The 88,922-nt window shown below is 68.9% G+C and carries 90 protein-coding genes and 12 pseudogenes; 54 read left to right on the top strand and 48 right to left on the bottom strand.

Features of this window, described 5'->3' with window-relative positions; translation table 11 throughout:
• Positions 1-235: 235 nt before the first annotated feature.
• Both ACFYXC_RS13365 and ACFYXC_RS13360 read right to left on the bottom strand, forming a co-directional pair.
• Positions 236-1,024: an SDR family oxidoreductase gene (locus ACFYXC_RS13365; RefSeq protein ID WP_389550486.1), complete on the bottom strand. Its 789-nt coding sequence runs from the start codon at positions 1,022-1,024 to the stop codon at positions 236-238.
• A gap of 36 nt (positions 1,025-1,060) precedes the next feature.
• Positions 1,061-1,423 carry a nuclear transport factor 2 family protein gene (locus tag ACFYXC_RS13360; protein ID WP_389550484.1) on the bottom strand — a complete coding sequence of 121 codons (363 nt, stop codon included), beginning with the start codon at positions 1,421-1,423 and terminating at the stop codon, positions 1,061-1,063.
• Between the two features lie 78 nt (positions 1,424-1,501).
• Here ACFYXC_RS13360 and ACFYXC_RS13355 point away from each other — a divergent pair, with 78 nt between their 5' ends.
• From ACFYXC_RS13355 to ACFYXC_RS13340, 4 genes and pseudogenes are all read left to right on the top strand, one after another.
• On the top strand, positions 1,502-2,296 hold the full coding sequence (locus ACFYXC_RS13355) for a MerR family transcriptional regulator (RefSeq protein WP_389550482.1): 795 nt from the start codon (positions 1,502-1,504) through the stop codon (positions 2,294-2,296).
• A gap of 631 nt (positions 2,297-2,927) precedes the next feature.
• Positions 2,928-3,139, top strand: a pseudogene (locus ACFYXC_RS13350) (ATP-binding protein); the annotation flags it as partial.
• Positions 3,140-3,218: 79 nt separating this feature from the next.
• Positions 3,219-3,806: pseudogene (locus ACFYXC_RS13345) on the top strand (hypothetical protein).
• A gap of 273 nt (positions 3,807-4,079) precedes the next feature.
• Positions 4,080-4,631: a YciI family protein gene (locus ACFYXC_RS13340; protein ID WP_389550479.1), complete on the top strand. Its 552-nt coding sequence runs from the start codon at positions 4,080-4,082 to the stop codon at positions 4,629-4,631.
• 65 nt (positions 4,632-4,696) lie between these two features.
• On the opposite strand, the gene ACFYXC_RS13335 is transcribed toward ACFYXC_RS13340, so the two are convergent.
• Entirely contained in the window at positions 4,697-5,164 is a 468-nt protein-coding gene (locus tag ACFYXC_RS13335; protein WP_389550476.1) for a hypothetical protein, read from the bottom strand.
• 291 nt (positions 5,165-5,455) lie between these two features.
• Entirely contained in the window at positions 5,456-5,857 is a 402-nt protein-coding gene (locus tag ACFYXC_RS13330; protein ID WP_388924478.1) for a winged helix-turn-helix transcriptional regulator, read from the bottom strand.
• Between the two features lie 42 nt (positions 5,858-5,899).
• Here ACFYXC_RS13330 and ACFYXC_RS13325 point away from each other — a divergent pair, with 42 nt between their 5' ends.
• Together ACFYXC_RS13325 and ACFYXC_RS13320 are read left to right on the top strand one after the other, a co-directional pair.
• Positions 5,900-6,751, top strand: a complete 852-nt coding sequence (locus ACFYXC_RS13325) for an enoyl-CoA hydratase/isomerase family protein (RefSeq protein ID WP_389550474.1) — start codon at positions 5,900-5,902, stop codon at positions 6,749-6,751.
• Complete coding sequence (locus ACFYXC_RS13320) at positions 6,735-6,929, top strand: peptidase inhibitor family I36 protein (protein ID WP_389550471.1); 195 nt, start codon at positions 6,735-6,737, stop codon at positions 6,927-6,929. The genes ACFYXC_RS13325 and ACFYXC_RS13320 overlap by 17 nt, the downstream gene beginning before the upstream one ends.
• A 199-nt stretch (positions 6,930-7,128) precedes the next feature.
• On the opposite strand, the gene ACFYXC_RS13315 is transcribed toward ACFYXC_RS13320, so the two are convergent.
• Positions 7,129-8,649: an FAD-dependent oxidoreductase gene (locus ACFYXC_RS13315; RefSeq protein WP_389550468.1), complete on the bottom strand. Its 1,521-nt coding sequence runs from the start codon at positions 8,647-8,649 to the stop codon at positions 7,129-7,131.
• A 56-nt stretch (positions 8,650-8,705) separates the two neighbouring features.
• Positions 8,706-9,914, bottom strand: a complete 1,209-nt coding sequence (locus ACFYXC_RS13310) for an SGNH/GDSL hydrolase family protein (protein WP_389550466.1) — start codon at positions 9,912-9,914, stop codon at positions 8,706-8,708.
• A gap of 314 nt (positions 9,915-10,228) precedes the next feature.
• Here ACFYXC_RS13310 and ACFYXC_RS13305 point away from each other — a divergent pair, with 314 nt between their 5' ends.
• Positions 10,229-10,816 (top strand): TetR/AcrR family transcriptional regulator, encoded by a 588-nt coding sequence (locus ACFYXC_RS13305; protein ID WP_389550463.1) that lies wholly within the window; start codon positions 10,229-10,231, stop codon positions 10,814-10,816.
• Between the two features lie 492 nt (positions 10,817-11,308).
• On the opposite strand, the gene ACFYXC_RS13300 is transcribed toward ACFYXC_RS13305, so the two are convergent.
• Positions 11,309-12,418, bottom strand: coding sequence for an epoxide hydrolase family protein (locus tag ACFYXC_RS13300; RefSeq protein ID WP_389550460.1), 1,110 nt, complete (start codon positions 12,416-12,418; stop codon positions 11,309-11,311).
• Positions 12,419-12,739: 321 nt separating this feature from the next.
• Here ACFYXC_RS13300 and ACFYXC_RS13295 point away from each other — a divergent pair, with 321 nt between their 5' ends.
• Positions 12,740-13,009 (top strand): hypothetical protein, encoded by a 270-nt coding sequence (locus ACFYXC_RS13295; protein WP_389550457.1) that lies wholly within the window; start codon positions 12,740-12,742, stop codon positions 13,007-13,009.
• Positions 13,010-13,526: 517 nt separating this feature from the next.
• Here ACFYXC_RS13295 and ACFYXC_RS13290 read toward each other — a convergent pair.
• Complete coding sequence (locus ACFYXC_RS13290) at positions 13,527-13,892, bottom strand: darcynin family protein (RefSeq protein WP_389550454.1); 366 nt, start codon at positions 13,890-13,892, stop codon at positions 13,527-13,529.
• Complete coding sequence (locus ACFYXC_RS13285; protein WP_389550451.1) at positions 13,882-14,799, bottom strand: NAD(P)H-binding protein; 918 nt, start codon at positions 14,797-14,799, stop codon at positions 13,882-13,884. The genes ACFYXC_RS13290 and ACFYXC_RS13285 overlap by 11 nt, the downstream gene beginning before the upstream one ends.
• Before the next feature lie 109 nt (positions 14,800-14,908).
• Between ACFYXC_RS13285 and ACFYXC_RS13280 the strand changes: the two genes are divergently transcribed.
• The 3 genes from ACFYXC_RS13280 (at position 14,909) to ACFYXC_RS13270 (ending at position 17,344) form a co-directional block, all read left to right on the top strand.
• Complete coding sequence (locus ACFYXC_RS13280; RefSeq protein WP_389550448.1) at positions 14,909-15,853, top strand: LysR family transcriptional regulator; 945 nt, start codon at positions 14,909-14,911, stop codon at positions 15,851-15,853.
• A gap of 454 nt (positions 15,854-16,307) precedes the next feature.
• Positions 16,308-16,919, top strand: coding sequence for a TetR/AcrR family transcriptional regulator (locus ACFYXC_RS13275; RefSeq protein ID WP_389550445.1), 612 nt, complete (start codon positions 16,308-16,310; stop codon positions 16,917-16,919).
• A complete protein-coding gene (locus ACFYXC_RS13270; RefSeq protein WP_389550442.1) occupies positions 16,916-17,344 on the top strand; it encodes a DUF6069 family protein in 429 nt (142 codons plus the stop codon). The genes ACFYXC_RS13275 and ACFYXC_RS13270 overlap by 4 nt, the downstream gene beginning before the upstream one ends.
• Here ACFYXC_RS13270 and ACFYXC_RS13265 read toward each other — a convergent pair.
• Positions 17,316-17,660, bottom strand: a complete 345-nt coding sequence (locus ACFYXC_RS13265; protein WP_389550440.1) for a hypothetical protein — start codon at positions 17,658-17,660, stop codon at positions 17,316-17,318. The two genes, ACFYXC_RS13270 and ACFYXC_RS13265, sit on opposite strands and share 29 nt — an antisense overlap.
• Positions 17,661-17,691: 31 nt before the next feature.
• On the bottom strand, positions 17,692-18,741 hold the full coding sequence (locus ACFYXC_RS13260) for an LLM class flavin-dependent oxidoreductase (RefSeq protein ID WP_389550437.1): 1,050 nt from the start codon (positions 18,739-18,741) through the stop codon (positions 17,692-17,694).
• 429 nt (positions 18,742-19,170) lie between these two features.
• Between ACFYXC_RS13260 and ACFYXC_RS13255 the strand changes: the two are divergent.
• The 3 genes and pseudogenes from ACFYXC_RS13255 to ACFYXC_RS13245 form a co-directional block, all read left to right on the top strand.
• Positions 19,171-19,585 (top strand): annotated as a pseudogene (locus ACFYXC_RS13255) (response regulator transcription factor); the annotation flags it as partial.
• Between the two features lie 312 nt (positions 19,586-19,897).
• Complete coding sequence (locus ACFYXC_RS13250; RefSeq protein WP_389550435.1) at positions 19,898-20,659, top strand: isocitrate lyase/phosphoenolpyruvate mutase family protein; 762 nt, start codon at positions 19,898-19,900, stop codon at positions 20,657-20,659.
• Positions 20,660-21,473: 814 nt separating this feature from the next.
• Positions 21,474-21,839, top strand: a complete 366-nt coding sequence (locus ACFYXC_RS13245) for a hypothetical protein (RefSeq protein ID WP_389550432.1) — start codon at positions 21,474-21,476, stop codon at positions 21,837-21,839.
• Positions 21,840-21,985: 146 nt separating this feature from the next.
• On the opposite strand, the gene ACFYXC_RS13240 is transcribed toward ACFYXC_RS13245, so the two are convergent.
• The 3 genes from ACFYXC_RS13240 to ACFYXC_RS13230 form a co-directional block, all read right to left on the bottom strand.
• The gene (locus ACFYXC_RS13240; RefSeq protein WP_389550429.1) at positions 21,986-22,111 is read right to left on the bottom strand and encodes a hypothetical protein; all 126 of its coding nucleotides are present in this window, start codon (positions 22,109-22,111) and stop codon (positions 21,986-21,988) included.
• 496 nt (positions 22,112-22,607) lie between these two features.
• Positions 22,608-23,036: a pyridoxamine 5'-phosphate oxidase family protein gene (locus ACFYXC_RS13235; protein ID WP_389550426.1), complete on the bottom strand. Its 429-nt coding sequence runs from the start codon at positions 23,034-23,036 to the stop codon at positions 22,608-22,610.
• A gap of 184 nt (positions 23,037-23,220) precedes the next feature.
• The gene (locus ACFYXC_RS13230; protein ID WP_389550424.1) at positions 23,221-24,057 is read right to left on the bottom strand and encodes an NAD(P)H-binding protein; all 837 of its coding nucleotides are present in this window, start codon (positions 24,055-24,057) and stop codon (positions 23,221-23,223) included.
• A gap of 82 nt (positions 24,058-24,139) precedes the next feature.
• Between ACFYXC_RS13230 and ACFYXC_RS13225 the strand changes: the two genes are divergently transcribed.
• The gene (locus ACFYXC_RS13225) at positions 24,140-25,360 is read left to right on the top strand and encodes a cupin domain-containing protein (RefSeq protein WP_389550421.1); all 1,221 of its coding nucleotides are present in this window, start codon (positions 24,140-24,142) and stop codon (positions 25,358-25,360) included.
• An 819-nt stretch (positions 25,361-26,179) separates the two neighbouring features.
• Here the strand turns inward: ACFYXC_RS13225 and ACFYXC_RS13220 are convergent.
• From ACFYXC_RS13220 to ACFYXC_RS13210, 3 genes are all read right to left on the bottom strand, one after another.
• Positions 26,180-26,302: a hypothetical protein gene (locus ACFYXC_RS13220; RefSeq protein ID WP_389550418.1), complete on the bottom strand. Its 123-nt coding sequence runs from the start codon at positions 26,300-26,302 to the stop codon at positions 26,180-26,182.
• Between the two features lie 297 nt (positions 26,303-26,599).
• Entirely contained in the window at positions 26,600-29,140 is a 2,541-nt protein-coding gene (locus tag ACFYXC_RS13215; protein ID WP_389550415.1) for an ABC transporter permease, read from the bottom strand.
• An 84-nt stretch (positions 29,141-29,224) separates the two neighbouring features.
• On the bottom strand, positions 29,225-30,007 hold the full coding sequence (locus ACFYXC_RS13210) for an ABC transporter ATP-binding protein (RefSeq protein ID WP_389550412.1): 783 nt from the start codon (positions 30,005-30,007) through the stop codon (positions 29,225-29,227).
• 878 nt (positions 30,008-30,885) lie between these two features.
• Here ACFYXC_RS13210 and ACFYXC_RS13205 point away from each other — a divergent pair.
• The 4 genes and pseudogenes from ACFYXC_RS13205 to ACFYXC_RS13190 form a co-directional block, all read left to right on the top strand.
• Positions 30,886-32,289 (top strand): annotated as a pseudogene (locus ACFYXC_RS13205) (PP2C family protein-serine/threonine phosphatase); the annotation flags it as partial.
• A complete protein-coding gene (locus ACFYXC_RS13200; RefSeq protein ID WP_389550409.1) occupies positions 32,286-33,386 on the top strand; it encodes a B12-binding domain-containing protein in 1,101 nt (366 codons plus the stop codon). The pseudogene ACFYXC_RS13205 and the gene ACFYXC_RS13200, both read left to right, overlap by 4 nt.
• Positions 33,383-33,772: an STAS domain-containing protein gene (locus ACFYXC_RS13195; RefSeq protein WP_389550406.1), complete on the top strand. Its 390-nt coding sequence runs from the start codon at positions 33,383-33,385 to the stop codon at positions 33,770-33,772. Before ACFYXC_RS13200 ends, ACFYXC_RS13195 begins: the two co-directional genes overlap by 4 nt.
• A gap of 232 nt (positions 33,773-34,004) precedes the next feature.
• Complete coding sequence (locus ACFYXC_RS13190; RefSeq protein WP_389551617.1) at positions 34,005-34,403, top strand: MarR family winged helix-turn-helix transcriptional regulator; 399 nt, start codon at positions 34,005-34,007, stop codon at positions 34,401-34,403.
• Here the strand turns inward: ACFYXC_RS13190 and ACFYXC_RS13185 are convergent.
• Positions 34,346-34,984 (bottom strand): hypothetical protein, encoded by a 639-nt coding sequence (locus ACFYXC_RS13185; protein ID WP_389550403.1) that lies wholly within the window; start codon positions 34,982-34,984, stop codon positions 34,346-34,348. The two genes, ACFYXC_RS13190 and ACFYXC_RS13185, sit on opposite strands and share 58 nt — an antisense overlap.
• Before the next feature lie 967 nt (positions 34,985-35,951).
• Positions 35,952-36,515 (bottom strand): TIGR03086 family metal-binding protein, encoded by a 564-nt coding sequence (locus ACFYXC_RS13180; protein WP_389550400.1) that lies wholly within the window; start codon positions 36,513-36,515, stop codon positions 35,952-35,954.
• A gap of 190 nt (positions 36,516-36,705) precedes the next feature.
• Here ACFYXC_RS13180 and ACFYXC_RS13175 point away from each other — a divergent pair.
• Together ACFYXC_RS13175 and ACFYXC_RS13170 are read left to right on the top strand one after the other, a co-directional pair.
• Positions 36,706-37,132: pseudogene (locus ACFYXC_RS13175) on the top strand (Cmx/CmrA family chloramphenicol efflux MFS transporter); the annotation flags it as partial.
• A gap of 300 nt (positions 37,133-37,432) precedes the next feature.
• The gene (locus tag ACFYXC_RS13170; protein ID WP_389550397.1) at positions 37,433-37,909 is read left to right on the top strand and encodes an ATP-binding protein; all 477 of its coding nucleotides are present in this window, start codon (positions 37,433-37,435) and stop codon (positions 37,907-37,909) included.
• Between the two features lie 913 nt (positions 37,910-38,822).
• On the opposite strand, the gene ACFYXC_RS13165 is transcribed toward ACFYXC_RS13170, so the two are convergent.
• The 3 genes and pseudogenes from ACFYXC_RS13165 to ACFYXC_RS13155 form a co-directional block, all read right to left on the bottom strand.
• Complete coding sequence (locus ACFYXC_RS13165; RefSeq protein ID WP_389550394.1) at positions 38,823-39,155, bottom strand: hypothetical protein; 333 nt, start codon at positions 39,153-39,155, stop codon at positions 38,823-38,825.
• Positions 39,156-39,619: 464 nt separating this feature from the next.
• Positions 39,620-39,832 (bottom strand): annotated as a pseudogene (locus ACFYXC_RS13160) (hypothetical protein); the annotation flags it as partial.
• Positions 39,833-39,886: 54 nt separating this feature from the next.
• A complete protein-coding gene (locus ACFYXC_RS13155) occupies positions 39,887-40,588 on the bottom strand; it encodes an MIP/aquaporin family protein (protein ID WP_389550391.1) in 702 nt (233 codons plus the stop codon).
• A gap of 196 nt (positions 40,589-40,784) precedes the next feature.
• Here ACFYXC_RS13155 and ACFYXC_RS13150 point away from each other — a divergent pair, with 196 nt between their 5' ends.
• From ACFYXC_RS13150 to ACFYXC_RS13110, 9 genes are all read left to right on the top strand, one after another.
• Complete coding sequence (locus ACFYXC_RS13150) at positions 40,785-41,222, top strand: transposase family protein (RefSeq protein ID WP_389550388.1); 438 nt, start codon at positions 40,785-40,787, stop codon at positions 41,220-41,222.
• Between the two features lie 192 nt (positions 41,223-41,414).
• Complete coding sequence (locus ACFYXC_RS13145; protein WP_389550385.1) at positions 41,415-42,425, top strand: DUF418 domain-containing protein; 1,011 nt, start codon at positions 41,415-41,417, stop codon at positions 42,423-42,425.
• Between the two features lie 231 nt (positions 42,426-42,656).
• Complete coding sequence (locus ACFYXC_RS13140) at positions 42,657-43,346, top strand: ABC transporter ATP-binding protein (protein ID WP_389551614.1); 690 nt, start codon at positions 42,657-42,659, stop codon at positions 43,344-43,346.
• Positions 43,343-44,668: an FtsX-like permease family protein gene (locus ACFYXC_RS13135; protein ID WP_389550383.1), complete on the top strand. Its 1,326-nt coding sequence runs from the start codon at positions 43,343-43,345 to the stop codon at positions 44,666-44,668. The genes ACFYXC_RS13140 and ACFYXC_RS13135 overlap by 4 nt, the downstream gene beginning before the upstream one ends.
• Positions 44,669-44,893: 225 nt before the next feature.
• Complete coding sequence (locus tag ACFYXC_RS13130) at positions 44,894-45,178, top strand: hypothetical protein (protein WP_389550380.1); 285 nt, start codon at positions 44,894-44,896, stop codon at positions 45,176-45,178.
• Positions 45,171-45,428, top strand: coding sequence for a hypothetical protein (locus ACFYXC_RS13125; protein WP_389551688.1), 258 nt, complete (start codon positions 45,171-45,173; stop codon positions 45,426-45,428). Before ACFYXC_RS13130 ends, ACFYXC_RS13125 begins: the two co-directional genes overlap by 8 nt.
• Entirely contained in the window at positions 45,392-46,465 is a 1,074-nt protein-coding gene (locus ACFYXC_RS13120; RefSeq protein WP_389551611.1) for a sensor histidine kinase, read from the top strand. The genes ACFYXC_RS13125 and ACFYXC_RS13120 overlap by 37 nt, the downstream gene beginning before the upstream one ends.
• Positions 46,466-46,510: 45 nt before the next feature.
• Entirely contained in the window at positions 46,511-47,185 is a 675-nt protein-coding gene (locus tag ACFYXC_RS13115; RefSeq protein ID WP_389550377.1) for a response regulator, read from the top strand.
• 226 nt (positions 47,186-47,411) lie between these two features.
• The gene (locus ACFYXC_RS13110; RefSeq protein ID WP_389550374.1) at positions 47,412-47,588 is read left to right on the top strand and encodes a hypothetical protein; all 177 of its coding nucleotides are present in this window, start codon (positions 47,412-47,414) and stop codon (positions 47,586-47,588) included.
• Between the two features lie 434 nt (positions 47,589-48,022).
• Here the strand turns inward: ACFYXC_RS13110 and ACFYXC_RS13105 are convergent, their stop codons facing one another.
• Together ACFYXC_RS13105 and ACFYXC_RS13100 are read right to left on the bottom strand one after the other, a co-directional pair.
• The gene (locus ACFYXC_RS13105) at positions 48,023-48,196 is read right to left on the bottom strand and encodes a hypothetical protein (RefSeq protein ID WP_389550371.1); all 174 of its coding nucleotides are present in this window, start codon (positions 48,194-48,196) and stop codon (positions 48,023-48,025) included.
• 91 nt (positions 48,197-48,287) lie between these two features.
• On the bottom strand, positions 48,288-49,025 hold the full coding sequence (locus ACFYXC_RS13100; RefSeq protein ID WP_389550368.1) for an SDR family oxidoreductase: 738 nt from the start codon (positions 49,023-49,025) through the stop codon (positions 48,288-48,290).
• A gap of 131 nt (positions 49,026-49,156) precedes the next feature.
• Here ACFYXC_RS13100 and ACFYXC_RS13095 point away from each other — a divergent pair, with 131 nt between their 5' ends.
• Positions 49,157-49,603: a MarR family winged helix-turn-helix transcriptional regulator gene (locus ACFYXC_RS13095; RefSeq protein WP_389550366.1), complete on the top strand. Its 447-nt coding sequence runs from the start codon at positions 49,157-49,159 to the stop codon at positions 49,601-49,603.
• A 9-nt stretch (positions 49,604-49,612) separates the two neighbouring features.
• Here ACFYXC_RS13095 and ACFYXC_RS13090 read toward each other — a convergent pair.
• Positions 49,613-49,805: pseudogene (locus ACFYXC_RS13090) on the bottom strand (transposase); the annotation flags it as partial.
• On the opposite strand from ACFYXC_RS13090, the pseudogene ACFYXC_RS13085 reads away from it, so the two are divergent.
• Together ACFYXC_RS13085 and ACFYXC_RS13080 are read left to right on the top strand one after the other, a co-directional pair.
• A pseudogene (locus ACFYXC_RS13085) lies at positions 49,802-49,927 on the top strand (IS5/IS1182 family transposase); the annotation flags it as partial. The pseudogenes ACFYXC_RS13090 and ACFYXC_RS13085 overlap by 4 nt on opposite strands.
• 121 nt (positions 49,928-50,048) lie before the next feature.
• A complete protein-coding gene (locus ACFYXC_RS13080) occupies positions 50,049-50,210 on the top strand; it encodes a DUF6192 family protein (RefSeq protein WP_389550364.1) in 162 nt (53 codons plus the stop codon).
• Between the two features lie 98 nt (positions 50,211-50,308).
• On the opposite strand, the gene ACFYXC_RS13075 is transcribed toward ACFYXC_RS13080, so the two are convergent.
• The 7 genes from ACFYXC_RS13075 to ACFYXC_RS13045 form a co-directional block, all read right to left on the bottom strand.
• On the bottom strand, positions 50,309-52,168 hold the full coding sequence (locus tag ACFYXC_RS13075) for an ABC transporter ATP-binding protein (protein WP_389550361.1): 1,860 nt from the start codon (positions 52,166-52,168) through the stop codon (positions 50,309-50,311).
• Positions 52,165-52,599 carry a lasso peptide biosynthesis B2 protein gene (locus tag ACFYXC_RS13070; protein WP_389550358.1) on the bottom strand — a complete coding sequence of 145 codons (435 nt, stop codon included), beginning with the start codon at positions 52,597-52,599 and terminating at the stop codon, positions 52,165-52,167. Before ACFYXC_RS13070 ends, ACFYXC_RS13075 begins: the two co-directional genes overlap by 4 nt.
• Positions 52,596-52,850, bottom strand: coding sequence for a lasso peptide biosynthesis PqqD family chaperone (locus tag ACFYXC_RS13065; RefSeq protein ID WP_389550355.1), 255 nt, complete (start codon positions 52,848-52,850; stop codon positions 52,596-52,598). Before ACFYXC_RS13065 ends, ACFYXC_RS13070 begins: the two co-directional genes overlap by 4 nt.
• 28 nt (positions 52,851-52,878) lie before the next feature.
• On the bottom strand, positions 52,879-54,747 hold the full coding sequence (locus tag ACFYXC_RS13060) for a lasso peptide isopeptide bond-forming cyclase (protein ID WP_389550352.1): 1,869 nt from the start codon (positions 54,745-54,747) through the stop codon (positions 52,879-52,881).
• 25 nt (positions 54,748-54,772) lie between these two features.
• Entirely contained in the window at positions 54,773-54,883 is a 111-nt protein-coding gene (locus ACFYXC_RS13055) for a keywimysin-related RiPP (protein WP_356565628.1), read from the bottom strand.
• 876 nt (positions 54,884-55,759) lie between these two features.
• Entirely contained in the window at positions 55,760-58,333 is a 2,574-nt protein-coding gene (locus ACFYXC_RS13050; RefSeq protein ID WP_389551608.1) for a protein kinase, read from the bottom strand.
• A gap of 885 nt (positions 58,334-59,218) precedes the next feature.
• On the bottom strand, positions 59,219-59,497 hold the full coding sequence (locus ACFYXC_RS13045) for a hypothetical protein (protein ID WP_389550349.1): 279 nt from the start codon (positions 59,495-59,497) through the stop codon (positions 59,219-59,221).
• 436 nt (positions 59,498-59,933) lie between these two features.
• Here ACFYXC_RS13045 and ACFYXC_RS13040 point away from each other — a divergent pair, with 436 nt between their 5' ends.
• The 3 genes from ACFYXC_RS13040 to ACFYXC_RS13030 all read left to right on the top strand — a co-directional run bounded on the left by ACFYXC_RS13040 (position 59,934) and on the right by ACFYXC_RS13030 (position 61,747).
• Positions 59,934-60,149, top strand: a complete 216-nt coding sequence (locus ACFYXC_RS13040) for a hypothetical protein (protein ID WP_389550346.1) — start codon at positions 59,934-59,936, stop codon at positions 60,147-60,149.
• 147 nt (positions 60,150-60,296) lie between these two features.
• Positions 60,297-60,551 (top strand): hypothetical protein, encoded by a 255-nt coding sequence (locus tag ACFYXC_RS13035; protein ID WP_389550343.1) that lies wholly within the window; start codon positions 60,297-60,299, stop codon positions 60,549-60,551.
• Positions 60,552-61,426: 875 nt separating this feature from the next.
• The gene (locus ACFYXC_RS13030) at positions 61,427-61,747 is read left to right on the top strand and encodes a hypothetical protein (protein WP_389550340.1); all 321 of its coding nucleotides are present in this window, start codon (positions 61,427-61,429) and stop codon (positions 61,745-61,747) included.
• A gap of 91 nt (positions 61,748-61,838) precedes the next feature.
• Here the strand turns inward: ACFYXC_RS13030 and ACFYXC_RS13025 are convergent, their stop codons facing one another.
• Together ACFYXC_RS13025 and ACFYXC_RS13020 are read right to left on the bottom strand one after the other, a co-directional pair.
• Positions 61,839-62,225: an SDR family oxidoreductase gene (locus ACFYXC_RS13025; protein ID WP_389550337.1), complete on the bottom strand. Its 387-nt coding sequence runs from the start codon at positions 62,223-62,225 to the stop codon at positions 61,839-61,841.
• Positions 62,209-62,610, bottom strand: a pseudogene (locus tag ACFYXC_RS13020) (SDR family oxidoreductase); the annotation flags it as partial. The gene ACFYXC_RS13025 and the pseudogene ACFYXC_RS13020, both read right to left, overlap by 17 nt.
• Positions 62,611-62,873: 263 nt before the next feature.
• Between ACFYXC_RS13020 and ACFYXC_RS13015 the strand changes: the two are divergent.
• Positions 62,874-63,614: a class I SAM-dependent methyltransferase gene (locus ACFYXC_RS13015; protein WP_389550334.1), complete on the top strand. Its 741-nt coding sequence runs from the start codon at positions 62,874-62,876 to the stop codon at positions 63,612-63,614.
• Between the two features lie 121 nt (positions 63,615-63,735).
• Here ACFYXC_RS13015 and ACFYXC_RS13010 read toward each other — a convergent pair.
• The 3 genes and pseudogenes from ACFYXC_RS13010 to ACFYXC_RS13000 form a co-directional block, all read right to left on the bottom strand.
• Positions 63,736-64,155, bottom strand: a pseudogene (locus tag ACFYXC_RS13010) (ATP-binding protein); the annotation flags it as partial.
• A 339-nt stretch (positions 64,156-64,494) separates the two neighbouring features.
• On the bottom strand, positions 64,495-65,415 hold the full coding sequence (locus ACFYXC_RS13005; RefSeq protein ID WP_389551605.1) for a zinc-binding dehydrogenase: 921 nt from the start codon (positions 65,413-65,415) through the stop codon (positions 64,495-64,497).
• A gap of 255 nt (positions 65,416-65,670) precedes the next feature.
• A pseudogene (locus ACFYXC_RS13000) lies at positions 65,671-66,135 on the bottom strand (SDR family NAD(P)-dependent oxidoreductase); the annotation flags it as partial.
• Between the two features lie 191 nt (positions 66,136-66,326).
• Here ACFYXC_RS13000 and ACFYXC_RS12995 point away from each other — a divergent pair.
• Positions 66,327-67,244 (top strand): cupin domain-containing protein, encoded by a 918-nt coding sequence (locus tag ACFYXC_RS12995; protein ID WP_389550331.1) that lies wholly within the window; start codon positions 66,327-66,329, stop codon positions 67,242-67,244.
• A gap of 169 nt (positions 67,245-67,413) precedes the next feature.
• Here ACFYXC_RS12995 and ACFYXC_RS12990 read toward each other — a convergent pair.
• From ACFYXC_RS12990 to ACFYXC_RS12975, 4 genes and pseudogenes are all read right to left on the bottom strand, one after another.
• Positions 67,414-67,549 (bottom strand): annotated as a pseudogene (locus ACFYXC_RS12990) (IS701 family transposase); the annotation flags it as partial.
• Between the two features lie 470 nt (positions 67,550-68,019).
• Positions 68,020-68,358, bottom strand: coding sequence for an ANTAR domain-containing protein (locus tag ACFYXC_RS12985; RefSeq protein ID WP_389550328.1), 339 nt, complete (start codon positions 68,356-68,358; stop codon positions 68,020-68,022).
• A gap of 138 nt (positions 68,359-68,496) precedes the next feature.
• A complete protein-coding gene (locus ACFYXC_RS12980) occupies positions 68,497-68,712 on the bottom strand; it encodes a hypothetical protein (protein WP_389550325.1) in 216 nt (71 codons plus the stop codon).
• A 188-nt stretch (positions 68,713-68,900) separates the two neighbouring features.
• Positions 68,901-68,999: a hypothetical protein gene (locus ACFYXC_RS12975; protein ID WP_389550322.1), complete on the bottom strand. Its 99-nt coding sequence runs from the start codon at positions 68,997-68,999 to the stop codon at positions 68,901-68,903.
• A gap of 204 nt (positions 69,000-69,203) precedes the next feature.
• Between ACFYXC_RS12975 and ACFYXC_RS12970 the strand changes: the two genes are divergently transcribed.
• Positions 69,204-69,410 (top strand): LexA family protein, encoded by a 207-nt coding sequence (locus ACFYXC_RS12970; RefSeq protein WP_389550320.1) that lies wholly within the window; start codon positions 69,204-69,206, stop codon positions 69,408-69,410.
• 343 nt (positions 69,411-69,753) lie between these two features.
• Complete coding sequence (locus tag ACFYXC_RS12965) at positions 69,754-70,107, top strand: GGDEF domain-containing protein (protein ID WP_389550318.1); 354 nt, start codon at positions 69,754-69,756, stop codon at positions 70,105-70,107.
• Between the two features lie 98 nt (positions 70,108-70,205).
• On the opposite strand, the gene ACFYXC_RS12960 is transcribed toward ACFYXC_RS12965, so the two are convergent.
• From ACFYXC_RS12960 to ACFYXC_RS12950, 3 genes are all read right to left on the bottom strand, one after another.
• A complete protein-coding gene (locus ACFYXC_RS12960; protein ID WP_389550315.1) occupies positions 70,206-70,532 on the bottom strand; it encodes a hypothetical protein in 327 nt (108 codons plus the stop codon).
• A 555-nt stretch (positions 70,533-71,087) separates the two neighbouring features.
• Positions 71,088-71,351 (bottom strand): hypothetical protein, encoded by a 264-nt coding sequence (locus ACFYXC_RS12955; protein ID WP_389550312.1) that lies wholly within the window; start codon positions 71,349-71,351, stop codon positions 71,088-71,090.
• Between the two features lie 30 nt (positions 71,352-71,381).
• On the bottom strand, positions 71,382-72,071 hold the full coding sequence (locus tag ACFYXC_RS12950; RefSeq protein ID WP_389550310.1) for a hypothetical protein: 690 nt from the start codon (positions 72,069-72,071) through the stop codon (positions 71,382-71,384).
• On the opposite strand from ACFYXC_RS12950, the gene ACFYXC_RS12945 reads away from it, so the two are divergent.
• On the top strand, positions 72,064-72,312 hold the full coding sequence (locus tag ACFYXC_RS12945; RefSeq protein WP_389550307.1) for a hypothetical protein: 249 nt from the start codon (positions 72,064-72,066) through the stop codon (positions 72,310-72,312). The genes ACFYXC_RS12950 and ACFYXC_RS12945 overlap by 8 nt on opposite strands.
• On the opposite strand, the gene ACFYXC_RS12940 is transcribed toward ACFYXC_RS12945, so the two are convergent.
• The gene (locus tag ACFYXC_RS12940) at positions 72,294-73,055 is read right to left on the bottom strand and encodes an SDR family NAD(P)-dependent oxidoreductase (protein WP_389550304.1); all 762 of its coding nucleotides are present in this window, start codon (positions 73,053-73,055) and stop codon (positions 72,294-72,296) included. The two genes, ACFYXC_RS12945 and ACFYXC_RS12940, sit on opposite strands and share 19 nt — an antisense overlap.
• Positions 73,056-73,248: 193 nt before the next feature.
• On the opposite strand from ACFYXC_RS12940, the gene ACFYXC_RS12935 reads away from it, so the two are divergent.
• Positions 73,249-74,235, top strand: coding sequence for a helix-turn-helix domain-containing protein (locus ACFYXC_RS12935; RefSeq protein WP_389550302.1), 987 nt, complete (start codon positions 73,249-73,251; stop codon positions 74,233-74,235).
• 333 nt (positions 74,236-74,568) lie between these two features.
• Entirely contained in the window at positions 74,569-75,624 is a 1,056-nt protein-coding gene (locus ACFYXC_RS12930; protein WP_389550299.1) for a transposase, read from the top strand.
• On the opposite strand, the gene ACFYXC_RS12925 is transcribed toward ACFYXC_RS12930, so the two are convergent.
• On the bottom strand, positions 75,506-76,402 hold the full coding sequence (locus tag ACFYXC_RS12925) for a pentapeptide repeat-containing protein (protein ID WP_389550297.1): 897 nt from the start codon (positions 76,400-76,402) through the stop codon (positions 75,506-75,508). The two genes, ACFYXC_RS12930 and ACFYXC_RS12925, sit on opposite strands and share 119 nt — an antisense overlap.
• A gap of 347 nt (positions 76,403-76,749) precedes the next feature.
• Complete coding sequence (locus tag ACFYXC_RS12920) at positions 76,750-77,214, bottom strand: hypothetical protein (protein ID WP_389550295.1); 465 nt, start codon at positions 77,212-77,214, stop codon at positions 76,750-76,752.
• 179 nt (positions 77,215-77,393) lie between these two features.
• On the opposite strand from ACFYXC_RS12920, the gene ACFYXC_RS12915 reads away from it, so the two are divergent.
• The gene (locus tag ACFYXC_RS12915; protein WP_389550292.1) at positions 77,394-77,924 is read left to right on the top strand and encodes a hypothetical protein; all 531 of its coding nucleotides are present in this window, start codon (positions 77,394-77,396) and stop codon (positions 77,922-77,924) included.
• A gap of 167 nt (positions 77,925-78,091) precedes the next feature.
• On the opposite strand, the gene ACFYXC_RS12910 is transcribed toward ACFYXC_RS12915, so the two are convergent.
• The gene (locus ACFYXC_RS12910) at positions 78,092-78,547 is read right to left on the bottom strand and encodes a MarR family winged helix-turn-helix transcriptional regulator (protein ID WP_389550289.1); all 456 of its coding nucleotides are present in this window, start codon (positions 78,545-78,547) and stop codon (positions 78,092-78,094) included.
• A gap of 210 nt (positions 78,548-78,757) precedes the next feature.
• Here ACFYXC_RS12910 and ACFYXC_RS12905 point away from each other — a divergent pair, with 210 nt between their 5' ends.
• The 10 genes from ACFYXC_RS12905 to ACFYXC_RS12860 all read left to right on the top strand — a co-directional run bounded on the left by ACFYXC_RS12905 (position 78,758) and on the right by ACFYXC_RS12860 (position 88,758).
• A complete protein-coding gene (locus ACFYXC_RS12905) occupies positions 78,758-79,735 on the top strand; it encodes a hypothetical protein (RefSeq protein WP_389550286.1) in 978 nt (325 codons plus the stop codon).
• Positions 79,732-80,469 carry a class II aldolase/adducin family protein gene (locus ACFYXC_RS12900; protein WP_389550283.1) on the top strand — a complete coding sequence of 246 codons (738 nt, stop codon included), beginning with the start codon at positions 79,732-79,734 and terminating at the stop codon, positions 80,467-80,469. The genes ACFYXC_RS12905 and ACFYXC_RS12900 overlap by 4 nt, the downstream gene beginning before the upstream one ends.
• An 86-nt stretch (positions 80,470-80,555) precedes the next feature.
• Positions 80,556-81,299 carry a dienelactone hydrolase family protein gene (locus ACFYXC_RS12895; protein WP_389550280.1) on the top strand — a complete coding sequence of 248 codons (744 nt, stop codon included), beginning with the start codon at positions 80,556-80,558 and terminating at the stop codon, positions 81,297-81,299.
• 32 nt (positions 81,300-81,331) lie between these two features.
• Entirely contained in the window at positions 81,332-82,315 is a 984-nt protein-coding gene (locus ACFYXC_RS12890) for a hypothetical protein (RefSeq protein ID WP_388925953.1), read from the top strand.
• Between the two features lie 22 nt (positions 82,316-82,337).
• Positions 82,338-83,438, top strand: a complete 1,101-nt coding sequence (locus ACFYXC_RS12885; RefSeq protein ID WP_389550276.1) for an alcohol dehydrogenase catalytic domain-containing protein — start codon at positions 82,338-82,340, stop codon at positions 83,436-83,438.
• Positions 83,435-85,024 carry a bifunctional 3-(3-hydroxy-phenyl)propionate/3-hydroxycinnamic acid hydroxylase gene (locus ACFYXC_RS12880; RefSeq protein WP_389550273.1) on the top strand — a complete coding sequence of 530 codons (1,590 nt, stop codon included), beginning with the start codon at positions 83,435-83,437 and terminating at the stop codon, positions 85,022-85,024. The genes ACFYXC_RS12885 and ACFYXC_RS12880 overlap by 4 nt, the downstream gene beginning before the upstream one ends.
• A complete protein-coding gene (locus tag ACFYXC_RS12875; protein WP_389550270.1) occupies positions 85,021-85,866 on the top strand; it encodes an alcohol dehydrogenase catalytic domain-containing protein in 846 nt (281 codons plus the stop codon). Before ACFYXC_RS12880 ends, ACFYXC_RS12875 begins: the two co-directional genes overlap by 4 nt.
• 19 nt (positions 85,867-85,885) lie before the next feature.
• Positions 85,886-86,110, top strand: coding sequence for a hypothetical protein (locus ACFYXC_RS12870; protein ID WP_389550267.1), 225 nt, complete (start codon positions 85,886-85,888; stop codon positions 86,108-86,110).
• Between the two features lie 72 nt (positions 86,111-86,182).
• Entirely contained in the window at positions 86,183-87,319 is a 1,137-nt protein-coding gene (locus tag ACFYXC_RS12865; RefSeq protein WP_389550265.1) for an NAD(P)-dependent alcohol dehydrogenase, read from the top strand.
• Positions 87,316-88,758: an aldehyde dehydrogenase family protein gene (locus tag ACFYXC_RS12860; RefSeq protein WP_389550262.1), complete on the top strand. Its 1,443-nt coding sequence runs from the start codon at positions 87,316-87,318 to the stop codon at positions 88,756-88,758. Before ACFYXC_RS12865 ends, ACFYXC_RS12860 begins: the two co-directional genes overlap by 4 nt.
• Positions 88,759-88,922: the final 164 nt, after the last annotated feature.

The raw sequence follows: 88,922 nt of genomic DNA, 5'->3' as shown, positions 1-88,922 counted from the left end.
CGTGCGCGCCCGCACCCGCCGTCTGGTGCCGCGCCGCCGGTGGGGCGCGGCGGGCCGCCCCCCCCCCGCCCCGGCGCCCCCCCCCCCCGCGCCCGGGCCCCCCCCCCCCCGCTTCTCGTGTTGCCGAGCAGTCGCTGAGAGGTCTCCTTGTGAGGGAGGGGGTTCCGCCGCCGGATCGGGCTGTTCGCGATAGGCTGCTCGGAGCCGGAGCCGGAGCCGGAGCCGGTTGCCTGGGTCAGACGGTCGGGACGGTGCCGCCGTCGATTACGTACTCGGCTCCCACGATTGCCGAGGCGCGGTCCGACACCAGGAAACCGACCAGGTCCGCGATTTCCTCGGTGTTCGCGAACCGTCCCAGGGGTACTCCTCCGAGGGAGTCGTAGATGGTCTGCTTGGCTGCTTCACGTGTGAGTCCGTTTCCCTCGGCGATCCGGTCCACGAAGCGTTCGTAGGCTTCGGTCTCGATTCCGCCGGGGCTGATTGCGTTGACCCGTACGCCGCGCGGCGCGAGCTCATTGGCGAGTCCCTTGCTGTATGTGCGCAGCGCGGCCTTCGCTGCTGCGTAGGCCAAGGACGCGTCGTATTGGGGCAGTTCACGCTGGATCGAGGTGAAGTGCAGCACCACGCCCGACCCGGACGCGATCATCGCCGGGAGAAGAGCTCGATCCAGCCGTACCGCTCCAAGGAGGTTGAGGTTCAGCTCGATGAGCCACTGGTCATTGGTGATGACCGCGAATCCACCAGCCGGCGTCGACGCCCCTCCGACGACGTGCACCAGGATGTCGAGTGTGCCGCCGGCTTCTGCGATGCGATCGGCCACGGCGTTGGTGCCCTCTGTCGTCAGAATGTCCGCTTCGATGAATCGGTCAGGGTGCTCGTACCCGTCGGGCATCGTTCGGGCCGTCACGTAGACGTCGGCACCCATCTCTCGCAGTCTCTCCGCGACGGCCTTGCCCGAGCCCTTCGAACCGCCCGTGACCAGCGCTCGGCGACCATCGAGGCGATCGCGATCTGAATTAGACATGTCTCTCCACTGAAGATCGAGGTGGTGCGGGTTGGGTCAGCCTGGGTGGTTGGCGATGACGAGTTCCGCGATGAGGTCATCCCGCAGCGCGAACCGGTAGTCGAGCTCGGCGACGCCACCCGGGAAGGTGCCTTCGAGCCGCACGGTCACCAGCCAGTGGGCGTCATCGACGCGGTGAGCGCCGATCTGCTCGGTCGTGTAGTCGAACTCGGACCCGGCGTCCCGCAGGAACGAGTGGGCCTCCTCTCGGCCGCGGAAGGTCTCGCCCTGGTCGACGACTACCGCATCCTCGGCGAGGAACGACGACGCGGTGTCGGCGTCGCGGACGATGTGGGCGGCGAAGAACTCGCGCACGGTGGTCGGGAGCAGATCGGACGGGAGATCGGTGTGCTGTGTCATGAGCCCACCGTGTGACCTCACGGCGCGGGAGGGTCAAGCCGTGGACTCTCCCGCAGGGAGAGCGTTCAGAATGAGGGGATGCTGACCATCGGGGAATTCTCGCGGCTGACCCACTTGAGCGTACGGACCCTGCGCCGGTATCACGAGGCGGCCTTGCTGGAACCCGCCGTGGTGGACGAGACCACCGGTTACCGCTACTACGGCGTCGACCAGATCCCCACCGCGCAGGTCATCCACCGGCTCCGCGAGCTCGACGTCCCCCTGAGCGATGTGCAGCGGATCCTGCGGACCCCCGACCCCGGTGTCCGGGCGGCCCTGGTCACGGACCACCTGCAACGCCTCGAGGACGTGCTCGACCGCACCCGGGCTGCGGTCGTGTCCCTGCGCCGCCTGCTCCGGCCCGACCCCGCACCGATCGACGTCGAGCTGCGTGCGGAGCCCGCCAGGACGGTCGCGGCGGTGGAGGCCGTAGTCGGGCATCGCGACGTCACGACCTGGTACGCAGGCGCGATGGCCGAATTGGAGGCGGCCGTCGGCGCCGCCGTGACCGGACCGCCGGGCGGCAGCTACGACAACGCCCTTTTCGAGCAGGAGCGCGGTCACGCGGTCGTCTACCTGCCGACCGCCGCGCCACCTCGCACCGGACGCGTGCACCCCACGACTCTGCCGGCCGCGGAACTGGCCGTCACCACCCACGTCGGCGAGCACGACGGCATCGAGGTCACGTACGGCGAACTCGGGACCTGGGTGGTGGAGAACGCGATGTCGGTGGCCGGGCCGGTGCGGGAGGTCTACGTTGTCGGCCCTCGTGACACAAGCGATCCCGCTGCGTGGCGCACCGAGATCGGCTGGCCGGTCTTTCGTGTCACCTGAGGCGGTCAGTGCGGTGCGGAGTCTTGGAACGACGGGGCGCACGCCTTTGCCTCGCGCTTTCACGGGTTGAGGCGTCCTGCACGGAACGCGGAAGCCTCGTGCCGTGCACGATCCGGGCAAGATGCTGCCGATCCGCGAGACGGGGATCGGATGCGTCGCGTGGCGGACGAAGTGCTGCTGGATGTTGTCGTACGAGGCGGTGCCGCCCACCTTACTGATCTGGGGCAGGACCGCCGGGGCCCCGGGCACCAACGAGGCGATCATGTGGAAAGCAGCTGGTCCGTCCAGCGGTGGGCGAAGTCGTTGTCGGCGAGGTCCCGGGCCGGGGCGCGGGTCCGCGGTCGGCGCGTTCGGCCGGGCGGCCGGGATGTCCGGCCGTAGCCCGTAGGCGGCCTGGACGGCGGTGGCTCTGTTCACGAGTTTTGGTTCTGGCGCGACTTCAGTGAAGCGGTCACGATTAGTGAGCAGTGGCTGTTTCGAGTGCTTGGAAAATGTGTCGCACTTCCTGGCGCCACTGGTCGGCTTCGGCGCTGTCCACCCAGTCGGCTGCCATTTCTGACGAAGCTGTTCGATCTCGTTCAGCGTCTCGGGTCGGCTGAGGACCCATCTCGTCACCACGCGGGGTGCCGGCGGTCTACGGCTGTCGAAGCTGCCGCACCACGAGACGCTGGAGGACTACGATGTCTCCTTCCAGCCAGACCTCGACCCGCGCAAGGTCAAGGGCCTGGCCACCCTCTCCTTCGTCGAGGACAAGGCCAACGTCGTTCTGCCTCGGCCGCCCGGGGTCGGCAAGACGTACATCGCCGTCGCTCTGCCCGTCGCGCGGCCTGCCGGGCCGGCTACTACCGGTTCAAGAACCGGCTCGCTGTTATCGAACGAGAGCGGGACGACGCAGCCTGACAACGTGGTCGACACTTGCCACATGGATGTCACCGAGCTGCTCGAATCTGCTTCTCTCCTGGTCCCGGAAAAGGTCGCTGCGGCACGGTGCGAGACGTCTGGGACTACCTTGCCCATGACGAATGGCAGATCGCTCTGAGCTTGCTGTAGGAGCTCGGGGACGGACATCCGCTGCCCTTGACGTTCTGGGAGCAGCTTGCCGAGGCGGCTGAGCAGCTCCGGCTTGAGCGGAGCGCCGCTTGGTGCCACTGGCGGTGTTCCGAGATCCGAAACGGGATGATTCGAAGCGGAACTGACGTTCCGTCCAGCTAAAGAGGCGCGACGCAGGACACCGATATCCGGTCACGGTGTTCTGCGACCCATGTGGGACATCGGGAACCTCTCACCCACCGGGGATGTTTCGGTGAGCATTGCCGGACTCTGGATTGAGGACATACCTTTTCTGGAGCCCGGCGGCCGAGCCACTGTCCGCCTCGTTGCCCTCACCCCCTCTCACTGGAAGCACGTCGAAACCGGCCAACGGATCAACATGCACGAGGACCGCACCGTCGCCGGCACCGCGGTCGTGCTGGAGGTTCACCTCCCTGCCGCCGCCATTGCCCCAAGATGACGCCGACTGGCCCAGAACACCGGCAGCCAACGGATCAGCGGTGCGCGGCGAGGACAGGACGCGACCCTGGGGGGACTCCGCGACGACCGGCAGTTCGAAGAAGCCAGGATCAAAGACCCGGACCCACTCCACCTCGCGGAGGTCTTTGGGCTCGACGAGAAGACCGCGATGCGCTGTACGGACTGCGCATGGACCCGCCTGGAGCAGGCCGCCGGGCAGCCCTCGCAGTGAAATCCGCTGGACCTGGTCACCTCCGTGTGGAGCATTTAGGGCATGGAGTTCCTCTGCTACCACCGCGACCGGCCCGCCTCCCTGCCATTGCGCTACGAGCTGCGGGAAGAGCATTGGTCCTACATGGACCAGTACGCGAAGGAGATGATCGCCCGGGGCCCGACTCTTGCCGACGACGGCGACACGCCCACCGGAAGCGTGCACATTGTCGACCTGCCCGCTCCCGCCGCTGCCCGCGCATTCGCCTTCGACGAGCCGAACTACCAGGCCGGCGTCTACCGGGACGTGCTTCTACGGCGGTGGCGCAACACGCTGGGGCGCACCATGTGGGGCTTCCCTGGCGGCCGGACAGGCGGCAACCGGTACCTGGTGATCGGCCTCGGCGCAGGGCAAGCCGCAGACCTCGCGGTGCCGCCCGACCCCGACGAGCTCATCGCCTACGGGCCGTTGCTGTCCGACGACGGCGCCGCCTGGCTGGGCACGGCGGCGTTGGTCCGGGCGCCGGACCCGGACACGGCACGCTCCATCCTCACCCCGGACGAGTATGCCGACATCGAGGTGCACAACTGGCAGCTCGGCGGACGCCCGTCATAGCCGAGGATGTCCGCCGACACGACCGCCGAAGCCCTACGGAGCCCCCAGCAGCCTCGGATTCAGGGTCAACCCAGCTGCTTGTGGGCGGCGTTGAGGAAGGTGTTCATGGGGCCCCGCAGGCGGTCCCATGCGGCTTCAGGCCCGCCGAGGTCCTCCCACAGGATGTGGTTCACCTCACCTGCGTACTCCCAGGCGAGTTGGTAGAGCTCCGGGCCGACGAGGACCAGGATCATCCGCTCGCAGATCCAGAGGCGTTCGATGAGGGCCCGCGCGGCGGTGAGCCACTCGGGCGTGCCGCCGGAGGGCCAGTCGCGTGCCTCGTAGCGATCCTCGGCGAGGCGTATGCCTTGCTGCGTCAGCTGGATGAATTCCCTTATCACGTCGAGTTGTTCGGCACGGCGGGCCTCGGCGAGCTGCGTGGCCTGGCGCTTGTCCTCGGTGCGGGCGGCCTGGCGCGCGGTGGTGAACTGGGCCAGGTAGGACATGCCTCCGCCGAGTACGACACCGATCAACGACGCCCAGAGCTGATTCATCCGTTCACGTTAACCTCAGGACTGTGACGGTCTCGGCAAGGGACCGGTGATCCCGGCCGCCTCCAGCAGCTTCTCGCGGTAGGCGCCTCGCCAGGCGTCCGTGGCCGACGTCGCTCGTGGGCTGTCCCCGTGCCCGTTGCAATTCGTCACCATCGACCTCCTGACATGGCTCTCCCGATGCGCAGCCTCGCCGAAGCCCGCCCCCACCGTCCTCGCCCTGCTGCCAGTCCATGCGTAACCCCCTTGCGTGTGCTCGACCCTGCCTCGCCGGCTGCTGACGCGAGCCGCCAGCTAAAGGGTGTCCGCGCCTTCGTCAAATGCAGCCCTGTGTCGTTCGACTTCGGGGAGGTGGTCGGCGGTCCAGGCGCGCAGGATCGAGAAGGGCTCCTCAAGCGTGCGACCCAGTGGCGTGATCCGGTACTCCACAGCGACGGGGCGTTGCGTCAGTACCCGGCGCTCGACGAGGCCGTTGCGTTCCAGTCGTCGCAGTGCCTGCGTCAGCGATTTTTGAGTGATGCCATCGAGCTCTCTCTTGAGCTCGTTGAAGCGTCGCGGCTGCCGGCACAGTGCGGCCAGCAGCAGATGGCCCCACTTGTCCAGCAGCTGATCCAGGAGTTCGCGCTGCGGGCCGACGATGGTCTCGTGACCGGCGCGATCTTCGTGGATACCAGGTTGCGTTGAAGTGCCTGTCATGCGCCAGGTATACCAGAGATACCGGCAACCCAGAGGAATCTCATGACCGAACAGTCCCTGCCCACCCTCGATGTCAAGCGCCAGGACGGAGTGCTGTGGGTCTCGATTGATGTTCCGCCCGTCAACCTGATGACGGCGCAGCTCCTGCTCGACCTGGACGCCGTCGCCGCATCGGCCGAGAAGGATCCCGATCTGCACGTCATCGTGGTCCAGAGCGCAAATCCGGAGTTCTTCCTGGCACACGGCGACCTGTCATTCGTGGAGGACCCCGCGGCCTACGCCGCCCTCCCGATCGCGGAGGAGACGCTTGTCGGGACGGGCCCGATGATGCGGCTTCATGAACGCTGGCGGCGTCTGCCTCAGACCACCATCGCCAAGGTCGCGGGACTCGCCCGTGGCGGTGGATCCGAGCTGGTCTCCAGCCTGGATCTGCGATTCGCGGCCCTGGAGACTGCGGCGTTCGGCCAGTTCGAGACACTGATCGGCATCGTCCCTGGAGCCGGTGCAACGGCCCACCTGCCCCGCCTCGTGGGCCGCGCTCGCGCTCTCGAGATCGTGCTGACAGGCGGGCTCGTCGACGCGGCGACTGCCGAGCGGTGGGGATGGGTGAACCGAGCTCTGCCCGTCGCAGAACTGGACGCATATGTTGAGTGGGTCGCACGGACCATCGCGACTCTGCCCGACGGTGTCCGCGCCGCGGCTACCGAAGCAATCGACGCGGCCGACGGCACGCTCGAGGACGCACTGCGCGCGGAGGACCGCCTGCTCGGTGAAACGTTCACCCCCGCGTCCGGAGAGCTTGCCCGGGCAGCACTCGCGGCCGGGGTTCACACGCGCGAGGTGGAGCTGGACATCGAAGAGGTGCTGCGCGCGAACCTTGCCCGACATTCGTAAGGACCTGCCCTCCGCGATCCGCGACCGCGGCAGTTCCCTTCGCAACAACTACAGCCGCACTGCCCGCGTGTACGAGAAGCGCAATCACGCGGGGCACTGGGTGTTCGTCACCAGGAGCGGCGGCTCCGCCCACGACCTGCGCCCACCACCTCAACGACGCCACCCGCTCCCTGCGTAACGCCGTTGCGCCTGCACCGGGCGGGGCAGGAGTGCCGTGCGCGGCGTGCTCTTGCTGACGTCCTGTGTCCCCGTCCCGAGGACACCGTCCCGAGGACGGCATCTGCGCGGAAGGCAGGATGGATCCGATCCTGTCTCCTTCCGCAGCGCGCTGCTTATCGCCTGTGCGGGCGATAAGCAGCGGTGGCACGGCAGCGGGTTCAGGAGCGGGCGAACCAGCGGGTCAGAGCGTTGTTCAGTTGATTGTCGGTTGCCGCGGCAGAGGCGTCGGCCCAGGCGACGATGCCGTCGGGGCGGACCAGGAGGGCCTTGAACCCCAGGTCGTTGCCGGGGCGACCGGGAACGTAGCGCACGCGGTTTCTCCATGGCGCGGCCTGCTCGCTCAGGCTCTGCTGGGGGCTGAAGTCGAGCAGCACGCCGCGCCCCTCCTGGAGGAGGTCGCCCAGGCTGGTCCCGTCGGTCAGGCGGAAGTCGGGGGCGGTGCGTCCGACGAGCGGCTGATCATCGCCCAGGTCGTAGCGATGGAACAATCCGGAACTCGTGCGGTAGACATGAGTGGTCCCGTCGGACGTCTCCATCAGGGCGCGCACCAGTTGCTGCAGCGCCGGAGCGTTGGGGCCGGGGTTCATGGTTGCGACCTGGGCGCGTGACCAGTCGAGGACGGCGGCGCCGACCGGGTGGCGTTCGGCGGTGTAGGTGTCGAGCAGGTCCTCGTGAGCGTCTCCGCGTATGGTCGCCGCCAGTTTCCACCCCAGGTTCATCGCATCCCCGATACCGAGGTTGAGCCCTTGGCCTCCGAGTGGCGAGTGGATGTGGGCGGCGTCGCCCGCGAGCAGGATGCGGCCGTGGCGGTAGGTCGTGGCCTGCATGGCGCGGTCGGTGAAGCTGGAGGCGAGGTGAACCTCCTTGAGGGCCACGTCGGTGCCGGACACGCGGCGCAGAACCGCCTGGAGGTGCTCGCGGGTCGGTTGCTGCGTGCGGTCGAAGGTGCCGCCGTCGAAGTCCATCATGCCCAGGTGCCCTTCGAGGGGCGTGCGCAGGTACATGCCGGTCGGCGTCAGGTGGAAGCCCAGGGGCAGCGCGTGCGGGTCGGCGAAGGACACCTTGGCGACGTAGCCGGTGAACAGCGGTTCGGTGCCGACGAAGGAGAAGTCCGCGAGCCCGCGGACGGTGCTGCGTCCGCCGTCGCATCCCACAAGCCACCGGGCCGGGTGGTCCTGGCCTGCGGCCGTCACCGTCACCGTCCGCTCGTCCTGGGTCACGGCGGTGACGCGGGCGCCTCGCACGATCGATACGCCGAGCGACGCTGCGCGTTCGGCCAGAACGTCGCTGATCGCCTCCAGGTTCGTCATGAAGCCGTCCATCGCCGGTCCGGGCAGCCGGTCGGCCAATGCGGCCGGGTCGATGTCGGCGGCATCCAGAGTGATGCCGGCGAAGTGGCCAAGGCTCCGGGGAGTGGGCGCCCGGTCGGTCTCGGGGTCGGCGCCGACGTTCGCGGCGTCTACGCGGGATGCCTTCAGCAGCGGCTGGAGCAGGCCGCGGCGGTAGAACGTCTCGGCCGAGCCGGTGTTCAGGCCGCGCAACCCGAGCGGGAGTGCTTTGAGCGGCGAGTGCGGGTCGGTCTCGCGCTCCAGGACCACGACCGAGCAGTGGGCCAGGGCGAGTTCGCTCGCCAGGAACAGGCCGACGGGGCCCGCGCCGGCGATCACTACGTCATGCATGAAAGATTCCTTCTGCTGCGGGTTCGGTGGACCGGCTGACGCCTGGTCAGGGGCCATCAGTCGAAGAGGGAGAGGTCGATCGATCGGGCCAGGGCGTCATATCCGGCGTCGTTGCCGTGCAGGTGGTCGCCCATGTGCAGGTCGCCGCGGATGCGGGAGGAATCGGCCGGGTCACGCCAGACGGCGTCGAAGTCCAGGACGCCGTCGAAGACGCCGCTGGTACGGATCCACGCGTTGAGCTGCTCGCGTGCCTTGTCTCCCTCTGCCGTGTACATCTCCGAGCCGCCATAGGGCGCGATGGTGGCGGCATGCACCTTCACGCCGCGCACGCGGGCGCGGGCGGCGACCTGGATGTGGGCGGCGATGACGTCCTCGACGGTGACCGGCTCCCCGCCGAACATGGCGAGGAAGCCGGCGGTCTCCTCGGTGTCGGGGGCGTAGGAGAAGACGAGGTCGTTGCCGACGGCGATCACCACGTGTCCAAGGCCCGGTGTGGCGAGGATGTCCCGGTCGAAGCGGGCAAGGGCGGAGGCACCGATGCCGTCGTTGAGCAGCCGGTTGCCTCCGATGCCCTGGCTGATCACGTAACGCGTCGTTGTGTCGCGCCCGACCAGGCGTTCGGCGAGTACGTCGGTCCAGCGCCGGTCGGCTCCGGGCGTGGAGCCGACCCCGTCGACGCGGGAGTCACCGAGGACGGCGATCGCGTTCGCCGGCCGGTCGGGCACCACCTCGACGGCCGAGATGAATGCCTGGGCAGGTAGCGGGGCCGCGTCGGCGGGGAGCGAGCTTGAAGCTGTCTCGTCGCCCGGAATGCTCCAGCCGAGCGCGTGGAAGGTGCCGTGGCAGGTGATGACGTCGACCCGGCCGGGCAGGTACAGACTGATCACCAGCTGCGACAGTGAGGGCAACAGCAGGTCGATGGGGTCACTGAGTATCGGTGCTCCGGCGGGGATCGTGACGTCCGGCCGGCCGCTGAAGGTCACCGCGTGACCGCGGCCGTCCTGGCTCAGGTGATCGGCGCCGGTGAGGGCGACCCGCACCGCACCGAGCGTCACAGGCGCGGTCCCGTATTCGTTGCTCAGGCGGATCCGCACACGGCTACCGCCACCGCTCACCCGCACGATCTGCCGCAGCGTGGTGTCTTCGAAGGGCTCGACGCCGGAGACGGAGCTGTCCGGCGCCTGCGGTGAGGCACCCCAGGTGCGCACCCAGCCCGGCGTGTCTGCGCTCGCGATACGGGGGGCGATGTTGTTGCTGTCGGTCATGGCCGTTGTCCTTTGCCTGGGAGGGAGCGAGGGATTCTCTGAATCGGGAGTGCCGACGTCGATGCATGTCGGCGGGCTGCGTGTGAGCTGCGGGGACAGGACGGTGCTGCTTCTCGCGCCAGGCCCCCCTGTCCTTGGTAGTGGGAGGCGGCGCGGTTGGAGCCCGATGTCCGGTCCCCTTGGTTGTGTCTGAGCAGCACCCCGGACTCCAACTGGACGGATCCAGAGGAGCCCGCTGACTTCACCCGGACTAACACTATACCGAGTGTACTTATAGCTTCGATATAGTTCTATCTCGGGGGTATAGTTTGAGCATGGTGAACGACGCGCCCGCAGGGCGACGCGAGCGGAAGAAGACGGCAACTCGCACGGCGATCTTGGAGGCGGCGACCACGCTCTTCCTCGATCGTGGGTTTGACGCGGTCACGGTGCGCGAGATCGCAGACAAGGCCGATGTCACGCCCAAGACGGTCTTTGCGCACTTCCCCCGCAAGGAGGCGCTGGTCTTCAGCACCGAGGGCGAGCAGCGGGACCGGCTCGTTGCGGCAGTCAGCGACCGCGCGCCGGGAACGACCATCTCCGAAGCGCTGAAGGCGCACTACCTCGCCGAGATCGCCATGCTCCAGACCGAGCCAATGAACCGCATCCTGGCCCTCATGGAAGGCACTCCATCCCTGGTCGAGTACGCCGAGAGGATGTGGCTGCGTCACGAGGACGCTCTCATCGCAGCGCTCACCGCCGAGTTCGGACTGGCCGAACCGAGCGACGGGATCCGCTTCTACGCCCGGTTCGCACTCCAGATCCCGCTCATGGCCCGCCAGGGTGACCCGGAATCGGCCGTAGAGACCGGCTTCCGACTGCTCGACCAGGGCTGGGCGCGCTACGACCCCGCACAGCCGTAACACGTCTGCGCCCAAGTGACCGCGCTGATCGCGTAACGCATGAGGTCGAGCGCACCACCGAAGTGAAGAGGCTGGACCCGCTGTGCGCCGCTGCGGTCCCGGCCGTCGACACCCCGTCCTTCGGGCGGGCCGACGCGAGGCCGATGCGCAAGGTGGTGCACTGGCGGTGCACGCTCATACCCCGACTCGATGGGAACAGTCAGGTCAGGAAACGTTCGTCCCCACCTCGCGCCCGGCTGCACTTCTGCACGGGCCGGAATGGGCTCTCGTGCAGAAGTGGTGAGCCGGCACGAAGCCGGGCCGCGACGTTTTGGCGAACGTAAGCAGCGCTCCTCGTAGCAGAGGATTGACCGTGAAGATCACAGGTTGCTTCACTGCGAGAAGCTTGCTATCTGCGCAGTGAAGTTCATGGCCGGGTAGGCCGGGATGTGGTGCGTCTTTCAACGTGTGGCTCTGGTGTACGGGGATGCGGCCGGAGGGCGTAGGTCGGTGTCAGCGCGGAGAGTGAGCGAGCTCCACGGCTGCGCGCACGCCTGCCGCGTATTGCGGTGGGCATTCCCACGCTGCGAAGTGGCCGCCGCTGGAGTACTCGGTCCAGGACCGGACGTCGAAGAAGCGGTTGGCAAATTCCCGGGGCGCGTTGACAAGGTCCTTGGGGAAGACGGTGAACACGGTGGGCGCGCTGATCCGCCCCTGTGGTTTGGGCCCGTTCTCTGCGTAAGGGGTGAAGGAGGTGCCGATGGTTCCGCTGACCCAGTAGGCGGTGATCCAGGTGAGCAGTTCGTCGCGGGTGAACACCGTCTCGATGTCGCCGCCGCAGTCGGTCCAGGTGCGGAGCTTTTCCGTGATCCAGGCGGCCAGGCCGGCCGGGGAATCGCCGAGTCCGACTGCCAGTGTGTGTGGCTTGGTCGACTGTTCGTGCATGTAGCCGCCTTCGGCCGCCTGCCAGCTGTGCCCGCGGGCGACGTAGGAGCGTTCCGCCTCCGACAGATCCTGGGGCGGATCCACCAGGTAGCGGTACTGGGAGACGTCGGTCAGGTGCAGGGCCGCCACCCGCTCAGGGTGAGCGGCGGCAAGGGCTTCGGCCACGTCGCATCCCACGTCACCCGCCGAAACGATGTAACGGTCGTGGCCGAGTTGCTTCATCACCCCGGCGACTGCCTCGGCCAGCGCGCCCGCTGACATCCCACGCGGAGCAGTGGGGGCCGCGAAAGGGAAACCGGGCAGAGCCGGCACGACAAGATGCATATCCGGCAAGAGCGGCAAGACCTTCTCGAACCGCAGGATCGAATCGGGCCAGCCGTGCAGCAACAGGACCGCCGGCGCATCGGCGTCCTGTGCCCGCAGGTGTATCGACCGCACGGGCGTGCCGGTGGCACCCGTGAGGACCCACGGCAGGTGTCGGATCCGGTCTTCGTGTTCGCGCCAGTCGTAACGTTCGGCCCAGTAGGTGAGAAGCCCGCTCAGGTAGTCACCGTCGACTCCGCGTTCCCAGCCCGAGCCGAAGGGGAGTGAGACCCGCCGGTAGGCGCGAAGCCGGGCGCGCAGGTCATCGAGTGATGCCTGTGTGACGGCGGGGGGAGCATGTTCGACACTCGTCATGGCGGGCCTTCCCTTCGATAGGTGTGATGCCGGCGAGGCGGTCCTGGGTGTGACGCCGATGCGACCTCGTCACTCAGTCTTCCCTCCATTTGGGACTGGATGACGTGAGGATCGCGCGGCCCCAAGAATTCCTCGCAATGCACCAGGTTGACGCCCGCTCGTGTGTGCGACTACAGCAGAAGCGTGCCTCCTGGCCCCGGCCGCGGTCCTGCGCCACCCCAGTGCCCACAGGGTCGTCACCTGGAAGTGAGTAACAGCGACACCTGGTCATCGAACAGACGCTCACCGCTCGAAGTGCCGGTCCGAGCCACGGCTTGTCCGGTGCTCCAGGACTGCTCGCCCGAACGGGCTGCGGACCTTCAGCAGCGGGCCCGTGCGCCGCTCGACCCCTGCCCCGCGGCAGCCGAGGTGGAGAAGGTGCTGTCCGCTGGTGCCGAGCGGGTCGACGGCGGCCGGGAACCGCTCGCATCCTGGCTGAGCGCGGCCCGGCCGCGCTCAGCCAGGCGACCCGCGGGCGACGGTGCCCCGCACCCGCAGGGATCGCGGGTGCGGGGCATCGTCTCCATGCCCACGATCGATCAGTTCGGGTGAAGGTGTCGGGGTCAGGAAGCTGGTGTCGTCCGTACTCGCCCGGTCGGTGCAACCCGGTCGCTGTTCGGTGTGTCTAGCAGGAGTGACCCGCTTCGAGTGGTTCGACATCCCGACCCGGATTCAGGAGGAGACCGTGCGCAAAGCCGCACTTGGACTGTTCATGGCGTTGATGGCGGTGCTCGCTGTGGCGCCGCCCGCTGACGCTGGTCAGACGCAGACCGGGGCCTGTTGCGGACCGCAGCCGCCCGGCTGGCCGTAACAGCCCGCACCGCCGGCACCAGATGCCACCGGCGCGGGCGACGGGGGGCTGATGCGCAGTGCCCAGAGCGCGGGTTCACCGCTGCGGGTGATGAGCGGCGGCACCTTCGGCGGGACGCCCGGCAACAAGTCCAGTAGGGGGCCCGGTCGTTGAGCGCGGGCGGGCCGCGCGCCGGCAGGCGACCCCTTCTCTGCTCGGCCGAACCTGCCGGCCGGTGCTGCGCAAGGCGGGTGGCGGCACCGGCCGGCAGGGCGGAGGTCAGGTGGCGATGGTGGCCACGGGCTCCACGTCGTAGGTGCGGGCGTAGCCGTTCTCGACGCCCACGAGCAGGTCCACCACGTCGAAGTAGCGGTCCCAGAACGGGGTTTCGCGCAGTGCGTCGATCAGCAGGCGGTAGGCGTCGTGGTCGTCCGCCTCCCAGACCCAGACGTCGGTGACCCGCGCCGAGTAGAACTCCGTGTCGTAGAAACGAGAGCGGACACCGCGGGTGCGGGCCTCGATCGCCGGGACGACGTGGGTGGTGAATGCCTGGACACGTTCGTCCACGGTCATCGCCAGCCACTCGGGCGTGGTCTTCACCAGCATGAACGCGGTGACCGGCGGCTCGGTTCGGTCAGTGGGCATCGGCTGCCTCCGGCGTGGCGAGGACGGCGGGCTTGAGGGTCTGCGCGCACCACTGCGCGAAGGTGGTGGCCGGGCCCGTCTGCGGCGAGCGGTCGATGCCTGAGTCCAGGCCCTGGTCCTTGGCGCGCTTCATGTCCACCATCGCTTCGACGAACGCTTCGTTGAGGCCGTGACCGAGCAGGGCGGACCGCAACTCGTCGAGCGACTGGCGCTGGTAGTGGACCGGACGGCCCAATTCCTGGGTCATGATGCGGGCCAGGTCGTTGGGCGACAGGTCCTGCGGGCCGAGCACGGAAACGCTGTCGACGCCGCTCCAGGAGCGATCCAGCAGCAGCCCGGCCGCCGTCGCGGCGATGTCGGCCGCAGCCACCATGGGCGCCGGACGGTCCGCCGCGACGGTGTCGGTGAAGACACCGTCGTCACGGATCGAGTCGACCTCCTCCAGCAGGTTGTCGAAGAAGGACGGGCTGGCCAGGGCGCGGTAGGCGACGCCGGCGCCTGCGATCAGGTCGTCCATGGCGAGAGATGCGGTGACCAGCCCCGCGCGGGCGGCCTGCGGGGTGCCGCGGCCGAGCGCCGAGACGCCGACGACATGGCCGACACCGTGGGCGGCGAACGCCTGCACGGCCGGGCGGGTGAAGCCGCTGTAGGCGTCGTCGGGCGTCACCGAGGCATCCGGTGGAACCAGCCAGAAGACGGCGTCGGCCCCGGTGAAGGCACGTTCGACGGTCGCGGCGTCACCGTGCGAGCCGGTGACCACCTCAACCCGCCCACGGGCCGCCTCGGGGAGCCGGGTGGGATCACGCACCACGACACGCAACTCCTCCCCGTGCGCGGGCGCGGCCCGGAGCAGCAGAGACAGCAGCCGTCGGCCGATGTTCCCGGTGGGGGCAGTAATGACGATCATTGATTCCTCGCGGTCTTTGTCGGATCGGTACAGCCCCTTCATCGTGCGGACACCAACCGCGTTGCCACAATGGGAACTTCAGCACCCAATCATTGCCTGGAACGGAATAATGCCGGTGAACAGCCCAGTCCCGAACCTCGACGCCAACCTTGCCGTCGCTCTGGACGCTCTGCTGACCGAGCAGAGCGTCACCCGTGCCGCCGCACGGCTGCATACGTCCCCGGCGGCGATGAGTCGTACCCTGGCCCGTCTGCGCCGGGTGCTCCAGGATCCCCTCCTGGTACGGGCCGGCCAGGTGATGGTGCCCACCCCTCGCGCCGAGGCGTTGCGGGACGAAGCCGCCACGGTGGTACGCCGACTGGAGGCACTGCTGGCCCCCGGTGGTGCGATTGACCCTGCGACACTGCGCCGCACCTTCACCGTCCAGTCCTCGGACCTGGTCGCGGCGGCGCTGACGCCGGGGCTGCTCGGTCTGGCCCGGCGGCGGGCGCCGGGAGTCTCGCTGCGGGTGCTGGCAGAGGAGTGGGAGGCGGGTCCCGCCTTGCGCGAAGGCCGCATCGATCTGGAGATCGGAGCCATCGACCACGTCGACCCGGAGACCCAGGTCGAGGAACTGGCCACTGTGCGGATGGCGGTCGGCGTCAGGGCAGAACACCCGCTCACCCAAGGAACCCTGACGCCTGCCAGGCTGGCCGCCGCCGAGCACGTGGCGGTCAGCCGTCGGGGACGCTTCACCGGCCCACTGGACGCGGCCCTGGCCGAGCAGGGACTCAGCCGGCAGGTCAGTGCCGTCTTGCCCGGACACCTGGCGGCGATGAGCCTCGCCGCGGTCACCGACGCGGTCTGCCTGGTGCCGACCGCGCTGCCGGGCGAGCCCCCCTCACCACTCAGCGACGCGGCGCACGCACTGCGACTGAGCCTGCTGGACATCCCGTTGCCACTGCCACCACTGACGATCGCCATGGCCTGGCATCCACGTCACAGCGCCGACGGGGGCCACCAGTGGCTGCGCGGCGCCGTGCGCCGGATACTCCGTCCGTCCCGGCAGCAGTAGCCCATCGCGCTGGTCCACCCGTACCCGGGCGCCCGGACACAGTCCGAACCCGACCATGACCGAACAAACCGCGTGCGCTCCAGGAAGTAGTTGGAGGGTGCCAGGACGCGGCAGCCCCGCCAGCGCCCTGCGCAGCCGGGACAGATCCAGATGCCCGCGGTCCAACCCGCCGTACAACGCACGATGCCCACGCGGATGCTCAGGCGCCAGAGACAGCTCGGGGGAGGGGGTGGGGAGTCGTTGGTGCACGGCTGGGGCGGCGGTGACGTGCAGGGTGCGGCTCTGGCTGCGCCGTACGGTCACCCGTGGTCGAGCGCAGTTCTCTCGAGCGAATCGCCGGCACAGCGTCCCACTTGGCGGGCTGCCATCGATGAGCAGCCGGGTGCGGGAAGCGTGAGCGGAGTGAGCACTCACTCCTTGACGGAGTGAGTGCTCACTCCGTAGCCTTGCGGTCATGACAGCACCCAAGGAGAACCAGACCACCCGCCGCCGCGCCCCCGGCATGTCGCCGGAGCAGCGCCGCGAGATGATCATCCAGACCGCGGTCCCGCTGATCGCCGAGTACGGCGCCGCGGTGACGACTGCGAAGATCGCCCGTGCCGCCGGCATCGGCGAGGGCACAATCTTCCGGGTCTTCGCCGACAAGGACGAGCTGCTGCAAGCCTGTGTGGCCGAGGCGCTCTCCCCGGAGCACGCGGTACGTGAACTCGACGCGATCGACGTGTCCCAGCCGCTGCCCGACCGGCTGGCGGAGGCGGCCGAGGCGCTGCAGGCGCACATGTCCAGGATGGGTGCGATCCTCGGTTCGCTGGGGCATGGTGGCGGCAAGCACCCCGGCACGGTGCGCGGCGCGGGCCGTCACGAGTCGACGACCCGTATCCGCGCGGCCCTCACGGAGCTGCTGGAGCCCGACAAGGCCGCCCTGCGTCGGTCGCCGGAGCAGATCGCTGCCCTCTTCTTCGGGCTGCTCTTCACCCAGCCGCGTACGGAGGACGAGCCCGACCTGACCCCGCAGGAGCTGGTGGAGGTCTTCCTGCACGGGGCGCTCTCGGGGGGCGTCAAGTGAGCGCGCGGACAAGGCGCCTGTGGGTCACTGCCCTGGCCGTACTGGCCCCCGTCCTCGTGTGGCTCGTCGCGGACCCACTGCTGGGGCACCGGCTGCGGATCGCCGACGGCGAGCAGACACTCGACATCGACGCCGTGCCCGTGGCGGTCGTCGCCCTGCTCGCGTCGCTCTGCGGCTGGGGACTGCTGGCCGCCCTGGAGAGGTTCGGGGTGCGGCGTGCCCGCGCCCTCTGGACCGGGGTGGCCGGCGCTGTACTGGCCGTGTCCTTCCTGCCGTTCATCGGCGACGGCATGGACGACGGCACCCGGGTCTCCCTCGCTCTGATGCATCTGGCGGTGGCGGCGGTGCTGATCCCGGGGCTGGGCGGCAGGTCCCTCGGGGCGGGAGCCGGTACCGCTAGGTGGTCCAGGCTGCGGGTCTTCTGACGAACCGCCGGGGACGGTGTTCCACTTCCATGAAGTGGAACACCGTCAGATGAGGTCGAGGCGGCCCGGTTCGGGTGCCGGGCAGGAGCTCGGCGGGGATTCCCTCCCCGTACAGGCAGGCGCGTTCCTTCTCGTAGTCGTCGAGGGTGCGGCAGCCGCCGGTGAGCATGCCGAGGAGTTCTCGTGCGGGGGTCGGGTCGGCGCGGGCCTGGGTAAGTGTCTCCTCCCACGCGGCCGTGGTGTCCTGCCAGAGGTGTTGGAACGGGGATGGCTCGTCGCCGTCGTAGACGCCGCTCCTGTATGCCGAGGCAGCCATCCCTTGCGGGCGGCATCCCGCGCGCGCCGTCTCACTCCCAGGCGGACATGATGCGGTCGTGGAGGAGCCGGAGTTGGGTGTTCACATCCGCCAGGCCGTCCAGTTCCCGGCCCGTGAACGCCTTGACCAGCGTGCGGTCGGTGAGGGCGCAGATCATGTGGTTGACCCCGCTGGGCTCGATCTCCCGGCGGATCTTCTCAAGGCACTCCTCCGGGGTGCCTGCCACCGACAGCCGCTCGGCCACCGCGGGGCTGGTCAGCTCGATACCGCGGGCGAGGTCGCCCTTGGCGATCGCGTCAACGGCCGGGGCGAGTTCGCCCGGGTCCACGCCGTTGCGGCGGAGCTGCTCCTCGGGCATCGAGGAGGCGTAGATCCCCACCATGCTGCGGGCGGCCTCCCGCGCGCGTGCGCCGTCGGTGTCGACCGCGACGACGACCCACGCCCCGATGTCCAGGGTCCGCCAGTCGCGGCCCGCCCGCTCGGCGCCCGCCCTGATGTGCCCTACGGCGTAGTCGTACGCCTCCCGGGTGTAGCTCAGGGCATGGTGGCAGCCGTCGGAGAGCTTGCCCGCGGCCTCGAAGGACTTCGGCCCGCGCATGGCCCCGAGCATGACCGGCAGCCGGTTCTGCACCGGGCGGGCGAAGGTGAACAGACCGTCGTACGAGAAGAACTCGCCGTCGTACGTGATCGCGCCGTCGTCCAGCAGGGTCCGGACGACGTGGAGCGCCTCCTTGGTGCGCGACAGGGGCCGGATCCGGCGCCAGTCGGTGCGGTACTGGGCGAGAAGACCGAAGTTGCCGCAGGACAGCACCCCTTCGGCGCGGCCGCCGGTGAGTTCGTCGAGGGTAGCGAGGGCCTGGGCGATGAGGGTGGGCTCGCGCAGGACGACGGACGACAGACTGGGGCCGAACCGGATGCGGCTCGTGCGGGCGGCGGCGGCCGCGAAGAGCTGCCACATGTCCTTGTGCCAGGTCTCGTCGGCGGCGTAGCAGGCGTGGAAGCCGAGTTCGTCGGCGAGCCGGATCGACTCAAGGGACTCCTGCACCGGGTGGTCGGGCAGCATCGCGTAGCTGAACTTCACCGTGTTCCCCTCGCTGGCGATCCTGGACGCGCACCTTCCTCGCGGTCCGGACGTGCGCGTGTTCTTCGCGGATTCGGCGTGTACGCGTACAGCGTTCCCCAGGTCGCCGTGTGCCGGGGACGCCGGTGGTCCCGTACGCCGGTGGCACGTGCGGGCCCCGTCCGAGCCTGTGCCATGCCGCGCCGTACGTCTAGCCCTGCGTCCGCCCTTCGAGGTCGTTCTCTCCTGATGTCTCATCCTTGTCTGCGGCTTTGGTGTGCTGGCGTCGTTTCTCGCCAGGAGATGGCGTTCTCGCGGTGAGGCGGCGGTGCCATGAGGTCGGTCATGGCGATATGCATCTTGGCTTCGGAGCGGCGGGCAGGGATTCGTAGTCGTGGGCCAGAAGGCGCGGTGGAGCTTGAGCCACCGTAGGTCCGCTCGACCGCCCGCCGCACCGGCCTCGACGACCGCATCAAGGGGTTGGGCTCCGGTGGCGACGACTAGTGACGCAGCGGTTCAGTATCGAGGAGGTGCTTCTGCGCATCGAGGCCATCCTGCGCCGCACGGTCGTTCAGGGAGCCGAACCACTCCTCAGGCAGACCGTGCTGCGCTACGCCGCCCTCGAACTCGACGAGGCTGCGCACGAAGTGCACCGCTCGGGCAGTACGTCCCGCTCTCCCGGACCGAGTTCAAGCTGCTGGCCCACCTGATGGCCAACTCGGGACGGGTGCTGAGCAAGGTCCAGATCCTCGATCACGTGTGGCGCTACGACTTCGCCGGAGACGCCCGCATCGTCGAGACGTACGTCAGATACCTCCGCAAGAAGATCGACTGCTTCGAACCGCCCCTCATCCACACCGTGCGCGACGAGGTGGCGTTCCTCGCGCTCGTCGACCAGACCATGACGAACGTGCCCACCGCCGGACTACGCCCGCCGGGACGGGGCCCTCGGCAGCGCGTACGCCACCTGTATGCGCCCCGTCGAGCCGTCCGCGAACTGCTTCGGTGCACCCTGCGCCGGCACTTCCTCGCCACCCACGCCCAGGAGGTCGAAGACCTGCGCACCGCGCTGGTTCCCGCCCTGCGTGTCGCGGAGCGCACCTACGGCGTACGGCTGCTCTTCCCGTAGCCCTGATGCGCAGGTGGTTGGTGGCGATCAAGGGGTAGCGTCCTGGGCATGGACTCTCGTATCACCGTTGAGCGCGCTCGACGCCTCAAGCAATTGCATGCCGACCACAAGCCGCTCGTACTGCCGACCGTCTGGGACGCCTGGTCGGCGCGCACGGCTGCCGGCGCCGGATTTCCCGCGCTGACGGTCGGCAGTCATCCGCTCGCCGACTCCCGCGGGGCCGAGGACCACGAGGGGCAGACCTTCGAGGAAGTGCTCGCCGCCGTCCGGCCCATCATCGCGGCGGTCGACGTCCCCGTCTCCGTGGACCTGGAGGCCGGATACGGGCAGGAGCCCGCCGATCTCGTCGCCGGACTCATCGAAGTCGGCGGCGTGGGCCTCAACGTCGAGGACACCGTCCACTCCGAGGGCGGACGCGTGCGCAGCACGCAGGAGCACGCGAGCTACCTTGCCGGCCTGCGCGCGGCGGCCGACGACGCGGGGATCCCCCTGTGGATCAACGGGCGCACCGATCTCTTCCTGCACGCCAAGGACGCCTCCGACGTCCTGGACGAGGCGATCGAGCGGCTGCGGGCCATGGAGCAGGCCGGCGCCGACAGCCTCTACCCGGTGGGCATCCAGGACGACGACGATCTGCTCCAGGCGGTGATCGGCGCCGTCGCCGTCCCCGTGAACTCCACGGCCCACCCGGTCAGGCACGACCTGGAGCGCTTCCGCCGCCTGGGCGTCGGCCGCATCACCTACGGCCCGCTGCTGCAGATGGCGCTGACGGACGCGATGAAGGACATGCTCGGACGCTGGACCTCCTGAGACACCGTCCTCATCCGGGCCCGGCAGCGTCTTCGGCCGCCGCGCCGGCAAAGCCGGCGCGGGCCGGACGCCGCTGGGCCCGGCTCGCCCGCAGCAAGCCCGCACGCGTGGTGCACCATCCGGCGAGGAGCACCGAAAGGCGCGGCGGTTCAGCGATCGGGCCTGCCCGGTGGCCACGGTGCGCGGCAGTGTCTCCATGTCGGTGACGACCGATGTGACGGCGCAGCATGATTGGCAAGATCCGCCGTTGGCTGGAGCTGGTCAGAGGTCCGTGACGCCTTGTAGTTGGTAAGAGTGATGCAGGTTGGTTGGCGACCGTCGATGACGGAGAGTCATCCGCCTGTCTGCGAGCTCTCAGGGGCCGTCGTCGTACCGATCATGGAACGTGCAGGTCGAACAAGGCTCCTGGTCGTGTGATCTTGCGGTGGTGCGGACATGAAGACGGAGCCTCTTGGCAGTCCCCCTGGGCCCTGTCGATTCCGCCCCGTGGCCGGGAAAATCGGGGCTGGTGCCCGTCCGGAGGACGTCGATCGAGCTTGGTGCCGAACATTGAGCCCGTTGGGAGTCGGAGGCTGGGGCCAAGCGCAGGAGTCCAGTGGTGTTGCCGCGAGCACGCAAGAGAGCTTCTTTGAATCCTGTGGTCCCTGGTGGGCGGGCACTCTTCCTGGCGCACGCGAGTAAGGGCGGGGCGGGACATGGATGTGATCGAGGAGCGGTGCGGGGCGCCGACTTGCGCAAGACGGATGTCAAGGTGTGCATCCGGGACCCGGGCACTGGCAAGCGCGCCCGTTACGAGGTCCGTACGTTCTCCACGATGAACGACGGCCTGCTGGAATGGCGGGACTGGCTGGCGGAGAACAGGATCGCCCGGATCGGCATGGAGGCGACAGCGTCGTGCAGGACGACCTACCTGGGCGCACAGTTTCGGCGGCTGGTCCCGTACCGGGGCGCCAAGCGCGCGACCCTCGCCGTCGGACACTCCCTCCTCGTCGCCGCCTGGCACATACTCGACCTTGTGCCCTGCCGCGATCTCGGCCCTGATTACTTCACCAACCGCCTCGGCGGGGAACGCCAGCCCCCGACGTCTGATCGCCCAACTCGCGGCCCTCGGCATGGACGTCACCATCGCCTCACGCGAACAGACCGCATGAACCGGCCGACGCGTATCACTGCAGGGTGATTTCGAAGAAAGCTCGGTGGTGCGAACCTGACCGAGAGGTCCAAGGAGGCCCCGTTGTCGTTGTTGTACGCGCTCGCGCCCGCCGACTTTCAACTCGTCCGTGGGTCGTGCGATTGCCTCGCGCACGTGTACGGCAACGCGGCAGATCATCCGGACCGGGTGCGCCGGTATTCCTCGGACATGAGCGACGAGGAGTGGACGGTGGTAAGGCCGCTGTTGCCCACGCCGGCCTGGACGGAGGGCCGGGCGGGCAGTCCGAAGGGTACTGCCACCGGCAGATGTTGTAGGCGATCCGCTATCTCGTGGCGGGCGGGATCTCCTGGCGGTCAATGCCCGTGGACTTCCCCGGCAGGGACCGCGGCTACGCCTCCTTCCGCCGTTGGAGGCAGCACGGACTGATCACCGAGTTCCACGACCGGTTTCGTGACCGGGTCCGGGTCCGCGAGGGCCGCGAGGCGGAACCGACGGCCGGGATCATCGACGCGCAGTCGATGAAGGCGGCCGCGACGGTACCCGCCGGCTCACGCGGCTACGACGGAGGCAAGCAGATCAACGGGGGGAAGCGGCACATCATGACCGACTGCCTCGGCCTACCGTCTGAAGAACTGCCTCGGGGCCACCGGCCGGGACACCAACGTGGCCTGACGACTGGCCACGTTCAAGCGTACCGGCCCGGCCCGCGCACCGGAGAGTACGCGGAAACCAGGGCACGCCGGCAACCATCTCTGCGCAGTCCGACGTACCGGTGGCGCGAGCTGAGGCTGGAGGTCAGTGCCCGTAGCGGTGCACGGTCTCCGGGTGGATGACGACGCGGAGTGGGCCAGCGGCCAGCATCATGGCGAGGTCGTGGGCCCGGGCCTGGTCGTCGAGGTCCCAGTAGCGAGCGGCGAGGCGGGAACACAGGTCGTGCGCTCCGTCGGCCGCCATCGTGGTGTGGCCGACGACGGACACCCAGCGCTCACGCTCACCCACGGGGGCTGCGACAACGATCGAGGCGCGGGGGTCGCGGTGCAGGCGCCGCACCTTCAGCGAGCCCGGCTCCGTGAAGAACTGGATCGTCCCCTCTGCGGTGGCCTCGAACCACACTGGCCGGGGCTGCGGCGGCTGCGTTCCCCCGGCCACGGACAGGAAGCCGTGCAGGGGGCGTCCGAGGAACTCGAGGTCCTCGGCGGTCAGCCGGCTGGTGGCGGTGCTCATTGCGGTCCTTTCAGAAGATGCTGGAATGATGGTGGATGGAGGTTTCGCTCCGTTCGCTCACCGCGATCACGGCGGGCTGACGGCGCGGACCGGATGCGCGGCGGCAACCGTCGGGAGACCACCCCGGCGCGCAACACCCCCACCGCCGGAGCCCGGCGCAGCCGCTGGACGGCCGCCCGAGAGGTCATGGCCGCCAGGCTCCTGCTGCCGCGGCCCGCACCACGTAGTCCTCGAAGTTTCGGGGCGCTCGCCCCAACACGGTGGCGATACCGTCCGTCGTTTCGGCAATCACCCCGCGCTCCATCAACACGAACATCTCGGCGACGTGGTGCGCGTCGTCCTCGCCCCACCCCTCCGCGACCAGCGCCGCGGTGTACTCGGCGGGGGAAAGCCGCTTGTAGGTCATGGGCAGTCCGGACGCCCGGGAGATCAGCTCGACGGCCTCCTCGAAGGTCAGCGCGCGCGGCCCGGTCAGCTCGTAGATCCGCCCGGCGTGCCGGCCGGGCTCGGCCAGCACCGCGGCCGCGGCGTCGGCGACGTCCTCCAGGTCGATGAACGGCTCGGGGACAGCACCGGCCGGGAGCGCCAGTTCGCCGGCGACCAGCGGGGCGTGGAAGAGGTCCTCGTCGAAGTTCTGGTTGAAGTTCGACGGCCGCAGGACGGTCCACTCCAGTGCCGAGCCGCGCACGGCGTCTTCGGCCGAGCGCATGTCCAGGCCGAACGTGGAGTCGCCCCAGGCGTCGGCGCCGTGCCCGGAGAGCAGGACAAGGTGCTGCACGCCGGCGGCCTCGGCCCGTGCCACGAACTCGTGTACCGGTCCGGGCACGGGCGGGGGTACCACGTAGGCGGAGGTGATGCCTTGCAGGGCCGAATCCCAGCCGTCGGGGTCGGACCAGTCGAAGCGGGTCCGGCTGGATCGGGAGGCGGCGCGCACCTGCGTGCCGCGCAGCCGCAACCGGGCGACGATCCGTCGGCCGGTCTTGCCGGTGGCGCCGAGGACGAGGGTGGTGTGGTTGCTCATGGCAGCGATTCAACGGTGTTTGCTCGGACGAATACATAGGTGAAAAGCCGGATCGCATGTGTGATCGGCTAACCTTGATGGGGTGGACGCGTTCGGTGACCTCTTCCGCGGGATGCGGGCCCAGGGCTCGTTGTTCGGCAATTCGGTCCTGACCCCGCCCTGGGCTTTGCACTTCGTGGACGGCGCGCCGCTGACGTTGTGCACCGTGCTCGGCGGGGCGGGTTGGATCGTGCCGGAGCACCGCCCGCCCGAACAGCTCCGCGCAGGCGAGACGGTCATCGTGCGGGGCCCCGCACCGTTCACCTTCGTCGACGAGGTCGGCACCCGGGCCGAACCGATCGCGTGCGGCGAGCACTGCGCGACGCACGAGCAGGGAGGGACCCGGCACCGGCTCGGCTGGAACGACGGCGACGCCGGCGACGGCGCGACGACGCTGATCGTCGGCGCCTACCCGGTACGCGGCGAGATCAGCCGCAGGCTGCTGGACGGGCTCCCCGTCGTGCTGCGCGTCGTATCCGGCGGCGGGACCGACGCCGTACTCGACCACCTCGCCGCCGAGGTCGCCACCGACACCCCGGGCCAGCAGGTGGTTCTCGACCGGCTGCTGGACTGGATGCTGGTGTGCGCGCTGCGCGAGTACTTCGACCGGCCCGGCGGCGAGCCACCCGCCTGGTACGCCGCCCAGCGGGACCCGGTGGTCGGCGACGCGCTGCGCCTGCTGCACGCGGAACCAGCGGCCCCGTGGACGGTGTCCTCGCTGGCCGACCGGACCGGAGTGTCACGTTCCACGTTGTCGAAGCGGGGGGGGGGCCCGGGGGGGGGCCCCCCCCCACCCCCACACACCCCCACGGGCTTTTGGCGCGCGGGCGGGCCGCGGGGCGCACGCGGGTCGGGGGCGGGGGCGGGGCTGGGCCCCCCCCCCGGCCACCCGGGGGCCCGGTGGTGGGTGCCCGCGCGGCCCCCCCGGAGGCGCCACAAAAAAAAAAGGGGGGGGGGGGGGCGGCGCGGGGGGGCCCCCCCCCCGCCGCTGACCTACCTCACCCGCTGGCGCATGACGCTCGCTGCGGACCTGCTGGCCGAACGTGAGACGGCGACTGTCGCGGAGATCGGCCGCACCGTGGGCTATACCGACGCGTTCGCGTTCAGCGCAGCGTTCAAACGGATCCGAGGCGTCAGTCCGAGCGGGTTTCGGCGCACCGGTACGGTCGTTCCCGAGCGGCCGACCGTCCCGCCCCTGCGGCCTCCGGGCACCGAACTGCCCGCCGTCCCCGCTTCTCTGCCCGGCGTTCGTGTGCGGTCCTGATGCCAGGACCATAGACCTGGTATCAGGAACTCCGCCGCGGCACTGGCCGACTTGAAACTTGAGGGGGATCGCTCGGCAGAGCGCCGACGGTCTGTCCTGCCATGATTCCGCGGGTTTGTTGCGGGAGTTGGCGACGATCGGCCATCGCACCGTTGCCGGTGGCGGCCCGTTTCGGTGGGTCGGGCAGTCCGGTACGGGCTGATGGGCCTGCTGCGCCGTGACGGCGAGGCAACCGCGCTCGGTGCGCGGCACCTCGTCCTTGAGGTCGACCCGAGGTCCGCCGCGGCGCCTCGGCAGCCTTCGACGGGCCGCTGCTGTCCCGCACGGTTCTCGACCTCGACACCGGGGGCGCCGCCGGCCTCCCGCTCGCGCAGTGACCGCGCGCGTGGTCCCGTATCGGACCAGGTCGATGCGCACCTGCTCGCCGCGCGCCCGCCCCACGCGGCAGGCACGGACACCGCGAACGTGCGCGGCGCCGCGCACGTGGGGGAGTGGTAGGAGCGGACGGGGGAGGCCATGCTGCGGTTGCCGGTAGGTCGCCAACGGTGCAGGACCGCCCGTTCGCGTGGGCTGTGGGCCTTCGGCGACGGGTCTAGGCGGTGCTGGGTCCCGACTCCGCTGCTGCCCAGGTGGAGGAGGTGCTGCCCGCTGGCGTCGACCGAGTCGATGGGAGCTGGGAGCCGCTCGCGTCCTGGCCGGTGGTGTGGGACTGGTCCCTGTTGCGTCTGCGCCGCTGTGGGAGGGTTCGGCCCGCTGCTCGCCGGATGCGCCACCTGGGCCCGGCCTGGCCGCCCCGCGCGCCGCGGACCGCCTGCACAGCTACGCACCGTCACCGTCGACGAGAAGGGCCCGCTGGAGCCGGCCGCCGCAGCGGGCCCGTTCGAAGCCGCCGCGGCTGCTGTCGAGGACATCGGCGGAGACAGCCAGGCGATCGTGCCGCACCGCTTCGAACGAGCCCTCCTGGGCCGCCGGGACTCCGACCCGCTCGTCCCGGTGGCGTGGGCGCGGTGGCTCGCTCGGCGTCCGTGGCTGTCGTCCCTGAACGGAGGCCGCACGCCGAGGGTTCGCCGCACCTGTGTGCGGCAAGAGGCAGGGATACAGCCTTTCGGACCATGCGCCCGGCGATGGGTGAGGCGGTCCACCGAGGCAACGTGGAGTATGACCCCGGGTGCGGCGAACGGGCGTCGGCCGGGCCGGAAGACCGGCCCGGCCGACATGGGTGGTACGCGAGGCACGAGGCTACTGGGACTTGATGGCCGCCAGCATGTTGAGCTTGGACGCGCGGCGGGCGGGCCACACCGCTGCCAGCATGCCCACCCCGGCGGCGAGGACCAGGAAGAGCCCCATTCGGCCCCAGGGCATGACCAGTTCGTACGTCGGAAGCGAGGGAGCGATCAGTTCGCCGGTCGCCCAGCCGAAGAACGCGCCGAGGCACAGGCCCAGGACCGCTCCGAAGAGTGAGATGACCAGTGACTCCAGGCGCACCATGCGTTTGATGCCTTTGCGGTCCAGGCCGATGGCGCGCAGCATGCCGATCTCCCGGGATCGCTCGAAGACCGACATGGCCAGGGTGTTGATGACGCCGAGGACGGCGACGATCACGGCCATGGCGAGCAGCCCGTAGAGCATGTTCAGCAGCAGGGTGATCGCCTTGGCGATGTCATTCGAGATGTCCTTCTTGTCCTGCACGTTGATGGCGGGGTTGTCGCCGAGCGCCTTCTGCAGGGCGTCCTTCGTGGCCTGGCTCGGGCCGTCCTCGGTCTTCACCATGACCTTGTTGTCGGTGACGTCGTCCATGTGCGCGGAGAGCACCGTGCTGTCGATGACGATTCCGTTGAGCAGGGAGTTGCCCTCGTAGACGCCTGCGACGGTGAACCGCTTCTTGGTGCCGTCCACGAAGGTGACCGGGACGCCGGAGCCCGTGTGCCAGTTGTTGTCCTGGGCGGTGTCGTCGTCGACGACGATATTGTCTCCGGTGGCCTTGGAGAGCGAGCCGGAGTCGAAGTCGACCGAGATCATCTGGCCGATGGTGTTGCCGTCGACGCCGGTGAGCGTCGTCGTGCCGCCGCCGACCAGGGCCGGGGAGGTGCGCTGGGCGCTGGTGGCGCTGACGCCGTCGGTCCGCTTGAGGGTCTTCTCCACGTCCGGTGAGAGGCCGGTGCCGCCGATGGCTCCCATGGAGACGACGTAGTCGCTGCGCAGCGAGCCTGCGGCCATCTCGTCGATGCTCTTCTGCACGCTGCCCGCGATCACGGTCAGACCGGTGATGAGAGTGAGGCCGATCATGAGGGCGGAGGCGGTCGCGGCGGTGCGGCGGGGGTTGCGCACCGCGTTCTGGCGGGCGAGCTTGCCGGAGATGCCGAAGACGCGCAGCAGTGGAGCGGAAGCGGCGATCATCGGCCTGGACAGCAGGGGGGTGAGCACGAACACGCCGATCACCAGCGCGCCGGCGCCGAAGCCCACCGGTGCCTTGGCGTCACCGCTGCTCATGCCTGTCCCGGCGAGGACCAGTGCGACACCGCCGCCGGCGAGGATCGCGCCGATGGTGTTGCGTACGACGAGGCCGCGGGTGCTCGGGGCGGCGTGCACGCTGTTCATCGCGGCGATCGGGGGAATCTTCGCGGCGCGGCGGCCGGGCAGCCAGGCGGCGAGGACGGTGACGACGACGCCGACGAGGAGCGCGGCGAGCACGGTGGCCGGGGAGACGACCAGCGGTCCGTCGGGGATCGTGGAGCCGGTGGCGCCCAGTAGCGAGCGCAGTGCGGAACCGAGACCGATGCCGGCGAGGAGACCGGTGACGGCGGCGACCGAGCCGACGACGGTGGCCTCGATCAGTACCGAGCGGGTCACCTGGCGGCGGCTGGCACCGACTGCGCGCATCAGGGCGAGTTCCCGGGTGCGCTGGGCGACCAGCATGGTGAAGGTGTTGGCGATGATGAAGACGCTGACGAACAGCGCGATCCCGGCGAACACCAGCAGGCCGGTCTGCAGGCCACTCATGCCGGCCTCGATGTCCTTGGCCTGGTCATCGGCGAGCTTCTTGCCGGTGATCGCCTCCGACCTGACGGGCAGCAGTTTGTCCACGCTGGTCTTCAGCGTCGCCTGGGAGGTGCCGGCCGCGGCCTTGATGTCGATCTGGTCGTACCGGCCGGGCTTGGTGAACAGCTTCTGCGCGGTGGTGTTGTCGAAGAGCACGAGGGTGCCGCCCGCCGCGATGTTGCCGTCGTCGGTGGCGAAGATGCCGACGATCTTCTTCTGGCGCACCGGGCCGTCGGTGGACAGCCGTACTGTGTCGCCGACGCGGTACTCGCCGCGGTCGGCGGTCTTGGAGTCAAGCGCCACCTCGGCGGCGGTGAGCGGGGCACGGCCGGAGTCGAGGTCGTACCGCGGATCCTTGCCGTTCTTCGCGGGGTAGTAGTTGCCGCCGGTACTGGAGAAGCCGTTGCCGAGGAGGTCGCCGTCCTTGTCGGCGACGGCGGCGTAGCCGGCAACGGTCCCGGTGACGGTCCCGGCTCCGGGGACGTCCGCGATCTGCTCCAGCAGGCGCTGGCTCAGCCGCGGCGGGTCACCGGGAGTCGCGTCGTCGTCCTTGTCGTGCGGCCGGACGGCGACATCGACATCGCCGAACCCCTTCTCGGAGCTCTTCTGGTAGGCCGTCGAGATCGTATCGGTGAACACCAGAGTGCCGGAGACGAAGGCGACGCCGAGGAGCACGGCGAGCACGGTCATCAGCAACCGGGCCTTGTGCGCAAGCACGTTGCGCAGGGCGGTACGGAACATGGTCGATTCCTGGGGGAGAGGGGGGAACGTGGTCGCCGGTCCACGGTGCGGCGGCGCCGGGTCGGGAGGCCGCCGCGTGCGGCGTCAGCTGGTGCGTCCCTTGGCGTCGAAGCGCTTCATACGGTCGAGCACCGTGTCGGCGGTCGGGTTGTACAACTCGTCGACGATCCGGCCGTCGGCGAGGAAGACCACCCGGCCCGCGCTGGCCGCGGCGACCGGATCGTGGGTGACCATGACGACGGTCTGGCCGAGCTCCTGCACCGAGTTGCGCAGGAAGCCGAGCACCTCGGCGCCGGAACGCGAGTCGAGGTTGCCGGTGGGCTCGTCGGCGAACATGATCTCGGGCTTGCCGGCCAGGGCCCGCGCCACGGCCACACGCTGCTGCTGACCACCGGAAAGTTCGCTCGGCCGGTGCTTGAGCCGCCCGGACAGGCCGACGGTCTCCACGACCATGTCCACCCACTGCTTGTCGGGCTTGCGGCCGGCGATGTCCATGGGGAGCGTGATGTTCTCCAGCGCGGTCAGCGTCGGCAGCAGGTTGAATGCCTGAAAGATGAAGCCGATCTTGTCGCGGCGCAGCTGGGTGAGCTTCTTGTCCTTGAGCGAGGACACCTCGACGTCGCCGATGCGTGCCGAGCCTCCGGAGATCGCGTCCAGACCGGCCATGCAGTGCATGAGCGTGGACTTGCCGGAGCCCGAGGGGCCCATGATGGCCGTGAATTCGGCCTGCTGGAACTCGACCGAGACCCTGTCCAGGGCGACCACCTGGGTCTCGCCCTGTCCGTAGACCTTGGTCAGGTCCGTCGCACGGGCCGCGGCCACGGTGGGGCGGGCCGCGGAGGGGGCGCCGGAGGGGAAGGTGGTCACGGCGGAGTGCTCCTGTCGTGCGGGGCCGTTGGGCCGGAGGAACCGAGGGCCGAGGCCCGGGAGACAGGACGAAAGAGGTTTCGCCATGACCTCCATCGTCCTGGCCGGCGTGATCTCGGGCATCCGACCACGTGCCTGTCATCGCCCCGGACTTGGGTCGAAGGCCGCCCGCGCTGTGTACTCCTCAGGGAGGAGGAGAGACTCCGCCTCGGGTGTGCCCTGATCAGGCCCTTCTCCTGTTCCTGATGGTGCACCTGCGCGGGCGCCTTCACCCGTCCGGATTCGGCGGCCGGGACCGGGCCCGCCGACAGGCGCCGCTTCTCGTGGCCTGGCAGGGAGACCGTCCTTGGCCGATGGCATGGTCCGGGGCACGGCCAAGGGCGTCCGCCGGGCGGGAGTGCCGCCGGGGCGACGTCCCTGTTCGGCCGGGACTGCGGTGATGCGCTGCGCGCTAGACGAACTGTTCAGCGCGACAGACCGACATGCGAAACGGCGTACGGACTCCTTGGGGCGAGACGGACTTTCTGCTTTCTCCTCAGCTTCTTCACACGGTTCACCGATGAGGGTGATGTGCTCATTTGTTCGCATGATCGAGGACGCTGTCGAGGGCTGTGAGCTGCTCTTTTCAAATTTTGGTTTGTTTTTGTCCGATGGTCGTTTCGGGGGCTTTTGGGGTTTGGTGCTACTGAGGTCGCGTGTTGCGGGTACCTGATTCGGGTCTCGTTTGGGGGTGTCTTGCCAGGAGAGGGCCGGGCGGTGGATGGTTGCCGTAAGGCAATACTTCTTCGAGTGGATGAGGTGAGGGGTTCGCGTAGCGGGCCTAACAGCCGCGTCCTGCCTGGCGGAAGTCACATCGGGTAATCCACGGCGCGGTGGTCTCGGGGCTGGTGGGGATGCGCAGCTTCGAAGCGCATCCGACGCGGCTGGATGAGCAGAACACGGTGTGGTGGCTGGTGGAGGACACCGATGTGCGCCTGGCCCGGGAAGCACTGCAGGCGGAGCGTGAGCGCACCGCGTTCCTCACGGAGGCATCCAACGCTCTGTTGTCGTCACTGAACTTGGAGCGGTGCATGGACGTCACCGCGCGCCTGGCCGCTGAGTACCTAGCGGATGCGGCCCTGGTCGTCGCGCCGGCCCGCGGGCGCCGGCTGCCGGTGGTTGCGTGCGTGCAGGGCGGCGAGCCGCAGGACTTCCTGTGGGACGTCAATGCCGAAGAGGTCCCTGGCCTGGCAGAAGCGCTGCAGGGCTTCCCGCCCGTGCCCTCGCGCTGGATCGATCCCGCTTCTGCGCCGGGCTGGCTGATCCCCGACGACTTCGGCACGGTGGGTTCGATCGTGGTCACGCCCCTTCCCGGTCACGGCGTGCCGGGTGGTGCGCTCATCCTGCTGCGGCGCAGTGGGCAGAGCTCGTTCAGTGAGCAGGAGGAGGTCTTCGCCCGCCTCTTCGCCGCCCGCGCGGGCGCGGCGATGTCCGCAGCACGCCTGTATGCCGAGCAGTCCTCCCTCACGCAGACCCTGATGCGGGACCTGTTGCCGCCGGCGTTGCACCAGATCTCGGGGGTGGAGTTCGCCGGCGGCTACCGCGCAGCCCAGGACCAAGAGCGCATCGGCGGCGACTTCTACGACGTCCACCCGGCTTCAATTGTCGGTGAGGCATCCTTCGCGGTGCTCGGTGACGTGTGCGGCAAGGGCCTGGAGGCGGCCGTCCTGACAGGCAAGATCCGCAACACGCTGCAGGCGCTGCTGCCGATGGCTGACGACCATCAGCGGATGATCGACCTCCTCAACAGTGCGCTGCTGACCTCCCACCACACCCGCTTCGCCACCCTCGTCATGGTCTCCGCGCTGCGCGAGGCCAACACTGTGCATCTGAGGGTGACCAGCGCCGGCCATCCACCGGCCCTGGTCGTGCGCAACGACGGCGCGGTACAGGAGAGCAGGTCCCGCGGCGCCCTGGTCGGCGCACTGCCGGTTGCCCGGGCGACGACGGTCGCGGAGACGCTGGAGCCCGGCGAGTTCTGCGTCCTGTACACCGACGGCATCATCGAAGGCAGGAGCGGCCCGCTGGGGGACGAGATGTTCGGCGAGGCACGGTTGAGGAACGCGCTGACCCAGTGTGCGGGTATGCCAGCCGAAGCGGTCGTCGAGCACGTGCAGATGCTCGCCGCCCAGTGGGTGGGCACCCGGGACCACGACGACATGGCTGTCATGGTCATCGCAGCCCCCCGCACCCACCACCTCAGCGCGGTGGGCGGACATACACGAGGCAGGTTCACCGCATGACCCTCACCGCGACCAGCGCGTACGAACAGCGACGAGCTCAGCTGTGGGACGCCCTTGCTGCCGGCGATGAGCAGGCGGCCACCCGCACCCTCTTCCAAGCTCTGGAAGAGGGCACGGATGCGGAAAGCGTTCTGCTGGAGCTGATCGCGCCCGTGCAGCGCAAGGTCGGCGAGGAGTGGGCGGCCAACCGGATCACGGTGGCCCAGGAGCACGCCGCCACCGCCATCAACGAGCGCGCCATCGCCGCCCTGTCCCACCACGGCGGCCACCCCACCACCGGTGCCGGCGCGGGCCGCGGGCGGATCCTGGTGGCGTGTGTGGACGGGGAGTGGCACGGCTTGCCCGCCCGCCTTCTGGCCGAAGTCCTCAAGCTGCGCGGCTGGAGGGTCGACTATCTGGGTGCGCAGACCCCCACCACGCACCTGATCGCCCACATCCACCAGACAGGACCGCAGTGGGTGGCGCTCTCCAGCTCGATCCCCACCCGCCTGCCCACCGCCCACGCCACGATCACCGCGGTGCAGGCCACCGGCACCCCGGTCCTGGTCGGCGGCGCCGCCTTCGGCATCCACGGCCAGCATGCGCGCCTACTGGGCGCAGACGCATGGGCGCCCGATGCGAAAGCCGCCGCCGACCGCCTCGAGCGCGGCCCCCTGCCCCGGCCGGCGCAAGCACGTCAACCCATCGACGACCTGCCCCACCTGGCCGACCAGGAGTACACGATGGTCGCCCGCACCCACACCTCCCTGGTGCGTACCGTCATGAACGACCTGGAATCACGCTTTCCCGCGATGCGTGACTACACCCCCGATCAGCGAGCCCGCACCGGCGAGGACATCGCGCACATCGTCGACTTCCTCGCCACCGCCCTCTACACCGGCGACCCGGACCTCTTCACCGACTTCCTCACCTGGACCGCACGCATCCTCACCGCCCGCAACGTCCCCTCCCACTCCCTCGCCCCGGCCCTGGGCATCCTCGGCGAACAGCTCAAGGACTTCCCCCGCGCCGCCCACACCCTCACCACGGCCGCCGACCACCTCGCCCACGTAAGTTCACCCACCGCCGCCGATACCGACGCCCGGGACCACGCATGACGCCGCCGACCGAATTCCCCGACCTGCGCCTGACCCGCACACCGGGCGCCACGCAAGGCGTGCTGCTGCTGCGGGTGGAGGGTTTCCTCGACTACGACAACGCCGACGCCTTCCTCGCCGCGGCCACCCAGCACCTCGACGACGCGCTGCCCCTGCACGAACTCCACTTGGACTGCGCCGGCCTGGACGGCCTGGACTCCATGGGCCTGTCCGTCCTCCTGATGCTGCACCGCCGCACCACCGCAGCCTGCGCCGTACTGCACTTGGACGACCCCAGCCCGTCCCTGGAACGGCTGCTGGAGATCACCGGCACACTGGAGTACCTCACCCCCCAGCACCCCGCCGCAACCACCGAAGCCGACGGCCGATCAGAATCACCTAGCTGATGGCATATGGTCATACGCCATAGAGCGGCACAGCGGCCGGGGCCACCCGCCTCGCCGAACCGGACCTCTCCGGCTGACGCCCCACCACGTGGCGGAAGGCTTTGGTACTCGCGGACGGAAAACGCATGACCGAGCCCACCCGCCCCATCCCCCGACAGCACAGGCAGCGGCCCGCCAGGTCACCAGCGTCGCCGAACTCCTCGATGCCTTGTGGTAGCAGGCCCGTAACGACATCCCGGCGCCCTGCATCCCCGCCTCCCGGCTGCGGGTGATGTGCATCGTCGACCGCAAAGAGGGCATCCGTATGCGCGCCCTCACCCATCTCCTGGGCGCCGCGCCGCCCTCGACCTGCCGCCTTGTCGATCGTCGCCAGGCTCTCGGGTTCATCCAGCGCCGCCCGCATCCCGGCAGTCGCCGCGAAGTCACCCTCGCCCTCACCCGCGCCGGCCGCACCCACCTGTCACGCATCCGTCAACGCCGCGACGCCCTCCTCACCCACACCCTCACCGCCATGCCCGCCCACCAGCGCACCGCCCTGACGGAAAGTCTCACCGCCTTACACCAGGCACTACTTCACCAGCTCACACTGCGCCCGGCCCCCAAGGACGCCTCAGCCGACTCCGCGGCGTAGGAAACAGCCCCATCCGCCTCGACGCACAAGGCGCAGCGACACCCGGCACCACTGCTGGGACCGTAGCTCTCCGGCGCCGCCTGCTGGTGTTGTTGTCCCGAGTGCGCGTGCGCAACTGCGCAACTGCGCAACTGCGCAGTCAGATACGCGCTGAAGAAAGGGTGGCGCGGCGGTGAATTGACGGCCTGCGTATTCGAAGAGCCGAGCAGCAGATCCGCTTCTGTATCCGGCAGCCGATCCGCGTCCGCGGTGGGGACCTGAACCGGATGCAGCTCAGTGCGACAGTCGGGTTGCGCAGCGGGAGCACGGTCATCCACCACCTGCGCAACGCGGAAGAGCGCGGCGTTCTGGTGCGTGACGGGCGCGGCCGGCGCACCTGCCGCTGTGCTGAAGCAGCGGGCGTTCTGTGCAGGTGGCGGCCTGTTTGCGCAGGAGTGTCCTTCGCGGGTTTGGAAGTAGCGGGCGGCCGTGAGGTCGGTGGTCCACCGCTCATCCTGCGATCGAAGCACCGGCACCACCACCTCGCCCTCGGCGGGCGGTTCGATGCCGAGCGTCTCCAGCAGATACTGCTGTGCAGGCATCAGCTCCGCTCACCCCGTCCGCTGCGCCCCGGTCCAGGCTCCGAGGTCCTCGCCCTGCACGACCAGCTCGCCCGCTGCGACCGGGAGGGCGCCGCCATCCTTCGTATGGGCGAAGACCCACCGATGACAGCGCTGCCCGCCGATTTCCCAGGCCACCGGCACCACCCAGGATCAACCTCTGCCAGAGCATCCGGGCAGGCTTCTGAGAGCTCGTCGGCGTACGGAACGCCCGTTTCCACCTACGAAGCCGGCCACGGTCGTTCGGCTGGGCGATCTGTGTTGCGGCACGTCCCCGCAATCACACATGCAGCGCGCGTCCAGGGCAGGGGATCGCTCCTGTGCCTGGGCGGTGTCCGGCGGACCACGTCATGATCGCGCGACTTCGTACGCTTGCGTCAAGTGGGTGCTGGACGGGGGACCAGCCACGCCGTCCAGACCGTCGCCCGCTCGCAGACCTGGATGGTTGCCCGCGATTTTCCCGAACGACCCACCCAGCACACCAGTCACCTCTACAAAACGGTCCAACCCCTCAAACCCGACGGCCAGATGGAGGGGCCGAGCCCGCCGATCCCGGCCAGTGTCCGCCGCAGCGGCGGGTTGATGTCCACGTTCCTGGTGCCGTGCCTGACCCGTCACCGTTGAGACCGGGCGCGAGGGCGCCGACCGGGCATACATACCGCAGCAGCCGGAGAACGACTTGAAACGCAGCCGGTCGCCGTCGGCCATCACCACCGAGTCGAGCGAGGTGCCTGACTTCGACCGGTAGAAGCGAGTGGCCGCCTCGTCGGCGACCCGCGAGCAGAGCCGTCGCAGCGCTCGGCGCGGTCAGGAACCCACGAATGCCCCGACCGTCGGCCATGACCGCATAGCTCTACCCGCGCGACCTCAAAACGCTAGGAATCACGAAACTGCACCGCAGCCCGGCCAAGCAGGCGCGAGCACTCCCGAACTGCTTGAATCGGACTCGTCAGACGGCCCGCCCCAGCAAGGAAAGGAGCTGAATGGCGGGGTCGGTACTGGCGGTGCGCACCGGAGCAGCGATGATTTGCAGGCTGGCCATTCTCTCGGCGTTGGCGCGCGCGTAGGCCAGGCTGAGTTCGACGGCAGCCGGGTCAAGTCGTTCGGGCTGACCGGACCCGCGGGCCAGGTCCCACTCGTGGACGGTCAGGTCGACGAGTATCTGTTCTGCGTACACGGTCAACGGGGCCTCCCCGAAGGAGAACCGGGCTGTCCCGGACAGATCGGCGCTCTCCCACGCCGCGAGGGAGCGCTCCGCGGCCTCGTCCCACGCGCGGACGGGATCCACGCCGACCATGTCACCGTCGTAGCGGTCGCCCACCTGCTCCAGTGGCTCCCCGGCGAGCAGATGCGGCACCCACGAGTGCTCGCCGACCAGGTGGTTGACGAGCTCCCTGACCGTCCACTCGCTGCATGGCGTCGAATCGTTCCACCGATGGCCGTCGACCGCGTGCACTCGTGCGCCGAAGCGGTTGATGGCATTCGGAATCAGCCGCAGGGATAAATTCGCCATGTCAGTACGTTACTCCATGAGTTTCCGCCCACGGGCTGGCCTTCGCTCTCAAGGCCCAACTCGCTGCCCGCATCGTCGAACGGGCCCTGGACGCGCGGACCCCCCTCGCTGGGTCGCGGGCGACGAGGTCTACGGCGACACCCCGCACTGCGGACCGCCCTTGCGCACCGCTGCACCGGCTATTCCGTGCGGGTCCTTCGTTGGCGTCACCGTCGCCCGCCGACTGTCCGACAGGCGTCCCGGACCAGTCATCGCAGTCGACGGCCCGCTGCTGCTCATCGGCTGGCCGGTCCCTGGCGATACTGGCCGACGAGCCGGTGGCCCTGTCCACCCTGGTGTTCGGGCAGGGCGCACTGTCCTTCGCGCTGGACAGTACCCTGATCACACGAGTCCTCTATGAGGCCGCGGAAGCCCTCACCATGGCCGGCTCGTATGCGACCGCGGCGCTCAACGTGGGCGCCGCCGCCAGGCTCGTCATCGCTGCGGCCACCCTCAGCACCGGAGCCGGAGACCTCGGGCCGCTCTGGGCGAGTGAAATCCCCGTTGCGGTCGCGCTGCTTATCGCGTTCCCCTTCTTTCACCGCCATCACAGCCGACTGGCGCACCGAGGCGAGTAGTCAGGGGGCTGGGGGTGTAGTGAGTGCATCGTCCGTCGAGTTCGCGGCACAGGTGGCCGGCCTGTCCGAGGATCGGTGACGACGCGCTGGGCGGTGCGTGGCAGGCCGAGGAGGCGTCCCGGAGCCGGGTGGCGGGGTCGCGTGCGATGGCGAGAACACCACGCGGGCGCGGCTGACCTCTGTCCGTACGGGAATACCCGCAACAATCTCTGAAACCGGTCTCCCGTGTGAGGATGCTGCAGGGTTTGTGGGGTAACTGCACGGGGTAGTGCTTGGCGCTTCGGAAGTGAGGCGGTTTCCGTGGGTGCTGCTGCCCGAAATGAGGGCCAGGAGCCGCTTGCCGACGCGCCGGTCACGGCGTCTGCCGCGTTCGAGGACAGTGCAGGGATCGGCGAGGCCCGCGGTCTGGCCCGCGACTTTCTCACCGCGGTGCAGGCCCAGCACGGGTTGCCGGTGTCGGCGCGGGCGATGGACACGGTGCAGCTGGTCGTGAGCGAGCTGGTCACCAACGCCGCCAAATACGCCCCCGGCCCGTGCCTGCTGGATCTGGAGATCAGGGAGGGCGCTGTCCGGATCAGCGTGTGGGACAGCAGCCCCACGCAGCCGTCCATTCAGGCGGGTGACCCGCAGCGCATCGGTCAGCACGGCCTGGAGATCGTGATGGCGGTGTCCCAGACCTTCTGCGTTCATCAGGAGCCGGTGGGCAAACGGATCACTGCGTCCGTTGTGCTCGCCGACGATCCCAGCGGGGATCCCGCCGGCCGTCGGGCCATGTGAGAGGTCGGACTGCGAGGTCCACGGCCCGTGGCCGGGAGGGGCAGGCGGTGTGTCATGAGGGTGCGGGCTGCTCAGATAGCTCAGGGCTCTATCACGTCACGTCCTCGTCGTTGAGTGCGAGGGTTCCCCAGCGGTTCCAGAGCGTGCGGTGCCATTTGTCCGCCCCAACGCTCGAACAGCCCGCCCGGTTTCCCTTTGGCCGCACCGCTCTGATCACGGGTACATGAGAATGAGGGTCTCGGAGTGTCGGGTCAGCGGTTCGTAGTGCCTGTATCTGAACCTTGATCCGCCGCTCAGGAGCCTGCAGTTTGAGATAACGGCTTTGTGTGAGTGTTCGGCGCATGGTCGCCGTGACCTTCTCCCGAACGGAGACCGGTGGGTCTCACGTGATGCGAGTGGCTGACTTTCAAGCCACGGGCAGGTGGTGGGAGCCCTTCGAAGGGCTCCCATCGTGGTCCTGGCGGCCGTCGTTGACGGCGGCAGCATGGAAACGCGGGTGACGGTGGAAGTGCGCCCCCGCAGCCATCCCCTGTGTCCCAGGAGTTCATAAGCAGGTACGTAGTCCGAGCATGCCGGTCGGCGTTCATCGTCCAGGCTTGTTGGCTCAACGACCCGGCGCCGGAGGCAGCAGGATGCCGGATGTGAAGTACGCAAGCATGGAGTTCTACTTCACGGCCTCGCGCACTGTGACCGATGACAGCTACCGTCTGCGTGTCCTGGGTGAAGACGACGGTCGTGACCTGGCGCGGCGTGATCTGGACCGGGACGATCTCAGCCCTGAGCCCGCGGGGGACCGCCTGATCAAGCACGGATACATGATCCGTCCAAAGGAGCTGAACCACGACGATGATCCAGAGGGCCGGGCGGTGCGTGCGCCCCGTGCGGCCTCCCGCGTGGATAGGAGGCACCAAGCTCAGACGTGGGCGAGGCGCAGGTTGGTCGTGGGGGGCCAGCCGTGGGCTGCGAGGCGTTCGGGGATGTTGAGTTCGGGTGGGGCTGTGAGGGTGAGGGATCCGGGCGGGGGCAGGGTGTGGGCGGTCGTGACGAGGATGTCCAGGGCGCTTTCGGAGAGGTAGTGCACGTCGGTGAGGTCGACTGTGACGTCGTGGTGCTGTCTGTGGCAGGCGAGAAGGGCCAGGTTCAAGGGGATTCTGTGCTGTGCCATGACCTGTCCGGAGAGTTTGATGCCCGGCTCGTAGTCCAGGGGTGTGATGAAGGCGAGGCCGTCGATGAAGTAGCTGTTCATGGCCAGGCATCCCAACGCCATGCACCGCTGGAAGACACAGGCCAGGGGGCGTCCGGGTGGGGTGCGCAGGCCGTGGCGGTCTTTGTGGGGTGCCGAGGTGGCGGGCTCCGGGACCCGCGATGGACAGCCGCTGACGTAGGAGCGCCCCCATGAGCTCCGAGTGATCGCCGGACTGCGACGCCGTAGCAACGGACGGCCGACAGCCCACGGACTCCTGCCACCGTACGCCCCCGCGCCAGCCTCGTGAAACCCATCGAGGCGCCCGCCCATCACTGGCGAAGTATGCCTGCCGGCAGGCACCGGAGCGGCGCCCGCACTGTCGAAGGGGTGAGCTGAAGGCGCCGCCCCGCCCCCGCCGTGCCCGCCTTCCCACCGCCTCCTTCGGATGGGTTGCTCCGGCAACACCCGGTCGGCCTCAGCCACTTCTTCCTGACCAGGACGTCAACTGCACCTGCACCTGCACACGCCGGGTGAGAGGGCGAGAGTTCGAAGCGAAAACCGAGCGGGTTCGCCACGGCCGGGTTCTTGGCAAGGATCTTCAGGTTGAGGCGCTCGGGCCACCACTGACGGTTGCCGCCGCCCTGGTCCGGGTGCGGGGCGCGCTCGTGCGCGACGGGGCAGCCTCCCGTCTCCTCGGGCTTCGGGTCCGTGACGATCGCGTCATGGTTCTCGGTCATGGGGAATCCTTCCGAACGGCGTGAATTGAGAAGAAGGAGGGCACTCACCGTCTGTCAGACGGGATGCCGGGCCCCTGCGTCTGCTGTGCCGACGGTGCGTGAGGCGTCTGGTTCGCCCGGTAGCGCGCTGCGGTCATGCGGGTTGAGTGCGAGAAAAGCAAAGGCCGCAAGAGCGCCGCCGACGCCCTGGGCGAGAAGATAGACCCACAGTGAGGACCAGGAAAACAAACCGGCCGCGGCTCCTGCCACGGCTACAGCGGGGTTGAAAGCTCCTCCGGATATGCCGCCCACGGCCACCGCACCCGCGAGTACGGTGAAACCGATGGCCAGGCCGTAGAACGAGTTCATCTGGTGGTCGCTGCTGGTGGCGACGTTGAGCACGACGTAGGCCAGCGCGAAGGTGAAAAGGGTTTCTACTACGAGCGCCGCTCCTAATTGCCGCCCAGAAAAGGACACGGCCGTTACTTTGTCCGGGTTGGCAACCCAGCGACCGATCAGCCCGCCAGCTACTCCACCCGCCACCTGCGCCACGACGTAACCTCCGGCGTCGACCGGTGCGATGCGGTGCCGCAGGAAAACCGCGAGTGTGACGGCCGGATTGAAGTGGGCGCCGGAGACATGACCTCCGGCGTAGACCATGACCATCAGCATTGCGCCTATTGCTAACGGGGCCATAGCGGCCTTGGCGAGCACCGCCGTGGTGATGGTCAAGACAAGGAACAACGTACCGATGAATTCAGCTATCCACTTGTTCATGTGACTCCTTTGAAGTGCGGCTGTTTCCGGATGTATTGGGCGTGGGGTTTTGCGTATGCGTGTCGAAGAGATCAGTGAATGCCCTTACCGGCTGGACGTCGGCCCGCCCGACACTTTAAGTACCGGATGGCGGACTGCCCACTGACCGAACCCTTACGAAACGCTGACGTGCGAAGGGCTGTTCGGTCGCTCAGCAGTGCCGGCATCGTGCGTTGGCGGGGTCGGATGCAAAACAGGCACGGACTCCCGTGATCATGAGATCCACGATCTGCTGGAATGCCTCGCGCAGGTTCCCGATCCGCGCAGTCCCCGCGGAGTGCGACATCCGCTCGCCGAGGTGCTGGCCCTGACCGCCTGCGCGGTCCTGGCCGGCGCGAGGTCATTGCTGGCGGTGAGTGAATGGGTGGCGCCGATGCCCTCGAAGGATGCCTTGAGCGGCTCGGTAACCGCGTTGACTCGCTCCTCCCGCAGCGCTCCTGGCCTGCGGAAACGACGATTCACGAGCCTTGGCCCGAATCGACGCGAACGCTTTGGAAGCGGTGATCCCGAGCATCAGCTGTGCCGACAACTCCCCGGTGCCGGTGCCGGTGCCGGTGCCGGTCCCCGTGGCGGTGGTCGTGCCCGTCATCTGTGACTGCGACTCCCGTAGAACGGAGCGTGACAGTCTTCCGTCACTCCGCTCTTGTCACTTTGATCACCAGGAACAGCCCGGGGGTGAGACTTCCTCGGGCCATCCGACCACTACCCGGCTTGGGGGATTTCCCCCAGTGAGGTCGGAGGCTTTCCGGGTTCCAGGAAAGGAAGTCCGGGCGCGAGGCTTCGTTGTATGACGCATAAGAGCCGCCGACGGATTCCAGCCATCGACGTCGTTCGCGGGTTTGCCCTCGCCGGCCTACCCGTGGTGAACGTTGGGCTCACCGTCGGTCACGAGCGCTACCCCGATCCCGACGCGATCTCGTCGTTCATCTACGACAATCTCGTACTCTTCCGCTTTGTCACCATCTTCACGTTCCTGTTCGGTGTGAGCTTCGCACTGATCCTGCACTCGGCGTCCGGACGCGCGGCGCGGCCGCGGTTGGTTCTGGTGCGCCGGCTGGCGGCGCTGTTCGCGATAGGCATGGTTCAACTGTTCGCCCTCGACCAGAATCTCCAACTCCTGATATACGCCGTGCTGGGGCTGGTGGTGCTACTGCCGCTGTCCTACCTGCCGCGACGCACCCAACTGACGCTGGGTCTGGCGCTGTTGGCCGCCTCCATGTCGATCATCGAGCACGATCCCCACAACGCCGGATTCGCACTCAAGATGCTCCTCATCTCGTGCGGGCTGCTGGCCCTCGGGGCTTCGGTTGTCTGCTATGGCATCCACGCCGACCTGGCCAGTCGTGACACACAGCTTCGAATGGCCCTCGTCGTCGCGGCGGTGCTTGCGGTCACCACCCTCGTGCTGCGCCCGGACACGACGAGCGTGCTCGGATCCGTCCTGGCCGACATACGACTCCTTTCCACCTCGACGGTGTACGTGAGCGCGCTGCTGCTCCTGCTGCACACCGGCATCAGTGCAGGGTTGACCACCGTGCTTGCTCCGGTCGGCCGGATGGCGTTGACCTGCTTCCTCACTCAGGCGGCCGCGGCGGTGATGTTCGCCGCCCTGGTCGACGTGCGCGGTTGGAACTACGCTGCTCTGACGTTCGGAGGCACCGCGGTCTTCGTCGCCGCGCAGGCCATCACGTGCTCATGGTGGCTGCGCCGCTTCCAGTACGGTCCAGTCGAGTGGCTCTGGCGTTGCGCGACCTGGCTGAGCATCGTTCCGATACGCCGAACGCCCGTCGTCACCTGACACCGCCGGCGCAGGAACCAGGACGCGCGGCAGCACTCGCGACTGGGGGTTTCCCCCAGGAGCCTCGGAGGACAACCTCGTTCCGGCGCCCGCCTCCCGTTCATAGCGTGGAAAGCGCACATCCGACGCGTCGCATTTCCGGCGCATGAACAGGAGCAGGTAGTCGTGATGATCGGAACCGAGGGTCTCACCGAACAGTACAGCGGGAGGGTCGCCGTCGAGGGCCTGAGCATGAACACCGTGCTTGAGCTGAAGCATGTCAGCCGTAGCTACGGCCGCGAGCCGCAGGCCGTGCATGCCCTGCGTGATCTCGATGTCCGGCTGTACGCCTGCTCCTTCACCGCGGTCGTGGGTCCCTCCGGCTCAGGCAAGTCGACCTTCCTGCAGTGCGCGGCCGGTCTCGACCAGCCCACCGCCGGCACGGTGCGGCTGGCCGGCCAGGAGATCAGCGCGATGGGGGAGCGCGAACTGACGCGGTTGCGGCGCGGGCGTATCGGCTTCGTCTTCCAGTCGTTCAACCTGCTGCCCGCCCTCACGGTGCAGGAGAACGTCCTGCTTCCCCTGCGCCTGGACGGCAAGCGCCGCGACCCCGCACGGGCGCGCCGCATGCTGGCCCGGGTCGGACTAGACGGGCGTGAGGACGCGCGGCCCGGCGAGCTCTCCGGCGGACAGCAGCAGCGCGTGGCGATCGCCCGTGCCCTGGTCACCGAGCCGGACATCGTCTTCGCGGACGAGCCCACGGGCTCGCTCGACCAGGAGACCGCGGCCGAGGTGCTGGGGCTGCTGCGGGAGGCAGTGAGTTCGCACGGAGCCACGGTCGTCGTCGTCACGCACGATCCCGCGGTCGCCGCGCAGGCGGACCGGGTGCTGCGGCTGGCCGAGGGGCGGCTCGTGGCAGACACAGTAAGGGCACCCGTATGAGCATCTTCGCTTCCAACGGCCTGGCGGCCTCCTCCGTCAGGGCCCGCCCGTCCGCCTTTGTCGGCACCTTCGTCGCTTCGGTCTTCTGCGCGACCGTGGTGACCGCGAGCGTGGCCGTAGCGGTCTCCGCCTCCCAGGTGCCGTCCTCCCCGAAACAGTACGCGGTCTACGAGATGGGCCTCGTCTTCAGCCTGATCACCGTCTACATGTCCGTCTTCGTCATCGGCCAGGTGATGTCCCTGGCCGTGAGCCAGCGCGGGCGCGAGAGTGCCTTGCTGCGTGCGGTCGGCGCCGGGCCGTGGCAGATCCGGCGGATGGTGGCGACCGAGGGACTGTTCACCGCACTGCTCGCGTTGCCGGTCGGATACGGACTCGGGGCGCTGGTCGCGTGGGTGTGGTTCGGCGCGCTTGACGCCAGCGGCATGCTCCCGGACGGGATGGCGCTGCACATCGACCTCGGGCCGCTGCTCGCCGCTCTGGGGATGCTGGTGGTCTGCTCGCAGCTCGGCGGCTTCATCGGGGCCTTGCGCAGCTCCCGTATCCGGCCATCGGCCGCGCTGTCGGCTGCACAAGTCCCTGGGGGTGAACGAGTCGGCAGGGTCCGGGGCTTCGTCTCGCTGGTGTTCCTCGTGGGCGCGGTCATGCTCACCGGGGCGGCAGCGGCGGGGCCGGCCGAGGACGCCGGGGACGTGATCCCGCTGGTGCTGCTCGCGTATCTGGTGACCACCGCCGTGGCCGGGCCCTGGCTCGGGCGGCTCGCGACCCGGGCGGTAACGCCCGCGCTGCGCGCCGTGGGGGGCGTGGCGGGCGAACTGGCGGTGGCGGGCTCCCGGGCCAGGTCCCGCCGGCTGTCCGCGGCGATCACACCGATCGCGATGGTGACGGCCTTCTCGCTGGCCCAGTTCGTCTCGCTGGCCGCAGCCGAGGACCTGGACGCGACGGCGCTCTTCGGCACCCTGCTGTACGCCGCCTTCGCGGGCCTGATCGCCGCGAACACGCTGGTGATGCTGACGCTTGAGCGGCTGCGGGAGTTCTCGCTGCTGCGCACGATCGGCGCCGAGACGAACCAGGTGCGCATGGTGGTGCTCGCCGAGTCGGCGATCACGGCGCTCGCCGGAGTCGGCGCGGGCACGGCGATCGCCTGCGCGGTAGTGGCCCCGCTGGGCGGCAGGACGGGCACGCCGATGTCCGCCCTTCCCGTGTGGGCGTGGACGGCGACACTGGGCACGGGGGCAGTCCTGGTGTGGGCGGCGTCCGCCGCCCCACTGGGACGGATGTTCCGAGTGCGTCCGATCGACGGGGTCACCCGCAGGAGCACGTGACAGATGGGGACGCCGAGGCTGAGAGCGCCCGGTCTGCCCGAGCGGCGGAGCCGGTGCCCCTGCCTCCCCGCGGGTGCGGCCCGCAGCCGCCCGAGTCCCCTGGAGGTTTCCCCCAGAGGACTCGACGGACAGCCTCGTTCCCGCGTCCGTCGCCGGCTCCTAGCCTGGAACACGTCAATCCGACGCGACGCATTGCCAGGGCACACGCAGGGACAGGTAGTCGTGATGATCGAGGCCAGGGGTCTCACCAAACGGTACGGCGACAGGCTCGCCGTCGAGGACTTGAGCTTCGGGGTGCCTCCTGGAAGCGGGACGGGATTCCTCGGCCACGCCCGTACCCTTCCTCCGGCGCGCAGCGTCCGCAGCCATCTCGCGGCGCTCGGCGCGGTCGCGGTGAGCGGGCCCGACGACGACGTACTCTCCCCGTGGACGGCGTTCGCGGTCCTGCGCCTGTACACGGCGGCGCTGCTCGCGATCGGTGGAAGGCTGCTGGTGCGGCGCGATGCGTGAACTACCTGCCGTCCGCACGGGACTGACGGCGCCGTGGACACGGCTGGCGTGGATGCAGGCCGCGTACTGCCTGGTCTCCTTCGTCCCCGCGCTGGTGGGCTTCGCTCTCATCCTGACGGTCGTCGTGGCGCTCGGCTCCGTGCTCACGCTGACGGTGCTCGGTGCGGTGCCCGGCATCTTCTTCCTGGTGGGGGCCTTGCCCTCGCCCGGGGCCTGGGCGCGCTGCAGCGGCGCCTCGCCGGGGCTCTGATCGGCGAGCGGGTCGAGGAGCCGCCGCCCCGGCCGGATGTCCGGCGTGGGCTCGTCGCGGCCGTGCAGGCGCGGCTGCGGGACGCGACCGCCTGGCGGGCGGTGGCGTACGTCCTGGTGAAACTGCCACTGGCGACGCTCGGCCTGTGGGCTGTGGCGTGGTGGGTGATCGGCGCGATCAACGTCATCGCGCCGGTGCGCTGGGCGGCAGGGCAACACGACCTCACCCTGATGTCGCCGCTGCCGGGTGGCTGGTCGCAACCCGGCGTGCACTCGCTTGGGAGCGCGTTCGCCGCGGCCGCCATGGGCTGCGCGATCTTCCTCATCGCCCCCTGGCTGACCCGCACCGTCGTCGCAGTGGACCGCCGCCTGGTGCGCGCGCTGCTCGGCCCCGGTGCGCTGGCCCAGCGGGTGCGGGACCTGGAGGAGACCCGCGCGCTGGCCGTCGACGACGCGGCGCAGCAGCTGCGCCGCCTCGAGCGGGATCTGCACGACGGCGCGCAGGTCCGGCTCGCGGCGCTGGCGATGAGCCTCGATATGGTGCGCGAGCAGCTCGACGATCGGGACCGCCCGGAGCTGCGCCGCCTGGTCGAGACGGCCCGTGACAACGCCACGGAAACCCTCACCGAGCTGCGCGACCTCTCCCGCGGCCTGCATCCGCCAGCCCTCGACGGCGGCCTCGCCGCCGCGCTGGCCACGCTCGCTGCGCGGGCTACGGTGCCGGCCGACGTATCGGTGGACGTGCCGAACCAGCCGACCCCGGCGATCGAAAGCCTCGCCTACTACTGCACGGCGGAGCTCCTCGCCAATGCCATCAAGCACAGCGGCGCGACCCACTGCGGCGTCGAGCTAGCAGCTGGCGACGGCACGTTGCGGATACAGGTGAGCGACAACGGGAGCGGCGGGGCACGCATCGTGCCCCGTGGGGGTCTGGCGGGCCTGGTACAGCGGGCACGTACGGTCGACGGCGAGCTGACACTCCACAGCCCCGACGGGGGGCCGACGACGGTGAAGGTGAGGTTGCCGCTCCATGCCTGAACGTACCGCGGGCGCGGGCCCGGTGGAATGTGTGAGGCTGCACCCATGCGCGTAGTGATCGCCGAGGACGCCGCCGTGATGCGTGAGTTGCTCTCCCAGATGCTGACGATGCGCGGCCACGAGGTCGCCGCGTCGGTCGCGGACGCCGACGCGCTGCGCGCGGCTGTCCGCGAGCACCGGCCTGATGTCGCGGTCGTGGACATCCGCATGCCGCCGACCCACACCGACGACGGCCTGCGCGCGGCAATCGACATCCGCCACGAGCACCCCGGCACCGGGGTTCTGCTCTTCTCCCAGTACATCGAGACGAAGTACGCGACCCGGCTGCTCGCGCAGGGTTCCGCGGGCGTGGGCTATCTACTCAAGGAGCGGGTCGCGAATGTCGCCGAGTTCACGGACGCGCTGGAGCGGGTCGAGGCCGGCGGCACCGCCCTCGACCCGGAAGTCGTCACCCAGCTGGCAGGTGCGGGCCGACACACCGAGGAACTACAGGCGCTCACCGGTCGGGAGCGGGACGTTCTGACGCTGATGGCCGAAGGCCGCTCGAACGCGGCCATCGCCCTGCAACTGCACGTGTCGGCGGGCACCGTCGAGAAGCATGTGGCGTCGATCTTCGGAAAGCTGGATCTGCCGGTGTCGGAGGACCACAACCGCCGGGTCCTCGCCGTCATCCGCATGCTGCACCAAGATCCGAGGGGGAGACGGACAACCGGGACATGAGAAGGACAAGCCCGCGTCGCACGGCGATGGTGATCGACCGAACACCTGCGCCGTTCGGCACAGTTCGACACTGTTCGGTCCACGGAGCACTAACCTGCCTCATCCGTGCAAGGGCGGGAGGACTGGACGACACCGGTGGCCCGACCGTCGACAACTTCATCCCGAACTGACCGATCATGCTCACCCGGTTGTGCAACCCGGTCGCTGTTCGGTGCGTCTAGCAGGAGTGACCCGCTTCGAGTGGTTCGACATCCCGACCCGGATTCAGGAGGAGACCGTGCGCAAAGCCGCACTCGGACTGTTCATGGCGTTGATGGCGGTGCTCGCTGTGGCGCCGCTCGCTGACGCCGACCAGACACAGATCGTGGCCTGCTGCGGCCCGAATCCGCCCGGCTGGCCGTAAGCCTCCGTCGGCAGCACATTCGACTGGGCCCGATATCTGCTCTGCGAGGAGATGCCATGAGGAAAGCTGTGCTCGGCTTGTTGGTGGCGTTGGCAGCGGTGCTGGCCGTGGCGCCGCTCGCTGACGCTGGCCAGACGGAGATCGCGGCCTGCTGTGGCCCGGTTCCGCCTGGTACTCCGTAACGGCGCGCCGCCGGCACCGGATGCTACCGGTGCCGGCGGGGAGGATGGGCTGGTGCGCAGTGCCGAGAGCGCAGGTTCACCGCTGCGGGTGATGACGGGCGGAACCTCCGGCGGGAGGCGCGGCAAACAGCCCAGCAGGGGGCTCAGTTGTTGAGCGCGGCCGGGCCGCGCGCCGACAGGAGACCTGTGGCGGTGAGGTCCCGCACCCGCATGAGACGCGGGTGCGGGACACCGCCTGATGCGCTCGATCGGTCAGTGTGGGGTGAAGGTGTCGACGGTCAGGGCGCCGGTGTCGTCCATGCGGGTCTGGTCGACGATTTGGGCCAGGGTCTGTTCGGGCCGCAGGCCGGTACGGGCGGCGATGGTGCGCAGCTGGCGGCTGGGATCCGCGGACAGCCACAACCGCGCCGTCAGCCCATCGCGCACGTCCTGCTGTTCCTGATGCCACGCGGCCTGACGGGCCAGGGCATCGGTCCTGCGGTCCTCGCGCGCGTGTGCCCAGGTGCTGCCCGGCGGGTTAGCTGTTGAGTGTGCCGCCGAACTTCTCCGGGACCAGGTCAGCTTGCTCGGCGCCGCTCCTGATCAGGCCGAGGATCATGTCGGCGGCACCCTCGGGCGACTGGGGTAGCAGCCCGCTGGCGGCTTCCATTTGGCGTGCGTCTTCGACGTTGCCGCGGACCCTTCCCAGGAACTCCGTCTCGGTGATCGAGGGAAACATCATCGACACGGCGATGCCTTCGTCGGCGAGTTCGGCGCGGGCGATGGCCGAGAGTTTTTGGAGAGCGGCCTTGGAGGCGGAGTACGCACCGGACCCCGGCAGCGTCGACCAGATGATGCCCGAGCCCACGTTCACGATGGCCCCGGCCGACCGCTTACGCAGGTGCGGGAGGACCGCCTGCGTCGTGACCAGAGGAGCGAGAAGATTGAGTTCGAGGACGGCTCGGAAGTCGTCGGGGTCGATGGCGTCGACGGTGGCCTGAAGTCCTTGCCCTGCGTTGTTTACGAGGACGTCTATCTGCCCGAACCTCTCGATCGCGGCTTGTACGGCCCCTTCGATCTGACTCCGGTCCGTCACGTCGCACGGCACGGCCAGGGCCACGGATTCGCCGAGTTCTTTGGCAAGTTGCTGGATGCGCTCCTCGCGGCGGGCGATGAGTACTACTCGTGCGCCGGCTCGGGAGGCGGCTCGTGCAGTGGCCGCGCCGATGCCTGACGACGCTCCGGTCACGAGCACTACGGCTCCGTTGATGTCCATGAAGGGTTTCCTCGTTCGAGAGTAGGGGCGATTGCCCACAGGCAGGGCCTTGCTCTTCGTCCGGGTGGCTCGCCCACCCAGTGAAGCTATCAAATGATAGCTATCGTTCGATAGGAAGGTATCCTTGCAGCATGAGCGATGTCAAAGCCGCCAGCCTCCACGAACTGGCCGACCTGATCTTCGCCGTGGGGCGACAGCTGCGACCCCCGGCCGACCCCGCCTTCGAGCCGTGCACGCCGATCGAGATCAGCGTCATGCGGTTCATCAACCACAACCCCGGCGCCTCCGCGCGGGCGGCGTCGCAGGCGACGCTGCTCCCGTCAAGCAATTTCAGCCGGGTGCTGCGAGGCTTGGAGAAACGAGGTCTCGTAGACCGCGTCGTGGACGACCGCAACGCACGAGGCGTGCGTCTGTACCCCACGGAGAAGGCCCAGCAGAATCTCCAGTACCTTCGCGACAACTGGGACCGGACCCTTCAGGGCATTGTCGATGACCCCACCACGATCGAGATCGTCAACGCCACACTCCGGCGCATCGAGAGCGAACTCATAGCCCGACGCAGCGGCACGGACAACTGACTGATCGTTTCAGAATGAGCTTCGGAGTCGTCTCAAGCAGATGATGCCGCAGACGAGTCGGAGCAGTCCGAGGTGGAGGTCGGCGCGTATCTCACAGGGGATCCGCAGTCGTTTGAACTGGGTGTAGCCAGGCGAAGGTCCGCTCCACGACCCAGCGGGTCTTTCCCAGTCCGGGTCCGTGTGCGGTGCCTTTGCGGGCGATATTCGACGAACCTGCAGGTGGTCATGGGTGCCAACAGCCGGCTGGTGGTGGCCGTCGTTGATCCGCTGCCCGGCAGCCGCAACGACTGCCGGGCCTGCACCGAATCCGGCGTCGACCCGGCGTGAAGAGGGGCGTCGGCCAGCGGGTCGACCGACCGGTCGCGGGGGACGAGAAGGTCCAGGCCGTGCCCGGTCTCACCCGGGATCACCTCGACTTGGTCGGGTCGGCTCTTACCACGGCTTCGTGGCGACCCTCGGCCGTCTGGTCCCGCAGCTGCGCAGGCAAGAGCTCCCCGAGGACGAGCGCGAAACCGTCCGCCGCCAGATCGGCCGCGTCTTCGCGCCGCGGCGGACTGGCTCAAAGAACGCCCTCGGCAACGACGGTTCACCCAGAAGGAGCAGCTGACTCGGCTGCTCAAGGGTGCGATGGACGTCTTCGAGCTCGACCGGTCGCTGCAACACCGGTTGGATGCTCGTCTGTGATCCGGTCCTCAGCCCCCTGGTTCACAGTGGGCTGTGGGGCGGAGGCCATGTAGCTGTCACGCCGGGGGGTGGGGTGGTGGCCGGCCGCAGCATTTGGCCGGCAGCCAGTTCGCGGTACGGGCTGGTGGTGAGTAGTTCTTCGTGGCGACCGCAGGCGACGGCAGCGCCCTCGTCCAGAACGATGATTCGGTCGGCGTGCTGGACCGTGGACAGCCGGTGCGCGATGACCAGGACGGCGCATTCCCTGGCCACGTCCCGCATCACGGTGGTGAGCGCAGCTTCGTTGACGGCGTCCAGGTGGGACGTCGGCTCGTCGAGCAGTAGGAGGGAGGGGCGGGCGAGCAGGGCCCGGGCCAGGGCGACCCGTTGTCGCTCACCTCCGGAAAGTGTGCCGCCTCGTTCACCGAGCATGCCCGAAAGGCCGCCGGGCAGCCGTTCGACGACGTCTGTGAGCTGGGCGAGTTCGACTACGCGCTGGATCTCGGCCTCGGAGGCGTCGGGTTCGGCGTAGGTGATGTTGTCCCGAAGTGTTCCGTGGATGACGTGCGTGTTCTGGTCGACGACGGCGATACGTGAGCGGCACTCCGCGCGGCTGAGCTCGGTGGCGGGCCGGCCATTGAACAGCACGGTGCCGGAGTCCGGTTCGTAGAATCTCGCCACGAGAGCGAAGACTGTGCTCTTGCCTGCACCCGAGCGGCCGACCAGAGCTGTCTGGCACTGGTGAGGGGCGGTGAAGGAGATGCCGCGCAGCACAGGCCGGCTCGGGTCGTAACCGAAGGTGAGGTCTCGCAGGGCAAGGGCGGGCTTCTCGTACGAGACGGTCCGTTGGCGTGGTTCGCGCACTCCTACCCTGGTTGTCGGCGTACGGGCTTCTGAGGGTTCCGCCGGCAGGGACAGTGCCTGCCCGATGCGCTGATAGGCCCCCATGCCTCGCTGGATCAGGCCGACCGCGCGGAAGACCGAGGACAGTGGTAAGACCAGGTACGAGGCGTAAAGCAGGAAGGCGACCAAGTCCCCGAGGGAGTTGGCGTCTGTACTCACCCGCAGGCCGCCGATGACCAGGACGATCAGGAAGGAGCCCTGGACGGCGAGTTCGACGGCCGGGCTCATCACGGAGGCGAGTTTCGCGGTCCGCACACCGGCGCCGTACGCCGATTCGACGCATTCGCCGATGCGGGCTGCTTCACGGTCCTCCGCGCGGTGCACCCGGACCATCGGCAGGGCGCTGAGCGCGCGTTCCAGGTCGGCGGCGATCTCGCCGACGGAGGTCTGCATGCGTTCGGAGGCAGCCCGGATACCTTTGAGCAGCGAGGCGACGATCACGGCGGCGGCGGCCACGGTCGAGGCGACCAGGAGCAGCAGGAGCGGGTCGATCCACAGCATGAGGACGATCGCCCCGGCGGCGACGAGGGCGCCGGTCACCAGGTCGACCAGCGCCTGGGACACCACTTCCCGAAGCAGCGTGGTGTCGGCGGTGACCCGGGAGATCAGGTCTGCGCTGCGGTGCTTGTCGTATTCCCGCATCTCCAGTCGGAGCAGCCGCTTGACCAGGCCATGGCGCAGTCCTCGCACGACGCGTTCGCCCATGCGCTCCAGAACGAAGCGGCCCACCGCGCCCGTCGCCGCTTCGGTGACGAACAGTGCGGCCAGGAGCAGCAACAGAGGGCCCAGTACCTGTCCGCGTCCGCTCGCGTCCACGACCTGCTTGGCGACGAGCGGCTGAGCCAGGCCCAGAACGGAGCCGACCAGGGTGAGCAAGGTGGCGACGAGGACGGACGCCCGGTGCCCGTCCGTCAGCCGGTACATGGTGGCGACCGCGGCCCGCGTGGAGCGGTTGTCCTCAGCAGTCGGCGGTGTCCGGACCACGGCGGTGTCGGTCATCGGCCGGATCGGCTCGCGGCAGCGACCGTGATGAGCCGGGTGAAGTAGTCGTCGGGTACGCCCTCGTCCACGGGGCGGCCGTCCGCCTCGATCCAGGCGTGCGCCGTGAACGGCGGCACCACGCGCACCCCCGTGCACCAGGTCGGCCAGACCCCCGTCATCCGGCACAGCAGGGCGGCCCCCAGGGAACGAGGCAGGCAGCCCTTCGGGCCGGCGCAGCGCAGGCTCACCGCGCACATGGCATCCCGCGCGTTCTTGGCCTGTGCGGCGGTGGCCGGCCTGGCGCCGCGGCGGGCGCGCTCGAGCACAGCGCGGATCCGGCGGGGCGGCAGCAGGGAGAGCACGAGAGCGGGCACAAGAACGATTCGGGCGGCCAAGCGCCGGGCGAGGGGGACTCCGGTGGGCCGCTCCAGCGCGCTGGGCGTCGTCATGTGGCCAGCCCCGAGGTCCGCAGCTGCCGCACGAGGGCATCGACATCCTGCCTCGCCTGGGCGAGGTCGATGTCGAACTCGTTGGTGACGGCGGTGACCGCGTCCGCTTCGTCACGGCCCGCCATCAGCATCTTGACCACCAGAGTGGCGGTGGGATTCAACTCCCAGTATTCGCCGGCACGTTCGTCCAAGAGGACCGTGCCGTAATCGGTCTCCGCCGCGGAGACGTTGGCGCCGAACCGCAATGCCATGGTGTAAGTGCCTTTCCCGGGGTCGAGTTCAGGGCTCGGTGTAGTAGCTGGCCTGCGCATGGTGCTCGGACTTCCGGTTGAGGCCGCGCAGCCACACTTCGGCAGCGATGGTCGAGTAGAGGATCGCGTCGCGCAGTTCGGGTGTGGCGGGCCGCTGAGCCAGCCGGCGCAACGCGCTCCCGTCGACCAGGCCCAGTTGTTCCAGCCGGGAGTCCTCCCACAGCTTCAGCAGATCGGCGCGGTGTTCGCGCAGCCCGTTGGAGGCGTCCATGGAGGCGGCGGCCTTGTTGGTGCGCCGCAGGCACGTATCGGGCACGATGCCGTTCATGGCAGCGGTCAGGAGGGGTTTGTACTGCCAGGGCGTGACCCGCTCGCTCGGGCGCACCGCCAGGCATGCCTCGATGACGCGGTCGTCGAGAAACGGCGATGCCATCGGCACGCCCATCCGGGCGGCCATCTGGTCCCACTGACGGACGATGCGCGTGCAGGAACGGATCTGGTCGAGGTCGGCGTGCAGACCGCGGTCCGGGTGCAGCGGGACCGCGTTCGCCGCTGCCCCGCTCAGCACTCGCTGCGCTGCCCGTTCGGCGTCGGGGGTGACCCAGTCGAAGAGGCGTGGCGGCATGCCCCATCCGAGGCTGGTGCTGACGGTGGCAGGCAGTGGGGCGCGCAGGCGACCGCTGGAATCGGCCAGCCACTTCCCGTACGGACGTGAGTCGGCCAGCGCCCGTGCCGTACCTCCCAGCGGCCACTGCCACAGGGCCCGGAAGCCGCGCAGCTGACGCAGGGCGAACAGTGGGTGGGTGCGCAGCAGCCGGTGATAGTACGCCTCGGAGCACCAGGCCACATGGTCGCCGCCGATACCGGTCAGGTGCAGCCGGCTACCGTGCTCGGCCATGGCGGGCAGGTGGTGCAGGAGCCGGGAGCGGTCCATGACGCCGATGGTTGGTTCGTCCATCAGGTCGTCGATGGTCAGCAGGTCGTCGTAGACCAGCGGTGAGACGTCGGCGTCCCAGACCACATGATCGATGTCAGGCATCGACCGGGCGGCTTGCCTGGCCCAGTACAGATCGGTGTCGGCGGGATCGCGCCCCGGCCAGGTGCTGGCCACCACGTGCGCGGGTGACCGGTCTGCCAGGAAGCAGATGGAGGTGGAGTCCAGGCCGCCGGACAGGTCACTGCTGACCACACCGCCCCGTCGGGTACGGGCATCAACCGCGGTGGCCAGGGCGTTGCGGACGAGGGGCGCGCCCTCGGCGAGCGTGCGTACCGGATCGGGCGGAGTCCACCAGCGCGAGTGGCGTACGGTCCGGCTGTCCGGCGCGACGATCAGTGCGTCATGAGGGGACACGGCGGTGATGGCCCGCCACATGGGCTCTTCGGCCAGTGGATGGGGGATCGGCCACAGCAACCGGACGGCCAGTTGCTCCTCGTCCGGCTCGGCACCGAGCACATCGGCGAGTAGGTCGGCGCGGCTGGCGGCCACCTGCACTCCGCCGACGGCCGCGTGGAAGACCAGGCGGAGCCCGGACGCGGTGCCCTGCACCCTCAGCTGCCCGTCGAGCGCGGCAACTAGGTGGAAGCTCCCAGGGAGGGAGCGGGCCAGTGCATCGAGTTCGGCAAGGTCACGCACCCGTGCGGCGCGGCGCTGCAGTTCGGTGGCGTCGATCGGGCAGCAGCCGATGACAGCGAGACCGGTACGGCCGGCGTGGGCGGTGACGATTTCGTCGTCGTGCCAGTGGCCGACAATCCAGGGACGGCCCGAGGCGTGGGTGAGGGTCCGGCTTCCGGGGCGGGAGAAGGGACGAGCCACGGCGGCCGCGTCCTCATGGTCGGTGAAGACCGTGAAGTGCGCGTCGCCGGGACCCGCCCCCGCACTCTCGTGCAGTTCAGTCATGACGTCGAGTCAGAACCGTCCCTCGTCAGTTCTTGCTCAGGATCAGCCGGTCGTTGCCGGAACGCTGCAGGAGCCCGGTCTTCTTCCGGAACGTCCCCAGCTTGGCGAGTGTCGGCGCTTCGTAAGCCTTCTTCATGACGTCTCCCTCACGTGCAGGTTGTCACACCCCATCTCCCTGACCGGCTGTGAACCGGAGGCCGGTTCACAGCCGCCCTGTCCCAGGCTCATCGGGAGCCCGGCACGGGAAAGCGGGTGCATGCCATAGCTACCTGCATCAGATGGGGGCGTGGCAAGGCCGCGTGAGGAAATAGGAATGTATGTAAAGAGCGAAGGCGGCCGAATGACCCCACCGCTGGTCATGAGTTTCGTCAAGAAGACAACATTAGGTCAGCGAGATGAATTCGGAGGCGGAGAAACGTTCCGACCTGTGCATGCAGATGTGCGTAACGCGCTTGTCGAAGAGGGTGGGCCGAGGGGAAGTGGCCGGAGCCGCCGGGGCGTATTCCGCTCTCGCCGACGCGCTCTCTCGCCCTTGAGAACATGGGCAACCTGCCGGCCTGAGCTACAGCCTCCCCCTGACGAACCGATGAGCGACACGGTCACACGTCGGTGCGGCAGATCATCCTCTTACGTTCGATGGAGCGGGACGGGCGCGCGGCAGAACTCAGAACTAGCTTCGACGCTGATCACGAACGCCGGACCTCGCGAGACGCCATTTCTTGCAGTGCGTGACGTCCGCTCAGGTGCGGGTGAGGGGTCTGTCGCCCGGTGTGCGACGCCGACTTCCGTGGAACGGAAGTGAACCATCCGGCACGAACGCGTGAACCCCGCCCGCATGTCGTCGGTGTAAGGGTGGGTCGCTGGCCGAAAACCGGGCCGCGTGAACTCGGTGGGGTCCTGCGATGCACAGGGCATGCCTGTCGCGTTCGCGGCGAGCACGAGCATCTGGCGGGGCAGACGGCCCGTCATCTTCTTGGGGTATTTTCCCCGGGCGAAGAAGCAGGGCCGTGTGTCACCCCGCGTCCGGCATTCCTTGGGGCCCCTCCTCCTGGTACTCGGGTGTTGCCCGCAGTGCCGCTAGGAAGTCGTGCGGCCGTTGGTAGCGGAGCTCGGGGTCGCGGGCCAGGCACGTGCGCAGTACGTCGCGCAGGACAGGAGAGATCGGGAGGTCGTCCACAGATATGTCCTCGTGGGCGACGGCGTAAAGAATGCTGACCGCATCGGTGTGCTGATGGGGCAGTTGGCCGGCAACGCACCGGTAGAGCACCGCGCCCAGGGCGTACAGGTCTGATCTGATGTCCACACCATGCCCGAGCACCTGCTCTGGCGCCATGAACATCGGCGTCCCGATCACGACGCCCGCCAGCGTGAGCGGCGGGCCTGCTTCCTCCAAGGCGCGTGCGACTCCGAGGTCGATGATCACGGCGCCGCGGGTCGGGTGAAGGACGACGTTTGCCGGCTTGATGTCGATTCGGCACAGGCTCATGGAGTCCAGGTACTGCAGAGCCCCGCCGAGGTCGTTGCCGATCCGAGTGGCTTCCTGGGGGGTCAGTGCCCCGTGCTCACTGAGGACGTGGTCAAGATCGGGTCCCTCGATCAGGTCGATGATCAGTGCGTGCTCTGGGGTTTCGACGACGTCGATGGTGTGCGCGATGTTGGGGTGCCGCATGCGCATCCCGATCTGGGCCTCGCGGCGGAACCGGGCCAGCATGGTCTCGTCCGTCGTCAGCTCGCGGCGCAGCAGCTTGATGGCCACGGCCGCACCGGTCCGCAGATCGCGCCCTCGGTAGACGACACCCATGCCGCCCGCCCCGATCGGACTGAGTGCCTCGTAGCGGTCGCCCAGTCGTACGGCGGGCGGCACGGCAGGACCCGGCGTGGGTTGTGAGGCGCCCGTCGCAGACGGATCCGCAGGCGCAGGCGAACGCGCGAGCGTCGTGTCCCAGGGGCTGCGCAACGGCGGGGTCGTCAGCCCGAGATCCGCGCGTTCGCTCTCGCTGCGCCACGCGAAACCTGCCAGTTGCCGGGAGTACGCGTCGGTGAGCCGATAGTACGTCACTCGGGTGTCTGCGGGATTGCCGTACTCGGTGGCGTCGGGCCGGCTGCCTTCGCTGGCCACCTCGAGTACCCCGCTGCGCACCAGGTGACGCAGCAAGCGCTCGGCCGTCGGGGTGTCCATCCGCAGCAGTGGGTCCAGTTGATCGTCGCCCGTGAGCTCGGTCGCCGTGAACACCCGGCCGCGGCTGCGCAGCACCCAGTCCACTACGTGGTAGCCGCCAAGTCGCCACCGGTCATTGTCGATAGGCAAGGGTGCCAGCGGGTGTGTCGTGCCCACAGACACGGCTTCAGCCACGATCGACTGCAGGCGGCCGTAGAACAGCATCCGCTGCCAGTCCTCGTCCGGCACCTGGAGCAGGGGGTGACCCGAACTGTCCCACGTGACCATGCCGTTGAATTCTTGCAGCAGTCTGCGTGGAACGCCTCTTGACTTGAACCGCAGATACTCGATCAGCGTGTCGAGTCCCTCTGGGTCGTCGTCCGGTCGGCCCTGCGGGGCGTTGCCGTGCCAGGTGCGGCCCACCGGCCAGTTCGGCGGTGGGTGCAGCGGTCCGGGCGAGTGTCTGATCTCAGCCTGCCGGGCCTCGCGCAGTCCCCGCACCAGCCGCTCGGGCGCCGCCCACAGGCACGGCACGTACATCCGCCAGCTGAAGACGCTCTCGTACACGCCGTTGCCCCGGTCCGCGTCCTTCAGCGCCTGGTCGTGGAGGTCGGGCCCGGCAACGAGGATGAAGTGGGCACCGCGTGCGGTCAGTACGTTTTTGAGCGTGCCGAGCAGCGCCTCGAGATGGCCGAGTGCTTCCTCGGAGTTGTCGGTCAGTTTGTCGACTTCGTCGAGCACGATGACGGGGTGCACCCGCAGCCGACGCGGCTCGCGTCGACGGCGTAACAGACGACGGCGCCGCGGGGCGGGATGGGCCTGTTTGCCGCCGAGCAATTGAATGATCCGTATGAGGTCGTGCTCGACGTCCGTCTCGGAGTAGGCCAGGAAGGAGGCTTCGGTTGCGCGCGTGCTTGTCCGGCTGCCCGTCATGCTCAGCGTGGGCGTCAGGGAGGCGAGTGGACCGTTCTGGAGGCCGATGCCCATGGTGCCGCCGCGCTCGCTGCCCTCCGACTGGGTCTGTGTGAAGGAGAGCGAGGTGCGGGTGTAGGCGAGCAGCAAGGACTCCCGGACATCGCCCGGCAGTCGTTGGAGTTGGCCCTCGTCGTCCAGTGTCTCGAAGATACGCCGAACGACGGCGAACAGCAGTTGGTCCGCCTCCATCTTCCGTGCGATGTTCAGATGCACGAGCAACAGCTCGTGCGTACCTGCGCGTTGGGCGTGGGACGCGGCGGCGGAAAGTGCCCGAAGCACGAGCGTCGACTTACCGACGCCGCGGAATCCGGTGACCAGGAAGGTCCCGCCGTGGGAGTAGGCCAACCGCTCTCGCAGCGTTGCGATGAGATTTTCGTGACCGAGGACGGGTATCGCGTCGTCGTCGGCGGGCAGCGGTTCATGGATGTACCGAAATTTTCGGTGCAGTGGCATGGACAGCACGGCGTTCCCCCTTCGCCATGGGCACCATCAGCGTAGAGGTTCCGGCCTGCGGAACGGCGGCTTCTGCTCATCAGTTGCCGCACCCGGACTGGGTGCGGCAAAGAAACCCTCGGTTGCTCCGGTCGCAGATGGACGTCGGCGACGAGATGCCTGCATGAGTGGCGACGAGGTCGGCCTGCATTTTCCGTGCGCGAGGAGTGCCAGGCGAGCGCCGCGGTTGTCGGCAGCGAACGGCTGGTGCGGGCCTGGTGGACGACGGCGAGGAGCACGACAGCGGCAGGGAGCGTCGGCAGGGTGTAGGTCGGCAGCAGGGCCGGCCAGCAGCGGCAGCAGCACGCACGGCTCCGTCACAGGTAGCCGTACGGTGTCGCCCGTCCAGGGACGGCGCAGAAGGGGGCGGTCCAGCGCGGTGAGATGGGGGGCGCAGGGAGAACATGGCCCGCAGACCGGCCTGGACCTCGTCGGCCTCCGCGAGCCGGGTTCCGCACCCGCCGAACCGCACCTCGGCCTCGACGACCCAGGGCAGCGTACCCGCCACGAGGTCCGGCCTCCCACGGCCGACAGAGGTCCCCAATAGGCGGCCGTGGCCGCGCAGCGCGGTCATCAGTACGGCGGCCAGGAGCAGCGGCGCGGCGACGGCCACACCGTCGTTGGGCCGCATCCGGGTCACCGTCGTCAGGTCCCTCCGCGACACCTGCGTACGGGGACGTGGCGCGAGGAAAAAGCCCACCGTGGCGGTGGCACCCATCGCGGTGCAGTGGTTCGGCATCGCTGAGCGGGCGTAGAACTGGGTGATCCACGGGATGCGTACTGCCCGGCCGCCCCCCACACCGCTGCCGGACGGTGCACGATGCGCAGCCAGGGCCGCAATACCAGTCAGAGGGACCACCGGCGGGCAGGAAACAGCCGCACCCTGAGCAGCACCGTCGAGTCGCTCCAGGAGGCGATCGGAGCAAGCGGCAGGGGAACCCCGCCGGTACGCGGCGCGCTGAACATGGTTGTGGGACCGTACGGCCCGAAGCGGCTGGCGTGCATGATCTCAACCCGGCCGAGCGGCAGTGTGAGTGGTACGAGGACGGCCGAGAGCAGGCAGAACCCGGCGGCCACGATCCACAGCATCCGCTGTGCCGAGGCCGCTGTGCGATTCGCGTTCATCCGACCCGGCCCAGCGTGCCTCAGCCACGGCGCACCGCTCCGCGGGTGAGGATGCCCGCCGTGGCGGCGAGCACGGCGGCCGGCCAGGCCCGGCGGTGGGGGACCGGGCCGCCCGGCCCGTTCGTCCACCAGGGTGCTGAACAGCCGCTCGTAGCGGTCGGCGGTCGTATCAGGGGTGAATCGTTTCTCTGCGCTGGCCCGGGCAGTCCTGCCCATCTCCGCACGCAGTCTGTCGTCCCGCATCGATGCCAGCAGCGCGTCGGCCACGCCCCGGGTGCTGTCTGCGCATGTGCTTTTCGGTCATGCTCCTGGCATGAGATCCGGTCGTTCAGGCGCACTTTGGAGCCATCTCAGGGCTGGAGTGCCGACAGACCTCAAAGAGGCGGACTACACAGGAATGCGGGAAAGCTCACGCCTGACCGGGGAGGGCTGTCCGGTGTTACTGACGATCAACGTAGCGGTTCTGCTGGCGCTCATCATCATCCTGCGGCTCCGGCGGCGTACGCAGGCCCGCAGCCGCAACGATGAGAAGCTGACCGTAGCGATCGTACTCGTCTTCGGCATTCTGATCGCACCCACCGCCTTCGGCCAGGGCGTCCTCGACGTCCTACGACAACTGGCCGATGGCGTCTCACGAACAGGCAGCCCATGATCCGGGACCACTGGCCATCGCGCGCACCGAGCCCTGCGTGCTGAAGTGTTCGGTCCTGAGCCTGTGACAAGCCCCTCGGATCGGGCATCCTGGGCTTACCAGCCCTTTCTGCCCGTACTGTCGGATAGGCCGGGGAGGGCGAACAACGTGAATGTCGACGGCCACACGGGCTTTCAGTGGTCCACCGAGTCGCCTGATGAACTCGACCGGTCGGCCCTCGGGGTGCTGAGGACTGCTCGTGACGTGGCCGGAGAGCTGCACCGGGACCCTCTGGGCCAGGCTCGCCGCACACGGGCTCTTGGCAAGCCGACCTTGGTGTGGCCGAAGTACCGGGCCAGGACGGCCTACCACACCCAGGAGGACAGCGGACAGCTGACGCCTTCGATGCCCTCGGACGGCTGACACTCCAGCAAGCCACGACCGAGAACTGGACCGCTACCTTCGTCACTGACCTGGCCCGCGGCGACAGAACGCCGGAAACGGCAGTCAAGATAGGCAAGTACATCCTGCACCCCACCTTCCTGCTCCTCACCGACGACGCGACCCGCACAGTGATGTGCACCGCCTGCCAGAGTTGACTGACGCAGTGCTCCGGTACGTTGGTACCGCCGAACCAGCCGCTCAGGCAGCGAAATTCGTACCGCCGCCAGCTGCCGCTGTACCGGAACGCCCCTCCGTGACGGAGCCCGAACGTAGTACAGGCCCCAGTGTTGGGTCCCGTTTCAGGTCGATACCGCACTCCCCGTCAGTCAAGCGACATTCGAGGATCCAGGCATCACTGTGCTGGCCCTCCTGCATCGCCATCCTCAGAGCCGCCACGCAGTCGCCACAGTCCGCGCAGGCAGGGCCCGTCGACACCGGATTCACCGGGAACCTCGGGACCCAGAGGTTCGCATCATCCGCAGGGTTGGGCCTACTGGCAGAGCCGGCCGCTCCGTCACACTCAGGCACTTCAGTCGTGAAAGAGAACCTCACCACACGCAGACCATCGGCGTGGGTGCCCCATTCCATGACGTGCGACTCGATGATGGCCTCCATGACCTCAGGTCATCGAGTTCCTGTTCCGACGCGGTCGAATTCAGGGACTGCTGTGAAACAATCCTGAGCCGAAGCTCGGTAGCTGTCACCGAGGCAGGCTCTTGTCAACAGGACTTCTGGGCGGGGCACGCAGCGCCAGAACCTGTGATCTGTGGTAATTCTTCTCGCTTCCGCAACCCGCGTCGATGTCTCGGCGTCCAACTGTGTGACGGACGGCTGCCGATCACCTGGGAGAGCACGTGGCGAAGAAGGACCGGACGACGGACGTGGCAGGGGAGGAGGACCGCGACAAGTGGATGGCGCGTTTCCAGGTACGGCTGGCCATGCAGCCGGGCGTGGACCGGGCCGTCGTGCTCCAGGCGGTCAAGGAGGTCACGGCGCACTGCGCGGATACGGGAGAGCACCCGCAGACCGCCTTCGGTGATCCGGACGCCCACGCCGTGGAGGCCGCCGCGCGGCTGGTGCCGGCGGACCGGGCGGCGCACGCGAGACGGCACAACACCGTGGTGGACGCGTTCAGCTCGGTGCTCAAGAGGGTCAGGGATGTCCCTGGTCTGTGACGGGTTGACGCGACTTCTGGCATGGCCCACCACACCGGGTTGTGACACGGCCGCAGTTTTTCATCCGCCGGGGCTGCCGGGGCTCAGACGACTAGCGGGGAGCGCCGGAGGAGATGGCACCGAATCCTCCTTTACGCGCTACTGGTGACAGACAGCGCGCCGCCTCGGCGATCAGGTCCGCCACGTAGTCGACCGGAACCAGGTCGAGGAGCGCATCGTAGTGGCCCGGGATGGTCCTGACCCCTCCCTTGGCGATCAGCCTGACCACCGAGTACAGGGTTTTGTACTCCCGGATTTGGCCCGTCCGCCGCTCGCCCGTCACGATGCTCGGCCTGGTCACCACAATGGGCAGTCCGTCCCCGGCCGCCTCGCGCACCAGGGTCTCCCCGCGCAGTTTGCTGCTCGTAGGCGTCGCCGAACCGCTGGACGGCGTCGAGTTCGCCCTCGTGGACGGTGCGGTTGCGCTCACCGGCCACATACGCCGTGCTGACGTGCACCAGCGGTGTGCCGTGGGTCCGGGCCAGGACCAGGACGTTCTCCGTCCCGGTGACGTTGACGTCCTGGTACAGCTGGGCGGGGAGTCCGAAGTCGGTGATGCCCGCGCAGTGCACGATCCGGTCGGCGCCGGCGGCCAGGCGCAGCTGCTCCGCGTCCAGTCCGAGCCTAGGCCGGGTGATGTCGCCGATGAGCGGCGTCAGCGAGCCCTGCGGGGCCCTCAGCCGCTTTCCGCTGTTCCGGACGATGTCGCCGTTGCGGTGCAGCAGGGCCAGCGCCCGGTGGCCGGCCGTGAGGAGGCGTGCGGTGACTTCGGCGCCCAGGAACCCGCCGGCGCCGGTGACCAGGACGGTCGTACCCCCGTTCATCGGCGCCTTGGAGCTGCAGTTGTGGGCAGTTGGCCGGGTGCTGGCCCTCGCTTTCGCGGCCGCGATCCTGGCCGCGGACGGCGTCTTCTACGCCCTGGTGAAGCTCTCCTTCGGTGTGGTTGCTGGGTTCGTCAATGGAGCTGAGCAACGTTTGTCGACGGTTCTGGGTAGCAGTTGGCGATCAGACAGCTCGGAAATGTCGATGAGACCTGACAACGCTGCGAGCTCTTCCCGGTGTCAGCGGGCAGCGCATACTGTGCGGTGTGGCGACTTACAACAGCATCGGTGCGACCTACGCTGACACCCGGCGACCGGACCCCCGAATAGCCGCCAGGATCCATCAAGCCCTCGATGGTGCCACCACTGTGATCAACGTAGGAGCCGGCACCGGCTCCTACGAACCGTCACACACGGTGCTGGCTGTTGAACCCAGCTCAGTGATGATCGCCCAGCGCCCAGCCGGATGCGCACCGGCCCTGGAAGCATCCGCGGAGTCGATCCCTCTCGCCGACGACTCGGCCGATGCGGCGATGGCCCTGCTGACCGTGCACCACTGGAGCGACCTGGAAGCCGGCATCGGGGAACTCCTCCGCATCGCCCGGCAGCGGATCGTCGTCCTCACCTTCGACCCCGACATCAACCACAGGTTCTGGCTGCTGGAGGAGTATCTGCCCGAAGCCGCCGCGTTCGACAACACACGAGCCGTCGCGGTCGACCGCTTGGCCAGGCTGCTGGGAGGCGCGCGCATCGAGACGGTTCCCGTCCCGCACGACTGCACCGACGGATTCCTCGCCGCCTTCTGGCGCCGGCCCGAAGCATACCTCGACCCGGCAGTGCGGGCCGGTATCTCGCTGTTCGCCCAGACCAGCGACGAAGTCCTCCAGCCGGGCTTGGCCCGGCTGGCAGACGACCTGTCCTCCGGTCGATGGCACCAACGCCATGCCGACCTGCTCGACCGCGAAGCCCTCGATGCCGGCTACCGGCTTCTCGTGGCCGACCTGTAGAACCAGGCGAGCAGTCTGACTGCGCACTCAAGCCTGCGAGAAAGGGCCGGTCACGGCAGTGCGCCAGAAGTGATCAGCTCGAGGCGACGTCCTGCCCTCGGGCCGCCCTGGTGCTGGCGAGTCAGTAGGATTCGGTGCCGTCCTCGATGATGTTCCCGCCGAAGGTAAGACGGTCGACGACGGCCGCGCAGAGCCGTGGATCGGTGAACGTCCTGGCCCAGCCGCCGAAAGACTCGTTGGAGGCGATGGCGACGCTGTCCTTCTCCTCGCGTTCGGTGAGCACCTGGAACAGCAGCTCAGCGCCCCTGCGGTTCAGCTCCACGTAGCCGAGTTCATCGATGCAGAGGAGATCGACGCGTTCGTAGCGGGCGATGGTCTTCGTCAGGACCTTCTCGTCCGCAGCTTCGCCCAGCTCGTTGACCAGCTTGGTGGCAGGTGTGTAGCGGACCCGGAAGCCGGCCATGGCGGCCTCGGAGCCGAGCGCGATCATCAGGTGGGACTTGCCGGTGCCCGAGTCGCCGATCAGGCAGAGCGGCAGGCCCCCGTAAGGGCGACCCGGTGACCCGCTACCGCGCAGACTCGCGCCGACCCGTCGACCATCACCTGAAACCGTCAAGGATCATGCGAGACGCCGTCAAGCAGGTTCCGAGACCGAACTGTCAAGCATCCCCCGGACCTCACACAGCGGGGCGAACTGCTGACCCCCCTATGCGGAGATGAAATGGCCGTTGACAGGGATAGGACCCAATAGGCCGCTTCACCTGGAAAGTGCTCCGACAGGGGCGAGAACAAGGACTCAGCAACCTCATTATCGCTGGTCAGAGGAACCTTCTGCTTGCCTGACCACCTGTCGGACAGTCCGCTTCATGTAAGCGCGAGGCTAGTCACCGCCGGTCACGTCGAGCACGCTCTTCCCCTTGATCCGCCGGCTCTTCAGCGCCACCACGGCGTCGGCGATGTCTTCCCAGCTTCCTCGCAGGCCGACCTCCGCCGACAGTTTCCCAACAGCCAGCAGCCCGAGCAGGTCGGCAAGGTCCGCATCGACCGGCGAGGTCACGTCGCCATACGTGGTGATCGACCTCGGATCACCGAAGGCGAACAGGGCGCCCGTGTCAAAAGCGGTCGGTTCCCCCGAGGCATGGCCCACGACGTGAATGGTGCCGCCGGCCGCGAGCAGCCCCCAGACCGCGGCCAGCTGCGGACCACCGACGGTGTCCAGAACCAGGTCGAACGGACGCTCCAGCCCGTCGACACCGACCACCACCTCGTCCGCGCCCAGCTTCGACAGGCCGGCCCCGCGCTCGACGGAGCCGACGGAAGCCGTCACCTGCGCACCGGCGATGGCGGCCAACTGGACGGCGAACCGCCCCACACCGCCGCTCGCTCCGGTCACGAGCACGCGCCTTCCCAGTACCGAGCGCGTGCGCAGCACGCGCAGGGCGGTCACGCCCGCGACGCCCAGGGCGGCCGCGTCGACGAGGTCGACCCCTTCGGGCACAGGGGCCAGCCGGGTCGCGTCGACGGCCACACGCTCCGCCCACGTGTGGGCGGCGAGGCCGATGGCCACGAGGGTGCCCGCAGCCGGCCCGGTGCCGTCGGCCGCCTGTTCGACGACGACACCGGCGGCGTCGTGGCCGTGTACGGAACCGGTGGGCCACTGGCTCGCGAAGACCAGCTCGCCGTAGTTGAGCCCGATGTGTCGAACGGCCACGAGCGCCTGGTCCGGGCGAAGGCGCGGTTCGGCCACTTCGGCCAGTCGCACGGAAGCAACGGCTTCCGGATCCACTACCAAAGCACGCACAGGAGATATCCCTTCCTGGAACAGAACTGACGGCTGGACCCCTCGACGAGGCGGGTCATGGTGCGAACAGGCCGGGCTCGTGGGCGAGGGCGGCCTTGGCGCGCCGGCTGAGATCGTCCGCGACGATCTCCGACCGGCCTTTTCCAGCCCGTCGAGAACGATCCGCACGAACTCCGCAGGATCGATCTTCTCGACATTCAGCGCCGCGGTCATGTCGGTGTCGACCATGCCGACATGGACGCCGATGACCGTGGTTCCCCGCGCCCTCAGCCCCAGCCGCATACCGTTCGTGAGGCTCCACTCCGCTGCTTTGCTCGCCGCACAGGAGCTGCTTCCGGGGTAGGTGAACCACGAGGCGGCCGACAGGACGTTGACGACGGCGCCCCCGCCGTTACGAGCGAGCACCAGGGACAATGCGCGGGCCATCGCCAGTGTCCCGAACACGTTGGTCTCCATCTCCGCCCGTATCGTGCCGAGATCGCCGGTCACGACGTCCTGGCCGTGGGCGACCCCCGCGTTGTTGACCAGCAGGGTCACGTCCCGGGTCTTCTCGGCCGCCGCGGACACAGACTGCAGGTCGGTGATGTCGAGCGGCAGGGCCACGACCCCGGGGACGGTGATCTGTTCGACATTGCGCGCGGCGCCGTAGACCTTCTTCGCGTCTCGTTCCAGCAGGAGCCGGGCGAGCTGCTGGCTGATCCCTTGGTTCGCGCCGGTCACCAAGGCGACGGTGTTTTCCACGATCGGGCTCTCACTCTCAAGCGTGCGGTGCCTGTTACAGGTGGCACGCTAAGACGCAGCCGTTCGCTCGTCGCCGCCCATCAGCCTCGATGATGTATCCGTCTGCCTCACGGGTGTGACGATCCCCACGCGCGTACCGGCTCCGCGCCGTCACGCGTGATGATGACGAGGTGGATCTCCTGGCTGACACCCTCATCGCCGCCGGTGCCCGTGGTTCGCTCGGGACCCGCATCGAGGCCGGCGGTACGTGGGGCCTGTGGCTGGACAGCTACCCCGGGGCCGCCCTCCACGCCGTCACGGTCGGCACCGTGTGGCTCAGCCGGCCGGATCGATGCTCCCGGCGACTGCAGGCCGGGGACCTCGTGTTCCTGCCCGCGGGAACCGAGCACGGGTTGTCCGGTGAGCCGGGCGTGAGGCCGGGCGCCTGCGACCGGGCCGAGGCGGCGCGGGCGCGCGCGACGGGCGACGTGGTCCGGCTCGGCTCACAACCGGCCCGCGCGAAACTGGTGACGCTGCATTACCAACAGGACCCTGAAGTGCGCACTCCGATCCTGGGCGCACTCAGCGACGTCGTCCACATCCAAACGCTCGCGCATCCCCACCTCGACGACGTCGTCCGGCTCCTCGTGCGAGAGCTCTCCCATCCGCAATTCGGTACGACGGCGGCGCTGAACAGCCTCATCGACCTGTTGCTGATCCAGGTCATCCGCACGCGACTCGACGCCCGGACCGAACAACGCGCCGGCTGGCTGAGCGGTCTCCTCGACCCGCCGGTACGGGACGCCCTCACGAAGATCCACCAGGAGCCGTCCCGCCCGTGGACCACTGCCACGCTCGCCGCCGCGATCAGCGTGTCCAGGGCGACGCTGTCGCGACGTTTCCCGGCGGCAACCGGGCAGACCCCGGGCGACTACCTCACACGGTGGCGCATGGACCTCGCGGCCCTGCGGCTCCGGGACACCGACCAGACCGTGGAGTCGATCGCGACCGCCGTGGGCTACACCTCGGCACAAGCTTTCAGCCGGGCGTTCCGGCGCCATCGCGGCCTCGCGCCGGGCGCGTATCGCGGCCGAAGCCGCCACGGGTGACGACGGCCGATCACGCGCGCGGCACTTCGGTCCACCGGATCCGCGAGCACCAGAGTCTCGCCGTGCTCGTCGACCGCGCCTGCACGGGCGCCCGTCCGTGGAGGACGACACCCCCGGACGTCCGCCGGGCCGCGACCTCACGCCCCCCAGCGAACCGTCCGAATCGAAGCCTCGTTGTGGCCATGACGTGGAAGACGTCCACCTGCTCGAGTTCGAAGCGCCAGCCTTTGCTTGAAGCCGTAGGCGGCATCCGCCGTCACCCAGCCGAAGGGGACCTTGTCAGCGATGGCCTTTCGACCCATCGCCACCTTACTGACTCGCGTTCGCCAAGATCCGGGTGCGAACGGTCAGGGTCCGGCGACACGGGCAACCTCGGAAGTCACTCCCGTGCCCCGCGGTGGCAGGTCGGGGTTGCGCACCGTTTCGGTGAGCATCGGCTCCGGTGGGGTCCATGTGACGCTTGCATCTCTTCCGCCTGGTCAGCCTGACACTCGCTGTACTCGGGAGGGTCCGGTGGCGACCGCGGTGCGCCGGGCCCTGAGCACCGGCGTATCCGGCTAGATGGGAAGCGGAGCGTGCTGCCGTGTCAACGACGACTCCGTGCAAGGGGACGCTCTGCATCCGCCTTCCGTGCGGGAGCGTCAAGTGCTGGCTGGTGCGGCACACAAAGTCCCCCGGGGAGGCCCCGGAGGACTCTGCCGGGGCTTTTGTCCAAACCCCGCCGTGACCGACCGGGTCACCATTTCTTCCGTCACCAGTCCTGATTTTGTTCTGCTCATTCTTTGATGTGCAGGAGGTGGGCGCTCTCCAGCTGTTGCTGCAGTTGGGTGCTGATGGTGTCGGGCAGGGTCTGGGTGCGCGCCCAGGTGACGAGGTGTTCGGCAATGATCCGTAGTTTGACGTTCGTGTGCTGGGAGACCTTCCGCAGGACGTGCCAGCCCTGTTCGGGTGTCAGTCGTCCCACGGTGATCACGACACCGATGGCCTGGTCCACCACCGCGTGTGAGTGCACCGCCTGCTGGAGCTGCTCGTTCTCCTCGCGCAGTGCGTCCAGCTGCCCCTCGGCGGGTGGTTCCGCCGGAAGACCGGCAGTGGATATGGCGTCGGCTGTCACCGGTGGATCCCCTCCTTTTGCCCTCCTCCTCTGATGAGCGTCTGTCCCGGATCCGGCAGGTGCAACCGCTTGCCGGGCGCAGCGGCGGTGGCCGGCAGGATCGGCCCCACCGGTGGGCTGTGCGTGGACCGGCGCCCGTCAGCCTGTCTGGCGGCGGGTGTCGGTGAAGCGGACGGCCGGTCCCCAGTTCTCGCGGGCAGCGGCGAGGCACCACTGACACAGGGGCAGTCCGCCGGGCCCATACTCCAAGGTCGGCCGCTGGCAGCCGGAGCAGGGCCTGATGTAGCTGCTGGAGGTGGTGAAGGTGGCGGGGTCGGGTTCGCTGATCGGGGGCGGGGGAGTGCTGGTGATCACGGGGCGTCCTGTCCGGGCGAAGAGGGGGATGGACGTCGCGGTGCGAGGCGGGCAGGTGCAGTGCAAGGAGCCGTCAGCGCGCCGCGGCGGCAGGGGAGGGGCTGCTGGGTAACGGGATGTCGAGTGTGGTGTCGGGCGTGCAGTGGCTGCCCACGCACATGCCCGCGGTGAGCAGCCGACGGGCTTCGTCACGGCTGACTGGGATGGCGGCGTTTGCCGATGGCGTAGCAGTGCCCGATATGCAGTTCGGCGGGCGGGCGTCCGGCGCCGATGCTGAGTTCGACCACCCAGTCGGGCTGCGGGGGCCGGGTCTGGCGTCAACCCCGCCCCACGACCGCACACGCGCAGCTCCGGCGCCGCCTGGTGGTGCTGTCGGCCCGCCTGTGGTGGCATCCGTTCTGGTCGGCCCCGGGCAGAGCTCCCGCCGCGCGGGCGCAGCTGCGCAGCCACACCCGGACACTGCACGAGGACGCGCGGAGAACCGGCGTCCTGTGCATCTGATCGAGCGCGAGGAACAGATCCTGACCTGCATCCGCCGGTCGATCGCAGAGCGCGGGAAAGGGCCGACCATGACGGAGATCGGTGCCGCGGTCGACTTGCGCAGCAAGGGCACGGTTGCCTACCACCTGCGCAATCTGGAGGAGCGCGTTGTGCTGTTGGGTGACGGGTACGGCTGGCGTACCTGCCGTCTGCGCTGAAGCAGCTGCCGCACTGGCGGCCGACTGGATGCGCAACGCCTGACCTGCTCAGCGCAATTGGCTCTCGCGCACTGCGCAGTCGGTGCGCTCAGGTGGTGAGTGGTGGGCACATGCAGGCTCCGTCCGGCACGTGCCCGGGCGAAAGCTATGGAGAGGCCGGGCCCGCGTCCGTCGTGAGGCGCTACGAACGCACCTCAGGGCAACGTACCGCCCCACGCCCAAGGACCGCGCTCCTGGTCCACCTCGTCCTCAGACGCGCCGGACTGGAGAAGCGGCGGTACTGCTGGGGTGCGCAATATCTCTACGGCAGCACTCGCGCACCCTCCTCATCACCGTGGCCGCCGTGCCGCTCGCTCTGGCCGTCGTTGCGGACGACGTCCGTGTGCGCCGCCAGCTGCACACCGCCCGCCGGGACCCGCTGACCGGGCTGCCCGGCCGCGACATCCTTACCGGCCGCATCGGTCGGCTCGCCCACACCAGCCGCGACCTCCTGCACGTCCTTGTCTGCGACAGCGACGGCCTGAAGACGGTCAACGACACCCTCGGGCACGTCGCTGGCGACGCGCTGATCGCCGCGATCGGCCGTCGCCTGAGCACGTGGGCCGCTGCCCGGTCCGGGCTCGCCGCCCGTTTGCATGGTGATGAGTTCGGCGTTGCGCTGTTGTTGCCGCTTACCGACCGCCGACCCCACAGATGAGGACCCCTCGTGCAGTTCACCGTCGACCAGGCCGACCTTGCCGCGGCCGCCGGCTACGCCGCCCACAGCAGGCCCTCAACCTGCGTCACGCGCTCGGCTCAGGGACTTCCTCCGACCTCGAAGAATAGGTCGTAGTGCGAACCGTCGCCCGTCAACGTCGCCACCTGCTCGCCGGACCCGATCTGAGCACTGGTGACGAAGAAGGAGCCGATGAGGTCGTCCGACGAACCCGAGTCGGCTTCATTCACCCAGACCTTCTCCGGGCTGGTGAAGTTCCTGAGCTTGTCAATGTTCCGATGGCGCCCGCCCTTCATCTCCGAACGGAACATCAGTTCACCCCGGAAGACGATGACGACATCGTCTGCTCCTGCCCCGGAGGTCGTTTCGTAGCACTTGATCGACTTCAAAAGAACGTAGGGCGCCATGCGTCTCCCCTGGTGGCACGGTCTCTTGGCCGGAGCTTGTGCCTGGCTCACCTGGCTGGGAGGCCCATGGGACTCCGATGCTGAAATGAGAAGGCGCGCGGCCGCTGACAGCCGCATGGTCCTGCTGCTCCCTCCACCCTGCAAGGTTGACGACACAAGCAGCCAGTTCTGAAGATGCCGGCCTTCTCCGTTCCGGCGTTGCGGCCACGCGCCCGATCTTCTCGCCGTCGAGGACCAGGCCCGTCGCCGACCGTTGAGGGTCTGAGGCACAGCACCACAGGCGGCTTCGCGGTCCCCTACAAGGTCACTGCCCGCCTGCGGCTGTGCAACGCCCCTGCCGCCGGCATCACCGCGACGGCCGACGACGTGGCACGGCTGCGGGAGATCCTCGCCGCTCGGCCTCAGGCGTTGCGCCACTTCGACGACAAGGCCCGGGGCGGGGACCTCAGCGAGCAGGCGTGGTTCTTCACCGGTCGTCACAGCGAAACCCGCGAGATCGCCGGGTGGCTGCGTGAGACGGAGACCGGGATGCTCGTGGTGACCGGACCGGCCGGCTCAGGGAAGTCCGCGCTCCTGGGCCACCAGGTCGTCCTGGCCGACGACGAGTTCCGCGAGGTTCTCGTGGAGGCAGGCCAGCTGGAGGAACCGGACGACCGCGAACTGCCGCCCTGCGACTGCTTCGACGCGGTCGTACACCTGGCGAGCCTGTCCGTGGCCCACGTGATCGAGCGACTGTGCGACGCGGCCGGTGCGCCCCTTGAGGGCGGCTTCACCATGCGGACCCTGCGCGCCCGACTCCTCACCCGGGGAGCGGTTCACCGTCCTCGCCGACGCCCTGGACGAGGCCCGTTAACCCGCCGCCATCGCCTCCTCCGTGCTGCGCCGTATCGCGGACCTGCCCGGTCGCCGCGTCGTCGTCGGCACCAGGACCGCAGAATCCGGCCCCGGCGGTGAGCCCCGACGCGACTTGGTCACCGTCCTGGGCTCCAGCGACGACACGACGGTGCTGACGGTCGAGCACGTTCCGAACGACCTGGGCCGTACGTACGCCGCCGCCTGATCGCGGCGCGCGCCGTCGGCACGCCGGGCCTTTCCGACGCGCTCGTCGACGAGATCGCCGCGCTCGCCCGTAGCGGCGGACAGAACTCCCTGTCCGCGCGCATCGTGGTCGCCGGGATCGTCGCCCGCCCCGAACTGCTGCGCCCGGAGAACACCGACGAACTGCGCCGGCTCGCTGCGCAGCACCACGAGTCCACGTTCGCGGCGATCAGAGTCCGGCTCGCCCACCGTCCGCTGGCACTGCTGCACGCGCTCGCGCTCGGACAGGGCAGGGGGTTGCCCCGCTCGGGCGGAGTGTGGGCGACGGCGGCGACCGCGCTCGCCGAGCACGGCCCCGTCTTTGAGAACGCTGTGACGGAGGGCGACATCGACGACGTCCTGCACCAGGCAGGCGCACTCATCATGCTGGACGCGGAGGACGGACAGACCATCTACCGCCTCGCGCACCGCACCTTTCAAGAACACTTCATCGGTGCGCACACCAGTGACCCTGCCGGGGCGGGAACTGGCCGCTCCGCCGCCTGGCGACCGCGCCGTCCTTCGTGCTCTCGCCACCGCGCGAGCCACGGGCCGGTCCACGACAGGACAGAGCGCGGACGGAGTCTGGCAGCTGGCCTGGGCCCGGGTGTCGAATGCCGCCCTGAGTGTCAGCCTCGGCACCGGCATGAGCGGTGTCACCTCGGTCGAGCTGCCCGATCACACTCAGTGGTCGATTCTGTAGAGGTTGGTCTGACCGTTCGACGCGGTCAGGCCACCGTCCACGGGAATGTGCACTCCATTGAGAAACCCGGCGTCGGAACCAGCGAGGAAGGCGACGACGGCGGCGACCTCGGCCGGCTCACCCGGCCGGCCCATAGGTACGCGATCCACGAAACGCGGGTGCAGCGAGGTTCCCTCGGCAAGCGCGTCGCGGATGAACTGGCTGCTGAGCGTCACGCCGGGGTGGACGGCGTTGACCCGGATGTCCCGGCCGTGGTCCAGTGCCATCGCGTTGGTCAGATTCGTCAGCGCGCCCTTGGTCGTGTTGTAGGCGGCCTGGCACCAGTCACCGCGGAGCGCGCCCACAGACCCGACGTTGACGATGCATCCACGCGCCGCCCGCAGATGAGGCAGCGCGGCCCGCGAGGCGAAGAAGACGCCGTCGACGTTGGTGCTCATCATCGTCCGGTAGCTGTCCATGTCGATCTGGTCGACAGTGCCCGGAATCGCCACGCCCGCGTTGTTGACCAGCACGTCCAGGCGTCCGAACCGCTCGGCCACACGATCGATGACCGCGGTGATGGCGGCAAGGTCCGAGACGTCACCGACCCAGGGATGCATGTCCGCACTGTCCGGGCCCTCTTGGGCGGTCTGCCGCAAAGTCGTCTCCGTGCGGCCTACCAGCACCACGGTGTACCCGTCGGTGGCCAACCGGTGCGCTATCGCGGCCCCGAGGCCGGCACCGGCGCCCGTGACCACGGCCACGCGGTGGGAATTCTCTTGGTTCACAGCTTCTTGCCTTTCGTATCCACCGGGCTGGAACAGCCCGGGTTTGCTCCTCCCTTCGAACCCTAGGAAGATCGGCGCAGCCCGAACTTGGACCACAGCGGCACCGCACAGGACATACGCGCCACACAACGATGCCGAACAAGTACATGCGAAAGGGGATCGGCCGACGATGAACAGCACGGGAGTGAAGGCCGATGGGCCAATCGGGGCGTTCTCCCTGGACTCCACCGTCCCGGGCGCCGTATCGCGAGGATTCAACGCCTTCTTACGCGAGTGGCAGACCCAGATCGGCGATGACTTCCCGCAGCCGACCTACAGCCCGGCCACCATCCGTGACTTCCGCGTCAAGAGCCGCGTCGCCAAGGTCCACGACGTGGCGATCACCGATGTCCACGGCGCATCGGCCGTCCGGACCGCGGGCACCCCGGCAGGCGTCGAGGATCAGGTACGCATGTACGTGGTGCGGCGCGGCGCATGGGCTTTGGGCGGCCCGCGCGATCGCGGCCAACACATCGTGTCGACCGGGCAGTTCCTCCTGCGGCACGTGGGGCGACCCTCGCACTTCGAGACGGCGCCGAACACCACGGCACGGGTACTCGTCCTGCCCGCCGCTACGCTCAAACCTCTGATCGGGAACCGGATCATCACCGGCCCAGCAGACTCGGCGGAGATGCGTGTGCTGGCCGCCCACACCAACATGATCCACGAGACCATGACCGACCTCGGCCCGGCCGGTGTGCACGCCGTGCACAGCACCCTGATCGAGCTGGTTAAGGCGGTTGCACTGCGTCGGTTCGACAACGCAGAGCCTCAGTTGGCCCCTGCGCTCGCCCAGGCCGCGAAAAGCCTCGCGGACACGCACCTCGCCGATCCCGAGCTGACTCCGACAATGCTGGCGCGTGAGCTCAACGTCTCCCTTCGTACCCTGCAGCGGGCGTTCGCCGCGCTGGGCGAGTCGGTGACCGCCTACATCCGCCACCGGAGGCTGGAAGAGGCCCGGCTCGCCCTCACCGCACCGCACGGCCGACGGAACATCTCGGCACTCGCCGCGTATTGGCAGTTCGCGGACAGCAGTCACTTCACCCGGGTCTTCAAGAAGCGCTACGGTCAAACCCCCACCGAATACGCCCGCTCAACCGGGTCGGCCGGGAACTGAAGCGACCTCGACGGTCATCGCCCGCCCGCCGGGCGCGCCGCCCCAGTCGTCAATCTCCGCCGCCGTCCTCACCCTGGAGCGGCACCACTGAAAAGCCTCCCTACGTTGTTCTGTGGGACGTGGTGAGCCCTTCGTATGGTTGACCCGCCCAGGGGTGCCGGGTGTGGTTCACACGGCTCTGCCGCTGGTGGCTTCCACTGATTGGCCGCCCGGTGCCCCACGACGACTCGGCTGCCAATGAGGAATTGCGAATGATCGCTGAGTAGGGAATCGACAGCGAGGTCGGCCGTCGGGAGGCACCAGCAGCGCACCGTACGGAGACACCACAAGGCCATGATCTGGGCCGGCATCGACGCAGGCAAGACCCATCACTACTGCGTCGCGATCGACGAGAGCGGCCACCGGCTGCCGTCCCGACACGCCGCCAACGATGAACCTGAACTCCTCGAGCTCATCGCAGATGTCCTGGACCTGAGCGACGAGGTCACCTGGGGCATCGACCTGGCCGACGACGGCGCCGCCCTGGCCATCACCATCCTGTTCAACCACGATCAGCCGGTGCACTACATGCCATGTCGGGGTACACGTGAACGTGGCTCCGGCAAGAATTTCGTAGGCGGAGATCATCTCGGTGCCACGGTCGACCAGACCGCAGGACGGGCAGCCTGTGAATGTGCTCTGTGGAACTGGTCAGCCTGTTACCGCGGTTTTCTGATGTGCAGGTGGCCTCTGTTGAGGGTTCCGATGCTGTGGTGGCGGTTCCGTGCCCGCACGAGATCAGGTGAACCGGCGGGATGCACGGGAAGTGGCCAGCTCAGCGCGTGGTGCCACGGCCGCTACGCACGGCGTCGCGCCGACGTCACGCTCGCAGGCCGCCCTTTGCGTATCGACCTGTCCGTACGGCGCCTGTACTGCGAGAGCACGACCTGCCTGAAGGCGACCTTCGCTGAGCAGGTACCGGCCCTGACCATCCGTTACCAGCGGCGCACACCGCGACTGCAGCGCCTGGTGGAGGACATCGGCGTGATGCTGGCCGGCCGGGGCGGATCCCGGATGCTACGGATCTTGAATATCAGGCTCTTGCGGGTCGCCGTCCTGTCCCAGCTGACGCGGGTGCCGCTGCCACCACTGATCACGCCCCGAGTCTTGGGGGGAGCGACGACTTCGCTCTCCACGGCGGCACCTACGGCACGCTCCTCGTCGACGCCACGACCCGGCTCCCACTCACACTTTGGTTATGGATCTACGTCCGCTGAAACGGGGTCCTCTCTCACCGCGTGCCTGTGTGCGTGCGGGAGAGCTGCTTGCGGATACGGGTGTCGTCCTTCAGGGCGGACGGGAGCAGGGTGGTGTGATCCCATTGGGTTTCGAGGAGTTGGTCCGCGCTGATCCTGGCAGGCTGTTCGGAGGCCGGGGTTTCTGTGGCAGAGTCGCTTTTGCCGTTGCCGCCGGTGCTGCCTTCGAATCGCAACCAGGCGCCCCGCAGGTCTGCGCCCTTCAGGTCGGCGCCGAGGAGTTGCGCTCCGCGCAGGTCCGTGCCGCGAAGGTCGGCCCTTCGGAGATCGGCGCCTTCCAGCCGGGTGCCGACGAGGTGGGTTCCCGAAAGACGTGCCCGGGACAGATGTGCGTTGGCCAGGTCGGCACCGGAGAGGTTGGCGCGCTCCAGCCTCTGCCCGTTCGCCCCTGACTCTTCCGCTCCGGCCGGGCCTGGCCGCACACCGATGTAGCGCAGGTGGGTGTCACGCAGATCGACCCGGGCTGACTTGTCATGGACCGGGTTCCGTTGGGTGAGCGTTTCGAACGCTGCCCGCACGTCGGGGGCGGGCCGGCCGCCGGCGTCCCGCTTCGTCCCGCCTCCGGCGGCCGGCGCACGCGTGCGGACATACCCCGAGAGAACGTCCACGACGGCTGGCTGATCGCGAGGCGAGTCTTCCATAATCCGCCGAAGAGCGAAGATTCCACCGAGGCGCACCTCGTCGGCCTGGTCTCCCAGGTTGCCCACTGCGGCGTTGAAGCGGTCGGTGATCTGCCCCTCTTTCGTCAACGCCCTCTCCTGCCGGGCTTGATCATTGGCCTGCCGGGTCTGCTCATTGGCCTGCTGCGTCTGGACACTCGAATACCAGAGGCCGGCCACCGCCACCAAAGACGCGATCAGGATCGATACCAACTCGATGCGCCGCGCCCAGTCCAGGCCCCCTGCACCGCGCTGAGGGCCGAGTGCGCTCCTCGGCGGCCGAACGGCTCTGCCCCTCGAGCGGGGACGGGCAACAAGACGATGAGGGAGAGGTAACCGCGTGCGGCGGGCAGGCGTGGAAGACATACCACCATCCGACTCCGGATGCCCGCATCACCGCAGCGGTTTCCGCTTAGCGCGCAGTTCGCCCCGGCGCGATACGCCCTGCGCCCTGGTCCGTGGCGAGGTTCTCGCCGGAGGGGGAGAAGAAGTCCATCGGACACCTGTGGTTGCCGCGCCGTCCGGTGGCAGAGACGAGCGACCGTTTCCGCCCCGCGTCCTTATGGACCAGCGGTAGGCCAGTCGGCGCGCAGGTGAATCCCGGACGGCACTGGAGGACCGAGTGTCTCAAGGAGCCCAGCCGGGGCCGGACCCTCTACTGCATGGAGGTCCACCGTGCCGCCGGAGAATGTCGCGCGCTCGAAGGACACCCTGCTGTCAACGAACGTGTTGCCGCCGAATGGCAGCGAGTGACCGAAGGACACTGTGCCGCCGGAGAATGCCGCGGCCTTGAAGGACACCTCGGTGCCGGAGAACGCCGCGCCCTCGAAGGAGACCGTGCTGCCGGAGAATGCCGCGTTGTCGAAGAACACCACGCCGACGATGAGCACCGTGACGTCAAAGAACATCGCGCTGTTGAAGGACGTGGTTCCGCCGGAGAACGCCGCGTCTGTGCAGGACACCGCGACGCTGGAGTGCGCAGGGGACGCCGGACGGCCGGAGAGTTCCGCGTCGTCGAAGGACACGGTGACGTCGGAGAACGGTGCTCGTTCCGCCTGGGGAGCAGACGCGGTCCGCCGGTCTCACGAGTGGCGGACCGTTTTCTGGCATGCCGGCCGCTGTGTGCGCAAGCCTTGCGCGTGATCGCGAGGCTTGCGTTCCGGTTTCCGTCCGGGGCTGTGCGGGGGTGGATACGGTGCCCTTCATGTCTCCAGAGCTGACTTCGGATCAGGGCATGCGTGTGGTTGCTGCGCTGGAAGCGGCGTGGGCCGATGACAGCGACGCGTTGGCCGCTCTTGTGCGTGGTGGGCACGGTGAGCGGGCGTTGGCGGTGCTGGTTGCCCAGTACGGTGCCAGCAGGGTGCAGAGCATGCTGCTGGTCGTCACCGGCATCGCGGACCTTGAGGGGGCCGACCAGCAACAGGCGCTGGCACAGTTGCGGGAGGGCCTCGTTTCGCACATGACCACGGTGGCGCTGAGCATGATGTCCGGCTGGGCGCGCAGTGCGGGCGACGACGTCCAGGCGACCGGTGACCTCGCCCGCCATGTCCTGCAGGCGATTTTGACGGCCTACGTTCTGGTGCCCTGCCTCCTTGGTAGAGACGCCCTTGTCCAAGCTGACCAGGCCGATCGGAGCATCTCTGAGATCGGCGCCGGGATTGGCGACGCTGCCGTTGAAGAACAGGGTGATGAGGCAGTGAGAGTGAGCAGCCCCGCTGGGACGAGCCACGCCTGAAGGGTACGAAGTAGTCGTGCGGCTGTGGTGACCGCGGAGTGGTCGGGGGAAACAGAGGGCGTGGGATGCTGCCTGGCAGCAGAGAAAGCTATGTATGTATAGCTTTAGGGGTATAGGTATCGGGCCTGATGGGACTGGGGAGTGTCCCCTGCGGGCAGTAGTGCCGCCTACGGGGTCGGCGCAAGGGTGCGTGCGAGTTCCCACAGGTCAGGCAGTGCGGCGCTGATGCGTTGCTCGGCCCCGGCCGGCAGGTGCTGCAGAGCCTCCGTGATTGCCTTGCTCAAACTCTCGTTGACTTCGTTGCCGGCTGTGATCATCTTCCCCGTGGGGTGCAGCTCCACGAACCGCCGGTCGTGTGCGCTGGAACGGCGGTCGATGAAGCCGGCGCGCGTCAGCTGGGTGACAAGGGTGCTCACATTGTTGGGTTGCATGCTCAGAGCGGTGGCGATCTCGCGGACAGTGATTCCCGGTCGGCTGTCGATGAGGCGCAGCACCTCCACCTGGGCGAGCGGACGAGTTGACTGGCCGGTCGGCGGCGTCTGGCGCTGACGGAGCGCCCGGTGCAGTGTCCACGCAAGGCGGATGAGGTCATCGGGTAGCTGTTCGGGCTCTCGCTCGCTCACCCACCCACTATACCTCTAAAGCTAGAGCTGTGTACCCCGTCGAACTGCGGGTGGGTTGCGGGTGGCTTGACGGGAGGGGTGTGGGAAACGACTCTAGTGCTAGAGGTATAGCCATAGATTTACGCGCCCCTCTCTCGCATCTTGGCGTTTCGCCTTCTATGCTGACCGTAAAGCAGGACATGAGTCCTCTTATTCAGGACTGGAGCCGTCATGAGTCCCTCTACCACTTCGACCGGCCGACCGGCCGAGCCCAAGATCGAACGCTCTCTCACCCTGCATCTGCGCGGCGACTGGGGCACCGCGAACCTGCACCGGGTCTGCGGATGGATCGCCCAGGAACTCGCGGACCGCTGCGGGCCCCACACCCGGATCGCCACGTGGAACAGCCGGGGCTTCAGCGACGCGGTACGGGCCGTGGGCCGGGGAGAGGTACAGGTCGCCCTCACCACACCGACGGCTTTCGCCGCCGCGGCGCTCGACGGCCGCGGCGTCTACGCGGACGGGTTCTTCCCGGACCTGCGCGCTCTCGGGGTGGTGCCGCAGCGGGACCGCTTGGTCGTAGCCGTGCACAAGGACCTCGGCGTCACCACTTTCGCCGAACTGCGTCAGAGCAAGCCCGCCCTGCGGCTCGCCACCTCGGTCCATGACGGCGTCAACCACGTGGGACTGGCCGCCCACGAGCTTCTGACACGTGCGGGCGTCGACGTGGTCGGCTGGGGCGGCGAACTGCTCGAGGACGAGCGACCGTTCGAGTCGTTGGACCACGCGACGCTGGGACGGGCGAACGCCATCGTCCATGAGGCGATCATGCTGCCCGCGTGGCAGGAGATCGGCCGCCACTTCAACTTCCTCGAAGTCGAGAACGACGTCCTGGACAGCCTCCACGACGACTTCGGCTGGCCGGCGGCAGTCGTCGACGACGAGTACTTCCCCGGCCGGACGGCCTTCAAGACCCTCGACTTCTCGGACTTCCTCGTCTGTACCCGCGCCGATCTCGCCGAGGACGTGGCCTACGCCATCGCGTGGGTGCTGGGAGAGACGCGGCACATCATCGAAGGGCAGTACCGGCACCTGGCCCCGGAACGCAGCCCCATCACCTACCCCCTCGACCCCGTCACCATGGGCAGGACCACGATCCCCCTGCACCTCGGCGCCGCCCGCTACTACGACGCCCTGCCCACCGCATGACACCCGCCCAGGCCCGCAGGCTCGCTGTGGAAGCCTCCCATGCCCTGGCCGCGTCCGGCCAGGGAGACCTGGTCTGGGGACACGCCGCCGTGCGCGACCCGGACGGCCGCGGCATCTGGATCAAAGCCCCGGGCTGGGGCCTCGAAGAAGTCCGCGACGACCGGCTGCAACTCGTCTCCCACGAAGCCGAGGTGCTCATCGGCGACGGATCCGCGCACAAGGAGTGCCACATCCACCTCGAGGTGCTGCGAGCGCGCCCGGAAGTGCATTGCAGCGTGCACACCCACGCGATGTCGGCCATCGCGTTCGCAGCCCTCGGTGTGCCCCTCCTTCCGCTCTCCCATGAGGCCGCCCTGTTCGAGGGCGAGGATGTGCCGAGGTTCAGGGAGACGGGAGGACTCGTCAGCAGTCCCGAACTGGGGGAGAAGCTCGCCACGGCTCTCGGCGAGGCACCCGCCGCCCTCATGCCCAAACACGGGCTCGTGGCCGCCGGACACACCACGGCGGCGGCCGTGATGTACGCCGTACTGCTCGACAGCGCCTGCGCCCTCCAACTGCGGGCCCAGGCGGCCGGCCGGGCGATCATCCACTCCGACGCCACGGAGGCGCGCGCCAAACGCGCCCAGTGCTGGCCCGACGGCCAGCTGGAGGCCGGTTACCGCTACCTCGTGCGGAAGGCAGCCACCACGGCCACCACGGCCGACGCGGGCACCTCGTCTTCCCGTCCGGCCTGACTCTGGGCTCCGCAGCTTCCGCACTTTTCACAGGGTGTGACCCCCTCACACCAGTTACCCCGATCCACAGCAGAAGGACGTGCGTCATGACCGACCAGCCCAACTCCGCCGCAGCCACCGACTGGACCACCCTCTCCACCGGGGACGGACCGATGCGCGTCTTCGTCGCGCGGCCCGCACAACCCGCGAACCGGGCCGTGGTCGTCCTGCAGGAGGCGTTCGGAGTCAACGACCACATCCAGGACATCGCACGCCGCTACGCCGCGCGTGGCTTCCTCGCCCTGGCCCCGGACCTGTTCCACCGCAACGGCGTCGGCACCCTCGCCTACGAGCAGCACGCCGAGGCCATGCCGCTGATCGGCGCCATCGGACCGGACGCGATCGTCACCGACGTCGCAGCCGTCCTGACGCACCTGGCCGAGAAGGAGAACGTGCCCGCCTCCCGTACGGCGATCCACGGGTTCTGCTTCGGTGGCCGCGCCGCCTTCACCGCCGCCACCGGCATCCGCGGCCTCGGCGCCACCGTCGTCTTCTACGGCCCGGGCATCGCAGCCGGACCGCACGCGGTCCTGGACCGGGCCGCGAACATCGACGCCCCCATGATGCTTCACGTCGGCGCCGAAGACCCCACCATCCCCAGCGACCAGGTAGCGGTCATCGTGGAAGCCCTCACCGCCGCGGGCGTTCACTTCGAGAGCTACGTCTACGAAGGCGCCGGGCACGCCTTCGCCTGCGACGCCCGGCCCCACATGTACGTCGAGGACAGCGCGAAGAGCGCCTGGCAGCGCACCCACACCTTCCTCGACGAGTACCTCCCCGCAGCCTCCTGATCGCGCTCCTACCGACGAAACAAGGACGTTTCATGGGTACTGTCACCGAAGTCATCGCGGTCGTCTGCTCCGACCAGCCCTCCCGCACCGTCGAGCGGGACGAGCACCTCCTGCTGTCCCCTCCGCACCCCAGTCCCTTCCCGGTGAAGCTCTGGCGCGATCACGAGCCCTTGAGCGTGGTGCACTTCCCCCATGCGTACGAGTCCGTGCCGTTCGCCCCGCCGCGTGGCGTCTACGAGAGCGCGCTGGTCCGCGTCGAATGGCAGACGATGGACAACCGGCAGCCCTTCTACCACCGCAACTGCGACGTCGACGAGATCTCCTACCAGATCGCCGGCGAGCGCACCCTGATGACCGAACTCGGCACCGTCGAGCACCGTCCCGGTGAGTTCTCCCGGCTGCCCCGCGGCGTCGCCCACGACAACTACGGGCGGCGCGAGAGCCACCTGCTCTTCTACACACCCGCTCCCGTCAGGGAGGAACGCCCCCCGGCCCGCCGCTCCGAAGCGGTGTTCCCGCCCTTCCCCGGCTGGGAACCGGGCAACATCAACGAGGCGGTCACCCAGTGCATGGGCACGCCCGGTCATGACATCACCGTCGCCCCCGTCGACGAACGGCGACTGCTGGAACAGGTACACGCGGAGAAGGAACGCCTCAGCGTCCTCACCGGGACCGACGAAGTCGGCATGACCTGGCTGTACCGCTCCGCTGGCTTCCGTCTGGGCTTCGTACGGCTGGGCCCCGACAACCAGCGCGTCTACCGGCGCACCCTGGACGCCGACGAGATCCAGTACCAGATCAGCGGCTGTCGCACCCTGGTGAGCCAGCGCGGCATCGTCGAGCTGGGGCCGGGCGACTTCGTCCGCATCCCGCTCGGCATCGCCTACACCAGCGTGTGCGCCGAAGCCGGCGAACACATCGCCCTGTTCGCCGACCGCGAGCTCCCGCAGATCGCCGAAACCACCAGGACCGCCGAGCCATACACCCCCGAACGCCTGGCCGCGCTGCAGCACTGAGACGACGTAGGAGCCGCACCACATGACCGCCATGCTCGCCGCGCGCGCCCAGAAGGGCTCCGACGCGCTGCACCTGCACAAGATCGCCACCCCCGACCCGGGACCCCAGGACGTCCTGGTGAAAGTGGCCTCCGCCGGCCTCGCCCCCGGGATGATGACCCTGCTCGCCCAGGGCGCCTTCACCCACCTGCCCACCACACTCGGTCACGAGGCCGCCGGCACCGTCGCCGCCGTGGGCAGCCAGGTGGAAGGGATCGGCATCGGCACCCGGGTGCGGGTGCACCCCAACCTCAACTGTCGTACCTGCGGATACTGCCGCTCCGACCGGGACATGATGTGCTCGCAGCAGGCGATGATCGGACACGCCGCCTTCAGTGATGTTCCCATGCCGCTGTACGACCGCTACCACGACGGCGGACTGGCCGAGTACATCCGGGTACCTTACTGGCTCGTCGACACCCTGCCCGACAGCGTGTCTTTCGACGTCGGCGCCAAGGTCCACGACCTCGCCAACGCCATACGCGCCCTCAAATGCGCCGACCTGCCGCTGGGTGCCACCCTCGTGGTCACCGCCGCCACCGGCACGATGGGCACCGCCACCGTCAAGCTCGCCCGGCACTTCGGCGTCTCCCGTCTCATCCTCGTCGGACGCAGCGCCGAGCGGCTGGACGCGGTCCGGCCGCTCGCAGGTGACATACACACCGACGTCGTGGCACTCGAGGGACTGCCGTCGAACTGGGCGAAGGAAGGCGGCCTCACCCGCGCCCTGCGCGCACTGGTCCCGCAGGGCGCGGACGCGGTCCTCGACTTCGTACCGGAAGGACCTGCCACTTCCCAGGCGCTCGCCGCCCTGGCAACCGGCGGATGCCTCGTGCACATGGGCGCCAACCGCAGCCCGCTGCTGTTCCCCATGATTGCCGTCATGGTCAACTGCTGGCGCATCGTCGGCACCCGCGCCTGCACCCGCACGGACGCCCGGGAAGCTCTCACCCTGCTCGGACGGGGCGCGCTGGACGCCGAGGAGCTCATCACGCACCGATACCCACTGGCCGCAGCAAACGAAGCCGTCGCCGCGCTGCAGAACCGGACGGAACCGATCTGGATGGCGGTGGTCAACCCGTGACCGCGACACAGCTTCCCGTGCTCGTCGTGGGCGGCGGTCCCGTCGGCCTGACCGTGGCGAACCTCCTCGCGGCCCGCGGCGTGCCACTCATCCTCATCGAGCGCAACGCCTCCACCAGCGATGAGGCCAAGGCCATCAGCCTGGACGACGAGTCCCTGCGAACCCTGCAGACGGCAGGTCTCGCAGACAAGGTCCTGGAGGTCGTCGTCCCCGGCACCGGAACCCGCTACTACGACCGCAAGGGCCGGCCGCTCTTCCACGCCCGCGGCCCACAGCCCTACCGTCTCGGCTTCCCGTTCAAGAACCAGTTCGCCCAACCCGAACTGGAAAAGCTCCTCCTGGACGAGCTGAAGTCCCGTCCCCAGGCAGACATCCGCTTCGCCACCGAGCTGGCCACCGTGACGGAGAACCCCGACGGCACCGGCGCTACCGCCGCGATCCGCTCACCCGGTGACACCGGCACGGAGGATCTCCAGGTCAGTTGGGTCCTGGCATGTGACGGAGGCCGCTCCACCGTACGAGCACTGCGCGGCATCGACATGACCGGCACCAGCCACCAGGACGTCTGGCTGGTCGCCGACACCACCGGCGACCACCACGACGAGCGCTACGGCATGCACCACGGCACGCCCGACCGGCCCACCGTGATCGTGCCCGGCCGCGGCGGCCGCTGCCGCTACGAGTTCCTCCTGCACCCGGGCGAGGGCGAGAAGGGAGCGAGCCCCGACTTCGAGACCCTGCGCAGACTAGTCGCGCCCTACCGGCCCCTGACCGAGGACCAGGTGGAACGCTGTACCGCGTATACCTTCAACGCCGTCGTCGCCGACCGGTGGCGCGACGGGCACGTCTTGCTGCTCGGTGACGCCGCGCACATGATGCCGCCCTTCGCCGGTCAGGGGCTCAACTCCGGTATCCGGGACGCCGCGAACGTCGCCTGGAAGATCGACGACGTGTGGCACGGCCGCGCCGGAGACAGCATGCTCGACACCTACGAGGCGGAGCGGCGCCCCCACGCCACCGCGATGGTCCGCTACTCCGAACGACTCGGTGACGTCGTCATGACCACCGACCGGCGCCGCGCCCTCCTACGGGACATCGCCGCCCGGACTCTGCTGCGCATACCACCGGGGCGCCGCTACCTCACCGAGATGCGGTTCCGTCCCCACGCGCGGCACGGGACCGGTCTGGTGGTCGGAGACCACGCGCTGACGGGCACCCAGCTCCCCCAGCCACGGGTCCTGGTCCCGCCGAGCCTGCACCCCCAGTGGTTCGACCAGGTTCTGGGCCAGTCCTTCGCTCTGCTGGGCATCAACGTCCCGGACGCCGCCTGGCAGTGCTTCGACGGCACCCCGTGGCCGGACGACAAGCTCGACATCAAGCGGATCGACGTGCTGCTGGATGACCGGCTGCCCTCGGCGACGGCAGCACGCGAAGCTGTCGCGGACGCGGACGGCCGCCTTGGGGAAGCTCTCGCCGCTGCCCGTAACCGGTTCGTCCTGGTCAAGCCCGACCGTTATATCGCTGCCGTCATGGGACCCGACGACATTCCTGCCGTCGCCGAGGTATTGCGCAGGAACACCCGGTGACCTCGATCCCGACGATTACGGCCACCGTATGGGTCTACGAACACGGCGGCCCTGAGCAGCTTGTCCACGAACAGCGGCCCCTGCCCGCCCTGGGCCCCACCGACGTGCTGGTGGCCGTCGACACCGCCGGCGTCTCGGGCTGGGATCTGAAGTACCGCCGGGGACTGCAGCCCGGCACGAAACTCCCGGGCCGAAACCCCTTTCCCATGCCCCAGCAACTGGGACGTGAAGCCGCAGGAACGGTCGTCGCTACCGCGCCTGACACTCGGCCGCTGCACGTGGGTGACCGGGTAGCGGCCGTCGTCCACCCTGAGAACCCCTATGCCGCGGAAACCTACCGGGGCATAGGGGAACCTCTCCGCAGGTATCGCCACCCCCGGCCACCAGGGCCTGGGCGCCTACGCCGCGTATGTGGTGCGCGACGAGCGGCTCTTCCTGCCGGTGCCCGACCACGTCGACATGGAACAGCAGCGGTCACCCTGTGGCCCTACGGCACCAGCCACCGTGTCCTGCGCGACCGGCTGCGGGTCACCGCGGGCGACACCCTGCTCGTGACCGGAGCCGCCGACCCGATGGGCCTGGCCACCATCCAACTCGCCCAGTTCTTCGGCCTGCGCGTCATCGCCACTACCCGACACGCTGAGCGAGCCGACGCTCTGCGCACCGCCGCGCCGAGGTGGTCGTCACCGGCAACCTCGACGCCGCCCGGCACGCCGTACGGGACCTCACCCACGGCCAGGGCGTCGACCACGCAGTCGACTACTCCACCTACCGCGACCTCCTGCGTCTGGCCCTGGACGTGCTGGGTACTGGGGGGGCAGGCTCTGCCCGGCGGCCGGTGAACAGAACCCGCCGGGCCCGATGCCGTTCACCGTCTTCGACCTCACCCGTCTGGAAGCCGACATCGTCGGCGTCCGCGGAGCACGGCACGAGGACGCTCTGCCCGTGATGGCCCTCCCGGCCGACGGCAAGCTGCACTCGGCAATCGCGGCACGCCTGCCGCTGGCCGACGCCGCGAAGGCCCACGAACTGATGGAACGAGGCACCACCGTCGTCGGGTGCCTCCTCCTCAAGCCCGGGACCTGAAAGCGCGCGGGTGGCCGGTTCCCGCCCTGACCCGGCCACCCGCGTTCCCTCATCGCACGAGAGAAGAAGCCCTTGCCCACCCTCACCACCGTCGCAGTGGCCCGCACCGGCCAGGACACCTTTCACTGGGAACGTGCCGTCCTCGACGACCCCGGCCCCGGCGAAGTCCTCGTACGTCTCGTCGCAGCAGGTCTGTGCCACACCGACCTGTCCGTTCTGGCCGGACGCCTGCCCACTCCACTCCCCGCCGTCCTGGGCCACGAGGGGGCGGGAACCGTCGAAGCCGTGGGAGCCGGCGTGGCCGGCATCACCCCCGGGGACCACGTCGTGCTCTCCTTCAACTCCTGCGGCCACTGCGACGCCTGCCGCACCGGCCGTCCCACCACCTGCGAAACGTACTTCCCCCTCAACTTCCGGGCCGCACGCGCCGATGGCACCACACCGATCCGCACCGAGGACGGCGCACCGCTCGGCGGCCTGTTCTTCGGACAGTCCTCGCTGGCCCGGCACGCCGTCGTCTCCGCCCAGAGCGTTGTCCGGGTCGACGTCGCGGACGAGGAAGAGCTCAACGTGCTGGCACCTGTCGGCTGCGGCATCCAGACCGGAGCCGGGGCGATCCTGAACCTGCTCAAGCCCCACTACGGTGACAGCGTGGCCGTCTTCGGCGCCGGGGCGGTGGGACTGTCCGCCGTCATGGCGGCCCGCCTCACCCCCGCCCGCACCATCATGGCCGTGGACGTCGTCCCGTCGCGGCTGGCCCTCGCCACCGAACTCGGCGCCACCCACACCATCGACAGCAGCAAGGCAGATCTCCGGTCCCGTCTCGCCGACCTGGCCGGCCCCGGCGGCCTGACATACATCGTGGAAACCACCGGCGTCCCCTCACTGCTGGAGCTCGCCGCCACGGCCATCGCCGCCGACGGAACCGTCGCCGTCATCGGCGCCCCCTCCGCCGGCAGCCGGGCCTCCTTCGATGTCAATGCTCTCATCGACGGCCGCACCATCCGCGGTGTCACCGAGGGCGGCAGCGACCGCACCACCTTCATCCCCGCTCTCATCGACCTGGCACGCCAAGGACGCCTGCCCTACGAGAAGTTCGTCCGCTTCTACGCCGAAGACCGGCTCCACCAGGCGGTGACCGACGCCCGCTCCGGGCACACCATCAAACCGGTCATCTGCTTCGACAACCGGACGGAGGAGGAACGATGAGCCTGCCGCACGCCCGCAACCTGATCGACGGCCAGTGGCACGACGGACACGCGACAGGCACCGCCCGTGCACCAGCCACCGGACAGCCCATAGGCACCTTCGCCGATGCCGGAGCCGTCAGCGCCCGCCACGCCATCGACGCGGCCCGCCGCACCTTCAGCGACACTTCCTGGGCCCACGACCGGCAACTGAGAGCCCGCGCCCTGTCGGAACTCGCCGACCGGATGTCCACACGCCGTGACGAACTCGTCGACCTTCTCTCCCTCGAGAACGGCAAACGGCGAGCGGATGCGGCCATGGAGGTCGACGCCGCGATCCCCAAGCTGCGCTACAACGCCGCCCTCGCCCTGACCGATACCGGCCGCGCCGCAGAAACCAGCCCGCACAGTTACTCGATGACGATCCACCAGCCCGTCGGAGTCGCCGCCGTCATCGTCCCGTGGAACTCTCCCGTCATCCTGGCGGTGCGCTCCTTCGCCCCGGCCCTGGCTGCCGGCTGCACCGTGGCGATGAAGATGCCCGCCCAGACCGCGCTGACCAACGGCCTGCTGTACGAGATCATCGCGGAGACCAGCGCGTTGCCGGCCGGTGTCGTCAACGCCTTCACCGAGTCGGGCAACGAGGGCGCGCCCCTTCTCGTCTGCGATGCCGGTACCGACGTGGTCAGCTACACCGGCTCGACCGCCGTCGGCCGCGTCATCATGGCGCAGGCCGCCCGACATCTGAAGGGCTGCTCGCTCGAACTGGGCGGCAAGTCCCCGATGGTCGTCTTCGACGACGCCGACCTGGACGCGGTCGTTCCCGTGCTCACCGCTGCCGTCACCACCTTCTCCGGCCAGTTCTGCATGGCTGGCAGCCGCGTCCTCGTCCAGCGGTCTGTGGCCGACGAGCTGCGCGGGCGGCTGATCACCGCTCTGGAGGCGGTAGCGGTCGGCTTGGACGCGGATCCGGCGGCAGCCATGGGCCCGGTCATCGACCGGGCGCAGGCGCTGCGCATCGACTCCCTGGTCGCCGAATCCGCCGACTACGGCCGGATCCTCGTACGAGGCGGGTTGCTCACGCCTGACGGCGACGACGCCTACGTGCGGCCGAGTCTGGTGGAGGTGGACGATCTCGCCGCCCCGATCGTCCAGCGGGAGGTATTCGGGCCGGTCGCCACCTTCGAGATGTTCGACGACGAGGACGATGCCGTTCACCGGGCGAACGCCACCGAGTACGGCCTCGCCGCCTCGGTCTGGAGCCGGGACGTCGACCGGCCGCTGCGGGTCGGGCGGCGCCTCGACGCCGGGACCGTCTGGATCAACGGCTGGGGCGTGATCCGCGACCAGTTCGAGGAGGGCGGATTCAAGCAGAGCGGCGTCGGCAGGCTCAACGGCCCCCGGGCTCTGGGGGAGTTCCAGGAGATCAAGCATCTGGTCCACACCCCCGGCGCCAGCTGATGAGCGGCTCCCGTCGTGCGGCACGGTAGCCCTCGCACAGCGGACGCCACCTTCGCGGCGGGGGCCGGGGGGCCGGGCCCCCCGGGGGGGGGGGGGGGGGGGCGGGGGGGCGGCCCGGGCGGGGGGGGGGGGGGGGGGGGCGGGGGGCGCCCCCCCCCCCCCCG

This window comes from Streptomyces sp. NPDC002701 (assembly GCF_042889045.1).
Taxonomy (GTDB): domain Bacteria; phylum Actinomycetota; class Actinomycetes; order Streptomycetales; family Streptomycetaceae; genus Streptomyces.
Note: the sequence above shows the minus strand (reverse complement) of the source record. Positions and strands in the feature narration are given on the sequence as shown.

Bases quoted from the DNA above. Each gene is read 5' to 3' on its own strand.
- ACFYXC_RS13365 (WP_389550486.1), bottom strand. From the start codon at position 1,024: ATGTCTAATTCAGATCGCGATCGCCTCGATGGTCGCCGAGCGCTGGTC.
- ACFYXC_RS13360 (WP_389550484.1), bottom strand. From the start codon at position 1,423: ATGACACAGCACACCGATCTCCCGTCCGATCTGCTCCCGACCACCGTG.
- ACFYXC_RS13355 (WP_389550482.1), top strand. From the start codon at position 1,502: ATGCTGACCATCGGGGAATTCTCGCGGCTGACCCACTTGAGCGTACGG.
- ACFYXC_RS13340 (WP_389550479.1), top strand. From the start codon at position 4,080: ATGGAGTTCCTCTGCTACCACCGCGACCGGCCCGCCTCCCTGCCATTG.
- ACFYXC_RS13335 (WP_389550476.1), bottom strand. From the start codon at position 5,164: ATGAATCAGCTCTGGGCGTCGTTGATCGGTGTCGTACTCGGCGGAGGC.
- ACFYXC_RS13330 (WP_388924478.1), bottom strand. From the start codon at position 5,857: ATGACAGGCACTTCAACGCAACCTGGTATCCACGAAGATCGCGCCGGT.
- ACFYXC_RS13325 (WP_389550474.1), top strand. From the start codon at position 5,900: ATGACCGAACAGTCCCTGCCCACCCTCGATGTCAAGCGCCAGGACGGA.
- ACFYXC_RS13315 (WP_389550468.1), bottom strand. From the start codon at position 8,649: ATGCATGACGTAGTGATCGCCGGCGCGGGCCCCGTCGGCCTGTTCCTG.
- ACFYXC_RS13310 (WP_389550466.1), bottom strand. From the start codon at position 9,914: ATGACCGACAGCAACAACATCGCCCCCCGTATCGCGAGCGCAGACACG.
- ACFYXC_RS13305 (WP_389550463.1), top strand. From the start codon at position 10,229: ATGGTGAACGACGCGCCCGCAGGGCGACGCGAGCGGAAGAAGACGGCA.
- ACFYXC_RS13300 (WP_389550460.1), bottom strand. From the start codon at position 12,418: ATGACGAGTGTCGAACATGCTCCCCCCGCCGTCACACAGGCATCACTC.
- ACFYXC_RS13290 (WP_389550454.1), bottom strand. From the start codon at position 13,892: ATGCCCACTGACCGAACCGAGCCGCCGGTCACCGCGTTCATGCTGGTG.
- ACFYXC_RS13285 (WP_389550451.1), bottom strand. From the start codon at position 14,799: ATGATCGTCATTACTGCCCCCACCGGGAACATCGGCCGACGGCTGCTG.
- ACFYXC_RS13280 (WP_389550448.1), top strand. From the start codon at position 14,909: ATGCCGGTGAACAGCCCAGTCCCGAACCTCGACGCCAACCTTGCCGTC.
- ACFYXC_RS13275 (WP_389550445.1), top strand. From the start codon at position 16,308: ATGACAGCACCCAAGGAGAACCAGACCACCCGCCGCCGCGCCCCCGGC.
- ACFYXC_RS13265 (WP_389550440.1), bottom strand. From the start codon at position 17,660: ATGGCTGCCTCGGCATACAGGAGCGGCGTCTACGACGGCGACGAGCCA.
- ACFYXC_RS13250 (WP_389550435.1), top strand. From the start codon at position 19,898: ATGGACTCTCGTATCACCGTTGAGCGCGCTCGACGCCTCAAGCAATTG.
- ACFYXC_RS13245 (WP_389550432.1), top strand. From the start codon at position 21,474: ATGAACGACGGCCTGCTGGAATGGCGGGACTGGCTGGCGGAGAACAGG.
- ACFYXC_RS13235 (WP_389550426.1), bottom strand. From the start codon at position 23,036: ATGAGCACCGCCACCAGCCGGCTGACCGCCGAGGACCTCGAGTTCCTC.
- ACFYXC_RS13230 (WP_389550424.1), bottom strand. From the start codon at position 24,057: ATGAGCAACCACACCACCCTCGTCCTCGGCGCCACCGGCAAGACCGGC.
- ACFYXC_RS13215 (WP_389550415.1), bottom strand. From the start codon at position 29,140: ATGTTCCGTACCGCCCTGCGCAACGTGCTTGCGCACAAGGCCCGGTTG.
- ACFYXC_RS13200 (WP_389550409.1), top strand. From the start codon at position 32,286: ATGACCCTCACCGCGACCAGCGCGTACGAACAGCGACGAGCTCAGCTG.
- ACFYXC_RS13195 (WP_389550406.1), top strand. From the start codon at position 33,383: ATGACGCCGCCGACCGAATTCCCCGACCTGCGCCTGACCCGCACACCG.
- ACFYXC_RS13185 (WP_389550403.1), bottom strand. From the start codon at position 34,984: ATGCCTGCACAGCAGTATCTGCTGGAGACGCTCGGCATCGAACCGCCC.
- ACFYXC_RS13180 (WP_389550400.1), bottom strand. From the start codon at position 36,515: ATGGCGAATTTATCCCTGCGGCTGATTCCGAATGCCATCAACCGCTTC.
- ACFYXC_RS13165 (WP_389550394.1), bottom strand. From the start codon at position 39,155: ATGAACAGCTACTTCATCGACGGCCTCGCCTTCATCACACCCCTGGAC.
- ACFYXC_RS13155 (WP_389550391.1), bottom strand. From the start codon at position 40,588: ATGAACAAGTGGATAGCTGAATTCATCGGTACGTTGTTCCTTGTCTTG.
- ACFYXC_RS13145 (WP_389550385.1), top strand. From the start codon at position 41,415: ATGACGCATAAGAGCCGCCGACGGATTCCAGCCATCGACGTCGTTCGC.
- ACFYXC_RS13140 (WP_389551614.1), top strand. From the start codon at position 42,657: ATGAACACCGTGCTTGAGCTGAAGCATGTCAGCCGTAGCTACGGCCGC.
- ACFYXC_RS13135 (WP_389550383.1), top strand. From the start codon at position 43,343: ATGAGCATCTTCGCTTCCAACGGCCTGGCGGCCTCCTCCGTCAGGGCC.
- ACFYXC_RS13130 (WP_389550380.1), top strand. From the start codon at position 44,894: ATGATCGAGGCCAGGGGTCTCACCAAACGGTACGGCGACAGGCTCGCC.
- ACFYXC_RS13125 (WP_389551688.1), top strand. From the start codon at position 45,171: ATGCGTGAACTACCTGCCGTCCGCACGGGACTGACGGCGCCGTGGACA.
- ACFYXC_RS13115 (WP_389550377.1), top strand. From the start codon at position 46,511: ATGCGCGTAGTGATCGCCGAGGACGCCGCCGTGATGCGTGAGTTGCTC.
- ACFYXC_RS13100 (WP_389550368.1), bottom strand. From the start codon at position 49,025: ATGGACATCAACGGAGCCGTAGTGCTCGTGACCGGAGCGTCGTCAGGC.
- ACFYXC_RS13095 (WP_389550366.1), top strand. From the start codon at position 49,157: ATGAGCGATGTCAAAGCCGCCAGCCTCCACGAACTGGCCGACCTGATC.
- ACFYXC_RS13075 (WP_389550361.1), bottom strand. From the start codon at position 52,168: ATGACCGACACCGCCGTGGTCCGGACACCGCCGACTGCTGAGGACAAC.
- ACFYXC_RS13070 (WP_389550358.1), bottom strand. From the start codon at position 52,599: ATGACGACGCCCAGCGCGCTGGAGCGGCCCACCGGAGTCCCCCTCGCC.
- ACFYXC_RS13065 (WP_389550355.1), bottom strand. From the start codon at position 52,850: ATGGCATTGCGGTTCGGCGCCAACGTCTCCGCGGCGGAGACCGATTAC.
- ACFYXC_RS13060 (WP_389550352.1), bottom strand. From the start codon at position 54,747: ATGACTGAACTGCACGAGAGTGCGGGGGCGGGTCCCGGCGACGCGCAC.
- ACFYXC_RS13055 (WP_356565628.1), bottom strand. From the start codon at position 54,883: ATGAAGAAGGCTTACGAAGCGCCGACACTCGCCAAGCTGGGGACGTTC.
- ACFYXC_RS13050 (WP_389551608.1), bottom strand. From the start codon at position 58,333: ATGCCACTGCACCGAAAATTTCGGTACATCCATGAACCGCTGCCCGCC.
- ACFYXC_RS13045 (WP_389550349.1), bottom strand. From the start codon at position 59,497: ATGAACGCGAATCGCACAGCGGCCTCGGCACAGCGGATGCTGTGGATC.
- ACFYXC_RS13025 (WP_389550337.1), bottom strand. From the start codon at position 62,225: ATGTGGCCGGTGAGCGCAACCGCACCGTCCACGAGGGCGAACTCGACG.
- ACFYXC_RS12960 (WP_389550315.1), bottom strand. From the start codon at position 70,532: ATGGCGCCCTACGTTCTTTTGAAGTCGATCAAGTGCTACGAAACGACC.
- ACFYXC_RS12935 (WP_389550302.1), top strand. From the start codon at position 73,249: ATGAACAGCACGGGAGTGAAGGCCGATGGGCCAATCGGGGCGTTCTCC.
- ACFYXC_RS12930 (WP_389550299.1), top strand. From the start codon at position 74,569: ATGATCTGGGCCGGCATCGACGCAGGCAAGACCCATCACTACTGCGTC.
- ACFYXC_RS12915 (WP_389550292.1), top strand. From the start codon at position 77,394: ATGTCTCCAGAGCTGACTTCGGATCAGGGCATGCGTGTGGTTGCTGCG.
- ACFYXC_RS12905 (WP_389550286.1), top strand. From the start codon at position 78,758: ATGAGTCCCTCTACCACTTCGACCGGCCGACCGGCCGAGCCCAAGATC.
- ACFYXC_RS12900 (WP_389550283.1), top strand. From the start codon at position 79,732: ATGACACCCGCCCAGGCCCGCAGGCTCGCTGTGGAAGCCTCCCATGCC.
- ACFYXC_RS12895 (WP_389550280.1), top strand. From the start codon at position 80,556: ATGACCGACCAGCCCAACTCCGCCGCAGCCACCGACTGGACCACCCTC.
- ACFYXC_RS12890 (WP_388925953.1), top strand. From the start codon at position 81,332: ATGGGTACTGTCACCGAAGTCATCGCGGTCGTCTGCTCCGACCAGCCC.
- ACFYXC_RS12885 (WP_389550276.1), top strand. From the start codon at position 82,338: ATGACCGCCATGCTCGCCGCGCGCGCCCAGAAGGGCTCCGACGCGCTG.
- ACFYXC_RS12870 (WP_389550267.1), top strand. From the start codon at position 85,886: ATGCCGTTCACCGTCTTCGACCTCACCCGTCTGGAAGCCGACATCGTC.
- ACFYXC_RS12860 (WP_389550262.1), top strand. From the start codon at position 87,316: ATGAGCCTGCCGCACGCCCGCAACCTGATCGACGGCCAGTGGCACGAC.